128 protein-coding genes, 1 other RNA gene and 2 pseudogenes (2 of these 131 running past the window's edge) are annotated in these 111,766 nt (G+C 45.7%); 41 read left to right on the forward strand and 90 right to left on the reverse strand.

Annotated features, from left to right (window positions below):
- On the forward strand, positions 1–312 hold the end of the coding sequence (locus ICV36_RS07055; RefSeq protein WP_215400013.1) for a sodium-dependent bicarbonate transport family permease. It extends 657 nt beyond the left edge of the window; the window shows 312 of its 969 coding nt (coding positions 658–969); its start codon lies beyond the left edge, outside the window; the stop codon is at positions 310–312.
- Positions 313–316: 4 nt separating this feature from the next.
- On the opposite strand, the gene ICV36_RS07060 is transcribed toward ICV36_RS07055, so the two are convergent.
- Entirely contained in the window at positions 317–925 is a 609-nt protein-coding gene (locus tag ICV36_RS07060) for a glutathione S-transferase (protein WP_215400014.1), read from the reverse strand.
- A gap of 136 nt (positions 926–1,061) precedes the next feature.
- On the opposite strand from ICV36_RS07060, the gene ICV36_RS07065 reads away from it, so the two are divergent.
- From ICV36_RS07065 to ICV36_RS07075, 3 genes are all read left to right on the forward strand, one after another.
- Positions 1,062–1,769, forward strand: a complete 708-nt coding sequence (locus ICV36_RS07065; protein WP_215400015.1) for a hypothetical protein — start codon at positions 1,062–1,064, stop codon at positions 1,767–1,769.
- A gap of 101 nt (positions 1,770–1,870) precedes the next feature.
- Entirely contained in the window at positions 1,871–3,103 is a 1,233-nt protein-coding gene (locus tag ICV36_RS07070; RefSeq protein WP_215400016.1) for a DUF3300 domain-containing protein, read from the forward strand.
- 48 nt (positions 3,104–3,151) lie between these two features.
- Entirely contained in the window at positions 3,152–3,505 is a 354-nt protein-coding gene (locus tag ICV36_RS07075; protein ID WP_215400017.1) for a Rap1a/Tai family immunity protein, read from the forward strand.
- A 92-nt stretch (positions 3,506–3,597) separates the two neighbouring features.
- On the opposite strand, the gene ICV36_RS07080 is transcribed toward ICV36_RS07075, so the two are convergent.
- From ICV36_RS07080 to ICV36_RS07095, 4 genes are all read right to left on the reverse strand, one after another.
- Entirely contained in the window at positions 3,598–3,918 is a 321-nt protein-coding gene (locus tag ICV36_RS07080) for a hypothetical protein (RefSeq protein ID WP_215400018.1), read from the reverse strand.
- A gap of 100 nt (positions 3,919–4,018) precedes the next feature.
- Positions 4,019–4,174 (reverse strand): DUF2256 domain-containing protein, encoded by a 156-nt coding sequence (locus tag ICV36_RS07085; protein ID WP_215400019.1) that lies wholly within the window; start codon positions 4,172–4,174, stop codon positions 4,019–4,021.
- A 6-nt stretch (positions 4,175–4,180) separates the two neighbouring features.
- Positions 4,181–5,728 (reverse strand): cryptochrome/photolyase family protein, encoded by a 1,548-nt coding sequence (locus ICV36_RS07090; RefSeq protein ID WP_215400020.1) that lies wholly within the window; start codon positions 5,726–5,728, stop codon positions 4,181–4,183.
- Positions 5,725–5,994 (reverse strand): TIGR03643 family protein, encoded by a 270-nt coding sequence (locus tag ICV36_RS07095; RefSeq protein WP_215400021.1) that lies wholly within the window; start codon positions 5,992–5,994, stop codon positions 5,725–5,727. The genes ICV36_RS07090 and ICV36_RS07095 overlap by 4 nt, the downstream gene beginning before the upstream one ends.
- Positions 5,995–6,035: 41 nt before the next feature.
- Here ICV36_RS07095 and ICV36_RS07100 point away from each other — a divergent pair, with 41 nt between their 5' ends.
- Both ICV36_RS07100 and ICV36_RS07105 read left to right on the forward strand, forming a co-directional pair.
- The gene (locus ICV36_RS07100) at positions 6,036–6,386 is read left to right on the forward strand and encodes an HNH endonuclease (RefSeq protein WP_215400022.1); all 351 of its coding nucleotides are present in this window, start codon (positions 6,036–6,038) and stop codon (positions 6,384–6,386) included.
- 171 nt (positions 6,387–6,557) lie between these two features.
- The gene (locus ICV36_RS07105; RefSeq protein ID WP_215400023.1) at positions 6,558–6,776 is read left to right on the forward strand and encodes a hypothetical protein; all 219 of its coding nucleotides are present in this window, start codon (positions 6,558–6,560) and stop codon (positions 6,774–6,776) included.
- A gap of 17 nt (positions 6,777–6,793) precedes the next feature.
- Here ICV36_RS07105 and ICV36_RS07110 read toward each other — a convergent pair whose 3' ends face one another.
- The 3 genes from ICV36_RS07110 to ICV36_RS07120 form a co-directional block, all read right to left on the reverse strand.
- On the reverse strand, positions 6,794–7,171 hold the full coding sequence (locus ICV36_RS07110; protein ID WP_215400024.1) for a hypothetical protein: 378 nt from the start codon (positions 7,169–7,171) through the stop codon (positions 6,794–6,796).
- Positions 7,171–7,398: a hypothetical protein gene (locus ICV36_RS07115; RefSeq protein WP_215400025.1), complete on the reverse strand. Its 228-nt coding sequence runs from the start codon at positions 7,396–7,398 to the stop codon at positions 7,171–7,173. The genes ICV36_RS07110 and ICV36_RS07115 overlap by 1 nt, the downstream gene beginning before the upstream one ends.
- A 91-nt stretch (positions 7,399–7,489) precedes the next feature.
- Positions 7,490–8,719 carry a dicarboxylate/amino acid:cation symporter gene (locus tag ICV36_RS07120; RefSeq protein ID WP_215400026.1) on the reverse strand — a complete coding sequence of 410 codons (1,230 nt, stop codon included), beginning with the start codon at positions 8,717–8,719 and terminating at the stop codon, positions 7,490–7,492.
- Between the two features lie 137 nt (positions 8,720–8,856).
- On the opposite strand from ICV36_RS07120, the gene ICV36_RS07125 reads away from it, so the two are divergent.
- Both ICV36_RS07125 and ICV36_RS07130 read left to right on the forward strand, forming a co-directional pair.
- On the forward strand, positions 8,857–9,498 hold the full coding sequence (locus tag ICV36_RS07125) for an energy-coupling factor ABC transporter permease (protein ID WP_215400027.1): 642 nt from the start codon (positions 8,857–8,859) through the stop codon (positions 9,496–9,498).
- A gap of 33 nt (positions 9,499–9,531) precedes the next feature.
- Positions 9,532–10,093: pseudogene (locus tag ICV36_RS07130) on the forward strand (alpha/beta hydrolase).
- A 51-nt stretch (positions 10,094–10,144) separates the two neighbouring features.
- Here ICV36_RS07130 and ICV36_RS07135 read toward each other — a convergent pair.
- Positions 10,145–11,227 carry a TRAP transporter substrate-binding protein gene (locus ICV36_RS07135; protein WP_215400028.1) on the reverse strand — a complete coding sequence of 361 codons (1,083 nt, stop codon included), beginning with the start codon at positions 11,225–11,227 and terminating at the stop codon, positions 10,145–10,147.
- Between the two features lie 89 nt (positions 11,228–11,316).
- Entirely contained in the window at positions 11,317–12,663 is a 1,347-nt protein-coding gene (gene pmbA / locus ICV36_RS07140; RefSeq protein ID WP_215400029.1) for a metalloprotease PmbA, read from the reverse strand.
- A gap of 26 nt (positions 12,664–12,689) precedes the next feature.
- On the opposite strand from pmbA, the gene mog reads away from it, so the two are divergent.
- Positions 12,690–13,313 carry a molybdopterin adenylyltransferase gene (gene mog / locus ICV36_RS07145; protein WP_215400030.1) on the forward strand — a complete coding sequence of 208 codons (624 nt, stop codon included), beginning with the start codon at positions 12,690–12,692 and terminating at the stop codon, positions 13,311–13,313.
- A gap of 80 nt (positions 13,314–13,393) precedes the next feature.
- Here mog and orn read toward each other — a convergent pair whose 3' ends face one another.
- Positions 13,394–13,990: an oligoribonuclease gene (gene orn, locus ICV36_RS07150; protein ID WP_215400031.1), complete on the reverse strand. Its 597-nt coding sequence runs from the start codon at positions 13,988–13,990 to the stop codon at positions 13,394–13,396.
- Positions 13,991–14,005: 15 nt separating this feature from the next.
- Here orn and ICV36_RS07155 point away from each other — a divergent pair, with 15 nt between their 5' ends.
- Both ICV36_RS07155 and rsgA read left to right on the forward strand, forming a co-directional pair.
- Positions 14,006–15,259, forward strand: coding sequence for a M48 family metallopeptidase (locus tag ICV36_RS07155; protein ID WP_215400032.1), 1,254 nt, complete (start codon positions 14,006–14,008; stop codon positions 15,257–15,259).
- A 2-nt stretch (positions 15,260–15,261) separates the two neighbouring features.
- Positions 15,262–16,275, forward strand: a complete 1,014-nt coding sequence (gene rsgA / locus ICV36_RS07160; protein WP_215400033.1) for a ribosome small subunit-dependent GTPase A — start codon at positions 15,262–15,264, stop codon at positions 16,273–16,275.
- Here rsgA and ICV36_RS07165 read toward each other — a convergent pair.
- The 6 genes from ICV36_RS07165 to rpsP all read right to left on the reverse strand — a co-directional run bounded on the left by ICV36_RS07165 (position 16,220) and on the right by rpsP (position 20,181).
- Positions 16,220–17,179, reverse strand: a complete 960-nt coding sequence (locus ICV36_RS07165) for a CobD/CbiB family protein (RefSeq protein WP_215400034.1) — start codon at positions 17,177–17,179, stop codon at positions 16,220–16,222. The two genes, rsgA and ICV36_RS07165, sit on opposite strands and share 56 nt — an antisense overlap.
- Positions 17,176–17,913 (reverse strand): CoA pyrophosphatase, encoded by a 738-nt coding sequence (locus ICV36_RS07170; protein WP_215400035.1) that lies wholly within the window; start codon positions 17,911–17,913, stop codon positions 17,176–17,178. Before ICV36_RS07170 ends, ICV36_RS07165 begins: the two co-directional genes overlap by 4 nt.
- 65 nt (positions 17,914–17,978) lie before the next feature.
- Positions 17,979–18,374: a 50S ribosomal protein L19 gene (gene rplS, locus ICV36_RS07175; RefSeq protein WP_215400036.1), complete on the reverse strand. Its 396-nt coding sequence runs from the start codon at positions 18,372–18,374 to the stop codon at positions 17,979–17,981.
- Between the two features lie 133 nt (positions 18,375–18,507).
- Entirely contained in the window at positions 18,508–19,254 is a 747-nt protein-coding gene (gene trmD / locus ICV36_RS07180) for a tRNA (guanosine(37)-N1)-methyltransferase TrmD (RefSeq protein ID WP_215400037.1), read from the reverse strand.
- 22 nt (positions 19,255–19,276) lie between these two features.
- Complete coding sequence (rimM, locus tag ICV36_RS07185) at positions 19,277–19,843, reverse strand: ribosome maturation factor RimM (protein WP_215400038.1); 567 nt, start codon at positions 19,841–19,843, stop codon at positions 19,277–19,279.
- A gap of 92 nt (positions 19,844–19,935) precedes the next feature.
- The gene (gene rpsP / locus ICV36_RS07190; protein ID WP_011902362.1) at positions 19,936–20,181 is read right to left on the reverse strand and encodes a 30S ribosomal protein S16; all 246 of its coding nucleotides are present in this window, start codon (positions 20,179–20,181) and stop codon (positions 19,936–19,938) included.
- Between the two features lie 224 nt (positions 20,182–20,405).
- On the opposite strand from rpsP, the gene ICV36_RS07195 reads away from it, so the two are divergent.
- Both ICV36_RS07195 and ICV36_RS07200 read left to right on the forward strand, forming a co-directional pair.
- The gene (locus tag ICV36_RS07195) at positions 20,406–20,930 is read left to right on the forward strand and encodes an META domain-containing protein (RefSeq protein ID WP_251374943.1); all 525 of its coding nucleotides are present in this window, start codon (positions 20,406–20,408) and stop codon (positions 20,928–20,930) included.
- 15 nt (positions 20,931–20,945) lie between these two features.
- The gene (locus ICV36_RS07200; protein ID WP_215400039.1) at positions 20,946–21,392 is read left to right on the forward strand and encodes a hypothetical protein; all 447 of its coding nucleotides are present in this window, start codon (positions 20,946–20,948) and stop codon (positions 21,390–21,392) included.
- A 76-nt stretch (positions 21,393–21,468) separates the two neighbouring features.
- On the opposite strand, the gene ICV36_RS07205 is transcribed toward ICV36_RS07200, so the two are convergent.
- The 5 genes from ICV36_RS07205 to ICV36_RS07225 are packed head-to-tail and all read right to left on the reverse strand — an operon-like array spanning position 21,469 to position 27,670.
- Entirely contained in the window at positions 21,469–23,256 is a 1,788-nt protein-coding gene (locus ICV36_RS07205) for an acyl-CoA dehydrogenase (RefSeq protein WP_215400040.1), read from the reverse strand.
- A 56-nt stretch (positions 23,257–23,312) separates the two neighbouring features.
- Positions 23,313–24,248 carry an electron transfer flavoprotein subunit alpha/FixB family protein gene (locus ICV36_RS07210; RefSeq protein WP_215400041.1) on the reverse strand — a complete coding sequence of 312 codons (936 nt, stop codon included), beginning with the start codon at positions 24,246–24,248 and terminating at the stop codon, positions 23,313–23,315.
- Positions 24,249–24,998: an electron transfer flavoprotein subunit beta/FixA family protein gene (locus ICV36_RS07215; RefSeq protein ID WP_215400042.1), complete on the reverse strand. Its 750-nt coding sequence runs from the start codon at positions 24,996–24,998 to the stop codon at positions 24,249–24,251.
- Between the two features lie 55 nt (positions 24,999–25,053).
- On the reverse strand, positions 25,054–26,706 hold the full coding sequence (locus tag ICV36_RS07220) for an acyl-CoA synthetase (protein WP_215400043.1): 1,653 nt from the start codon (positions 26,704–26,706) through the stop codon (positions 25,054–25,056).
- Between the two features lie 43 nt (positions 26,707–26,749).
- Positions 26,750–27,670 (reverse strand): histone deacetylase family protein, encoded by a 921-nt coding sequence (locus ICV36_RS07225; protein ID WP_215400044.1) that lies wholly within the window; start codon positions 27,668–27,670, stop codon positions 26,750–26,752.
- Positions 27,671–27,753: 83 nt separating this feature from the next.
- Between ICV36_RS07225 and ICV36_RS07230 the strand changes: the two genes are divergently transcribed.
- Positions 27,754–29,007: a lytic transglycosylase domain-containing protein gene (locus tag ICV36_RS07230; protein ID WP_215400045.1), complete on the forward strand. Its 1,254-nt coding sequence runs from the start codon at positions 27,754–27,756 to the stop codon at positions 29,005–29,007.
- On the opposite strand, the gene cysM is transcribed toward ICV36_RS07230, so the two are convergent.
- From cysM to gyrA, 16 genes and pseudogenes are all read right to left on the reverse strand, one after another.
- The gene (gene cysM / locus ICV36_RS07235; protein WP_215400046.1) at positions 29,004–29,915 is read right to left on the reverse strand and encodes a cysteine synthase CysM; all 912 of its coding nucleotides are present in this window, start codon (positions 29,913–29,915) and stop codon (positions 29,004–29,006) included. The genes ICV36_RS07230 and cysM overlap by 4 nt on opposite strands.
- 41 nt (positions 29,916–29,956) lie before the next feature.
- A complete protein-coding gene (locus ICV36_RS07240; RefSeq protein WP_251374945.1) occupies positions 29,957–30,385 on the reverse strand; it encodes a helix-hairpin-helix domain-containing protein in 429 nt (142 codons plus the stop codon).
- A gap of 134 nt (positions 30,386–30,519) precedes the next feature.
- The gene (locus ICV36_RS07245) at positions 30,520–31,257 is read right to left on the reverse strand and encodes an alpha/beta hydrolase (RefSeq protein WP_215400047.1); all 738 of its coding nucleotides are present in this window, start codon (positions 31,255–31,257) and stop codon (positions 30,520–30,522) included.
- 10 nt (positions 31,258–31,267) lie between these two features.
- Positions 31,268–32,296 carry an ADP-glyceromanno-heptose 6-epimerase gene (gene rfaD / locus ICV36_RS07250; protein ID WP_215400048.1) on the reverse strand — a complete coding sequence of 343 codons (1,029 nt, stop codon included), beginning with the start codon at positions 32,294–32,296 and terminating at the stop codon, positions 31,268–31,270.
- Complete coding sequence (gene rfaE1 / locus ICV36_RS07255) at positions 32,293–33,222, reverse strand: D-glycero-beta-D-manno-heptose-7-phosphate kinase (protein WP_215400049.1); 930 nt, start codon at positions 33,220–33,222, stop codon at positions 32,293–32,295. The genes rfaD and rfaE1 overlap by 4 nt, the downstream gene beginning before the upstream one ends.
- Positions 33,223–33,233: 11 nt before the next feature.
- Positions 33,234–34,598 (reverse strand): UDP-glucose/GDP-mannose dehydrogenase family protein, encoded by a 1,365-nt coding sequence (locus ICV36_RS07260; RefSeq protein ID WP_215400050.1) that lies wholly within the window; start codon positions 34,596–34,598, stop codon positions 33,234–33,236.
- Between the two features lie 15 nt (positions 34,599–34,613).
- Positions 34,614–35,825 (reverse strand): lipopolysaccharide assembly protein LapB, encoded by a 1,212-nt coding sequence (gene lapB / locus ICV36_RS07265; RefSeq protein ID WP_215400051.1) that lies wholly within the window; start codon positions 35,823–35,825, stop codon positions 34,614–34,616.
- A gap of 66 nt (positions 35,826–35,891) precedes the next feature.
- Positions 35,892–36,230, reverse strand: a pseudogene (locus tag ICV36_RS07270) (integration host factor subunit beta); the annotation flags it as partial.
- Between the two features lie 52 nt (positions 36,231–36,282).
- A complete protein-coding gene (rpsA, locus tag ICV36_RS07275; RefSeq protein ID WP_215400052.1) occupies positions 36,283–37,956 on the reverse strand; it encodes a 30S ribosomal protein S1 in 1,674 nt (557 codons plus the stop codon).
- Positions 37,957–38,111: 155 nt separating this feature from the next.
- Positions 38,112–38,774 (reverse strand): (d)CMP kinase, encoded by a 663-nt coding sequence (gene cmk / locus ICV36_RS07280; RefSeq protein ID WP_215400053.1) that lies wholly within the window; start codon positions 38,772–38,774, stop codon positions 38,112–38,114.
- Between the two features lie 14 nt (positions 38,775–38,788).
- Positions 38,789–40,108, reverse strand: a complete 1,320-nt coding sequence (gene aroA, locus ICV36_RS07285) for a 3-phosphoshikimate 1-carboxyvinyltransferase (RefSeq protein WP_215401597.1) — start codon at positions 40,106–40,108, stop codon at positions 38,789–38,791.
- An 8-nt stretch (positions 40,109–40,116) separates the two neighbouring features.
- Positions 40,117–40,998 carry a prephenate dehydrogenase/arogenate dehydrogenase family protein gene (locus tag ICV36_RS07290; RefSeq protein ID WP_215400054.1) on the reverse strand — a complete coding sequence of 294 codons (882 nt, stop codon included), beginning with the start codon at positions 40,996–40,998 and terminating at the stop codon, positions 40,117–40,119.
- A complete protein-coding gene (gene hisC, locus ICV36_RS07295) occupies positions 40,995–42,113 on the reverse strand; it encodes a histidinol-phosphate transaminase (RefSeq protein ID WP_215400055.1) in 1,119 nt (372 codons plus the stop codon). The genes ICV36_RS07290 and hisC overlap by 4 nt, the downstream gene beginning before the upstream one ends.
- A gap of 42 nt (positions 42,114–42,155) precedes the next feature.
- Positions 42,156–43,235, reverse strand: coding sequence for a prephenate dehydratase (gene pheA, locus ICV36_RS07300; protein WP_215400056.1), 1,080 nt, complete (start codon positions 43,233–43,235; stop codon positions 42,156–42,158).
- Positions 43,235–44,332 (reverse strand): 3-phosphoserine/phosphohydroxythreonine transaminase, encoded by a 1,098-nt coding sequence (gene serC / locus ICV36_RS07305; RefSeq protein ID WP_215400057.1) that lies wholly within the window; start codon positions 44,330–44,332, stop codon positions 43,235–43,237. The genes pheA and serC overlap by 1 nt, the downstream gene beginning before the upstream one ends.
- 25 nt (positions 44,333–44,357) lie before the next feature.
- On the reverse strand, positions 44,358–47,066 hold the full coding sequence (gyrA, locus tag ICV36_RS07310; protein WP_215400058.1) for a DNA gyrase subunit A: 2,709 nt from the start codon (positions 47,064–47,066) through the stop codon (positions 44,358–44,360).
- A 159-nt stretch (positions 47,067–47,225) separates the two neighbouring features.
- Here gyrA and ompA point away from each other — a divergent pair, with 159 nt between their 5' ends.
- The 4 genes from ompA (at position 47,226) to ssrA (ending at position 49,692) form a co-directional block, all read left to right on the forward strand.
- Positions 47,226–47,795: an outer membrane protein OmpA gene (gene ompA, locus ICV36_RS07315; protein WP_215400059.1), complete on the forward strand. Its 570-nt coding sequence runs from the start codon at positions 47,226–47,228 to the stop codon at positions 47,793–47,795.
- A 96-nt stretch (positions 47,796–47,891) separates the two neighbouring features.
- Positions 47,892–48,581 (forward strand): bifunctional 2-polyprenyl-6-hydroxyphenol methylase/3-demethylubiquinol 3-O-methyltransferase UbiG, encoded by a 690-nt coding sequence (gene ubiG / locus ICV36_RS07320; protein ID WP_215400060.1) that lies wholly within the window; start codon positions 47,892–47,894, stop codon positions 48,579–48,581.
- A 7-nt stretch (positions 48,582–48,588) separates the two neighbouring features.
- On the forward strand, positions 48,589–49,269 hold the full coding sequence (locus tag ICV36_RS07325; protein ID WP_215400061.1) for an HAD family hydrolase: 681 nt from the start codon (positions 48,589–48,591) through the stop codon (positions 49,267–49,269).
- A gap of 64 nt (positions 49,270–49,333) precedes the next feature.
- Positions 49,334–49,692: a transfer-messenger RNA gene (gene ssrA / locus ICV36_RS07330) on the forward strand.
- A 79-nt stretch (positions 49,693–49,771) separates the two neighbouring features.
- Here ssrA and ICV36_RS07335 read toward each other — a convergent pair.
- The 7 genes from ICV36_RS07335 to ICV36_RS07365 all read right to left on the reverse strand — a co-directional run bounded on the left by ICV36_RS07335 (position 49,772) and on the right by ICV36_RS07365 (position 56,478).
- A complete protein-coding gene (locus tag ICV36_RS07335; protein ID WP_215400062.1) occupies positions 49,772–51,850 on the reverse strand; it encodes a TonB-dependent receptor domain-containing protein in 2,079 nt (692 codons plus the stop codon).
- An 84-nt stretch (positions 51,851–51,934) separates the two neighbouring features.
- Positions 51,935–52,114, reverse strand: a complete 180-nt coding sequence (gene hemP / locus ICV36_RS10255) for a hemin uptake protein HemP (RefSeq protein ID WP_251374947.1) — start codon at positions 52,112–52,114, stop codon at positions 51,935–51,937.
- Positions 52,115–52,117: 3 nt separating this feature from the next.
- Complete coding sequence (locus tag ICV36_RS07345) at positions 52,118–52,630, reverse strand: energy transducer TonB (protein WP_215400063.1); 513 nt, start codon at positions 52,628–52,630, stop codon at positions 52,118–52,120.
- Between the two features lie 211 nt (positions 52,631–52,841).
- Positions 52,842–54,014 (reverse strand): class I SAM-dependent methyltransferase, encoded by a 1,173-nt coding sequence (locus tag ICV36_RS07350; RefSeq protein ID WP_215400064.1) that lies wholly within the window; start codon positions 54,012–54,014, stop codon positions 52,842–52,844.
- Positions 54,015–54,869: a pirin family protein gene (locus tag ICV36_RS07355; RefSeq protein ID WP_215400065.1), complete on the reverse strand. Its 855-nt coding sequence runs from the start codon at positions 54,867–54,869 to the stop codon at positions 54,015–54,017. It lies immediately after the preceding gene.
- Positions 54,870–54,890: 21 nt separating this feature from the next.
- Positions 54,891–55,442 (reverse strand): carboxymuconolactone decarboxylase family protein, encoded by a 552-nt coding sequence (locus tag ICV36_RS07360; protein WP_215400066.1) that lies wholly within the window; start codon positions 55,440–55,442, stop codon positions 54,891–54,893.
- Positions 55,443–55,464: 22 nt separating this feature from the next.
- Positions 55,465–56,478, reverse strand: coding sequence for a tripartite tricarboxylate transporter substrate binding protein (locus ICV36_RS07365; RefSeq protein WP_215400067.1), 1,014 nt, complete (start codon positions 56,476–56,478; stop codon positions 55,465–55,467).
- Positions 56,479–56,566: 88 nt separating this feature from the next.
- Here ICV36_RS07365 and ICV36_RS07370 point away from each other — a divergent pair, with 88 nt between their 5' ends.
- From ICV36_RS07370 to ICV36_RS07400, 7 genes are all read left to right on the forward strand, one after another.
- Positions 56,567–57,343 carry a sulfurtransferase gene (locus ICV36_RS07370; protein WP_215400068.1) on the forward strand — a complete coding sequence of 259 codons (777 nt, stop codon included), beginning with the start codon at positions 56,567–56,569 and terminating at the stop codon, positions 57,341–57,343.
- Positions 57,344–57,494: 151 nt separating this feature from the next.
- A complete protein-coding gene (locus ICV36_RS07375; RefSeq protein ID WP_251374949.1) occupies positions 57,495–58,433 on the forward strand; it encodes a tripartite tricarboxylate transporter substrate binding protein in 939 nt (312 codons plus the stop codon).
- Between the two features lie 55 nt (positions 58,434–58,488).
- Positions 58,489–59,862 (forward strand): MmgE/PrpD family protein, encoded by a 1,374-nt coding sequence (locus ICV36_RS07380; RefSeq protein WP_215400070.1) that lies wholly within the window; start codon positions 58,489–58,491, stop codon positions 59,860–59,862.
- Between the two features lie 19 nt (positions 59,863–59,881).
- Positions 59,882–60,859, forward strand: a complete 978-nt coding sequence (locus ICV36_RS07385) for a D-2-hydroxyacid dehydrogenase family protein (RefSeq protein ID WP_215400071.1) — start codon at positions 59,882–59,884, stop codon at positions 60,857–60,859.
- Positions 60,860–60,887: 28 nt separating this feature from the next.
- Positions 60,888–61,436, forward strand: a complete 549-nt coding sequence (locus ICV36_RS07390) for a chromate transporter (RefSeq protein WP_215400072.1) — start codon at positions 60,888–60,890, stop codon at positions 61,434–61,436.
- On the forward strand, positions 61,433–61,957 hold the full coding sequence (locus ICV36_RS07395; protein WP_251374951.1) for a chromate transporter: 525 nt from the start codon (positions 61,433–61,435) through the stop codon (positions 61,955–61,957). The genes ICV36_RS07390 and ICV36_RS07395 overlap by 4 nt, the downstream gene beginning before the upstream one ends.
- A gap of 18 nt (positions 61,958–61,975) precedes the next feature.
- Positions 61,976–62,953 (forward strand): tripartite tricarboxylate transporter substrate binding protein, encoded by a 978-nt coding sequence (locus tag ICV36_RS07400; protein WP_215400074.1) that lies wholly within the window; start codon positions 61,976–61,978, stop codon positions 62,951–62,953.
- A 60-nt stretch (positions 62,954–63,013) separates the two neighbouring features.
- On the opposite strand, the gene crcB is transcribed toward ICV36_RS07400, so the two are convergent.
- The 4 genes from crcB to ICV36_RS07420 are packed head-to-tail and all read right to left on the reverse strand — an operon-like array spanning position 63,014 to position 64,540.
- The gene (gene crcB / locus ICV36_RS07405) at positions 63,014–63,391 is read right to left on the reverse strand and encodes a fluoride efflux transporter CrcB (protein WP_215400075.1); all 378 of its coding nucleotides are present in this window, start codon (positions 63,389–63,391) and stop codon (positions 63,014–63,016) included.
- 10 nt (positions 63,392–63,401) lie between these two features.
- Complete coding sequence (gene ygiD, locus ICV36_RS07410; protein WP_215400076.1) at positions 63,402–64,181, reverse strand: 4,5-DOPA dioxygenase extradiol; 780 nt, start codon at positions 64,179–64,181, stop codon at positions 63,402–63,404.
- 9 nt (positions 64,182–64,190) lie between these two features.
- A complete protein-coding gene (locus ICV36_RS07415; protein ID WP_012358215.1) occupies positions 64,191–64,328 on the reverse strand; it encodes a hypothetical protein in 138 nt (45 codons plus the stop codon).
- Between the two features lie 44 nt (positions 64,329–64,372).
- Positions 64,373–64,540 (reverse strand): hypothetical protein, encoded by a 168-nt coding sequence (locus tag ICV36_RS07420; protein WP_215400077.1) that lies wholly within the window; start codon positions 64,538–64,540, stop codon positions 64,373–64,375.
- Positions 64,541–64,568: 28 nt separating this feature from the next.
- Between ICV36_RS07420 and ICV36_RS07425 the strand changes: the two genes are divergently transcribed.
- Positions 64,569–65,231, forward strand: a complete 663-nt coding sequence (locus ICV36_RS07425) for a site-2 protease family protein (RefSeq protein ID WP_215400078.1) — start codon at positions 64,569–64,571, stop codon at positions 65,229–65,231.
- Positions 65,232–65,297: 66 nt separating this feature from the next.
- Positions 65,298–65,753, forward strand: coding sequence for a cytochrome c (locus tag ICV36_RS07430; RefSeq protein ID WP_251374952.1), 456 nt, complete (start codon positions 65,298–65,300; stop codon positions 65,751–65,753).
- Between the two features lie 25 nt (positions 65,754–65,778).
- On the opposite strand, the gene ICV36_RS07435 is transcribed toward ICV36_RS07430, so the two are convergent.
- Together ICV36_RS07435 and ICV36_RS07440 are read right to left on the reverse strand one after the other, a co-directional pair.
- Positions 65,779–66,459, reverse strand: a complete 681-nt coding sequence (locus ICV36_RS07435) for a cytochrome b/b6 domain-containing protein (RefSeq protein WP_215400079.1) — start codon at positions 66,457–66,459, stop codon at positions 65,779–65,781.
- A gap of 115 nt (positions 66,460–66,574) precedes the next feature.
- Positions 66,575–67,516, reverse strand: a complete 942-nt coding sequence (locus tag ICV36_RS07440; RefSeq protein WP_215400080.1) for a 3-hydroxyacyl-CoA dehydrogenase family protein — start codon at positions 67,514–67,516, stop codon at positions 66,575–66,577.
- Positions 67,517–67,601: 85 nt separating this feature from the next.
- Here ICV36_RS07440 and ICV36_RS07445 point away from each other — a divergent pair, with 85 nt between their 5' ends.
- The 4 genes from ICV36_RS07445 (at position 67,602) to ICV36_RS07460 (ending at position 72,566) form a co-directional block, all read left to right on the forward strand.
- Positions 67,602–68,531 (forward strand): 2-hydroxyacid dehydrogenase, encoded by a 930-nt coding sequence (locus ICV36_RS07445; protein ID WP_215400081.1) that lies wholly within the window; start codon positions 67,602–67,604, stop codon positions 68,529–68,531.
- Positions 68,532–68,546: 15 nt separating this feature from the next.
- The gene (locus ICV36_RS07450; RefSeq protein WP_215400082.1) at positions 68,547–69,473 is read left to right on the forward strand and encodes a dihydrodipicolinate synthase family protein; all 927 of its coding nucleotides are present in this window, start codon (positions 68,547–68,549) and stop codon (positions 69,471–69,473) included.
- A 33-nt stretch (positions 69,474–69,506) separates the two neighbouring features.
- A complete protein-coding gene (locus ICV36_RS07455; RefSeq protein ID WP_215400083.1) occupies positions 69,507–70,457 on the forward strand; it encodes a TAXI family TRAP transporter solute-binding subunit in 951 nt (316 codons plus the stop codon).
- 96 nt (positions 70,458–70,553) lie between these two features.
- Positions 70,554–72,566 carry a TRAP transporter fused permease subunit gene (locus ICV36_RS07460; RefSeq protein ID WP_215400084.1) on the forward strand — a complete coding sequence of 671 codons (2,013 nt, stop codon included), beginning with the start codon at positions 70,554–70,556 and terminating at the stop codon, positions 72,564–72,566.
- 77 nt (positions 72,567–72,643) lie between these two features.
- On the opposite strand, the gene ICV36_RS07465 is transcribed toward ICV36_RS07460, so the two are convergent.
- Complete coding sequence (locus ICV36_RS07465; RefSeq protein WP_215400085.1) at positions 72,644–73,777, reverse strand: mandelate racemase/muconate lactonizing enzyme family protein; 1,134 nt, start codon at positions 73,775–73,777, stop codon at positions 72,644–72,646.
- Between the two features lie 203 nt (positions 73,778–73,980).
- Between ICV36_RS07465 and ICV36_RS07470 the strand changes: the two genes are divergently transcribed.
- A complete protein-coding gene (locus ICV36_RS07470) occupies positions 73,981–75,435 on the forward strand; it encodes a M23 family metallopeptidase (protein WP_251374954.1) in 1,455 nt (484 codons plus the stop codon).
- Positions 75,436–75,483: 48 nt separating this feature from the next.
- On the opposite strand, the gene ICV36_RS07475 is transcribed toward ICV36_RS07470, so the two are convergent.
- Positions 75,484–75,924: a universal stress protein gene (locus ICV36_RS07475; protein WP_215400086.1), complete on the reverse strand. Its 441-nt coding sequence runs from the start codon at positions 75,922–75,924 to the stop codon at positions 75,484–75,486.
- A gap of 86 nt (positions 75,925–76,010) precedes the next feature.
- On the opposite strand from ICV36_RS07475, the gene ICV36_RS07480 reads away from it, so the two are divergent.
- Positions 76,011–76,412, forward strand: coding sequence for a DUF2177 family protein (locus ICV36_RS07480; protein WP_215400087.1), 402 nt, complete (start codon positions 76,011–76,013; stop codon positions 76,410–76,412).
- Positions 76,413–76,447: 35 nt separating this feature from the next.
- Positions 76,448–78,073 carry a SulP family inorganic anion transporter gene (locus tag ICV36_RS07485; RefSeq protein WP_215400088.1) on the forward strand — a complete coding sequence of 542 codons (1,626 nt, stop codon included), beginning with the start codon at positions 76,448–76,450 and terminating at the stop codon, positions 78,071–78,073.
- Between the two features lie 8 nt (positions 78,074–78,081).
- On the opposite strand, the gene ICV36_RS07490 is transcribed toward ICV36_RS07485, so the two are convergent.
- Positions 78,082–78,801 (reverse strand): sulfite exporter TauE/SafE family protein, encoded by a 720-nt coding sequence (locus ICV36_RS07490; protein ID WP_215400089.1) that lies wholly within the window; start codon positions 78,799–78,801, stop codon positions 78,082–78,084.
- A gap of 76 nt (positions 78,802–78,877) precedes the next feature.
- Between ICV36_RS07490 and fnr the strand changes: the two genes are divergently transcribed.
- Positions 78,878–79,648, forward strand: coding sequence for a fumarate/nitrate reduction transcriptional regulator Fnr (gene fnr, locus ICV36_RS07495; RefSeq protein ID WP_215400090.1), 771 nt, complete (start codon positions 78,878–78,880; stop codon positions 79,646–79,648).
- On the opposite strand, the gene ICV36_RS07500 is transcribed toward fnr, so the two are convergent.
- The 10 genes from ICV36_RS07500 to ICV36_RS07545 all read right to left on the reverse strand — a co-directional run bounded on the left by ICV36_RS07500 (position 79,645) and on the right by ICV36_RS07545 (position 88,883).
- A complete protein-coding gene (locus ICV36_RS07500) occupies positions 79,645–79,905 on the reverse strand; it encodes a hypothetical protein (protein WP_215400091.1) in 261 nt (86 codons plus the stop codon). The two genes, fnr and ICV36_RS07500, sit on opposite strands and share 4 nt — an antisense overlap.
- On the reverse strand, positions 79,902–80,105 hold the full coding sequence (locus tag ICV36_RS07505) for a FixH family protein (RefSeq protein ID WP_215400092.1): 204 nt from the start codon (positions 80,103–80,105) through the stop codon (positions 79,902–79,904). The genes ICV36_RS07500 and ICV36_RS07505 overlap by 4 nt, the downstream gene beginning before the upstream one ends.
- A 25-nt stretch (positions 80,106–80,130) precedes the next feature.
- Positions 80,131–81,588, reverse strand: a complete 1,458-nt coding sequence (ccoG, locus tag ICV36_RS07510) for a cytochrome c oxidase accessory protein CcoG (RefSeq protein ID WP_215400093.1) — start codon at positions 81,586–81,588, stop codon at positions 80,131–80,133.
- Positions 81,589–81,600: 12 nt separating this feature from the next.
- Positions 81,601–82,527 carry a cytochrome-c oxidase, cbb3-type subunit III gene (ccoP, locus tag ICV36_RS07515; protein ID WP_215400094.1) on the reverse strand — a complete coding sequence of 309 codons (927 nt, stop codon included), beginning with the start codon at positions 82,525–82,527 and terminating at the stop codon, positions 81,601–81,603.
- The gene (locus ICV36_RS07520; RefSeq protein ID WP_215400095.1) at positions 82,524–82,691 is read right to left on the reverse strand and encodes a cbb3-type cytochrome c oxidase subunit 3; all 168 of its coding nucleotides are present in this window, start codon (positions 82,689–82,691) and stop codon (positions 82,524–82,526) included. The genes ccoP and ICV36_RS07520 overlap by 4 nt, the downstream gene beginning before the upstream one ends.
- Positions 82,692–82,725: 34 nt before the next feature.
- A complete protein-coding gene (ccoO, locus tag ICV36_RS07525; protein ID WP_215400096.1) occupies positions 82,726–83,376 on the reverse strand; it encodes a cytochrome-c oxidase, cbb3-type subunit II in 651 nt (216 codons plus the stop codon).
- Positions 83,377–83,388: 12 nt separating this feature from the next.
- Positions 83,389–84,828 (reverse strand): cytochrome-c oxidase, cbb3-type subunit I, encoded by a 1,440-nt coding sequence (gene ccoN, locus ICV36_RS07530; RefSeq protein ID WP_215400097.1) that lies wholly within the window; start codon positions 84,826–84,828, stop codon positions 83,389–83,391.
- A gap of 189 nt (positions 84,829–85,017) precedes the next feature.
- Positions 85,018–85,173, reverse strand: coding sequence for a cbb3-type cytochrome oxidase assembly protein CcoS (gene ccoS / locus ICV36_RS07535; protein WP_215400098.1), 156 nt, complete (start codon positions 85,171–85,173; stop codon positions 85,018–85,020).
- Positions 85,174–85,182: 9 nt separating this feature from the next.
- On the reverse strand, positions 85,183–87,651 hold the full coding sequence (locus ICV36_RS07540) for a heavy metal translocating P-type ATPase (protein ID WP_371743197.1): 2,469 nt from the start codon (positions 87,649–87,651) through the stop codon (positions 85,183–85,185).
- Complete coding sequence (locus ICV36_RS07545) at positions 87,648–88,883, reverse strand: MFS transporter (RefSeq protein ID WP_215400099.1); 1,236 nt, start codon at positions 88,881–88,883, stop codon at positions 87,648–87,650. Before ICV36_RS07545 ends, ICV36_RS07540 begins: the two co-directional genes overlap by 4 nt.
- An 85-nt stretch (positions 88,884–88,968) precedes the next feature.
- On the opposite strand from ICV36_RS07545, the gene ICV36_RS07550 reads away from it, so the two are divergent.
- Positions 88,969–89,952, forward strand: coding sequence for a tripartite tricarboxylate transporter substrate binding protein (locus ICV36_RS07550; RefSeq protein ID WP_215400100.1), 984 nt, complete (start codon positions 88,969–88,971; stop codon positions 89,950–89,952).
- A gap of 11 nt (positions 89,953–89,963) precedes the next feature.
- Here ICV36_RS07550 and ICV36_RS07555 read toward each other — a convergent pair whose 3' ends face one another.
- Positions 89,964–90,719 (reverse strand): 2OG-Fe dioxygenase family protein, encoded by a 756-nt coding sequence (locus ICV36_RS07555; RefSeq protein WP_215400101.1) that lies wholly within the window; start codon positions 90,717–90,719, stop codon positions 89,964–89,966.
- A gap of 42 nt (positions 90,720–90,761) precedes the next feature.
- Positions 90,762–92,063 (reverse strand): TAXI family TRAP transporter solute-binding subunit, encoded by a 1,302-nt coding sequence (locus ICV36_RS07560; protein ID WP_215400102.1) that lies wholly within the window; start codon positions 92,061–92,063, stop codon positions 90,762–90,764.
- Between the two features lie 114 nt (positions 92,064–92,177).
- Between ICV36_RS07560 and ICV36_RS07565 the strand changes: the two genes are divergently transcribed.
- Complete coding sequence (locus ICV36_RS07565) at positions 92,178–92,939, forward strand: SDR family oxidoreductase (RefSeq protein WP_215400103.1); 762 nt, start codon at positions 92,178–92,180, stop codon at positions 92,937–92,939.
- 2 nt (positions 92,940–92,941) lie between these two features.
- Here ICV36_RS07565 and ccmI read toward each other — a convergent pair whose 3' ends face one another.
- The 18 genes from ccmI to ICV36_RS07655 all read right to left on the reverse strand — a co-directional run bounded on the left by ccmI (position 92,942) and on the right by ICV36_RS07655 (position 105,157).
- Entirely contained in the window at positions 92,942–94,156 is a 1,215-nt protein-coding gene (gene ccmI, locus ICV36_RS07570; RefSeq protein WP_215400104.1) for a c-type cytochrome biogenesis protein CcmI, read from the reverse strand.
- Positions 94,153–94,623, reverse strand: a complete 471-nt coding sequence (locus ICV36_RS07575) for a cytochrome c-type biogenesis protein (RefSeq protein ID WP_215400105.1) — start codon at positions 94,621–94,623, stop codon at positions 94,153–94,155. Before ICV36_RS07575 ends, ccmI begins: the two co-directional genes overlap by 4 nt.
- Positions 94,620–95,150, reverse strand: a complete 531-nt coding sequence (locus tag ICV36_RS07580) for a DsbE family thiol:disulfide interchange protein (RefSeq protein ID WP_215400106.1) — start codon at positions 95,148–95,150, stop codon at positions 94,620–94,622. The genes ICV36_RS07575 and ICV36_RS07580 overlap by 4 nt, the downstream gene beginning before the upstream one ends.
- Positions 95,147–97,066: a heme lyase CcmF/NrfE family subunit gene (locus tag ICV36_RS07585; RefSeq protein ID WP_215400107.1), complete on the reverse strand. Its 1,920-nt coding sequence runs from the start codon at positions 97,064–97,066 to the stop codon at positions 95,147–95,149. The genes ICV36_RS07580 and ICV36_RS07585 overlap by 4 nt, the downstream gene beginning before the upstream one ends.
- Entirely contained in the window at positions 97,063–97,509 is a 447-nt protein-coding gene (gene ccmE / locus ICV36_RS07590; protein ID WP_215400108.1) for a cytochrome c maturation protein CcmE, read from the reverse strand. Before ccmE ends, ICV36_RS07585 begins: the two co-directional genes overlap by 4 nt.
- The gene (gene ccmD / locus ICV36_RS07595) at positions 97,506–97,694 is read right to left on the reverse strand and encodes a heme exporter protein CcmD (protein ID WP_215400109.1); all 189 of its coding nucleotides are present in this window, start codon (positions 97,692–97,694) and stop codon (positions 97,506–97,508) included. Before ccmD ends, ccmE begins: the two co-directional genes overlap by 4 nt.
- Positions 97,694–98,464 (reverse strand): heme ABC transporter permease CcmC, encoded by a 771-nt coding sequence (ccmC, locus tag ICV36_RS07600; protein WP_215400110.1) that lies wholly within the window; start codon positions 98,462–98,464, stop codon positions 97,694–97,696. Before ccmC ends, ccmD begins: the two co-directional genes overlap by 1 nt.
- Positions 98,461–99,126 carry a heme exporter protein CcmB gene (ccmB, locus tag ICV36_RS07605; protein ID WP_215400111.1) on the reverse strand — a complete coding sequence of 222 codons (666 nt, stop codon included), beginning with the start codon at positions 99,124–99,126 and terminating at the stop codon, positions 98,461–98,463. The genes ccmC and ccmB overlap by 4 nt, the downstream gene beginning before the upstream one ends.
- Complete coding sequence (gene ccmA / locus ICV36_RS07610) at positions 99,123–99,770, reverse strand: cytochrome c biogenesis heme-transporting ATPase CcmA (protein ID WP_215400112.1); 648 nt, start codon at positions 99,768–99,770, stop codon at positions 99,123–99,125. The genes ccmB and ccmA overlap by 4 nt, the downstream gene beginning before the upstream one ends.
- Before the next feature lie 201 nt (positions 99,771–99,971).
- The gene (locus ICV36_RS07615; RefSeq protein WP_215400113.1) at positions 99,972–100,523 is read right to left on the reverse strand and encodes a flavodoxin family protein; all 552 of its coding nucleotides are present in this window, start codon (positions 100,521–100,523) and stop codon (positions 99,972–99,974) included.
- Positions 100,524–100,565: 42 nt separating this feature from the next.
- Positions 100,566–100,979 (reverse strand): DoxX family protein, encoded by a 414-nt coding sequence (locus ICV36_RS07620; RefSeq protein ID WP_215400114.1) that lies wholly within the window; start codon positions 100,977–100,979, stop codon positions 100,566–100,568.
- Positions 100,980–100,998: 19 nt separating this feature from the next.
- Positions 100,999–101,418, reverse strand: coding sequence for a MarR family winged helix-turn-helix transcriptional regulator (locus tag ICV36_RS07625; RefSeq protein WP_215400115.1), 420 nt, complete (start codon positions 101,416–101,418; stop codon positions 100,999–101,001).
- 117 nt (positions 101,419–101,535) lie between these two features.
- A complete protein-coding gene (locus ICV36_RS07630; RefSeq protein WP_215400116.1) occupies positions 101,536–101,946 on the reverse strand; it encodes a carboxypeptidase regulatory-like domain-containing protein in 411 nt (136 codons plus the stop codon).
- 82 nt (positions 101,947–102,028) lie between these two features.
- Complete coding sequence (locus ICV36_RS07635; RefSeq protein ID WP_215400117.1) at positions 102,029–103,009, reverse strand: quinone oxidoreductase; 981 nt, start codon at positions 103,007–103,009, stop codon at positions 102,029–102,031.
- 34 nt (positions 103,010–103,043) lie between these two features.
- Positions 103,044–103,487 (reverse strand): DUF2452 domain-containing protein, encoded by a 444-nt coding sequence (locus tag ICV36_RS07640; protein WP_215400118.1) that lies wholly within the window; start codon positions 103,485–103,487, stop codon positions 103,044–103,046.
- Positions 103,488–103,655: 168 nt separating this feature from the next.
- On the reverse strand, positions 103,656–104,204 hold the full coding sequence (locus ICV36_RS07645) for a DUF3833 domain-containing protein (protein ID WP_215400119.1): 549 nt from the start codon (positions 104,202–104,204) through the stop codon (positions 103,656–103,658).
- A gap of 3 nt (positions 104,205–104,207) precedes the next feature.
- Positions 104,208–104,756: a chalcone isomerase family protein gene (locus tag ICV36_RS07650; RefSeq protein ID WP_215400120.1), complete on the reverse strand. Its 549-nt coding sequence runs from the start codon at positions 104,754–104,756 to the stop codon at positions 104,208–104,210.
- Positions 104,753–105,157, reverse strand: coding sequence for a thiol-disulfide oxidoreductase DCC family protein (locus ICV36_RS07655; protein WP_215400121.1), 405 nt, complete (start codon positions 105,155–105,157; stop codon positions 104,753–104,755). Before ICV36_RS07655 ends, ICV36_RS07650 begins: the two co-directional genes overlap by 4 nt.
- Before the next feature lie 60 nt (positions 105,158–105,217).
- On the opposite strand from ICV36_RS07655, the gene ICV36_RS07660 reads away from it, so the two are divergent.
- Both ICV36_RS07660 and ICV36_RS07665 read left to right on the forward strand, forming a co-directional pair.
- Positions 105,218–105,592, forward strand: coding sequence for a DUF2237 family protein (locus tag ICV36_RS07660; protein WP_215400122.1), 375 nt, complete (start codon positions 105,218–105,220; stop codon positions 105,590–105,592).
- Positions 105,593–105,599: 7 nt separating this feature from the next.
- Positions 105,600–106,499, forward strand: a complete 900-nt coding sequence (locus ICV36_RS07665; protein WP_215401602.1) for a histone deacetylase — start codon at positions 105,600–105,602, stop codon at positions 106,497–106,499.
- A 13-nt stretch (positions 106,500–106,512) separates the two neighbouring features.
- Here the strand turns inward: ICV36_RS07665 and ICV36_RS07670 are convergent, their stop codons facing one another.
- From ICV36_RS07670 to ICV36_RS07680, 3 genes are all read right to left on the reverse strand, one after another.
- The gene (locus ICV36_RS07670; RefSeq protein ID WP_215400123.1) at positions 106,513–107,064 is read right to left on the reverse strand and encodes a phasin family protein; all 552 of its coding nucleotides are present in this window, start codon (positions 107,062–107,064) and stop codon (positions 106,513–106,515) included.
- Positions 107,065–107,207: 143 nt separating this feature from the next.
- Positions 107,208–107,861, reverse strand: a complete 654-nt coding sequence (locus tag ICV36_RS07675; RefSeq protein WP_251374958.1) for a hypothetical protein — start codon at positions 107,859–107,861, stop codon at positions 107,208–107,210.
- A 20-nt stretch (positions 107,862–107,881) separates the two neighbouring features.
- Entirely contained in the window at positions 107,882–108,034 is a 153-nt protein-coding gene (locus ICV36_RS07680; protein WP_215400124.1) for a hypothetical protein, read from the reverse strand.
- Positions 108,035–108,091: 57 nt separating this feature from the next.
- Here ICV36_RS07680 and ICV36_RS07685 point away from each other — a divergent pair, with 57 nt between their 5' ends.
- Positions 108,092–108,769: a DUF1345 domain-containing protein gene (locus ICV36_RS07685; protein ID WP_215400125.1), complete on the forward strand. Its 678-nt coding sequence runs from the start codon at positions 108,092–108,094 to the stop codon at positions 108,767–108,769.
- An 81-nt stretch (positions 108,770–108,850) separates the two neighbouring features.
- Here the strand turns inward: ICV36_RS07685 and ICV36_RS07690 are convergent, their stop codons facing one another.
- From ICV36_RS07690 to ICV36_RS07700, 3 genes are all read right to left on the reverse strand, one after another.
- Positions 108,851–109,723: a transporter gene (locus tag ICV36_RS07690; RefSeq protein ID WP_215400126.1), complete on the reverse strand. Its 873-nt coding sequence runs from the start codon at positions 109,721–109,723 to the stop codon at positions 108,851–108,853.
- A gap of 24 nt (positions 109,724–109,747) precedes the next feature.
- On the reverse strand, positions 109,748–110,542 hold the full coding sequence (locus ICV36_RS07695) for a hypothetical protein (RefSeq protein WP_251374960.1): 795 nt from the start codon (positions 110,540–110,542) through the stop codon (positions 109,748–109,750).
- Between the two features lie 94 nt (positions 110,543–110,636).
- Positions 110,637–111,440, reverse strand: coding sequence for a hypothetical protein (locus tag ICV36_RS07700; protein ID WP_251374967.1), 804 nt, complete (start codon positions 111,438–111,440; stop codon positions 110,637–110,639).
- A gap of 271 nt (positions 111,441–111,711) precedes the next feature.
- On the opposite strand from ICV36_RS07700, the gene ahpC reads away from it, so the two are divergent.
- Positions 111,712–111,766, forward strand: partial view of an alkyl hydroperoxide reductase subunit C gene (gene ahpC / locus ICV36_RS07705; protein ID WP_215379060.1) — the 5' portion only. It continues 509 nt past the right edge of the window; 55 of the gene's 564 nt are visible here — the first part of the coding sequence; it begins with the start codon at positions 111,712–111,714; the stop codon falls past the right edge of the window.

Genomic DNA, 111,766 nt, shown 5'->3' on the forward strand with positions numbered 1-111,766 from the left:
GCTGCCAGAAACTTTAAGGGCTTAAGAGGCAAACCCCCTATCACTTTGCTTTATGCAATTGGCTCACCGCTATCACATGCGCTTTTAGCTCTAGCGTTATGCAAGCTCATTGGACTCCCCCTAGGAAATACTATTTTGCTAATGGTGCTTGCTTCTAGCGCATCCTATATTGCGGTACCAGCAGTACTGCGTCACGCCCTGCCAGAAGTAAATCCTGCTTTATATATGGGCATGTCGTTGGGTATCACCTTTCCATTCAACATCATTTTAGGTATTCCGCTCTACACCGTAATTGCCACACAATTTCTGTAGAGTGTTAATCCAGCCACACTGGATGTTTCTGCATGACCGAGTTGAATAAATCAGAATCGAGATGTTGAGTCAGCCAAGCTTTAACTGCGGGTATTGGGAGTTCCTCAAACGTTTTTGCATCAACCATCGAAAACTGCCTGATGAACGGAAAGATGGCCACATCGACCCACGTCATTTTGTCGCCCGATAAGTATTTGGAATTTTGCAAAGCTTGTTCCATGGGAATTAGCATGATTTGCAATGCCTCATTGAGAACAGTTTCTGGATTCAGCATTGGGAATCGATTTGGGTATTTATATTGATCCAACAAAAGCTTAAACGGCCCATCATTTTTCTCAATCCAATATTGAGCAACTGCATCGTCAACATTTCCCCAGCCAGCAGGATCAGATTGCTTTATTGCCCAACTCATAATATCGACACTTTGATCTAAAACTTGCTCCCCCATACAGAGAACTGGAACCGTTCCTTTTGGAGAAGCCATTAGCATGGAGCGAGGCTTATTGCGCAAATCAATCTCGCGATGCTCAACATCGATACCAGCATATATCAGGGCCATACGCGCCCGCATCGCATAAGGGCAGCGGCGATAAGAGTACAAAATAGGCGCCATAGGTTTATCACTTAGACTACTGCATAATGAGCTTAGTGAGTTTACCCAATGATAAAAATGGGAAATTAGATAGCATATGAAGATTTATATACTCACCCTACTTAGCGCCCTCTTTTTTCAATACACGCAAGCTACTATGAGCCAAGAACCCCGGGTTATCCAGGTGGATGGGGTTATTACAAACAACACTCTTCATCAAATACGGCAAGACTTAGCGGGATGGAAAAACCAAGATCCCATACCTGGCGGGCTGATTGTGCTTTTAAATAGTCCAGGCGGTAATGGCGAAGTGGCAATGCAAATTGGACGAATACTGCGCCGTGAAAATGCACAGGCATTTGTCGTTAGTCAATGCGAAAGTGCTTGTGTTTTTATTCTGGCGGGAGCAGTTGTTAGAGCGGCAGATACTGCATCAATTGGAGTCCATGCTGGACGCTTAACCTTAACTAATCGTAGTGGCGTAATCATAAAAGAAATAGATTCTTCCCAAAGTCTTGAGAACTCTTTCAAACTCACTAGCTTTAATAGTCAAGCCAATCAATACCTTTCTGAAATGGGAATCAGAAATGGTTTGATCGATGCGATGCTAGCTCATCAAACAAAGCAAACCTATAAATTGACTGAGCTAGAGATGCAGCAATTTGGCATTGTTGGCTTTGATAATCAATATCTGCGCAAGCGGGGAGATTTATTCTCAACCCTTCCCCAAGCCGATCGCGTCAATAGAATAGAACTATATAACCGTACCCTCTCTGTACCCAGGCTCTGCAAGGGTCAAAACGGCAATAGCAATACCTTTCTTGAGTGCTACAAAGCAGTCTTATTTGGAAAAATCCCCCTATAAAGCCTTGCCATTCAGCCCCCAAAGGTTCAGAGGTCGAATTCTCGATAAACCCCTAAAGATTGAGTAGAATATTTTCTCTATTCACACAGAAGGATGCGCTAATGTTGGCAACAAAAAAGCGGGGGATTCCCTCTCAATTACTAGCGGGATTATTGGTTACCGCACTCAGCCTGCCTGCGGTAGTTCCAGTAAGTTACGCTCAAAGCAGTGGTCAAGCTCAAGCAAGTAAAGAATCTCAAGCACAGCTAGAAGCGCTTGTTGCTCCGATTGCTTTGTACCCAGACCCTTTGGTCTCACAAATCTTAATGGCTTCGACCTACCCATTGGAAGTTTCTGAAGCAACTAATTGGTTACGCAACAATGGCAATCTCAAAGGCGACGCATTGAATAACGCCTTACAACAACAAAACTGGGATCCCAGCGTCAAATCTCTAGTGTCATTCCCACCCGTTTTAGAAATGATGGGCTCGCAATTAAGCTGGACTCAAAATTTAGGTAATGCTGTATTAGCCCAACAATCCGATACGATGACAGCGATACAAGCATTGCGCGCCAAAGCAAAAGCTTCTGGCGCCTTGCAGTCAAACGCCCAGCAAACTGTGACAACCCAAGGAAGCGGCTCTTCTCAGGCTATTGTGATTCAACCAACAAACCCACAGGTAGTCTACGTTCCGTCTTACAACCCATCTGTGGTTTATGGGCCTTGGCCTTACCCAACATACCCACCAGCTGCTTACTACCCTCCTGGTTATGTAGCTGGAACAGCCCTACTCTCTTTTGGTATTGGTATGGCAGTAGGTGCAGCTCTTTGGGGTGGATGTCATTGGGGTGGCGGTGGCTGGGGTGGTGGCTGGGGCGGCGGAAACTCGCTCACCATCAACAACAATAACTTCAACAACTTTAATCGCAACACCAACAACAATTGGTCTGGCAATAGAACCGGTTCCAACGAATGGAAACCAGATGCGCAACGTCGTAATGCCAATCTTAGTGGTGGTGGCAATTTAAGCCGTGATGCTGAACGCGATCAACTTCGTCAGAATCTACAGCGCAACGGGATTAGCGGCGATGACCGCGGCAATTTTGGCAGTCGCGATAGTAGCCGCAGTAGTGGCGGTGGCGATCGTAATTTTGGAAAAAATGATCGTACTGGTGACCGTAATGTAGGCAGTCGCGATAGCAGACAAGGCAATTTTAGAAATGACTCCAGCGGTTTTGGTGACGCACGTGGCGCCAAATTCAATGGCGGTGGCGATCGCTTTGGTGGCGGCGGCGCTCGCTCTGGTGGCGATCACTTTGGCGGTGGCGGTGGTGGCTTTAGAGGCAGACGCTAAGCAGGCAAAATTTCAAATTCAAATTCAGACTAATACGAAAGAACAAACATGAAAAAGCAGATTTTATTAATGGCATTCACAAGTGCAATTTTAGGTTTCTCAACTGGATCACAAGCAGCAAACATGATCAGCACACAAGAGTTATTGCAAGACTGCAAAGGTACTAACGGAACATTTATTACCTGTGAAATTTATGGCCAAGCCGTCTATGACACTTACTTAGTCACTCGCAACCCTAAATCAGCACCTGATTTTATTTGTGTCAAACAACCAGCCCCTGCCCGTAAAGAAGTGATTCAAGAATTTGTTAAATGGGCGGAGGCAAACTCTAAGTACGCAACAGAACCTGCCGCAGATACTATTTTGCGCTTCTTAGCAGGTAAATTTCCCTGCGGAAAATAAGCCCCATACTGCAAAAGCAGTAATGTAGTTATAAAGGTCACTTACGAGTGGCCTTTATTTTTAACAGCGCAATTTTGCGTTTGAGTTGGAGTTTAAAAACGCACTCTTTGCCAGCCACTTGGGCAGGCTTGCGTTTGTGGATAGTAAAGCCCATTTTCAGGACAAAACGCTGCTGCGTGAGGTCTTGGTTGAAAACCATATTGGGGAACATAATAAACAGGCGCAGGCCTGTAGTACGCATTAGCCACCGCCACCCCTGCAACGGCACCAACCGCAAAAGGAACCCAGCCGTTATGCCATCCTCCGCCATGACCGCCGTAATAGTACCCGCCCCTACCTCCATGCGCACTGGCTGAAGTTGCTAAACCAGCGAACATGATCCCCGCTAGCAAGCAAACCAGAATCTTCTTCATATAGACCTCCCCGTTGTTAAGGAATGGTGTCCTTGCTTACACAACGGATCGGCTTTACGGCAGGTTGACACTTTCAATAACAAATACTTTTTTAATCCCTCTAAGGCATCTTTTTAGCTCTACAGGCATCTGAACAGCACTTAATCGACTCCCAGTTTTTTGCCCAGGACTTTCTCCATGTCATTTCTTTTTTACAGACAACACAAATCTTGCTTGGGAGATAACTTTTGTTACCCTTGAAAGATGTCTTCGTCATGATTATTTAGAGCGCATCAAGGTTGCTCAAAATATGCTGAGCATGTAGCGTGATTTTCACTTGATCTTCATCGCTGATTCTTTTGAGGTTGGCGGTCATCAAGCGTGTTCTAGGGCTTGCCTCAAATTGCTCTCGGTGCTTGATTAAGAAATTCCAATACAAAGTAGTAACTGGACAAGCCTCATCACCATAACGAACGTCAGGCTTGTATTTGCAAGCACTGCAATAGTTACTCATACGCTTAATATAGGCGCCACTGGCAATGTAGGGCTTGCTGGTGAATCTGCCACCATTGGCAAATAAGGCCATGCCAGCAGTATTCGGCAACTCAACCCACTCAATAGCATCCACGTAGATCGCCAAATACCACTCACACACTTCCTGCGGCAGAATTTCAGCCAAGAGCGCAAAGTTTCCTGTCACCATCAAACGCTGAATATGATGTGCATAGCCATATTGCAGGGTTTGTCCGATGGCATCTTTCATGCAGGCCATCTGAGTCTTGCCAGTCCAATACCATTTTGGCAATGAGCGCTGATGTTGATAGAAGTTATCTTGCGCCATCTGCGGCATATCGAGGTAGTACATGCCGCGTACGAACTCACGCCACCCCAATATCTGCCGAATGAAACCTTCAATTGCGGAAAGATCTAAAGAATACTTTTTCCAAGCAACGATGACCGCATCAATCACCTCGCGAGGATTCAGTAGTTTCAGGTTCAGCGCGCTCGACAAAATAGAGTGCCATCCAAATGGGGTATCAGTCCACATTGCATCTTGATAAACGCCAAAGTTTCTGAGACGATATTCAACAAAATACTGAAGCGCTTGGGTTGCCTGATCTCTAGTAACCGGCCAATTAAATGACTCAAGTGATCCAGGGTGACTTGAATAGGTCTGCTGGACATAGTCCACTACATCTTGGGTGATGGCATCTATTTCAAATGCAGCAGGCGCATCGATCAATCCAGGCCCCCTCTTTGGATAGGGCTTGCGATTATCTTGATCAAAGTTCCACTGGCCAGCCTCGGGATTACCTTCACGGTCTACTAAGATATTGTGCCGCTTACGCATTAAGCGATAGAAATACTCCAGTCGAAGCTCTTTCTTATTGGCGGCCCACTCCACAAATTCTTGGCGAGTGCAATAGAAATGACTGTCCTCGCGCATGTCTAGCTCAATATTGAGCTCATTTACTAAAGCCTCAATTGCCTGCTTAAGACGCCACTCCCCTGGCTCAATACAAACCAAGTGGGTCACTTTCATTTGCAGAATTTGCGCTTTAAGAGATTCAAGAAGCGGCAGTGGAGAATTTTTGATGTACGTTAGAGAGTAGCCGCGCTTTTCAAGTTCGACAGCAAAATGGCGCATCGCCGAAAGAAATAAAGCAATCTTGGCTTTATGAGACCAAACGTATTGCGCCTCATTGGCCGACTCAATCATGATGATTTCATCTGACTGGGGATTGATGTCACGCAATGCAGAACTCTGCAAATCTAACTGATCACCCAATATCAGAATGAGACGCTTGGGAGAGTCCTTTTGGTTCTTCATTTACTCTTGTACTGTGTTGGGCAATAAGCCCGCTTTACTTCATTGCTGCGCAAGGCGCTATGTTTGGTTGCTCGCCCAGTAACCCTCTGTCGCCAAAGCTCAAAAGAACGACGTTTAAGCTCTCTACGCATGATGGCAATGACTTGCGGCTCTCCTAAGCCAAAGGCTTTCTCAATCGCATCAAATGGTGTGCGATCTTCCCAAGCCATTTCAATGAGGCGAGACAGGTCTGGTTCTGCGAGGTTTTTAAGAGCATGTTTTAGCACCCTGCAAGTTTAAGACTTATTCAATAAACTAGCTCGAGACCATGATTGGAAAAATTCGTCAAAAACTAATTGCTTTGGATAAGCCAGTTGCAAAGCCGGCTGAGGCAATTATTTGCCCTATCTGCGAACGATTTATCCCAGATTCACAGAAAGACGCCCACCACCTTATCCCCAAATCTAAGGGTGGAAAAACCACCGAATATCTCCACCGCATTTGCCACAAACAAATTCATGCCCTTTTTAGCGAAGCAGAGTTGGCACAACATTTTCATCACGCCCAAGCATTGAGAGAACATCCTGAAATGAAGCGCTTTATTGCATGGGTCTCCTCAAAACCCGATGCGTTTTATGAAAAGACCCGTAAAAGCGCTCGACTTAAGTCCGGAAAATAGCCTAGCACCGCTTCAGTGCAAGAAGTAATCCGAAAATCCAAAAGTTGGCCTTAAAAGCCTTTCCCTGATTACTAATTTGGGATTGGGTAAATAAACCCCTCTTTGGTGCATTCGATTTTGAAATTGTGCAAATCAAAATACCTCCCCCAATATTAAAACCTAAGATAGGTCATGCGGATCAAAATTACAAAGAGCCTGGTATTACCAGCTCAAATTCTCGAGACTGAAAGTATTCCTGAGGCCCTTTTCCCAGAAGGAGACTATCTTGCCAATCTCACGCCCGACGGCAAGATTGAAGTCAATAACACCCGAAGAATAAAGGCGCAATTTTCCTTCTCGCAATTTAGAGAAAGAATATCGCTCGGGGAATTTATTGTGATGGAGACTTAGCTCAGTTAATTCAATAATTAGTGAGCTAAATCCAAACTCACCACTACAGCAGCCAGTGCTGAAACGGAATCAAAAGCGTTTGCATTGACGCCATTGACATCAACATCCTCCCAATTGAACTCTAGCGAGAAATGGGCAGACTCTACAATCAACTCATAACTCGTTGAGGATTTGCTTGCCTCGCCCCCCTTAGCTTCTTCGCTAACAGGCACCTTTAATGACTCAATAGCAGCAATTAAAGTACTGACCTCATTGCCAGTTAACTCGCGCGTACGCAATACATCATCGGTTCGCTTGATGGAAACTTTAGAAACCTCATCGATGGTGAGCTCATATTGATTGAGTCCCAAGTCTTCCCAAACCGTTAACTCTAGAGCAATTGGATAGGTCTTCATTAATCCACCTCGTCAACATGGGGTTCATCAAAATGTTCTTTATGAGGTCTGCGCTTAGCCTCTAATTGGACCCACTTACTTTGATTCATTCTATAGCTGCAATTTTCAGCGTGATTTTCCAATAAGCCAAAAATAATAGTCGTTGGAATTTTGCAATGCAGGCATCGATATGCATGCTGATGCTCTTCAATTTTCTCTTGAGGATAGTCGATATAGAATCGCTTCATTCCAACTCCTTCTAGACTAATCTAGTAGATTGATCTTACACCCCAGACCAGTAAACGTGGTGATTATTTAGGGTAGTTACCAAGACCCTGGCTAACTCTCTAGTTCACCTTCCCATTTAGAGATAACCGCTGTGGCCAAACCATTACCCAATACATTAGTGGCGGAACGCGCCATATCTAAGAAGTGGTCCACCCCAAGAATCAACAGGACGCCTGCCTCTGGCAGATTAAATTGCGATAGGGTTGCGGCGATGACTACCAATGAAGCACGTGGCACCCCCGCAATTCCTTTGGAAGTGATCATGAGGACTAGCAACATCAGAAGCTGCTGACTAAGTTCCATCTCAATTCCATATACCTGGGCAATAAAGATGGCGGCAAAAGTGCAATACATCATTGAACCGTCTAAGTTAAACGAATATCCCACAGGCAAAACAAATGAGGCAATTTTGTTTTTGCAACCAAAGCGCTCTACTCTTTCCAAGGTCATTGGATAAGCCGCCTCAGAACTGGCAGTAGTAAATGCAAGCAAGGCTGGCTCACGAAGCATTTTGACCAAAGTCAAAGTACGATTTTTCAGAACTAAGGAGCTTATAAGAATAATGACGACCCATAACGCAAAAATTGAAACATAAAAGCTAAGCATAAATTTGCCATAGGTCATTAATATGCCAACGCCATTTTCTGCAATCACAGAGGAAACTGCTGAGAAGACTGCAACAGGGGCTAACTTCATCACCGCTGTCGTAATTTTGAGCATGATGTGAGAGAGCATGTCCAAGTTACGAATGAACTCATCGGCTCGCGCACCCATGCCTGCTGCACCAACACCAAAGAAAACAGCAAACACTACGATTTGCAAGATCTCATTTTTGGCCATTGCATCAAAGATACTGACAGGGAAAATGTGTCTTATAAACTCTGGCAGATTTAAGCTGGATTTATTTAAACCGGTACTTGCTGCAATTTCTGGCAGCGTTAATTCAACACCAATGCCTGGTTGCAGAATATTCACCATCACCAAGCCAAGCAACAAAGACACTAGTGACATGGAGATAAACCAAGCAAAGGTCTTTAAACCAACTCTGCCAATCGTTGAAGCATCCCCCATTTTTGCGATACCCACCACTAATGTAGAAAACACCAATGGTGCGATGATCATCTTAATTAGACGCAAAAATACATCGGTCAAGATCGAAACATATCGGACATACTGATCGGGCAAGACAGAACCTGCGCCATAGAAGTTCACCAGATAACCAGCCAACACACCCAAGACCATTGCACCCAGAATGAAGTTAGTTAGTTTTTTAGAATTCATGGATAGTCCGTATAAATGAGAAAGATATAAGGAAGATTCTACCCAGTTATCATCTTCTCCTAGAGAAAGTACGGATAGGTTTTATCCCCACTTTGGTTAGAGTAAGTGATTCATTCACCAAGGAAGTTAGAGGCAATATGATTTGGCTAGGACTGGCAGTAGCAATTTTTCTTGGGGCTCTCTTTTTAAGCCCTCCGCGCGCCTTTCTAAAGCCGCCCTTAACCTGGCTGGCGCCTGCCGCCATCTTCTTACTGGTCATTGCTTGGAATATCTCACCAAGTCTTCCCGGTCAGCCAGCAGGAAAGTTTTATGGCCTGATTTTCCATTTTTATGGCGCATCCTTGCTAACCGCCATGTTTGGTCCAGCGATTGCTCTATCTGTGTTGTTTCCCGTAGCGTTTCTGGGGATCTTTGCGATTCAAGGTGACTATGAAGCAGCTTCGCAACACTATTTGATGGTCTGCGTACTCCCCACAATATTTGCGTATTTATCAATCCAAATGATTCAACGCTTTATCCCAAAACACTTATTTGTTCTCATCCTGGGGAATGGCTACGTAGCTGCATTTATGAGTGTAATTTTGTCGGGTACCTTCTTGCTGGTTATCAGGTTGATAGCTGGCGAAGCCAACCAACTTGATCTAGAGGGATGGCTTTTAGGCCTGATTATTATTGCATTCATGGAGGGCTCTTTGTCTGGAATGCTTTTAGCAATCCTACTCATCTTTAGACCGCAATGGGTGTCAACCTATAACGAAGAAGCGTATATGGGTCGATAGTCGTTAACTCCAATTAGCAAATAGAAGAACAACATGCTGCCATGCATTGAACTCGAAACTAGCCCAAACCCCACTGCAGCAGTTATTTGGTTGCACGGTCTGGGCGCTGATGGCAATGATTTTGTGCCTATAGTTCCGGAATTAAAGCTTAGCGGATGTCCAGGCATACGCTTTATATTTCCGAGTGCTCCAAGCATGCCTGTAACGGTTAATGGTGGCTATGTCATGCCTGCGTGGTATGACATCATCGGCAGAAACCCCATGGACCCAGAAGATGCGGCCGGTATTCAGAAATCCGCAGCATCGATTGTTAACTTAATAGAAAAGGAAGCTCGTCGAGGTATTGCTTACGACAAGATTGTCTTGGCTGGGTTTTCTCAAGGCTGCGCAATGGCTTTGCAGCACACCAATCTTTATGGCTCATGGCACTTATGATTCGGTGGTAACTCTTGATCGCGCCCAAGCGTCATACGCTTTCTTAGAAAAAATGGGCTATCAAGTAGATTGGAATGAGTATCCCATGGAGCACTCCGTCAACTATGAAGAGCTTGTAGATATATCCCACTTCTTACAAGCGGTGCTGTTTGCTAAATAATCCAAAAAGAAATAGGGCTCACGTGAGCCCTATTGCAAACATATTTCGACCTTACAGTTTTTTATTAAAACTGTATTGTGAAAATGCCTGCTCTGCCACATTAAACCACTGCGCTTCCATATTTCTAAAGGCGCGGTAGTCGTCAAAAATCTTCTTGAATTGCGGATTCTTGGCAGACTCTTCTGCGTAAGTTTCTTGACTAGCTTTAAAGCATGCATCTAGGACTGAAGTGTTGAACTTGCGCAAAACCGCACCATTTTGGAGGAGGCGCTGCAGTGCAGGCGGATTAAGTGCATCGTACTTTGCGCACATATCGGTATGAGCTTCGAAACAAGCAGCTTCCCATGCTGCTTGGTAGGAGGGTGGCAAAGCATCCCACTGCTTTTTGTTCACCAAGAAAGAAAGGCCGGCAGCACCCTCCCAGAATGCAGGGTAGTAGTAATTCTTAGCTACCTTTGCCAAGCCCAATTTCTCATCATCATAGGGCCCAACAAACTCAGCAGCATCAATCGTGCCTTTTTCCAAGGCTGAATAAATTTCGCCAGCAGGAAGTTGTTGTGGCACCACGCCTAGTTTTGCAAGCACCTGCCCAGCAAATCCAGCGATACGAAATTTCAGGCCCTTGAGGTCCTCCGGCGATTTAATTTCTTTGCGAAACCAGCCACCCATTTGCGTGCCGGTTTGACCGCCTAAGAAATTCACAATGTTGTAGCTGGCGTAAAGTTCGCGCATTAACTTCATGCCGTTGCCATGCAGCATCCATGCAGATTGCTGGCGAGCAGTCATACCAAATGGTGCGGCAGTATCGAAAATGAAAGCACTATTTTTACCCAAGTAGTAATAACTAGCAGTATGTCCACACTCTACTGTGCCATTTTGGACCGCATCCAAAACTTGCAGTGGCGGGACCACCTCTCCCGCAGCAAATACTTTGACATTAAATTTGCCATCCGTTGCTTTACGCAATGCATTAGCAAATACTTCGGGAGTGCCGAATAATGTATCCAATGATTTTGGAAAGCTAGATACCAAACGCCAATTGAGGGTTGGTAAACCTTGAGCAATCGATGGGGTAGCCAAGGCTGCAGCGCCTGCACCAATGGTAGCTTTCTTTAAAAATGATCGTCTTTGCATTGCCGTCACTCCTTTAAAAATAAGTCTGTTGTTTGCCGCTTTTTTTGTTTCTTTTTTTGCTTCTCTTTTGCTTCTTTTTATTTATGCGTTTATTTTCCGCCAACTGTCATTGAGCCTAACAGGATCGAGCCAGTTTCTTTGGTGCCTCGGATTAAGGTATCACTACCAATGAGTTGGATGTCCATTAACATATCGCGCAAATTACCAGCTATGGTGACCTCTTCAACAGGGTATTGGATCTCGCCATTCTCAACCCAGTAACCAAATGCACCGCGTGAATAATCACCCGTCACATAGTTAACACCTTGCCCCATTAACTCAGTTACCAATAGGCCAGTACCCATTTCTTTTAGTAGGGCAGGTAAACCACCTTTCGGGGTTTTCTTGCTCTTGAGTGTAAGGTGGTGTGAGCCGCCTGCATTGCCAGTAGTTTTCATACCTAGCTTACGGGCTGAGTAGGTGGATAAAAAATAGCCCTCCAGAATCCCTCTATCTACCACTGTGCGTGCAGATGTTTTGACACCTTCTTCGTCAAATGGTGCGCTACCAGTCATAGACTTGAGATGCGGATCTTCAAATACGCTGATGTGTTTAGGAAGAACTTGCTTACCTAGGCTATCAAGCAGAAAGCTGGAGCGGCGATATAAAGCACCGCCGGAAACTGCTTGCACAAGACCACCCAATAAACCCGCAGCCAAGGGGGCCTCAAAGATCACTGGGCAACGACGAGTCGTTAAGGATCTTGCCTTCAGTCGTGACAAAGCTCTTTGCGCCGCATAGGCTCCAATTGCTGCCGGGTCTGCGAGCTCTTCAGGAATACGAGAACTGGAGTACCAGTCATCACGCTGCATATGTGTCTTCTTGCCACCCTCACTTGCAATTGGTGCACAAGAAATATAGTGCCGAGAAAATGGGTATCCGCCCATAAATCCCTGAGACGTACCCATCATGAAATGCGCGTGATGCGCTGAAACTGATGCGCCATCGTTATTCTGAATTTGCTTACTCACAGAAAATGCAGCGCTTTCGGCAGTACGCGCAATCTCGACAGCACGAGTTGCATCCAAATTCCAAGGATGAAACAAATCAAGATCTAAAGGATTTTTTTCTAAGAGCTCAGCTTCAGCGGGGCCTGCACACAAATCTTCTGCCGTGTGTTGTGCGATGTGATAAGCAGCATCTACCGTGGCCTTCAAGGACTCTTTAGAAAAGTCACTTGTACTAGCGTTACCACGACGGTGACCTAAAAACACCGTAACCCCAACCTGCTTATCCAAGCTTTGCTCAATGGTCTCTACCTCGCCTTTGCGTACGGTCACCGAGAGGCCCTGCCCTTCCGAAACCTCAGCAACGGCATCCGAGGCGCCCCTTCTTTTGGCCTCTTTGAGCATGAAATCGATGATTTCTTGAAACTGATTGGATGTGTATGTAAACATGCCCTAATAATAGCTAGAATAGAAACATGAAGCATACAGAAGCCCTAAAACGAAATAGCCCAAATGAGGTCAAAATCGGCCTCATTTCCATCTCAGATCGCGCCAGCAAAGGCGTTTACCAGGACGAAGGCATCCCAGCCCTGCAAACTTGGCTAATGAAGGCCATCAGCAATCCTTGTGTTTTTCATGAGCGCCTGATTGCCGATGAGCTTGAAATCATTACCGAGTCGATTGTCGAGCTTGTAGACGAGCTGGGTTGCGATTTGGTTCTGACCACAGGTGGAACAGGCCCCTCCAGAAGGGATGTCACGCCTGAGGCTACTCTAGATGCTGGAACCCGTGAGATGCCTGGCTTTGGCGAACAAATGCGTCAAATCAGCTTGAACTTTGTACCTACCGCCATTTTGTCCAGACAAACTGCTGTCCTTAGAGAGATCGAAGATCATGCCGCCCTAGTAATTAACCTACCAGGACAACCTAAAGCAATTGCAGAAACGTTGGAAGGCCTTAAAGATGAAAACGGCAAATCGATCGTTCCCGGCATCTTTGCTGCCGTGCCGTACTGCATTGATTTGATCGGCGGCCCTTATATTGAAACCGATGAAACCATCATTAAGGTCTTTAGGCCGAAGAGCGCCCTCAAAAAATGATTAGGCGTTTGAGCAGATAAACAAAAAGTCCGCACTGCGGACCTTTTTACTATTATTGCCACTTTACGATGTTGATCCACTCATGACGGCAACGGTACGATAAATTTCTCGCGGTAGTATTTGAGCTCTTCAATTGACTCTTCAATATCAGCAAGGGCCGTATGGGCCTGCTTCTTGGTAAAACCTTTTACCAACTCAGGGTGCCAACGCTTGCATAACTCTTTTAATGTAGACACATCTATGTTTCGATAATGAAAATATGCCTCTAACTTCGGCATGTACTTCGCCATAAAGCGTCTGTCTTGTCCAATCGTATTGCCACACATTGGCGCAATACCCGCTTTAATGTATTTCTTTAAAAAGGCAATGCACTCCGCCTCAACAGTTGCCTCATCCAAGGTAGATTCTTTCACCTTATCAATTAAGCCAGAGCGACCATGCGTTCCCTTATTCCAAGCATCCATCGCATCCAATACAGCATCCTCTTGATGCACTACCCAGACAGGCGCTGTGGCAATGGTATTGAGGTGGGCATCTGTAACGATGATGGCGATCTCTAAAATTCGCTCGGTTTCTGGGTTCAAGCCTGACATTTCCATATCGACCCAAATCAGGTGTTCGCTGGCTGGTGCCGTCTTATTTGCCGCCGTGGCTGTGGTGTTGATTTGCTCGCTCATATCTATAATGATCTCATGACATTCACAATTGTTTTTCTAATCGCCTTTATTGCTAGTTTTGGCTTGCGCCACTGGCTGTCCCAACGTCAAATTCGCTACGTTGCGCAGCATCGTAATGCTGTACCCGCTGAATTCTCTGAAAAAGTGACTTTAGCCGAACATCAAAAAGCGGCCGACTACACCATCTCTAAATTACGTCTTGGCATCCTCGAAAATGGAGTCAGTGCCATCATTTTAATTGGCTTCACCTTAGTGGGCGGTTTACAGATTTTAAATATGGCGTTACTGCAATTATTCGGCGAAGGTATTGCCCAGCAAATTGCCTTGCTCGTGTCTATTGTGCTTATTTCCGGAATACTCGACATCCCTTTTTCTTGGTATAAGCAGTTTCACCTGGAAGAGCGCTTTGGCTTTAATCGCATGACTAAAAAATTATTCTTCTCGGATATGTTTAAAGGTATGTCGGTTGGCGGGGCTATTGGCATTCCACTTCTCTGGGTCATCTTGACTTTGATGGCTAAGGCTGGAGACTTTTGGTGGCTGTGGGCGTGGATTGTGTTGACTGTGTTTAGCTTACTGATGCAATGGATTTTTCCAACTTTTATTGCGCCACTCTTTAATAAGTTTCAAACTTTGGAAGATGGTCCACTGAAGACACAAATTGAAGCGCTACTCCAGCGTTGTGACTTTGCGAGCCAAGGGCTATTTGTGATGGATGGCAGTAAGCGTAGCGCTCATGGCAATGCATTCTTTGCCGGCATGGGCAAAGCTAAGCGTATTGTATTTTTTGATACCTTAATTGAGAAGCTTAATCCCGGTGAAGTAGAGGCCGTATTGGCGCATGAGCTTGGCCACTACAAACGTAACCATATCCGCAAACGCCTCTTAGTCTCATTTGCCTTGAGCTTTGGAATGTTTGCACTCTTAGGCTGGATTAGTACAAAGGCTTGGTTCTATACCGAATTAGGTGTAATGCCCAATCTGAATGGCTATAACGGCGGCCTCGCTTTAGCACTCTTTATGTTGATCTCGCCTGTATTTAGCTTTTTCTTTACACCGCTATCGAGCCTAGCATCACGCAAGCATGAATACGAAGCCGATGGCTTTGCTGCTGAGAAATCTTCTGCAAAAGATTTAATCACCGCGCTAGTGAAGCTATATCAAGATAACGCTTCAACACTAACGCCAGATCCAATCTATACCGCGTTCTACAGCTCGCATCCACCCGCTCCATTGCGTATTGCCAACTTACAACGGTTTAGCTCATAACAATGGAACAGTTTCATGCGCTACTCATTGCCTCCTACGGAAGGCATTATTTAGCGCAGCGTTTAACCACAGACGCCGATGGCTATGAATCCCCTGATGGCCCACTGATTCAAGTGAGCACACCTGCCAAGCAGCATATCGGCGCAGTAGGTGATCGCTTATTACTTGAAATGACTTCGGCCGATCAAGCGCGCATTATTCAAATCGAGCCTCGAGAAAATCTTCTCTATCGCTCAGATGCATTTAAGAGCAAGCTCATTGCCTCTAACGTTGATCAAATCTTAGTGGTGCTCGCAACACAGCCCGCCTTCTCCCCAGACCTTTTGGGAAGAGCAGTAGTAGCAGCAGAAGCCAATCAAATTGGGCTACATATCCTACTCAATAAATGTGACCTTAAAGACAATCTAGAGCATGCTCGCAAAATCATCGCGCCCTATGCGCACATGGGCTATCAGGTCAGCGAAGTCTCCGCTAAATTTGACCCCGCTTCTATTGATGCATTGCGCGCTGCACTCCAAGGCAAGGTTTCCGTCTTTGTTGGTCAATCTGGTATGGGCAAATCGAGCCTACTCAATGCCTGGATTCCGAATGCTGCCGCTCTCACACAAGAGTATTCAGTTCGCCTAGATACCGGCAAACACACAACGACTGCCTGTCGTTACTTTGAATTGCCTGAGGCATGGGGTAGAGATGAAACCGGCAAGCTGGGTGCACTAATAGATTCCCCGGGCTTCCAGGAATTTGGCTTAGCGCATATGTCCGTGAGCGAGCTGCAACATGCCTTTAGAGAATTTAAAGGCCTGCTTGGTAAGTGTCGCTTTCATAATTGCGCGCATTTATCTGAACCTGATTGCGCGGTGCAAGAAGCAGTAGAGAGAAATGAAATAGCGCCAGAGAGACTGGCGCTATTTAGACAGCTGCATTCAGATTCGAAAACAGCAGATATACAAATTCAGGGTATTAGCCAAGCCAAAGAGCGATGGTCAGCATTAGCAACAAAGCCATCCAAGCGATAACTAAGCGCCACACCAAACCTACCGCAGAGCGCATGGTTCGCTCAGTTGGCTCAAGACCTACCTCATAAATTACTGGCTCACCCGCTTCGGCCATACGCAAGGCTTCATCACTATCAGGCTCGCTCATCGGCTCACCCAAGCGAACACCAAGCGCACCACTGCCGGCGGCCAAAATCACCGCAGATAAAGAGTCAGACCATTTTTGCGTTAGGTAACGCCAACCATAGACCGCACCCTCAAAGTTACCAACGATTGCAAAGCCCATCGCTGTAATACGTGCAGGAACCCAATCCAAGACGTAGAAGAAATGACGCGAAGATTCGCTCAAGTTATAGTCACCACGCTCAGACCAGCGCTTAGCTGCAATGTCAGCGAGACGATACAAGACCACGCCTGCAGGGCCCATTGGCATCATGAACCAGAACAACACTCCAAAGACATGATGATGTGAGCCAATGATGGCTCGCTCTAATGCCAAGGAAATCACTTCTGTCTCGGTGAGATTCGAAGCATCTAATTCTGGGCCGTACCACTCACCCAAGGCAGCTCGCGCTGCCGGCAAATCATGCGCTTCAATGGCTTCATGTACTGCGGTAAAAGAATGGCTAAATTGACGGAAGCCAAAAAACAGATACGCTATAACGATGTTCCATAGAAAACCGAGGATTGGGTAAGTCACCATACATGTGACGTACACAATGAAGACTAAAAAAGTAGGTAATACGAAAGCTACCAAGCAGGCCATACGTGCACCCACTGGGCTTGCGCCTTCTTCGGATTTGCCGCCGAACTCATTAGCAACCCAATCTAACCAGCGAGCGCATACACGCGCGATCCAGTGGCTTGATGTTACTGGGCGATATTGCTCAACAATGAGGGCGAAGAGAATAGAAAAGAAAGTCATACTTTTAATAAATGATAAAGGTTACGCAACATTCCCGCAGTAGCACCCCAAATAAAGCGGTTCTCATATGGCATTGAATAAAAGCGACGTCCGCCCTGCTCACTTTGCCACAGTCTAACCTGATGATTGGCAGGATCGAGTAAAAAACTAAGGGGCACCTCAAATACATCCGCCACCTCAAATGCATCCAAGACGTATTCTGCCTGAGCTTGGACCAACCCCACTACTGGAGTGACGCTATAGCCAGAAACCGTTAAATACTGCGGTAAGTGCCCAATAATCTCGACTCGCTTAGGATCAAGCCCAATTTCTTCCTTGCTCTCACGTAAGGCGGTGTCATTGGGGCTTTGGTCTTCGGGGTCCATGCGCCCACCTGGAAAGCTAATTTGCCCAGCATGATCACGCAAATGATTGGTTCTTTGCGTCAACAATACAGATAAGCCATCCACCTTTAACACCAAAGGAATTAGTACAGCTGCCTCAGTAACTTTTCCGGCGGCTTGACGTTTGGCAATAATATCCGCCGCAATCACGTGGCGATTCTCATCGGTAATCTCAGGTTGCCAATCTGGCGGGTTTTGCAAACGGGCTCTTAATCCGGCCGGCTCTAGATACTCTTTAGATACCTTCTTTTCATGAGTACATACCTGATGAATCGGAACCGCTTGCGCATCAAACCCCGGAGGAGCGGCAACATTAATTGCGTAGTCTTCGGGGCTGGAGGTCTTGGGCATATTGATATTCTAAGGCAACAAAAAAGGCGACCTAGGCCGCCTTTCTGATTGCATCAAGGCAGCAATTATTCAGCGGCTACTGCAGCTGTTGGTTTTACACGCGCTTGAAGCTTTTCTTTAATACGTGCTGACTTACCTGAACGATCGCGCAAGTAGTACAACTTCGCACGACGTACATCACCGCGACGCTTCACTTCAACGCTAGCAATCAATGGTGAGTATGTTTGGAAAGTACGCTCAACACCTTCGCCAGAAGAAATCTTACGCACGATAAAGCTGGAATTAAGTCCGCGATTACGTTTAGCAATCACAACGCCTTCAAAGGCCTGGGCACGCTTACGTGTACCCTCAACAACGTTAACGTTAACAACCACTGTGTCGCCAGGAGCGAAACTTGGTAGTACTTTGTTAGCGCTTAAGCGAGCAATTTCTTCTTGCTCAATTTTTTCAATTAAATTCATTTTTAATCCTTAAACATCATATTAGCGTTTAATCCCGAGATCTAAATCAACGGACCTAATAGAGGATGCAGTTAAAACAATTTCACTAAACCAAAAACTAAACCACCCATTCACTACTGCACACTAAAAGTATTTACAGAGAGCGAAGAAATTGTTCATCTTCTCGGGTTAGCAACCCTTTGGCTCTAGCCGACTCAATTAAGTCCGGCCTTAACCTGAACGTCAGCTCCAAAGACTTTTGCCGACGCCAATCCGCTATTTTAGCGTGATGTCCGCCTAAAAGCACGTCTGGAACAGATAAATTTTCATATATTTCAGGGCGGGTGTAGTGCGGATAGTCCAAAAGACCGTTCATAAAGCTGTCCTGAGTGGCTGATTCGCCGTCTCCAAGAGCCCCTGGAATCAGCCTAATCACTGCATCCATCATGGCCATAGCGGGGATTTCACCTCCAGAAAGCACAAAATCCCCAATAGAAAGCTGCAAATCGACATTTCGATCAACAAAACGCTGATCCACAGCCTCATATCGACCACAAATAAAGCTTAAATTACCGTAACTGAGGATATCTGTCGCTTTCTTCTGAGAAAAACGTTCACCTTGAGGGGCTAGAAGGCAAATTGGGCCCGATTTAATATTCGCTACCTGATGGGCTGCCTTAATTTGAGCAACGGTATCTTCAAGGGGTTTGGCCATCATAACCATCCCTGGGCCGCCACCATAAGCTCGATCATCGACCGTTTTACGAGGGTCCAAACAAAAATCACGGGGATTCCAAAGATGAACGCTAGCCAACGATTGTTCACATGCACGCCCAGTAATACCCCACTGCGTTAAGGCAGAGAACATTTCTGGAAATAAGGTCACAACATCAAAGCGCATATTCGTCAATATTATTGAATAATTATTGCCAGTCAGACTGCCAATCAAGCGTAATCGTTTTGTTTGGTAGGTCAACGTTTTGCACCACCTCTTTTACAAATGGCACCAAGTATTTAACTTCTTTGGTCTCTGGGTTGCCTATTGCAATCACACCATGAGCACCATTCTCAGTGACATCAATCACCTCACCAAGTGCTTCACTTTGTAAATTGATTGCATTGCATCCAATAAGGTCTACCCAGTAGTACGAATCACTTTCCGCTTTTGGAAATGCATCACGCGCCACCAAGACACGCGAACCCTTTAATGCAAGCGCTTGATCGCGATCATTCACGCCATCTAGTGACATCACCACATTACCGCTGTGCATCTTGGCACTCTTCACCTTGTATTGCGTTAATGATGCTTGCTCTGTAGATGCAGAAACGCCAGCATCCCTACGCGGGATCAAAGATAACCAAACAGACTTAGAGGAGAGTAGTGCTACAGGTTCTGAAGAGTGAGGCCTAACCTTCACTTGACCCCGCAAACCTTGCGCCTCAGAGATGGCGCCTAGTTCAATCAAATCATTTAGGGAAGGTGTACTCATTTGCAAGACACCTTATTTTCCCGAAATAGAACTACTAGCAATCCTGTCACTAAAAACTCCACCACATCGATGAAGTTTTTAGCAACGGAAAATTAAACAGCTGGATTGTTTTTGATCAAACGAACTACTGTTGGGGAAATTTGCGCACCAACACCAGTCCAGTAAGTCAAACGATCTTGAGCAATACGCATTGCTTGCTCAGTGGCCGCTGCTTGTGGGTTGAAATAACCAATACGCTCGATAAAGTTCGAGTCACGACGGTTGCGCTTATCAGTAGCAACAATGCTGTAAAAAGGGCGCTTCTTAGAACCGCCGCGTGCCAGTCGAATGACGACCATACTTATTCCTTAAAATCTAAAATGAAAACAGGTTGATTACAACCCAATGAAATTTCTACAAAAAACCTTGGGCTCCAGCTCACCAAATAAAGACACGGTAGAGCGGAAAACCTCATATTCTAGACGAAAACCCCTATTTCTTCCACCTATTTAAGCAGACAAAACAGTAGAATAGATGCCAGATCAAAGTAAAAAATACATTAAAAACAATAACTTAGACAAATATGACCATCAAATCCCGCTTTTCAGGACCCGCTAGAAGTAACTTAAATAAGCCTTTCCTGATGCTTTCTGGTCTTGGCCTAGGCCTTTTAGTCGGCTGCGCTAACGTGATTCCTCCTTGCGGAGCCAAGATCAGCCCACCAAGTAATGAGCTCAAAAATACCAAATGGGAACTCACTCGCTGGAATCTACCCCCCAATAGCAACGGTGAGGTGCGCACTCGGCAAATTCCTCAAGGAGATGCCAGCAACCCTATCCAAATTATTTTTGATGCCAATGGGCAACGCGTCAGCGGCTCAACAGGATGCAATCGTTTTACCGCAACACTGGATGAAGACACTCGCGGCTTTTCTCTCAAACAAATCGCTAGCACCAAGATGGCTTGCAGTCCACAGCGTATGGAACTAGAAAATGACTTTCTTTATGAGTTAAACGACTATCGCAGTATCGTGCATAACGGCGATCAATTACTCATGATCGGCACTGATCGCGAAGTGCTGAGCTTTACCCAAAAACCTAATAAATAGACTTCAAAAGCCCCTATGAAAAAATCGAAATTTCTTTTTTGCACACTTGGATTATTTTTTCCGGGTAGCGGACTTAATTGCTTTTACCTCCAAGGACTCAAATCCTTTTGGGCGTGGATTCAGCTGTTTGCACTCATTGGTGGCGCAGCAGGCTGGATCATTTTAAAAGATGCTCACTTTCACTCAGCGCCAGGCTGGGTACTTGTTACCTTTGGCTTTATTGCGATTGAGGCAAGTTGGTTGACCACAATTGCTTATGGACTACGCCTGGACGAAAAGTGGGATGCACAATTTAATCCCGGCATTGAAGAACACCGCCGCAGTCGCTCTGGCTGGTTAGTCATCTTGACAGTGATTTTCTCTTTAGTCTTTGGCGCTGGCGTCATGATGACTTTTTTAGCGATTTCATTTGAGCAATTCTTTATCTCTCAAATCCATGAAGCAAAAAAGCTATCTCAGTAATTGCAGATAGCTTTTCTTTTTCAAGAACCGCTCTTTGGAGCGGTTTTTTATTTTCCTCAATATTTCTTAATATTTTTTAGAACTGCTCTACCTCTAAGGCATTTGTAGAGTGACCACTTTCTACAATTGATGTAGCTAAAGCTTGGGCTTGAGGCATCAAATTCTCAGCAAAGAAGCGTGCTGTAGCAATCTTGGCATCATAAAACTTTGGATCGCCGTCACGTAAGCCTTCTGCCGCTAAAAGCGCCCTCGCCATTTGCCAACCACCTAATACCAATCCAGATAAACGGAGGTAAGCAAAGCTACCTGCATAAACTGCCTTGATATCAGTCTTTGCATTGGCAACGACATAGGCAACCGCTTGTTCAAATGCTGCACGCGCCAATGAGAGTTGCTTGAGCACCGCTTTAGCATTATCACTACCGCTTGCAGCCAACTCTTTTTCAGTGGCAGCAATTCTTTGAGAAAGTTCTTTGGCAATAGCGCCACCATCACGCACTGTTTTTCTGCCAACCAAGTCATTTGCCTGGATCGCAGTAGTGCCTTCATAAATCGTCAAAATTCGAGCATCACGATAATGTTGAGCGGCGCCAGTTTCTTCAATGAAGCCCATGCCACCATGAACCTGAACACCTAAGCTAGCCACTTCGATAGACATCTCTGTAGAGAAGCCCTTAACGATCGGCACTAAAAATTCATAAATAGCTTGATTGGATTTGCGGGCTGCTTCGTCTGGAGCAGCATGCTGTGCATCGTATGCAGAAGCAGCGTAGTAAGCCAATGCACGAGAAGCCTCTGTATAGGCACGCATCGTCATCAACATGCGCTTTACATCAGGCTGATGAATAATGGCAACTGGGCCAGGGGAACCAGCCAAGTCACGACTTTGTACGCGGTCTTTGGCATATTGAACCGCCTTTTGATAGGCGCGTTCTGCTACCGCTACTCCTTGCATGCCGACTGCGAAGCGAGCAGCATTCATCATTACAAACATGTATTCGAGGCCACGGTTTTCTTCGCCAACTAAATAGCCGATTGCGCCACCATGGTCACCAAATTGAAGTACTGCAGTTGGGCTCGCTTTAATACCCAACTTATGTTCAATCGAGACGCAGTGCACATCATTACGCTCACCCAATGAACCATCTGCATTCACTAAGAACTTTGGCACTACAAATAAAGAAATTCCTTTGACGCCTTCTGGCGCATCAGGCGTTCTAGCCAACACTAAATGAATAATGTTCTTGGCCATGTCATGCTCGCCATAAGTGATATAAATTTTGGTACCAAAAATCTTGTAAGTACCGTCACCTTCTGGCACCGCACGCGATCTGACCATGGATAAATCTGAGCCAGCTTGGGGCTCAGTCAAATTCATGGTACCCGTCCATTCACCCGAAATCATTTTTGGAACATATTGCTCTTGAAGTTCTGGGCTTGCTGCCGTTAACAAGGCTTCAATAGCCCCGTCAGTCAGCAATGGGCAGAGCGCAAAAGAGAGATTAGCTGAATTCACCATCTCTAGACAGGCAGTAGAAATGAGTTTTGGTAACCCTTGACCACCAAACTCTGCTGGATGAATAACACCTTGCCATCCTGCGGCAGCGTATTGCTCAAATGCATTCTTAAAACCAGGGGTAGTTGTGACAACGCCATCCTTTAAGGAACTCGGATTTTGATCGCCAGTCCAATTGAGGGGCGCAACAACGTCTTGGTTAAATTTTGCAGACTCTTCCAAAATTGCAGGCGCCAGATCCACATCTGCGCCTGCTTCTGCATAAGCGGGATAGGCAACAACATCCGATAGCCCAGCTAGTTCATTCATCACAAACAACATATCTTTCACTGGGGCTACGTATGGCATTACAACTCCTCTTTATTCGGTTTGATACTTATTAATCTCTAAAATCAATCTTCGACTCAACCAAGCGCCTTTGTTAACTCAGGAACAGCCGTATTTAAATCCGCCACTAGGCCATAGTCAGCAACGCCAAAGATAGGAGCTTCAGGATCTTTATTGATTGCCACGATGACTTTGGAATCTTTCATACCAGCCAAGTGCTGAATTGCGCCTGAGATTCCAACGGCAATATACAGCTGTGGAGCAACAATCTTGCCCGTCTGACCCACTTGGTAGTCATTTGGAACGTAACCCGCATCAACAGCAGCACGCGATGCACCCAAAGCAGCCCCAAGCTTGTCAGCCAATGGCGTAATGAGTTCTTGATATTTCTCACCAGAACCTAAGCCACGGCCACCAGACACGATGATCTTGGCAGCAGTGAGTTCAGGACGATCAGATTTTGTTAGTTCGCGACCCACAAAAGATGACTGCGCTTTGCTATCAGCAGCTGCAGCCTTTTCTACAGATGCTGAACCACCTGTTGCAGCCACAGGATCAAAACCAGTAGTGCGTACAGTGATGACTTTGATTGGGTCAGCACTATGCACCGTCGCAATTGCATTACCAGCATAAATTGGACGCTCGAAAGTATCTGCAGAGACAACTTTAGTAATGTCAGATAACTGAGCAACATCGAGCTTAGCAGCAACACGTGGCAACACATTCTTACCATTTGCTGTTGCTGGAGCCAGGATATGACTGTAGTTGCCTGCAATTGAGAGAATTTGCGCCGCTAATGGTTCTGCCAGTTGGTCAGCCAAATTGGTAGCATCCATTTGAATGACTTTGCGTACACCAGCAATTTGAGCTGCTGCAGTTGCGGCCGCATCTGCGCCACTACCCGCAACCAGCACATCCACCTCTGGAGAGCATTGCAAAGCAGCAGCCACTGCATTGAGCGTAGCTGCTTTTAAAGATTGATTGTCGTGTTCAGCAATAACAAGTGCGGCCATTTAAATCACCTTCGCTTCATTTTTGAGTTTTTCTACCAAGGCTGCCACATCAGCAACCATCACACCTGCGCTACGCTTAGGCGGCTCTTCTACTTTGATTGTTTTGAGACGTGGTGCAATATCGACACCCAAATCTTCAGGCTTCACGATATCAATCGCTTTTTTCTTAGCCTTCATGATGTTTGGCAAAGTCACGTAGCGTGGCTCGTTCAAACGCAAGTCAGTCGTAATAACTGCAGGCAAAGAAAGGGCAATCGTTTCTAAACCACCATCAACTTCACGAGTCACGGTAGCTTTGCCATCCGCAACCACTACTTTAGAGGCAAAGGTAGCTTGCGGGATATCCATGAGACTTGCCAACATCTGACCAGTTTGGTTGCTATCGTCATCAATTGCTTGCTTACCGAGAATAATGATTTGCGCTTGCTCTTTATCGGAGAGTGCTTTCAGAATCTTGGCTACCGCCAAAGGCTGCAGTTCAGCATCTGTCTCGACCAAGATAGCACGATCAGCACCAATGGCCAATGCAGTGCGCAAGGTTTCTTGGCATTGGGTAGCGCCGGCAGTTACCACGACTACTTCAGTTGCTACACCAGCCTCTTTTAAACGTACCGCTTCTTCAACAGCGATCTCGTCAAACGGATTCATACTCATTTTGACGTTGGCTAAATCTACTCCAGAATTATCTGACTTCACCCGAATTTTGACGTTGTAATCAACAACGCGTTTTACTGCCACTAAGATTTTCATTTGGAATTCTCAATAATGGTTAATGATCTATTTTATCCGTCCCGCAGGGGAATCTCTAGACATCAATAGCGGTAGCAGATCCAGCCTGTTTTCGGAGCTCAAATTTCTGAATCTTGCCAGTTGAAGTCTTTGGCAGCTCGCAAAATACTATCGCCCTGGGAACCTTAAAGCCAGCCAAATGCTGCTTGCAATGGGCGATGATTTCTTCTGGAGTTACCGTTGAACCAGACTTAATCTCCAGGAAAGCACAAGGGGTTTCACCCCACTTTGGATCTGGCTTGGCAACCACTGCGGCAGCGTTCACTGCTGGGTGACGATAAAGTACATCCTCCACCTCTACAGAAGAAATATTTTCCCCTCCAGAAATAATGATGTCTTTACTGCGGTCTTTCATCTTCACGTAACCATCGGGATTCATTACAGCCAAGTCACCTGAGTGAAACCAGCCACCCTCAAATGCTTCTTGGGTAGCCTTTGCATTCTTTAAGTAACCCTTCATGGCGATGTTGCCCTTGAACATAATTTCGCCCATGGTTTCACCATCAGCCGGAACTGGTTGCATGGTTTCAGGATCCAGAACTGCAATTGCTTGCTGCATGTGATAACGCACACCTTGGCGAGCATTCAAACGCGCACGTTCACCAATATCCAAATCATTCCACTCATCCTGCTTTACACATACAGAAGCCGGTCCATACACCTCAGTCAATCCATAAACGTGGGTTAAGTCAAAACCTAACTTTTCCATACCCTCAATAATGGATGCAGGGGGTGCAGCACCAGCAATCAAGCCTTTAACACCCGTTGGCACGCCGGCCTTCAACTCATCTGGCGCATTGACTAACAAGTTGTGCACGATAGGAGCAGCGCAATAATGAGTCACTCCATGCTCCTTGATTGCCGCAAAAATATGTTGCGCATCAACTCGACGCAAGCATACATTTACACCAGCACGAGCAGCAATCGTCCAAGGGAAGCACCAGCCATTGCAATGGAACATCGGTAATGTCCACAAGTACACGGGGTGCTTATTGATATCCCAGTCCAATACATTTGATACCGCGTTAATCGCAGCGCCGCGATGGTGATACACCACACCCTTGGGGTTGCCAGTAGTACCGGAGGTGTAGTTCAAGCAAATTGCCTGCCACTCATCAGCTGGGACTTGCCATGCAAATTGAGGATCACCTTCAGCAAGTAAATTTTCATAGGTCAGTTTTCCTAATTTCTCACCAGGAATATCAAACTCTTTTTCTTCAACATCCACCACCAAGAAATCACGACCAGATTCTTTTTTGGCAATCTCGAGGGCTTTTTTCATTACCGCCGAAAACTCTGGGTCGACGATAACTACCTTTGCCTCACCATGATTGAGCATAAAAGCGATTGACTCAGCATCCAAGCGGGTGTTAAGGGCATTTAATACCGCACCTGCCATCGGAATACCAAAGTGCGCCTCCACCATTGGGGGCGTGTTTGGCAACATCACCGCTACAGTGTCACCCAAACCAATGCCGTGCTTTTGCAAGGCGCTGGCTAAGCGACGACAACGCTCATACGTTTGCGCCCAAGTCTGACGCAACTTCCCATGAATGACGGCAGTCTTATTGGGATAAATTTGCGCTGAACGCTCTAAAAAGAGGAGCGGTGTAATCGGGGTGTAATTAGCTGGATTGCGATCCAATCCTTGTTCATAAATATTTGCCATCTTTAGCTTTCGATTTCAGTTTTACTCAAATTCACTTACAACATTAAATATCTGCCAATGCCTTTACATGGGCAACCACACTCCTACCTAAGGCTGAGAGGTTGTAACCCCCTTCGAGACAACTCACAATTCTTCCTTGTGCATACTCATTGGCAATTTCTTTTAAACGCATAGTAATCCATGCATAGTCAGCCTCAACCAAACCCATCTGACCCAAATCATCTTCGCGATGGGCATCAAAGCCCGCTGAAATGATGATGAGCTCAGGCTCAAAATTACGCAAGGCAGGCAACCACTTCTCTTCCACTATTGAACGCACTACATCACCTCTAGTAGCTGCAGGCAAAGGTACATTGACCATATTGCTAGCATGATCGAGGCCGCTATAGGGGTAGAAAGGATGCTGGAAGAAGCTACACATGAAAACATTCGGATCATTGAAAAAAGCAGCTTCAGTGCCGTTGCCATGATGAACATCAAAATCAATAATAGCAACACGCTCAATGCCATAAGTCTCAATGGCATAACGTGCTGCAATAGCTACATTATCAAATAAACAAAATCCCATGGAACGCGTGGGCTCTGCATGATGTCCTGGCGGTCTTACTGCGCAAAACACATTCTCAACTTCACCCTTCATCACAGCATCAACACCAGCGATGGCTGCACCAGCAGCTCTAAGGGCTACTCTATAGGTATGGGGATTCATGATGGTGTCACCATCCAACATGAAATACCCGCTCTCGGGAGCGCGATCGCGCACAAATGAAACATGATCTGGACTGTGCACTAACTCCAGCTGATCCTCAGTTGCTAATGGGGCATCCAAATGATGTACTAGGCGGTCAATTCCGCTACGAATCATTTGATCATTAATGGCCTGAATTCTTTCCGGGCACTCTGGGTGATGACTTCCCATCTCGTGTTTCAGAAAGTCTGGATGAGTTATGTATCCTGTTGTCATTACTCAAAATCCTCAATAGCAAATTTGTAATTTTTATAATCTAATTAAACGTGCTCAATATTCAAAAATCCAAGACGATCCGCATGAACTTTCGCGTCTCCTGCTTACTCTTTGCTCTTGCGCTAGCGGGATGCTCTAGCACCCCCACACAGCCAACCCAATCGCAACAGTCCATCGTAAACCAGACTGATGATGCGGTCACAGAGGCGCGTTTTAGCCAAAACCTCAATGAACTACTGGGGCAAGTCTCCCAAGCCCAAGAAATACCGCTCCCAGCCTTAGAAATGGGCTTTCTAGATGCTAAAACGATTCCCTCAATACGCAAATTGGTATTACCCCCATCGGGCACTTTTAAGAAAAATTGGCTGACTTACCGCAAACGCTTTATTGAACCCGTTCGCCTCAAGGCTGGGAGGGCCTTCTGGGACCAAAATCAGGCTTTTTTGAGTCAAGTGGAGCAAGATTCAGGGGTTCCGGCCGAAATCATTGTGGCGATTATTGGTATTGAAACCATTTATGGGCGCCAAACTGGCAATTTCAGGGTCAAAGACGTTCTTTCAACCCTGGCGTTTAGTTACCCAGATACCCCCAATAAGCCGGCGCGCGAACAACTCTTCAAAGATCAGCTCAAAGAATTGATTCTCATGTGCTGGACAGAGGCGGGTGGCAAGCTACCCTCTAAAAATAGCAGTCAAGGGGTCAACAATGCACGCTTTAGCACCTGCCTGAATCAAAACAGCTCGTATGCTGGCGCTATCGGTCTACCCCAGTTTATGCCGAGCAGCATTCGTAGTTTTGCAGTGGATGGCGATGGCGATGGTCAAATCGACCTCAAGCAAAGCCCTAAAGACGCGATTGCTAGCGTAGCCAACTTCATGAAGAAACATGGCTGGCAAACCGGCATGCCAATTTCATTCCCAATCCAAGCAAGTGGCATCACCGCTGCTAAAGAATTAGCCGATGGAGAACCGCAACTGAAATTTACTGTTCAAGAGCTGATTGATAAGGGCATCCTCGCCAAAAAACAAGGTGACTTACAAAGTGGTGGCGTGGAACCACAAAGCAAGGCTTTCATAGTGGATCTACCTTATCCCGATAAAGATGGTTCAGACCAAGTGCAATATTTCGTGGGATTAAATAACTTCCTGACGATTGTGCAGTACAACCGCAGCTATTTCTATGCGCAAAGTGTTGCCGAGTTTGCAGAAGCTTTGGGATATAAAAATCAGAGCGTGGTGCCTGTGGAGAGCATGACTAAAAGCAGTGGCGCCAAAGCATCTACGGAAAAATCAAAACCTAAGAAATCAAGCTCTAAGAAGAAAGTGAAATCAACTTAAGCGGGAAATACGCCTGTTGATAAGTAGCGATCACCACGGTCGCAAACAATAAAGACGATCGTGGCATTTTCAACTTGACGTGCAATCCGCAAAGCTACCACCAAAGCACCTCCAGCAGAAATACCGCAAAAGATACCCTCTTCCGCAGCGAGGCGTCGCGCCATCTCCTCAGCATCCGCTTGAGATACAAACTCAATCGCATCCACTCGATCGCCCTGATAAATCTTTGGCAAATACTCTGGAGCCCACTTTCGAATCCCCGGAATTTGAGAGCCTTCTTCAGGCTGCGCGCCAATAATCTGAATCGCAGGATTCATTGACTTGAGATAAGTTGATACCCCAGTAATCGTTCCTGTAGTGCCCATTGCAGAAACAAAATGCGTAATCTGCCCATCGGTGTCACGCCAAATTTCAGGGCCAGTTGTTTCGATATGCACTCTTGGATTGTCAGGATTAGCAAATTGATCCAGCAATCGACCGCGACCCTCTCGTTGCAATTGCAAAGCGTAATCTCTTGCAAACTCCATACCACCAGAGGCTGCAGTCAAAATGAGTTCTGCGCCATAAGCTGCCATACTTTGACGGCGTTCAATACTTTGATTTTCTGGCATGACAAGAATCATTTTGTAACCAAGCATGGCGGCAGTCATTGCCAAAGCAATACCCGTATTGCCACTAGTTGCCTCAATTAAAGTATCGCCAGGTTTAATTTCTCCGCGCTCTTGCGCACGCGAGATCATCGACAGCGCAGGTCGGTCCTTTACCGACCCGGCTGGATTATTTCCTTCCAATTTACCTAGAATCACATTATTGCGATTCTCGTTTTCCAAACCAGGAATACGCTGTAAGCGAACCAAAGGCGTATTGCCCACGGTCTGTGAAATAGTGAGGTAAGAAGGTTTGCTCATGAAGCCATTTTAGCCATAAGCAAGCCTACACACGCAAGGGTTTAATTTCGGCGACTTGCTCCCGAACGCTCCGGCTGATTGCGAGGATTAGCTTGATTACGAGAACTGCGTCGACCAGAAGCCCCGCCTTCTTTCTTGGTGCGGCCATTAGGCTCCCGAAAGGAGCTTGGGGCTTCGATTGTTAAACCGTTATCCACCATTTTTTCAACAGATTTCATGCCAATACCACGAACCCGCTTTTGCAAGTCATTGGCATCCTGAAAATGCCCACCATCTAGACGCTCGGCAATAATTGTTTTAGCTTTAGCCGGACCAATACCTTTAATGCTCTCCAATTCGGTTTGGGTGGCAGTATTCACATTAATAGGTGAGGCATATACCGCTCCAGAACCTGTCATCAAAACAGCCATAGTTACTGCAGCAGCCCTAATTAAGCCACGCACCTTTTCTACATTTAAATATTGAGTCATTTTTTCTCCCGTAATCAATAAAAAATCCACGGGCACAAAGTGCACGTGGATCGTATTAAACGAATACAGAAGCTAAGAGTTGACTAGTTTTTGAAGGAGGCAGACCAATCAGTAGTTACTGATACCCCAATAATCTAATGACTCAAAATGAATTGAGCGGCACGTTGAATAAATTCAGACTCTATCTGGTTAAAGCCATGATATGCAAAAGAGTCGCAAACATTGCCTTCACTGATACCGCCTTCAATAATTTCCAGCTTTGAAATATAGTTAGCTGGCCTACCCTCTATGATTCTTTTGGTAGCTGATACTGGAGTACCCGCACAAGCATCGTCAGCATGGTGAATACCCAATACTGGGAGAGCTACATCATCGTTGAGAGATGCTGTATGAATACTTCCGGCAATAATAATTCCGCTCAACTTCCCTTTTGATTTTGCCAGCTCGTTCGCATAGTAAGTAGCCGTTGAACTACCCATGCTATGGCCAAATATCCACACTGGTAAACCAAACTTGGCTTTATAGAAAGCAACAACCTCATCCACCCGTGCAAGGTGATCTTCGCGACCGCGCAAATTTCCCCTACGCAAATCGCCTAAATCATAGGGGCTGTCCACCAGCACCGCATCAATTCCATACTGACCCCACAGATCGATGGACCGCACAAAGGTATGCCTACTTTTAACAAATCCCACCTCGGAGATGCCAGCCTTACCTCCGCCGCCAGGAAAAAGCAAAACTAATGCCTTAGGCTTCTTAACTTCAATCAAAAGGGTTCGGGTTGGCTCCTCAGTGTTATGAGGAATATCAAAAACTTGAGCGCTTACACCGAAACTGAATACCCAACACAAACATGCTAGGACTAATTTCATCTTTATCGGTTTATTTGCTATCTAAGGGATTGGCTAAAAACCCTGCATTAGCTTCTAGCCACTCGATATATCTTCCTACACCCTGCTCTACATTCAGAAAAGGTTCTGTGTAGCCAGCAGCCCTAAGCTTAGTGAGGTCGGCCTGAGTAAAGCATTGATACTTTCCTCTCAGCGCATCTGGGAATGGGATGTACTCAATCGCTTTTTCCTTTACCAGCTCTTGGAGTGTTGCCGGAGATGCTTTATCCAGCTTGCGCATAGCATTAGCTACCGCATGCGCGACATCATTGAAAGGCTGAGCTCGACCGCTACCTAAATTAAAGATGCCGCTGATTTCAGGATGATCCAAAAAGAATAGATTTACTTTGACCACATCTTCGACCGACACAAAGTCACGACTTTGCTCTCCAGGGCCATATCCGCCGTACTCACCAAAAAGTTTTACATGGCCATTAGCCTTGTATTGATGGTATTGATGAAAGGCCACCGATGCCATACGGCCTTTATGGGACTCACGAGGGCCGTAGACATTGAAGTAACGAAATCCAACTACTTGCGCTGTATTCGCTTTTTCAGAAAAACGCTTACGCATTACTTGGTCAAATAGGAACTTAGAGTAGCCGTAGATATTTAGCGGCTTCTCATGCTCACGACTCTCTACAAAAACGTCGGAGCCGCCATAGGTAGCTGCTGAAGAGGCATAAAGTAATTGTACTTTTTGAGCAGTACAAATATCAAGCAAATCCATGGTGTAGCGATAGTTATTCGCCATCATGAAAATGCCGTCTGTTTCCATGGTGTCAGAGCAAGCTCCTTCGTGAAACACCGCTCTAACCTTTCCAAAGCGACCACTTCTAAAAGCTTCTAGAAACTCATCTTTATCGAGGTAATCAATGATGTCTAAGTCGGCAAGATTGCGATATTTATCTGCAGGGCGAAGATCATCAACCGCAATAATATTTTTCTCACCACGCGCATTGAGCGCTTGAACTATATTGGCACCAATAAATCCAGCTGCGCCGGTTACGATAATAGTCACTGTAATTCCTCTGAAGTAACGGTTGCAGTCCCCAGCTTACCAACCACAATGCCCCCTGCACGATTTGCTAAAGCCATCGCCTTCTCTAGGGGCCACTTTGCAGCCAAAGCAACGGCTAATGTTGCAATCACGGTATCGCCAGCACCTGATACATCGAACACTTCACGCGCTTGCGCTTTGACATGACTCACACCTGCATCGGTATATAGACTCATGCCCTCTTCGGAGCGGGTTAAGAGCAGCGCTTGCAAATCAAGAGATTTTCTCAATCCCTGCGCTTTATTTGTTAAATCCTCTTCACTGGTCCATTTGCCAACTACTTGGCGCAGTTCGCTACGATTCGGCGTTAAGACCGTGGCACCACGATACTTTTCATAATCTTCACCCTTAGGGTCAACTAAGATCATTTTATTTTGGCTTCTTGCTTGCTCAATCATATGAGCTACTTGACCTAATGCACCTTTACCGTAATCCGACAGAATCACAACATCCGCATTGCCAACCAACTTTTCAAAACGTTCTAATTTATGAGCCAAAGCTTTTGCGCTGGGAGTCTCTTCAAAATCGAGTCGTATTAATTGTTGTTGGCGAGCAATGACACGCAACTTCACAATGGTGGGTACATCAGCATCGATTTCTAATTGACTATCAACACCACCCGCTTTTAATAACTCCACCACACGCTTACCGGACTCGTCATTACCAACAATTCCAAGAATGGTTGCCTTAGCATCGAGCGCAGCTACGTTACGCGCCACATTAGCAGCACCCCCAAGTCGCTCATCAATCTTACCAACTTGCACAACAGGAACGGGCGCCTCTGGAGAAATACGATTAGTGTCTCCGAACCAATAACGATCCAGCATGACATCGCCCACCACTAGCAGGCGTGCTTTAGAGAACTGTTCTCGATTGGCTTTTTCCATTTGCGTCTACTTTAATTATGTCTACCAATGCCATGGTACTCAATGCCTAATTCTTGCATAGAAGCAGGCTCATAGAGGTTGCGACCATCAAAAATAATGGCGCGCTTGAGTTTTTGCATGACTTGCTCAAAGTCCGGACTTCTAAAAGCTTTCCATTCGGTCACGATAATGAGGGCATCAGCACCATCTAAAGCACTCATTGGATCATCTGTCATCGATACTTGCTTGAGACCTTCTGGGTTACCCTTAAAGTCAAGCTCTAAGCAATGTATGGCTTCTGGCATCGAGACTGGATCATGGGCCACGATGGTTGCCCCACGCTTAACGAGCTCGGCAATAATCACGCGGCTTGGTGCTTCACGCATATCGTCCGTATTGGGTTTAAAAGCTAAACCCCACAGTGCGAATTTCATACCCTTAAGGTCTTCGCCAAAGCGCTTTTCGATCTTTTCTACCAAGATGTACTTTTGCAATTCGTTCACCGCTTCTACAGCATCGAGAATCTTCAGATCTCTGCCATGCTCTTTAGCGGTCTTCGATAAGGCAGAAACATCCTTTGGAAAGCATGAACCACCATAACCGGTGCCAGAGTATAAAAAGCCATAGCCAATACGTGAGTCTGAACCAATGCCTTGACGCACTGCTTCAATATCGGCGCCCACTAAGTCTGCTAAGTTTGCCAACTCATTCATGAAAGAGATGCGGGTTGCCAGCATCGCATTAGCTGCGTATTTAGTAAGTTCTGCACTTTTGACGTCCATGTAGTAGGTACGTTCATGGTGGCGATTAAAAGGAGTGTAGAGCTTGCGCATTTGCTCTTTAGCGCGCAATCCTGCTGGGCTATTTTCCGTACCAATCACAATACGATCAGGACGCATGAAGTCTTCTACTGCAGCACCCTCTTTTAAGAACTCTGGGTTTGAGACAACCGAGCACAGCTCAGAAGACAAACCTCTTTTTTCTAGTTCTTCATTAATCGCAGCCTGCACTTTGTCAGCAGTACCTACTGGTACAGTCGATTTATCGACAATTACCTTGGGCGTAGTCATGTGACAACCAATATTACGTGCTGCCGCTACAACATATTGCAAATCGGCTGAGCCATCCTCATCGGGAGGTGTGCCTACGGCAATGAACTGAATGTCACCATGCGCCACTGAGGCAGCAATATCAGTAGAAAACTGCAAACGACCAGCAGCCCGATTGCGCTCAATCATCTCTTTTAAACCTGGCTCGTAAATCGGCACACCGCCAGAATTAAGAATGGCGATCTTTTTAGGATCTACGTCAACGCAAAAGACATTATTACCCTGCTCAGCAAGACATGCGCCTGTAACAAGACCTACGTAACCGCTACCGATGATGGTGACTTTCAATTTTTCTCCAAACTCTTACATCGAAGGGCCGCTAGGTGCAGCACCTTCACTTCGTCTTGGGGAGTATGCCTCCCAATGATTACAACCAGGGCATTGCCAATAAAATCTTCGCGCCCTGAAACCACAATTACCACATGTGTAGCGAGCAAGGCTTGTTGTCCGCTGGCGCAAGAGGTTCAAAATCGACTGCAGTTCCAACAATCTCTCGGGATTGGCACTGCCCTCTTCTAGCGCAAGACGCGTTTCAGCCAACTTGGATAATGCAATCAGGGTCGGTGAATGCTGCATAACATCAGATAGCATGACATTCGCAGCCTGTGGCCCTCGAATTTTCATTAGATGTTTATGAACAAAATCAAGTAATTCACCTGTCGCTTGCGTTTTCAGTAGCTCACAGAGACGATCTAACCCTTCAGGCTCTTTGCCAATGGCGGCATGCGCGAGCATCCAGCGATCTGCTAGTAAATGCATGTATGCAGGATGCGAATTAGCAATCACACTCCAGGCTTCAATTGCTTGAGTGGGCCGGTCCATCGCCATCAAATAGTCGCCTTGCAAGATTAAAGCGCGGGCATGGTTGGGTACAGCTTGCAGCGCACGTTGTATGGATTGCTCTGCCTCGACTAAGTCCTTGCGTCGCAAGGCCTCTTGAGCAAGTTCACAGTGAAATTGTGCGATCTCAGTATGGTGCGATTTTCCTTGCAAGCCTTCAAGCTCACTAGCAGCAATGATCGCTTTTTTCCAATCATGCTCAATTTGATACATCTCCAGCAAACTTTCTTTTGCAGGCTCGGCATACTTACCATCGCCCACGCGATTTAATGAGGCCTCTGCACGGTCGAGTAATCCTGCACGCAAAAAGTCGCGACCTAATTCATAGGCGGCATGGTCACGGTCACGCGGCTTTAAGTCATCGCGATTTGCTAAGTGCTGATGCACACGAATAGCGCGTTCAGTCTCGCCACGACGACGGAATAGGTTACCCAATGAAAAATGGAGTTCAATGGTTTCTGGATCTAGCTGTGCAATTTTGACTAAGGTTTCAATCGCTTGATCTGGCTGCTCATTGAGCAAGAGGCTTAAGCCTTTAAAAGTTGAGCGCTGCTGACGCATACGTTCGCGCTCATCCATGCGATTCTCAAGGCGCAAATCCCAGCGCGCCGCCAACCAACCAATGCCAAACATCACTGGAAGCAGTAATAGCCAGGCGGTAGCAATCTGAATCATGCCGTGCAGAAATTAAATAAAAAAATGGCCCGAATGGACCACTGAGGTTGAGCCTGAATCTTAGGCACCAGAACCCTCTTTGGGGCCCGCCTGCTTCAACGGCTTGTAATCTACTCGCTCACGCAACTCTTTGCCAGGCTTAAAGTGCGGAACACGTTTTTCTGGAATCAATACTTTCTCGCCAGACTTTGGATTGCGACCAGTGCGCGCAGGACGATGATGAAGTACAAAACTTCCCACGCCACGCAGCTCGATACGCTTGCCCTCAGCCAAAGCATGAGTCATTGTGTCCAGCAAAGTTTTTACCGCTAACTCCACGTCCCTAGGCAAAAGCTGCGGAAACTGTTCCGCAAGACTCTCTACTAGTTCGGAGCGGGTAATTGCTTGTTGCTCTTGATCTGTCATGATCTATCAATAAAAAATCGCCGCTATCCTAGTGGAAAGCGGCGATATTGATTTAGCCTTGATTGTCCAATTTTGCTTTTAACAAGGCGCCCAAATTGGTTGTGCCAGACTGCGCATCACCTTGGAGCTTGCTCATTGCATCTTGTTGATCAGAGCTGTCTTTTGCTTTGATTGAAAGATTGATAACGCGTGACTTGCGATCAATGTTAATGATCATTGCAGTTACGCTGTCGCCTTCTTTCAATACATTACGTGCATCTTCAACGCGATCTGTTGAGATCTCGGAAGCACGTAAGTAAGCTTCAACTTCATCAGCCAAGTGAATAGTTGCACCCTTAGCATCAACCGCCTTAACAGTACCGGTAACTAAAGCACCTTTGTCGTTAACGGATGTGTAGTTGTTGAATGGGTCACCAGACAATTGCTTGATACCGAGAGAGATACGCTCTTTCTCAACATCAATTGCCAATACGGTGGCTTCAACTTCATCACCTTTTTTGTATTTCTTAACAGCTTCTTCGCCTGGCTCATTCCATGAGAGGTCTGAGAGGTGAACTAAACCGTCGATACCGCCAGGCAAGCCAATGAACACACCAAAGTCAGTAATAGACTTGATTGCGCCAGAAAGCTTGTCGCCTTTTTGTTGTGAACGTGAGAACTCTTCCCATGGGTTCGCTTTGCACTGCTTGATGCCCAAGCTAATACGACGCTTGTCTTCATCAATATCCAGAACCATTACTTCAACTTCAGTTCCTAATGCAGTAGCTTTGCTTGGAGCAACGTTCTTGTTAGTCCAATCCATTTCAGAAACGTGTACCAAACCTTCAATACCAGATTCGATTTCAACGAATGCGCCGTAGTCAGTTAAGTTAGTTACTTTGCCGAATAAACGGGTGTTTGGTGGGTAACGACGAGCGATACCAACCCATGGATCATCACCAAGCTGTTTCACGCCAAGTGAAACACGGTTCTTCTCTTGATCGAACTTCAAAATCTTAGCGGTAACTTCTTGACCAACAGTCAACATCTCGCTTGGGTGACGCACACGACGCCATGCCAAGTCAGTAATGTGCAAGAGGCCATCGATACCACCGAGGTCAACGAATGCGCCGTAATCAGTGATGTTCTTAACGAGGCCAGTAACCACTGCGCCTTCTTTAAGGTTAGACATCAACTTAGCACGCTCTTCACCTTGGCTAGCTTCAACAACAGCACGACGTGACAACACTACGTTGTTACGCTTACGGTCGAGCTTGATAACCTTGAACTCCATCGTCTTACCTTCGTAAGGGCTGGTGTCTTTGATTGGACGTGTATCAACGAGTGATCCAGGCAAGAAAGCACGGATACCGTTAACCATCACAGTCAAGCCGCCTTTAACCTTACCAGTAACAGTACCGGTAACGATCTCAGCTTGCTCGAGTGCTTTTTCCAAGTTCATCCATGATGCCAAGCGTTTCGCTTTATCACGGGAAAGGATTGTGTCGCCATAGCCGTTCTCTAAAGCGTCAATAGCAACAGAAACGAAATCGCCGGGAGCTACTTCAATCTCGCCAGCGTCGTTATGGAATTCTTCAACAGGAATAAACGCTTCAGACTTTAAGCCAGCGTTAACAACGACGAAGTTATGGTCGATGCGAAGAACTTCAGCCGAAATAACTTGGCCGGTCTTCATATTCGATCGGGTTAATGATTCTTCAAATAGTTCTGCAAATGATTCAGACATGTGTGTTCACTTTGTGCCGCCAGAAGGCCTGACGGGTTAGGTTAAAAAAGTCTTCAAGAAACACGCTAATGAAAAGTCGCGTTGTGGAGTTTCTTAAGACGCCAAAAACTACTGCTTACAACCAACTACCAACTAACTACTTAAATAACTACAAACTAAGCAATTGCAGATTGATACCAATCCAAAACTGTCTTAACTGCTTGATCTATCGATAAATCTGATGTTTCGAGCACTTTTGCACCGTCTGCAACCAACAAGGGGGCGGCGCCTCGACTACTGTCTCTGGCATCGCGCTCCTGCAAATCCTGCAACAAGTCCTCAAGTTTAGCAGAAATTCCCTTAGCTATCAATTGCTTATAGCGACGCTCGGCTCTGGCAGCAGCCGTTGCGGTCAAGAAAACCTTCAAAACTGCATCTGGGAATATGACGCTGGCCATATCCCTGCCATCAGCCACCAAGCCTGGTAATTGCCTAAAACTGCGCTGCAGACCAACTAAAGCCGCTCTCACCTCTGGATGAACGGCCAAAGCAGAGGCCATTAAACCGATGCTTTCCGTACGGATAGCATCAGTCACATCCTCACCATTGAGGAAAATTTGACTATTTTTGAATGAAATCAATAACTTAGGAACCAACAGACCTAATTCTGGGCCATTTTGAACGTCAATTCCCTGTTTTTCGCGCGCAAGAGCAACCAAGCGGTAAAGGGCACCACTATCGAGATAATGAAATCCTAGTCTTTCAGCTACCAAGGAAGCAACGGTACCTTTTCCTGAGGCGGTAGGTCCGTCTATTGCAATGACTGGAGGGAGACTCATAAATCCGCTTTGGGCTAGCTCACTACTTTCGCAAATTCTGCGAAATAGGTCGGGAATGTTTTTGCTACGCAATTGGGATCATTGATCTTAAGCGCATTTGGACCAAATGCAACGAGTGAGAAACACATCGCCATGCGATGGTCGTCATAAGTATCAATACCCTCAGCCGGTGACTTCCAATCACTTTGCAAAGCTGGGGCTTGAACAACAATATAGTCAGCACCTTCTTCAACAATGGCACCAACTTTTTTTAACTCCTTTGCCATTGCCGCGATACGATCCGTTTCTTTCACGCGCCAGCTAGCAATATTATTTAAGCGCGTTGGACCTTCAGCAAACAACGCAGCTACCGCAAGTGTCATTGCCGCATCTGGAATCTCTGTGCAATCAATGGTGATGCCATTGAGTTTGCCATTAGCATTTTTCACACCAGCAACCTCAATCCAATCATCCCCAGCAGCAATATTCGCACCCATGAGCGCAAGTGCATCAGCAAATGCCACATCACCCTGAATGCTGTCTTTGCCAACACCTAGAACCCGCACAGGGCCACCACCAATGGCACCCAGGGCTAAAAAGTATGAAGCTGAAGAAGCATCGCCCTCTACTGATAGCCGGCCAGGACTTTGGTAAACAGCTTCAGATGTTTTTGCTGGAATGACGAACGATTGCATATCAGGGCTAGTAACTATGACTCCAAAACGAGCCATCAACTTCAAAGTGATATCAATATACGGGCGAGAGATGAGCTCACCAATCACCTCAATACGCACAGGCTCTTGAGCTACGAGAGGCAAAGCCATCAACAAGGCAGTTAAGAACTGGCTTGATACATCACCACGTACTTTAACCACCTCTTTAATCTGAATATCCGCTGCCAATATTTTGATTGGGGGGTAACCGTCTTGCAATTCGTATTCAATCTTTGCACCCACTTGACGCAAACCATCCACCAAATCACGAATAGGTCTTTCGTGCATACGAGCAACACCAGACAAACGGTAATTACCGCCTTGCATAGCTAAGGCTGCTGTGAGGGGACGAATCGCAGTGCCAGCATTACCCATAAAGAGGTCTGCGTCCTGCACTGGAAACTTGCCTCCACACCCCTCAACAACACATACCTTGTCCGCTTTATCCGTAACGGATAAGCCTAATTGACGTAAAGCGTTTCGCATTACCTGGGTATCGTCGGCATCCAATAAATTCGTGAGGGTAGTTGTGCCGGAAGAGAGGGCTGCAAGCAATAGAGCGCGATTAGAGATACTTTTGGAGCCCGGCAACACAATCGAGCCTTGCGCCTGCTTAAAAGGTCCAATAGTGATATCTGGCAAACCACTCATCAAAGTACGTCCAAATCTTGACGTGCTTTGCTCGCCTTATTAAATAATTTTTCTAAACCTGCGCCATCACTTTCTGCAATAAGCTTGCGCATATGGTTCACGATCAAAAGATATTGATCCAACTCTTTCAGAATAGCGGCGCGATTACCCAAACAAATATCTCGCCACATTTCTGGACTAGAAGCGGCAATGCGAGTGAAATCTTTAAAGCCAGCACCAACATGACTCAACTTTTGCTCAGCATCTTCCGAGTTCACCACGCTTGCCATCAAGGCATAGGACAGCAGATGCGGAAGATGAGAGACGGCAGCATAAATCGCATCGTGCTGAACAACGCCAATTTTCTTCACATGCGATCCAACAGACTCCCAAAAGCCAGTGATTAAGGCGGTATCTTCAGGAGAGTTTTCCTGTAATGGGCAAATAATCGTCTGCTTGCCTTCGAACAAATCAGCCTTAGCGGCGCTGGCGCCATGCTGTGCACCACCAGCAATTGGATGCGCTGGCACAAATTGACAAACCTTCTTACCCAATACTTCTTTAGCAGCCAGGATGACATCACCCTTAGTGCTACCCGCATCTGTAATCATGGTGCGGGGCTCAAGATGCGGCTCCATCACTTCAAAGGCAGCTCGCATTTGAGCAACTGGCACGCAAAGCACAATCACATCAGATTGTTTTGCTGCCTCAACCAAATCGACTACACCATCAATTGCGCCCATCTTTTGCGCTTGCTCTATATTTTCTTTGCTGCGGCCTACGCCTAATACTTTAGTTACCACGCCTGCTTTTTTTAGAGCCAGGCCAAGTGAGGCGCCAATCAAACCAACACCAACGATGGTGACAGTACCGTAATTGCTTGCTGGATTAATAATGGTCATTTAAGAATATCTTTTAAGGCATCAATGAAGGCGTCATTCTCTTCAGGCAAACCAATTGAAATACGCAACCACTGCGGCAAACCATAGTTACCAACTGGACGAACAATAATGCCGCGCTTGAGCAACGCTAAATTGATGCGTGCACCCGCCTGATCGTCATCACCCACTTTCACCAAAACAAAATTTCCAGCAGACGGTAAGTATTGCAAACCCAACTCATCAAACGCTTTAGTGAGCTGTGCATAGCCTGCGCGATTCAATTCAAATCCCTGCTGCAAGAATGCTTTGTCCTGAAAAGCAGCAACTGCCGCTGCCTGAGCAAGACTATTTACATTAAATGGTTGACGAATACGATTTAAAAGATCAGTTAAGTGCGGCTGAGCTACACCATAACCAATGCGCAAGCCAGCCAAACCGTAGGCTTTTGAGAAGCTACGCGACAAAATCATATTAGGAAAGCGCTTCACCCAAGCAATTGCGTCGTAGCGCTGCTCTGGAGTGAGGTATTCGTTATAAGCTTCATCAAGTACCACCACAACATGAGACGGAACTGCCACCAAGAAGTCTTCAATCTCTTTTGCTGTGAGATAGCTTCCTGTTGGATTATTTGGGTTCGCCACAAAGACCAACTTCGCTTTATCGCCAGATGCCTTTATGGCTGCCAACATCGCCGGTAAGTCATGCCCATAAATAGCAGTAGCTGCAACTTCAACAGCCTTTGCGCCAACAGCTTGAGTGGCGAGAGGATAAACAGCAAACGCATGTTTGGAGAAGATCACTTCGTCGCCAGCTTGCGCAACAGCGCGTGCCGCTAATTCCAAAATATCGTTACTGCCATTACCCAAGGTAATCCAGTCTGTTGGCACACCTAATTTTTCAGCTAAGACATTCTTCAGCTCAAACCCATTGGAATCTGGGTAACGACCCAAATCACTTGCAGCCTTGAGCATGGCATCTTGCGCAGACTTTGGCATACCCAATGGATTCTCATTGGAAGCAAGCTTCACAATCTTGTTTTCATCTAGGCCGTATTCGCGCGCAACTTCACTAATAGGACGCCCGCCAACATAAGGGGCAATCGCATGAATATGTTTTAGACCAATCTTGGAAGTCATTCTGGCTTTGCTAATGTTGTTGTTAACTGCGGATGTTCCTGATTAAGCTGAGTGCGGATAAGAGCCGAGGTTTTTGTAGAAAGCAGCAACGCCCTTCAACTCTTCAAGCGCCTTCAAAACTTTCTCGTCATCCGCATGGCCGGCAATATCGATATAGAAGTGATATTCCCAAGTACCTTTGCGCGCAGGACGAGATTCAAAGCGATTCATGGATACACCATGTTTTGCCAAGGGCGCCAATAAGCGATGAACAGCACCAGGCTGGTTATCTACCGAGAGAACTAGCGATGTTTGATCTTTGCCAGTGGGTTGGCATGCATAGTTACCAACCACGACAAAACGGGTGCGGTTATGAGGGTCATCCTGAATTTGTGCAGCTACAGCTTGCAGACCATAGGCTTCTTGCGCAGGATCACCAGCAATTGCAGCTAAAGTGGGATCGGCAGCAGCCAACCGCGCTGCCTCTGCATTACTACTGACTGCTTGACGCTTTAATTGTGGAGCGTGCACGCTTAACCATTGCTGACATTGCGCCAATGCTTGCGCATGAGCACAGACAGTTGTTACGCCATCCAGGTTACCGCTCTTAGTCAACAAGTGATGACGAATTGGTAGCACCACTTCACCGCTAATACGCATTGATGAATCGAGCAACAAATCTAATGTGCGCGAGATAGCGCCTTCACTAGAGTTTTCAACTGGAACAACCCCAAACTGGGCTGCACCCTTCTCCACTGACTTAAATACTTCATCTAGGCTTGCGCAAGGTAAGCCGGCAATAGAGTGGCCAAAATACGTTTGTGCAGCTTGTTCTGAAAAAGTGCCCACTGGCCCAAGGTAGGCAATAGTTTGGCGAGCTTCTAGAGCTCTGCATGCTGACATCACTTCACGCCAAATAGCAGCAATGCCATCTGGAAGCAAAGGTCCTTTGTTGATCTCTTGCAAACGAGCAACAACTTGGCGCTCACGCTCAGGACGGAACACAGGAGATGCAAAGCCCCCTTTAACATGCCCCACTTCTTGTGCTGCTTTTGCCCGTTGAGTCAGCAAATCTAAAATTTGCGCATCCAGTGCATCAATTTTTTCGCGCAGGGGAGCTAAGCGCTGTTCTTCAGTACTCATTAAGCCCGCCTTTCAAAATCACGCATAAATTCAACCAAGGCTTTTACGCCCTCAATAGGCATGGCGTTATAGATACTGGCGCGCATGCCGCCCGCAGCTTTATGACCCCGCAAGGCAACCAAACCAGCTGCATTTGATTGGGCCAAAAACTCTGCGTTTAGGTTCTCATCTTTTAAGAAGAAAGTCACGTTCATGCGTGAGCGATATTCTTTAGTGACGCGATTTTCATACAAACTGCTTTGATCCAAGAAGCTGTAGAGCAAATCCGCTTTTTCTTGATTACGCTTTTCGATGACCTTCACGCCACCCTGTTTGAGTAACCACTTAAATCCAAGGCCAGCCATATAGATCGAGAAAGTCGGGGGTGTATTAATCATGGATTGCGTATTTGCTTGTACTGACCAATCCCAAATCGTTGGGGTAATGGGCATGCTCTTACCCAGCAAATCCTTACGCACAATGACGATCGTCACACCAGATGGGCCAATATTCTTTTGCGCACCGCCAAACCAAACAGCACATTGATTCACATCCATCTCCTTAGAGAGAATGTTGCTAGAGATATCAGCTACCAGCGGAACATCGCCAACGTCTGGCACATCTGGAAACTCAACCCCACCAATGGTTTCATTGGCACAGTAATGTACATACGCAGCATCACTTGATAACTTCCAAGTTGATCTTGCGGGAATCGTATTAAATTTTTCTGTCGCGGAAGAAGCGGCTAAATTTGCTGTGCCGTATTTTTGCGCTTCTTTAAATGATTTTTCTGACCAAACACCCGTCACCAAGAAATCAGCCTGGGGTCCGTTCTTTGCCAAGGGCATGAGATTCATTGGGATGGCAGCATTCTGACCAAGACCGCCGCCCTGCAAAAGCAAAATCTCATAAGAATCAGGAATATTCATGAGTGTACGAAGATCTTGAATAACCTCCTCATACACTTCCATGAACTCTTTACTGCGATGGCTAATCTCCATCACGCTCGTACCGAGTCCACGCCAATTAAGCATTTCATCGGCAGCCTGCTTCAGCACCTCTTCAGGCAAAGTAGCAGGCCCCGCAGCGAAATTAAAAATGCGGCGGTCAAAAGTCATGATGTGTCTAGTCTAGAGATAACGCTTAAGCGTCACCAGCCGTATCGTCATTAGAATTGGTTGCTGGATCTGCAGATGGATCAACCTCTTCTGCGTCATCGGCATCGTCATCTGAATCACTCTCAGCAATACGTTGCAAACCAGATAAACGCGTACCCTCATCTACGTTAATCAAAGTAACACCTTGAGTAGCGCGACCCATTTCACGAATTTCAGAAACGCGTGTGCGAACCAATACACCGCCGGTAGTGATCAACATAATTTGATCCTCTGGCGACACCAAGGCAGCAGCAACCACTTTACCGTTACGCTCAGAAGTCTGAATCGCAATCATGCCTTTTGTGCCACGCCCATGACGGGTGTATTCAGCTATTGGCGTACGTTTGCCGTAACCATTTTCTGTTGCAGTTAATACGCTACTTGGAATCGCAATGCCATTTGCATCAACCACAGCGGCCTCAACACCTTCCGCAGCCTCTGCTGGAGCAACCAACATTGCAATGACTTGATGGCCATCACCCAAGTTCATGCCGCGCACACCGCGCGCAGTACGACCCATTGGACGAACATCATTCTCATCAAAGCGCACTGCTTTACCAGCATCTGAGAACAACATGACATCATGCTGGCCGTCTGTAATGGCCGCACCAACCAAGAAGTCATTTTCATTCAAGTCAACTGCAATAATGCCGGCCTTACGTGGGTTAGAGAAGTCAGACAAACGCGTCTTCTTCACAGTACCCAAGCTAGTAGCCATAAAGACGTACTGATCGTCTTGATAGCCCTTAATAGGCAGAATTACCGTAATCTTCTCACCCTCAATTAGCGGGAACATATTGATGATTGGTTTACCGCGAGACGTGCGGCTTCCCTGTGGAACTTCCCATACCTTCAGCCAATACATGCGGCCACGATCAGAGAAGCACAAAATGGTGTCATGGGTATTAGCTACGAATAAGGTATCAATCCAATCCTCATCTTTAGTAGCGGCCGCTTGCTTGCCACGACCACCGCGTTTTTGCGCGCGGTATTCACTTAGCGGTTGACTCTTCATATAACCAGTATTCGAAAGGGTCACCACCATATCTTGCGGCGTAATTAAATCTTCGGTGAAGAGTTCAGTTGCATTCATTTCAATAAATGAACGACGACCAGTATCGCCACCTGCAATACCAAATTCAGATTGCACTTCTTTTAACTCGGACTCAATCACTTGAGTGACACGCTCCGGCTTCGCTAACAAATCAAGCAAGTCAGAAATTTCTGCCATCACTTCTTTATATTCGTTAACGATCTTGTCTTGTTCGAGGCCAGTCAAGCGTTGTAAGCGCATCTGCAAAATTTCTTGCGCTTGACTATCAGATAGGCGATACAAGCCTGTCGTTTGCATGCCGTACTCGGGCAACAATCCTTCTGGGCGATAGGCATTGCGGCCGCCTGGCGTATCCGTCTCAGCGCGCGCCAACATCTCGCGCACCATCGATGAATCCCATGCTTTGCCCATCAACTCTTGCTTAGCAATTACAGGGTTCGCAGCAGCTTTAATAATCGCGATGAACTCATCAATATTTGCTAATGCAACAGCAAGTCCCTCTAAAACATGTCCGCGATCGCGTGCTTTACGTAATTCAAAAATCGTGCGACGTGTCACCACTTCTCGACGATGCTGCAAGAAGTACTCAAGCATTTGCTTCAAGTTCAACAAGCGTGGTTGGTTATCTACCAACGCCACCATGTTCATACCGAAGTTATCTTGTAACTGTGTACTCTTATACAAATTATTGAGAACGACTTCAGGCACTTCACCGCGCTTCAATTCAATCACAACGCGCATACCGGATTTATCTGATTCATCACGTAAATCGGAAATGCCTTCTACTTTTTTCTCATTCACCAACTCAGCGATACGCTCGAGCAAGTTCTTTTTATTAACTTGGTATGGCAATTCATCAACGATGATCGCTTGTCGCGCACCCTTGTCTAAATCCTCAAAGTGAGTCTTCGCTCGCATAACAACACGGCCACGACCAGTACGGTAGCCCTCACGAACCCCTTGAAGGCCGTAAATGATGCCCGCAGTCGGGAAATCGGGGGCTGGAATGATCTCAATGAGCTCATCAATCGTGCATTCTGGGTTGTGAAGCACGTGCAGACAGGCTGTAACCACCTCATCCAAGTTATGGGGCGGGATATTGGTTGCCATACCTACAGCAATGCCAGAACTGCCATTTATCAGCAAATTAGGCACTTTGGCAGGCAGAATCAGGGGTTCTTTCTCACTACCGTCGTAATTTGGCCCAAAATCGACCGTTTCCTTGTCTAAATCGGCCAAAAGCTCATGGGCTATCTTGCGGAGGCGGATCTCGGTATACCGCATTGCAGCAGCGTTATCGCCGTCTACGGAGCCAAAGTTACCCTGCCCGTCAACCAGCATATAGCGCAGGGAGAAGTCCTGGGCCATCCGAACGATCGTGTCATACACCGCAGAATCGCCATGCGGATGGTATTTACCGATTACATCGCCAACTATACGGGCAGATTTTTTGTAAGCTCGGTTCCAATCGTTGTTTAATTCATACATCGCGAATAAGACCCGGCGATGAACCGGTTTGAGGCCGTCACGCACGTCTGGCAGGGCTCTGCCGACGATGACGCTCATTGCGTAGTCCAAATAGGACCGCCGCATTTCGTCTTCGAGGGATATTGGTAGTGTTTCTTTAGCGGCTTGTTCCATCTAGAAATAATATCATTTTGATGACAGGTAGGCCCTATGCTAAGATTCTGTCAGTTTGTACGAAATTGAGATGTGTCGCTTTGCAGTTTTTGCATCAAGGTAGGGCGAATTACATTTAAGTTTGACTTTAATTAAAAAAGAGATTTTTGAGGACTAAAAATGAACAAAACCCTAAGAGTGTTGCTGGCTTCTGTTATCACTGTTTCTGCTACTGCAGCAATTGCATCTGATAACTGGGAAAACAGCTCTGGCTTGAACTGGAAAAACGGCGATGGCACATTGTGCTGGCGCGACAACAACTGGACACCTGCAACTGCAGCTAAAGGTTGTGATGGTGCATTGACTGCTGCTCCTGCTGCTTCTGGCGTTAGCCAAAGCAAAATCACTTTGCAAGCTGACACACTTTATGACTTCAACAAGTCTGACTTGAAACCAGAAGGCAAAGCAACTTTGGACAAAATCGCTGCTGACTTGAAGAAAATCAAGTTAGAAGTAATCATTGCTGTTGGTAACACTGACAGCGTTGGTACAGATGCATACAACATGGCCCTCGGTCAGCGTCGTGCTCAGTCAGTTAAGACTTACCTGACAAGCAAAGGTGTTGACGGTAGCCGTATCTACACAGAATCTAAAGGCAAGAGCAATCCAGTTGCATCTAACGCAACTGCTGAAGGCCGCGCTAAGAACCGCCGTACTGACATCGAAGTTGTTGGTACAGCAGCTAAGTAATTCTTTTTACTTGTAAAAAAGCCCGCTTCTAGCGGGCTTTTTTATTTCCGCTATATTCATAAACTTCTCCTACAGCCTTACAACTAAGCAATCCATATGAACGTTGACCAATCAGAAATCGCCAAATTTAGCGCCCTAGCCCATCGCTGGTGGGATCCAAATAGCGAATTCAAACCGCTTCACGCTATCAATCCTTTGCGATTGGGATGGATTAAATCCTTTGTGACACTAGAAGGCAAAAAGGTAGTGGATATCGGTTGCGGTGGTGGCATCTTGGCAGAATCCATCTCACAATCAGGCGCAGATACCACTGGCATCGATTTATCTGAGAAAGCTCTTAAGGTTGCTGAATTGCACGCATTAGAAGTAGGTGCAAACCTCACTTATCGCTCAATCTCAGCAGAAGCATTGGCTGAAGAACAGCCAGAGCAATATGACGTTGTGACTTGCATGGAAATGCTTGAGCATGTTCCAGACCCAGCATCTGTTGTACGCGCCTGCGCAAAACTCTGCAAACCTGGTGGCACACTATTTTTTAGCACCCTCAATCGCAGCCCCAAGTCCTACTTATTCGCCATTATTGGCGCTGAATATATTCTGAAATTACTACCCAAAGGAACTCACGAATACGCCAAATTCATCAAACCTTCTGAGTTAGTAGCGTTTACCCGTCATGCAGGCCTAGAGATGCTTGGCATGAAAGGATTAAGTTACAACCCACTTACTCAGGTTTACAGCTTAAGTGACGATGTGGATGTCAATTACATGATTGCAGTTCGAAAGTAATTTAACCGTGAGCAACCTTTCCAGTCCTTATGCCGGAATCTTTTTTGATTTAGATGGCACCCTAGCGGATACGGCACCCGATTTAGTTGCTGCGACCAATAAATTACTCATTGCTCGCAATCTTGAGCCTAAGCCTTATGAGTTTCTGCGTCCTTACGCATCGGCTGGTGCCCGCGGATTGCTCGAAGGCGCCTTTGGCATTGCCCCTGATCATGCGGATTTCATTGCATTACGTGATGAGTTTTTTAGTAACTATGAAAATGCACTGCTGGTGGACAGTAAATTGTTTGCTGGAATTGATCGCTTACTCGATCAAATGGATCAAGCCAAACTCCCCTGGGGAATTATTACCAACAAAAGTGAGCGTTTTACCAACCCCTTAACTGATCTTATGGGACTACGCCAGAGGGCTGTTTCCACTGTATCTGGTGACACCACGCCTTATTCAAAGCCGCACCCTGAACCCATTCTGCATGCAGCCAGATCAACCAATATTGATCCCACAAAATCAATCTATGTTGGAGATGACATTAGAGACGTTGTAGCAGGCAAAGCAGCCGGCATGAAGACGGTTGCAGCCGCCTATGGTTACTGTGGCTGCAAAGAGCCTCCAGAGGCCTGGGGAGCAGATTACATCATCAATACCCCGCTCGATTTACTGCAAATCATCTTTCCCAATAGGGAATAGCCAAAAGATATTGAGCAATTTCAGGGCAGCGGCCTTAAAATAGGAACTCTTATGCATGAACTCCGGGGTCGACATGGTTTCGACGTGGATTACAAAGCATCAAGGGCATACCGAGGACCCGTTATCTCGTAAATCAATGGGAATGTTTTAACTGCAAACGACGAACGTTTCGCACTAGCCGCTTAATTGCGGTTGCCCCTGAACTGATTCTCTCTTGGGTCAGCTAGCGCAAGCTAGATCAGGGTCATTTACAAGAGATAAGATCATTTCATGTCACGGGGAATGATTCGAAAACTAAGTGAATCGTCAGCAAAGAACGTGTCAGTCCGTGCTTAACTGATTAAATCAAATGATATGACTAAGTATGTAGAACTTGTTGTGGAGGATTTGCGGACGCGGGTTCGATTCCCGCCGACTCCACCAATTTGAAGTCTCTAACAGTCAAACGCCACCTTCTTTGGTGGCGTTTTTCTTTTCTTAAAACATGGTTATGCACTCAATCTTAATTAAATTGATAACTCATGCCAGCCTGAAAATTCAGGGGTGCGCCAGCAAATATGCCATCTGGGCTGCGACTAGAGATATATCGCTTATCAAAAAGATTGTTAATTACTCCAAATACTTTCCAATCTTTATTGATCGCATAGTTAGCACTCCAATTCACTGTTGTAAATGCAGGGATCTCACCCAAAGTACCGATGGCATTTTCTACAACCGTATTTGCTGAATCAGCATATTGTGCTGAAACATAATTGAGGCTGACTAAAGTATTGAAACTATTCTTTTCGTAACTAAGTCCCAAGTTCGAGGTCAGCTTCGGAGTGTAGGGAATGCGATTACCATCCCTGCCTAATGAGTTCGTGCCTACAAACCTTGCGACTGGAATGTAGGTGGCGTTACCGCTAACTCCCCAACCACGCCCTAATAGATAGGCTAAAGATGTCTCGGCGCCCTGATGCAAACTTTGCCCACCATTCGCTTTAGAAATTCCCGCAGCCAAACTTTGATTCACAATTTGGTTGCTAAAGTTCATGCTAAAAATCGCTGAATCATAAGAAAATCCACCCGATCGACCGCGTAAGCCGAGCTCCATATTGGTTGACCGTTCTGGCGCTAACTGCTGATCAACCCCCTTGTCATCAATCGCACTCGCTAATTGTGCTGGTGCGAACCCTTTGTAAATGCTGCCATATACTTGCACTTGAGGAATGACCTGCCAAGTCGCACCAATCTGTGGAATAGTTTCCACATTCTTAGCGCTACCACTCTTGTTGGTAATGACATTCGAACGCGTTTGGTTGTAACTCTCCACGCGCACTCCGGGTATTACAGCAAAATCTTTCGTTAATAAGAAACGATTTTTGGCATACATTGCAAGCGAATTAGCTTTATTGTCTTCATTGAATGAAACTCGACCAGAGTAAGCGGTTGTTTTAGAGCTCACTAGTTGATTGATTTGAGATTCAGTATGCAAGCGAATACCAAACTCTGCTTCATTTGAAATTCCTAAGGCCTTATAGGCATGACTGATTCGAGAATCTAAACCTAACATCTGAAACTCTCGATTTCGACCTACTAGACAGTCTGCACCAATATTGCAAGGTTTAAAGATGGTGGCATCTTGGGTTCGATTCACAATACTTTGTCGCCAATAGTCTCGCGATAACTTACTCCAATACATCAAGGTATTAATCTTGGTATCTGGGCTAATTTCCAGCGAGTGATTGATATCTACCGCATTTCTTTGGGTTATGAAGCGATCATTGGGTGCTGGATTATCTTTACTGCGATTAATGTATTGATTGGGACGAAAACCCACATAGGATGTATTGATGTTGTTATCGTAATGGGTGTATTTCAAGCTGAGCCACTGATTTTGTGCAATCTCAATGCCACCCTTCATCAAGATGTCATACATCTTAAAACCGTTACCCTGGTATCCATTCGACTCAGATTGAATCAGATTGATGCCCCCGATTGCACCATTTGATGATGACTTACCTCCCGCCTCAATCTCCGCCAGACGATACCCATAATTTCCTACCTTGCCAGTTAACTTAAATCCCTGAGAGGGCGTTTTACTGAGGTAATTAACAACGCCGCCAATATTCGATGGCCCATATTGCAGACCTGAGGCACCTTTCAAAACTTCAATGCCACCAATTCGCTCTACTGGTGGGCTGTAGTACGAAGCATTTGAAATAAATAAGCTTGGCTGAATTGGAGCCCCATCCTCGAGGAGCAATACTTTTGTGCTCCGACCTGGACCTAAGCCACGAATGCCAATATTCGGAATAGCCCCCAAGCCACCTTCATCACCGCGAATATTGACCCCAGGAATCGTCTTTAAGACGTCCTGCAGCGATTGAGGCTGCAACTCCTCCATCTTCTTTTGATTAATAACATCAACCGTTCCTGGAATTTTGCTCAAGGCATTTTCCTCGCGGCCAACAATATCAATCCTAGGTAACTCAATATCCTCAGCACACACCCAGTTTGAAAATGAGCTGCCATACAACAACGCAACCGATGAGAACCAGGCCAGCCTGTTTCGAGAACGAAAAACTACTTGATGCTTCATATACCATCTCCAGTGATAAAAATAAAAAATCGCTGGCTATATGCATATGAAAATGCTCTTGCTGGCTAGAAACTGATTCGATTGCTACTTAGTCAATATGAGTTTTCCCAGTTTGGTAATGCGCAATTGATATACCTGTCCATCATGCAGAATGCAGATCTGCTTCATGTGGCCCAATAGCGCTTCACTAGAGATTGTTTTTGACAAAAAATAAGAGCGGCATTCATCTTGTGGGTTGGTGGTTGACGCAATCTTCTTGATCAAGAACTACCCCTCCAATATGAATTGCACAGGAGTCTGAAAGCACTGCAAGGAAAGACTGACAGAATTGGCTGCAACTGGAGCAAATCTCCACTGCGCTAGGGTTGTTAAGGCTGATTGATCCAAACTATGAAAGCCTGAGCTCTTTGAGATGCCAGCCTCCCCCACAATACCTTGCTCATCTACGCAGAGCTTTACCATCACCAAGCCCTGCTCCCCCAGTCTTTTACTGCCCAAAGGGTAATGGGGTTTGGGGTTATGTAAAGTTCTCCTAGGTTCACCACTCGCCAAATGACCAACGCCATCAGCACCGTTAACCGATGAAGCCTCGTTCATATGCGTTAAACCGAGATTTTTCTTGCTTGCAAATGCATTGGACTCGGACATGGTTGAGGATTTTTTTAGCAAAGAAGGTTTTGAGTTCTCGCCTACTAGATTGATCGCCAGCACCCCTGGCAAGGATGATTGCTCACCACTAAAAGACCCAGATAGAAGACATAGCAAAACTAATAGATGCATTGCTACTACGCCTGAAATCAGAAAAATATTTTAGATAGCAAACTACAGTGCAAATCACTTCCTTAAAAGATGGATGAGAAATCTCAAGCTAACTTAACGATAAAAATTGTAGTAAGTTAAGTATTGCGCCCGATGATTTTAAGGACGCTACTGTAGATAAACAACCATGATCCCAATGGGGACGGGACTTGTAGGGATATTAAATGTGTTACTACTTTATGGTCAGACGCCAGAGAGACGTGACTTCTTTAGATCTCGCTAAATGCAATGCATCCGTTTTATCAAATACTTTTTGATGGGTAGGTTTAGTATCTAAACGTGTAATCACCTTCAAACCAGCATGCTCAATCCAATCCAAAAGCTGCTGTCTAGATCGCAATCCTAGATGTTCCGCTAAGTCAGAGAGAATTAACCAGCCCTCACCACTTGGAAGTAGATGATCTTTCAGGCTTCCCAAAAAACCCTTCAGCATCTGACTCTCAGGGTCATATACCGCATGCTCTAGAGTGGAGCTAGGTCTTGCTGGTAGCCATGGTGGATTACAAACAATAAGCGCAGCCTTATCTTCTGGGAAAAGATTAGCCTTACGAATTTCAATCTGCGCATTGAGGCCCAGTTGATTGATGTTGTCTTCGGCACAGGCAATGGCTCGATCATTTAAATCAGTCGCAACAATCTTCTGAATATCCCGCAAAGCCAAAACAACCGCCAACACTCCAGTCCCCGTTCCAATATCAAAAGCTACAGAACTTTGTTTTGTAGCCGCTGGTAGCGGGGCTTTCAGTACTATATCAATGTACTCACTTCGCACTGGAGAGAAAACACCATAGTGCGGATGAATGCGAATCTCTTCATCACCTCTAGTAAGAACTTGCACGCCTGTCTTGCGCCACTCATGGGCACTTATGACGCCGAGGAGTTCACGCAGAGAGATAACATAAGGCGCAGTCTGCTCACCATAAGCCTCTAGGCAAGCCTGAGCAACATTTGGGGCGCGCCTCAATGAGATGCTGTGGTCAGCATTTACCTCTATCAAAATCATTCCCAATATACGGGCACGCTGTGATTGAGCAAGGCGATGTAGATTGAATGTATCTAGAGGACTTTTGACTTTATCTTTAGCAAGTCTATCGACTCTAGTGGACTTCTTAGAGGGTTTATCCACTCTACGTACCAAAGCCTGCATAAGTTGCCGAGCATTCTGGAAGTCGCCCCTATAGAGCAATGCGGTACCTTCACAAGCGAGTCGATACGCAATATCAGCAGTCAGAGTGTCATCAGCGATCTGAATCTTTTTGTGAGGCGCTATGCCATTTTCAGAATGCCACTGAGCAGAACGGACTTGTTCACCCTCTTCCCACTGAAGGGTTGCTAATTGAGTCACCTAGGAAACCACAAAGCGATTGTTTTGATAATCATCAATGGCCTGTTCAATTTCTGCACGGGTATTCATTACAAAGGGGCCGTATTGAACAATTGGCTCATGAAGTGGCAAAGCAGCTAGAACAATAAATTGCGCGCCAGCTGAACCTGCTTTGGCTTTTAAACGATCGCCATCCCCAAGCACAATGGCGGCTTGCTTTGGCGCCGGCATCATTGGTCCACCTATTTCTAGCTCACCTTCATATACATAAACGAAAGCATTGAGCTCTTTAGGAATGCGATGTTCAAATTCCGCATTAGAGGGCAAGTGCACATCCAAAAATAAAGGTGAAGTGGTAATGCCTTGAATGGGGCCCCGCACTTCTTTGTCATCCTGCTTATAGGTGCCAGCAATCACCTTTACTGAGCCGCCATTGCTTAATTCAATCTGCGGAATGTCTTCAACCTGAATATCTTTATATCCAGCAGGCTTCATCTTTTCTTTTGCCGGCAAGTTAATCCACAGCTGAAAACCGCGCATAGCGCCGCTTACCTGCTGTGGCATCTCTGAGTGAATAATGCCGCGCCCTGCAGTCATCCACTGCACGCCACCCGTCTTCAAATGCCCTTGATTACCCAAATGATCTTCATGCAGCATGTGACCTTCAAGCATATAAGTCACTGTCTCAAATCCCCGATGGGGATGGGCCGGAAAACCTGCTACATAGTCATTCGGATCATTCGAAGAAAACTCATCGAGCATCAAAAAAGGATCTAACCTGACTTGATTCTGACCACCAAGGCTACGGCGTAACTTCACACCCGCACCATCAGAGGTGGCAATTCCAGGAATGATGGTTTGAATATTGCGGATCATCTTCTTTGAATTATTCTTCCGTCAAGCAGGAGGATGATCTTCCGGGTTCACGTCTAGCGCGATCAGGAAGCGCGACACCATGTTGTATGCAGCAATCACTGTGACTAACTCAACTGTATCGGTATTACCTAACGCCTTTTGCAAACGCTTCATCAATTCAGGGTCCACTTTGATGTTGCGCGTCATCTGAAAAGTTAATTCGGCTGCATCATTTTCAACTGGAGAGTACAAATTCTTTGGAAAATTTGGTTGGCCAATTAGTCGCAAGCCCTGAACCTGTTCCTCAGTGCCGCCTGCCTTTTTGAACGGCGGCGCATGATGAAAGAACTCATACTCAGCACCATTGAGAACGGCCACCCCACACATTGCCAATTCACGTAGTTTTGGATCTAAGGAGAGATTATTGCGAATCTCGCCAATAAAATGATTCCAACCCTCGGCGATGGGAATGCTATGTAAGAGCATGCGGTCTAAATTAATAAACTGACCGCCACGTCTTTTACGAATGGCGGCCACTAACTCAGCTGGCTCAGCCAAATCCATTGGCTGATATGGGATTAAACGTTCTGTCATAAATCTCTCTGATGAATGTTTCCTACTGAGCAGTTTCTTTAATGTTGTTTTCAATAACAAACTTACCCCAGATACCAATCTGTTTGCCAATGAAATCTTGAGCAGCTGCAGGAGTTCCACCAACAATTTGAATTCCTTGAGCCTTAAACTTTTCAGCTACCGCTGGTGTTTTCAATGCTTTATTTAAAGCTTTATTCATGGCATCTACAACTGCGGTTGGTGTTTTACCTGGCGCCAGTACTGCCCACCAAGCTGGAGCACTAAAACCTGGGAAGCCACTTTCAGAAATCGTTGGCACATTTGGTAGGGATGGCGATCTTTTAGCAGTAGTAATCACCAATGGAATCACGCCACCGCTATCAATATGAGGCTTTACTAAAAATTCTGAGCCGACCGCCAATTCAACTTGGCCGCCCAAAGCGTCTTGCATCAAAGGGCCGCCGCCACGATACGGTATGTGATTCCAATCAAAACCCGCCTGCTTAGCAAGGCGAGCCATCGCTAAATGCCCGAGGCTGCCAATACCAATTGATCCGTAACTAAATTGCTTTCCCGTTTTAGAAAGATCGACCAATTGCTTAAAACTAGTAATGCCCGATTTTTTGCTAGCAACCAAAACCATGGGGGACGTGCCAACCAAAATTACAGGGGCAATGTCCTTAATGGAGTCATACGGAAGTTTGTCTTTGAGGCTAGGATTAACGCCATGGGTATCAAACACCACCGCGAAGGTATATCCATCAGGATCTGAGCGCGTCATCGCTGAAGTACCAATCACGCCTGATGCTCCACCAACGTTCTCCACAATCACGTTCTGCTTTAACTCTGACTGCAAGGCTGGTGCCAATACGCGGGCAACTTGATCAACTGAGCCACCTGGCGGAAATACCGCAATCAAACGAATTGGCTTTTGGGTAGGCCAGGTACCAACACCTGCGCCTTGACCCAAGGCATACGTACTTAGCCCCAAAGCCATCAAAGCCACTAAGACGCTGTTTTTAAAGGTTCTTTTGATTATTTTTGTTAAATCCTGCATGGATTTGTCTCCTATTGGTAAGAACTGAAGATTAACACCCCCTTAGCCTATTTGCTCGATAATGCTGATGTAGCCCAGTGAGAGAAAGATGAAGTCGATTCTAAATATCGCCGCCTATTTATTTGTCAGCCTAGATGGCCTGCCAGAGCTGCGCGCCAGAATGCTGGATGAATGCAATGCACGCCAACTCAAGGGCACTATCTTGTTGACGGGCGAAGGCATCAATATGTTCCTTGCTGGTAAGCCAGGTGAGCTGCGCGGATTTCTAGACTGGCTCAGGACAGACCCCCGATTTGCACCACTACAAGCCAAAGAAAGTTGGTCTGAAGAGCAGCCATTTAAAAAGATGCTGATTAAGCTCAAAAATGAAATTATCCGCATGAACCACCCAACGATTCGCCCGGAGGAAGGTCGTGCCAATTTCATCACTCCACAAAAACTGCAGGAGTGGTTAGATCGCGGCACCGATGATTTAGGTCGCCCTGTTGTCATGATAGATACACGAAATGCCTTTGAAGTCGATTACGGCACTTTTGAAAACGCTTTGCATTTCAATATCGAAAAGTTCACCGAATTCCCAGCTGCCATATCCGCGCATAAAGAAGAGCTTGCAGATAAAACCTTGGTCAGTTTTTGTACTGGCGGCATTCGCTGCGAAAAATCAGGGTTGTATATGCGGGAGATTGGCATGCAGCACAGTTACCAATTAGAGGGTGGGATTTTGAAGTACTTTGAAGAGGTTGGCTCCGCACACTATCAAGGTAGCTGCTTTGTCTTTGATGAGCGCGAGGCCTTGGAACCAAACCTCGATTCCATACCCCTAGAGCGCTCTATACGGAAAAAACTTAAAGCGAGTTCTGCCTAAAGGGTAGTAAGCTCAGAAATAGTAGAATTACCAAGTAGTAACAAAGCTGTACAAAACTAATAAAACAATAATTCGGACTCGAGACATGTCTAAAACGATTAATCGGCAAAAGCCGATTTTTTTATCATCCCTTATCTGCGCATTTCTAGGGATGGCAATCCATTGCACTGTACAAGCGCAAAGTGCAGTGCCAGCATATCCAATGAAACCTATCAAACTCATTGCACCTGTAGCTGCTGGCGGTGGTTTAGATAATATTGCGCGCGCTGTTGCGGAAAAGCTCTCACGCTCCATCGGCCAAACTGTCGTTGTAGAAAATATGGGCGGTGGCGGTGGCTCAATCGCCTCCCAAGCAACTGCTAAAGCACCGGCTGATGGCTACACCCTCATGATTGCTTATGTTGGGACGCACGGCACCAATCCAGCCGTTCGAAAATTACCTTACGATGCCCTCAAAGATTTCACCCCGATTGGCATGATTGGCGCTACGCCTAATGTGCTCATCATCAATCCCGAGCTACCCATCAAAAACTTAAAAGAGTTTGTCGATTACGCCAAAAAGAATCCTGCAAAATTAAGTTACGGCTCAGCAGGGCCTGGAACACTTACTCATCTGGGCATGGAGCAATTCAAATTAGCCGCGGGAATATTCATGGTGCATGTACCGTATCGCGGTGTTGGTCCTGCTTATACGGACTTATTGGCCGGCCAAACCCAAGCAATGTTTCCAACCCTGTTTGCAGGGCTTCCTTATATCAATACCAATCGCGTGCGCGGTTTAGCCATTACTGGATCTAAGCGTAGTTCAGCCGCCCCTAATATTCCGACCTTCAAGGAGTTGGGTTACAGCGGTTTTGATGGTCAGCAATGGTACGGTTTAGTGGGTCCAGCTAATTTACCGCCAGCTATTGTTACAAAGCTAAATACTGAGCTCAACAAAGTCTTGGTGTTGCCAGAATTTTCCGAAAAGATGACTAGTGAAGCAATGACGCTGATGCCAATGACCCCATCTCAATTTGCGAACTACATCAAAGAAGACATTGCACGCTGGGCAAAAGTAGCCAAGGATCGCAATATTGAAATTGAATAATCCATTTACAAAAAAATAATTCATTTAAATTTACTAAATCAATAGGGACTTTTATATGTCACACGCAATTGCAGCGGCGGCCGATCTCAATGCACCACCTGTTACTAAAATATTGGCTGAATTTGTTAATGCCCATCCAGGCCAAGGATGGACTCCTGAGGTTGAACACGAGGCGCATCGCACATTCTTAAACTGGCTCGGTTGTGCTATTGGTGCTGCCAATCATGAGAGCGTTGAATCTTCATTGGCTGCTATTCGTGAATTTCAACCGGCGCCACAAGCCAGCATTCTCGGACGTAAAGACAAAGTGGATATGGGCGGTGCAGCACTCATCAATGGCATCAGTTCACACACTTTTGACTTTGATGACACACACCTTAAAACCGTTATTCATCCAGCTGGTCCAGTAGCATCTGCAATCCTAGCCTTGGGTGAACATATTGGCGCTAACGGTCGCCAAATGATCGACTCTCTTGTTTTGGGAATCGATGTTGCCTGTCGCGTTGGCAATGCCATGTATCCAGACCACTACCATCGCGGTTGGCATATTACCGGCTCTACTGGCATGCTAGGATCTGCTGCTGCCTGTTCACGTCTAATGGGTCTCGATTTACAAAAAACAACGATGGCTCTTGGCATTGCCGCCTCACAACCAGTTGGTATGCGTGAGCAATTTGGCACGATGACAAAACCATTTCATCCAGGCGGTGCTGCTCGTGCAGGCCAACTTTCTGCATTACTAGCAAAGCATGGCTTTACTGCAAGCCCCAAAGCACTGGAGGCGGGTCGTGGATATATGCAGACTGTTTCTACAAAATGTGACTGGTCAGAAATTGATCGCGCCCTAGGAAAATCTTTTGAAATCTCCTTAAACACCTATAAGCCATTCGCTTGCGGTATCGTAATTCACCCAGCCATTGATGCCTGTGCACAATTACGGGCTCAAGGCGTTAACGCAGAAGATGTAGAACGCATTGAACTGCGTGTTCACCCATTAGTGCTTGAGCTCACTGGCAAAAAAACACCGAAAGATGGTTTAGAGGGCAAGTTCAGCGTTTACCACGGCTGCGCAGTAGGTTTGATTTTTGGTCAAGCTGGTGAAGGTGAATATGCCGATGACATCGTAAACCGTCCTGACGTTATCGCTTTACGTGCTAAAGTAAATGCCACTACTGATACCTCTATTAGCGAAGCGTCAGTTGACGTAAAAGCCTTCCTGAAGAATGGCAAAGAAGTGCACATCTTCGTGAAGAATGCGATTGGCTCTGTAGAGAACCCAATGAGTGACGCAAACTTGGAACAAAAGTTCACCAGCTTAGCGGAACCCATCATTGGTAAAGAAAAAACCCGCCAGCTGATTTCCGCTCTCTGGAAGCTCGGACAAGCGCCTGATCTCAAACACATTCTAAATCTTTGTACTCCAGACTAATCTCAACTGAAAGTTTTTTATGGCTTCACTACCTAATATTGTTGTACTTGGAGACTATGAACGTGCGCTTCGTCGGTTCTCTAACTGGGATAAGTTAGATCAACAGACGAATCTCACTATTCATCATGAGCCTTTACGAGATGAAGCGCTATATGAAGCCGTTAAAGATGCAGATGCCATTGCCATCGTAAGAGATCGCTCTCCATTTAACGAGGCAATGATTGCGCGCTTACCAAAGCTGAAGTTTTTAATGTTTACAGGTGAACGTAATGGCACTCTTGAGGCATCAGCCTTGGTTTCCAGAAACATTCCCATGGCCTGCACACCCGGTGGTCCATCTAAAGAAACTACCGCAGAGCTAACCTGGGCTCTCATTTTGGGGGCCTCTAAGCGCCTCATTGAAGAAAACAAGCTGATTGCCTCAGGCGGTTGGCGTGATGCCATGTCGCTTTTGCCAATGCTCTCTGGTGAACGTTTGGGGATTATGGGTTTGGGTGCTATTGGTAGTCGTGTAGCCCGCGTTGGTGCTGCATTTGGTATGGAGGTAGTTGCATGGAGCCCTCGCATGACGCCTGAACGTGCCGCTGCTGAAAATGCAAAAGCAGTCAGCCTAGATGAACTCCTTAAAACCTCTAAAGTAGTGTCTATGCACTTGGTGGCGGGACCTGGAACAAAGGGTCTTATTAGCGCAGATCAATTAGCACTCATGCGTCCAGACTCGATTCTGATAAACACCTCCCGTGCTGCACTGATCAATATGCCTGACCTCCAGAAAGCATTGGCTGCAGGCAGACCAGGTCAAGCGGCGGTGGATGTTTTTGATGTGGAGCCTCTCCCAGAAAAAGATAGCTTACGCAACACACCAAATCTCTTAGTAACCCCACATCTTGGATTTATTGCCGAACCTATTTTTGCAACCTTCTCCAAAGGCATTACCGAAACATTGGAAACTTGGTTAGAAAATAAACCGGTGCCACATCCATTTAAGCCCCAATAGAGTCGCAGTAAAACTGCCAAAAATTCACATGCCTACTCAACCGAAGACCCTAACCCCCAAGCAGCTCTTTCTTGGCTTTAGCAAAATTGGGATGTCTGGGTTTGGTGGCGTACTACCTTGGGCACGGCGCACGATTGTTGAGCAAGAGAAATGGCTCACTTCCGAAGAATTTAGCGCCATGCTCGGCATCTGCCAAATTGTTCCAGGCCCAAATATTGTGAACCTCGGAGTATGTGTAGGCAGTCGCTTTGCTGGTGTGCCTGGAGCCTTTGCAGCAGTCATGGGCTTAATGCTGGGACCCGTAGCCATCGTCATTTTGCTTGGAATTCTGTATGAACATTACAGCTATATGCCCGTGGTTCAGGGCTTACTCAGAGGCATCTCTGCAGTAGGAGTGGGCCTTATAGCCAGCACAGGTTTCAAAATGATGCGTACCGAACTGAAATACCCGCCGATGCTCTCTGTTATTTTCTTAACCATTTTAGCGGCGACGTATTTTCATTTGGGTCTAGGCTGGGTAGTATTGCTTGCATCTCCACTGGCATTTTTTTTGGCATGGAAGAAGGTAAAGAAATGATTGGAACTCTCGTCAGCCTCTTTCTCAAACTTTCAGCCTTCTCCTTAGTTGCGTTCGGAGGAATCAACGCTCTCCTGCCAACACTCTATGATTTATCAGTAAACCAAGAGCACTGGATTAATAGTCAAACCTTTGCTGATTACTTTGCTATTGCGCAAGCTGCACCTGGTCCAAACTTAATGACCGTCACACTCATTGGCTGGAAAGTAGGTGGCGTCATCGGCGCAGCTATTGCAACACTGGCGATTGCCTGGCCATCCTCAATCATGATCTATTTCTTGCAGCGCTCTATTTTGGGCATGCGGGATATTCAAAAGCAAAAAATGATTCAAGCAGCTGCTGGCGCTCTAGCGGTAGGTCTAGTGTTATCAGCCGCTTGGGGTATTGCGCTCCAAATCAACACTGGCACGGCCGCCTACTTATTGACCTTTGGCACGATTGCAATTACCTTACTTACACGCTGGCATCCGCTCTACCTCATTGCAATTGGCGGCGCATTGGGTGTCTTGGGATTTATTTAAACGTCTTATGGAAAACATATGAGACTGATTCAACACTTCACCATTTTTCTAGTGAGCTTGCTCTCTGTTTTCGGCAATGCTTCTTTTGCACAAAACAATTACCCTAATAAACCCATCAACTTCATCGTGCCTTATGGCGCTGGCGGAAGTGCTGACTCTCGAAGCCGACAACTCGCACAAAAGATGAGTGTTTTACTCAAGCAACCAATTGTGGTTGATAACAAACCTGGTGCTGGCGGCAATATTGGTACAGAAGCGATTGTTCGATCTGCGCCCGATGGCTACACCATTGGCATGGGAAACTTTGCGCCAATGGCAGTGAATAAAACACTTTTTGGCAATTTACGGTATGACCCAGAAACGGATTTAACACCTATCATCTTGATTGAAAAAGGTCCCTTGGTCTTAGTAGTGAATCCCAACTCTCCTTACAAAACTGTGCAAGATATTGTTGCAGCGGCCAAGGCAAAATCCGGTGTTTTGACATTCTCTTCTGGCGGCATTGGTGGCAGCCATCAGCTCTCTGCGGAATTGTTTGAACTCAATGCTGGCATTCAGATGATTCATGTACCTTATAAAAGCGGATCAGCTGCTTTAACGGATCTTATGGGTGGTAATGTGGATCTCATGTTTGATCAAATGTATTCCGCTGTACCAAGCATTCAAGCAGGCAAGATTCGCCCACTTGCTATTACCAGCAAAAAGCGCTCGCCTCTTTTGCCAAATGTTCCAAGCTTTGCAGAATTGGGTTACCCAAAGGTTGAAGTACTCAATTGGCAGGGATTAATTGCACCAAAGGGCACGCCAAAAGCCATTATTGATAAATTAAATGCTGCTGCAAATGAGGCGCTCAAGGATCCGCAATTACGTGAGCTCATGCTTTCTCAGGGAAATGAGATTGGTGGTGGAAGCCCTGCTGAATTTGCCACTCTGATCAAGTCAGAGGCAGCTAAGTGGAGTACAGTAGTCAAGAGTGCCAATATCAAGCCGGAGTAATCACTGGCACTCAATACTGAATCACTGCAGAATAAAAAAAAGGGGGGCTTGCCCTCTTTTTTATTTAAGCGCTTGGTAAGTCAAGATGCCCAGGAAGGTCAATGCCAGTGAACCCACTAGGTTCATAAGTGCTGTACCCAAAGCCCAGGTAAATTCTCCGCGCTGCATAAAGCCAACAACCTCAGCTGAAAAACTAGAGAAGGTAGTGAGGCCTCCCAAAAAGCCAGTTACAACTAAAAGCTTCCACTCAGCAGAAAGATCAGGGTTGTTGCCAAAGAATGCAACTGCGATACCGATCAAATATCCACCAACCATATTGGATATGAATGTTCCCAAAGGCAAGGATGATGCAACGCCTGCAGTGAGCAAATTAAAGGCTGCCCTTAATAAAGCGCCAAAACCCGCCCCAAAGAAGATTGCAAAAATCGATAGCCACATAATCCGCTCTTTATTGAATTGAAAAACCCAGCATGCTAATAGAACTCATCTCAATTCCATCTGTAAACACTTTCGCTTGCTCACCCTCTTGCTGCAAAGCCAGTGTATATAAAGCTGGCCAATAGTGTTCAGGAGTCGGAATGGAAAGGTGTGCCGCATCACCATAACTCTCCCAATCGATCAAGGCATCATGATGATTGGCACGAATTTCTGAAGCAAAAAATTCATTGAATTTTGTTGCCCAAGGATAGGGCTCTGCCCCTGCTTGCCAATGGATCGTTCGCAAGTTATGCACTATATTGCCACTGGACAGAATCAAGATATTTTCATCACGTAGAGGACGCAACTGCTTTGCTAGCTCGTAGTGCTGACGCGCCGACATAGAGCCATCCAAACTTAACTGCACCACCGGCACGCTGGCATCTGGGTACATGTATTTGAGAATAGACCACGCGCCGTGGTCAACACCCCACTCATTTTCTTCGAGCACTACAGGGACATTTAATAAGGCCTGAACACGATCCGCCAAAGCTGGACTTCCTGGCGCTGGGTATTGAATATCAAAGAGTGCTTGCGGAAATCCGCCAAAGTCGTGAATCGTTTTTGGTTTTGGCATTGCAGTAACCCAAGTACCTCGAGTTACCCAATGCGCTGAAATTACCAATATAGCGTCAGGGCGCTTTAACGATTTTCCAAGAGCCGACCACGCCGCTGTGTAGCGGTTGGGCTCTATGGCATACATTGGACTGCCATGGCCAGCAAATACTGCAGGTTGGCGATGGCTAGTCATTAATGCCGATTAACCGAATACGTAACCTGTGTGAGCTGCAACCAATGCAAACAAAATCGCCAAGCTAGTAGCGGCTCCCAACATCACGATCAATGTAATGATCTTTTTGTTGATTTCTTCTTTTGATTCGTTATGCCATTCGTTCATGCTAAATCCTCTGTAAACACATTAATGAATATGGTAATTATCCACTATCGACCGCGTCCAGCCTTGCGCATCATGCCTTTTCCACCACCAAAACCTGCCTGAGGCCTTCCAGCAGGTCCTGAGGGGCCTTTTGGGGCGGGCGGACGTACCGGTGGCTTAGCTACAGCCGCTTTTACTGGGGTTTTTGATTCAGGCTTCTTTTCGTCAGTCACTTTGAGCTCCTATGGATATCATATTGCCATGATTACCGACTATTCTATCCAAGCCGTCGCCATTAATGCGATTCCTTTGATTTTTGCCATCACCATCCACGAGGCGGCCCATGGCTATGCGGCCCGCAAATTTGGGGACAACACCGCTTATATGCTCGGTCGGGTCAGCCTGAATCCAGCCAAACATATAGATCCTGTTGGCACGATCCTGATTCCACTGGTCTTAATTCTCACGGGGTCCCCCTTTTTAGTGGGTTATGCAAAGCCAGTTCCAGTTAATTTTGGCCGCCTCAGAAATCCCAGAATTGACTCCATTTGGGTTGCTCTAGCAGGCCCGGGATCTAACTTTATTCAGGCACTGATCTGGCTCGTACTTCTAATAGCACTGGTTGGGTTCGGGATTGATGAGAAGTTTCTGATCTCCATGTCTCAAGCGGGCATCACTTGGAATTTGGGCTTACTGGTATTTAACCTCTTTCCTCTGCCACCGCTCGATGGCGGCCGAATTCTTTCAAGCCTATTACCAGCTCGTCAATCGATAGCACTTGGACGACTTGAGCCATGGGGTTTCTTTATCGTTCTGGGGTTAGTATTTACAGGAATCATTGGCGCCCTTTGGATAACCCCCTTGATGCACTTCTTTGAATGGCTCATCCTTTTGCTGACCAGCCCACTTAGAATGCTGTTTTAAGTCGAGCAAAAAGTACTTTTCTGGGATATGCTCAGGCAACGCAACTCACTTGATTAACGGAGAACCATGATGAAATTACAGAAATTTGTTCTAGCAAGTATCACAACTGTTTTGACGATTGGCACAGGTCTCGCATTTGCTCAATTCCAAAAACCAGAAGACGCAATTAAATATCGTCAAAGTGCATTTACGGTCATGGCAAATTCATTTGGGAAAATTGGTGCTGCTGTGAAGGGTGAAGCTCCTTATAACAAGGATGAAGTTGCAAAAAATGCAGCCATTGTTGCCACTCTCTCCTCATTGCCTTGGCAAGCTTTTGGTCCAGGCACCGAAGGTGGTAAAGCACAAGCAGATGTTTGGTCAGATAACGCTAAATTCAAAGCCGCTGCCGACAAGATGCAATTAGCTGTTGCGGATTTAAATAAGGCTGCCCAGTCTGGCGACTTAGATAGCATTAAGAAAACATTTGGCGCAGCAGGAGCAACCTGCAAAGGCTGCCATGATGATTTCAAAAAGAAATAAAAGGAAGTGCTGCCTTGGTTGGTATTTACTTTGTAACTAAGTAGCCCACCGCCACCGCGATCACGCTTAAAAGCACCAAGGCAAAACCGCGCTGCAGAACTCCATCCTTGGATGCGCGACCCAAGTCAGCTGGCAAATATTTTGCCTCCTCACTTGGGTCAATTTCTTTATCGCCACTAATCATTGGCTTAATCAGATTCTCACCTTTAAACTTTTTGTAAGCCCAAATGGCTGCAATATGAATAGTGATGAGGGTATAAATCACCACCTGGTTACCCTCGTGAATCTCCGACAGAAATGAGACAACCCAGCCTGGCACGTATTTTGCTAAAGGCCCTTGGAAAGCGATCTCGTCGTCTACAAATAAACCAGTGAATACTTGAACGCTTAGTACAAATAACAAAGCAAAAACTGATATTGCACCAATAGGGTTGTGACCAAGAACTTTTGGTGAACTTCCACTTAAGTAGTCCAAGATCGCTTTTTTAGTCGGGAAGAATGATGCAAAACGTGCATGGGTTGAGCCAACAAAACCCCAAACAATTCTGAAGATCAATAAAGTTAAAACACTGTAGCCAAAATAAGCATGCCATTGAATTGCATTACCGCCGAGATTGACGCTTATCAAACTTCCGACAATGCAAAGCACTAATAGCCAATGAAATAAACGGATTGGCAAATCCCATATGCGAATGATTTTCTTCATCCCTAAAGGATAACTCGCTTCTCCACTAAAATGGAGGGAATTCATGAATCCTTGGCAAAGCGTTTAACGCCCTGCTGCTGTACCGCATTGTTGCACCCGAAAGATATACCGCTTGCTATTTGATTTCGGGCAGATCTTTTTGAATAATCTTTAAGCCAGCACGCAAAGCCTTTTGATAGCGCTCACGCTCCGCTTTAATAGTCTCAGCGGTCCACTTAAAAAAACCTTCGCCGGTTTTCATACCAAACTTGCCGCTAGCGATGCGATCACTCAAGCACTTTGCTATCGTTGGGGAGTTATTCAGTGTGGGATAAATCGTTGCACCCCCAGCACCATGCACCTCTAAGCCCGCATGATCTCTTTGCATTGCTGGACCTGCGGCGATGTAACGAAAGCCAAAGCCGAAACGGACGGCCTTATCAATATCTTCTGGCGTACAGATGCCTTCATCAACCATGGAGAAGGCCTCGCGTGACAAAGCATGCTGAAGTCGATTGGCTAAAAATCCAGGAAGATCTTTTTTAACAGTAACCGGCACCATTCCGCACGCAGTCATCAAACGTGAAAGGCTGTCGCCAACCATAGCGGAAGTCTTTGCACCATAAACCACCTCGACGCAAGGAACCAAATGTGCAGGCATAAAGAAATGCAGGCCAATCATGCGGGCAGCTGTTTTGAGGCCATTAGCAATCTCACTAATCGGAAAACTCGTGCTATTACTTGCTAAGACCGCCTCCGGTTTTGCATATTTCTCCAGCTTAGCAAACAGCTCACGCTTAATATCCAAACGCTCCGGCACGCACTCAATCACCAAATCGATATCAGACCAATCCACTTCCTCAAGCGTACCCGCAACCGATAGCAAATGAATGCGATGCTCATAGCCAAGTTCGGTCATGGTATTGGCAAAATAATCAGGCAAGAGGGCTCGGCGCTCGGTAGTAGGCTCAACGACTTGAACGGCGCAGCCGCCACGCGCACAAACCGCTGCAACATCTGCACCCATCGTGCCGCCACCCACAATGACCACCTTAGTTTCGGCTGGGGTAAATAACATGAATTCTCTCCTAAATAGGGGCGGACTTTTTCCAAAAAATCCTCTTACAATGAGATCATTATTTCAATAAAAAAGTTAGTGAGACATGATCCCCGTCAATTCGGTGCTGCAGGTCGGCCATTTCCCTGAAATTATGCAAGCAGAGATAGATAGGCGCTTTACCCCTGTTCATCACCTCGATCCAAAAGCGCCCACCCCGGCCGGCGATTTTCAGGCCATATTAATTCGCTCCAACACCCAGCTGCCGCAGATCCTAGTGGAGCAAATCCCCAGCATTCGTATGGTGGCAACTTGTGGAGTTGGCTATGACAACCTCCCTTTAGCCTTTCTAAGGGAAAAAAATATCAAAGTAAGCAATACACCTGGCGTGTTAAACGATGCCGTATGCGAGCTTGCTATTGGCATGATGCTGGCCTTACTCCGCCAATTACCCGCAGCCCAGGAATACGTTAAGAGTACTGCTTGGTCAAAAGCGCCATTTAGATTAACCACCACTTTGGCCGGTAAGTGCGTGGGCATTGCTGGGATGGGTCGCATTGGGCAAGATCTTGCCAAGCGGCTAGAGCCTTTTCAGGTAAGGATTGCCTATTCAGGCCCTAATCAAAAGTCATTACCGTACGACTACCATCCAGATCTCCAAGAATTGGCCAAGGTTTGCGACCTCTTATTCCTAGCCTGCCCCGCAACGCCTGATACTAACAAAATGATTAACGCCAAGGTTTTGGAGGCTTTGGGTCCCTCAGGATATTTAATTAATATTGCCCGTGGAAGCGTGGTGGACGAGAGTGCACTTTTATATGCGCTGCAACATAAAAAGATTGCTGGCGCCGCTCTCGATGTTTTTGAAAACGAACCCAACCCTAATGCCGCCTTTCTATCTCTTGATAATGTATTGTTAACACCACATATCGGGAGCGCTACCTCGGAAACACGGATAGCCATGACTAACTTAGCTATAGATAATTTAGAAGCCTTCTTTAAAAACCAAACACTTCCATCGGAAGTAAATAACTAAAACAACGGAGCCAGTATGACGATTTCCCTGCACCCTTCAACCTTACCCGCAGTGTTGTCCCCAGTAATCACACCATTTAAGGCAGACGGTAACCCAGATGCTGCGAAACTATTGAAGCAATGCAAATGGCTTGAAGCCAATGGTGTTGGTCAAGCTATATTTGGCACCAACTCTGAAGCAAATTCAATGTCTGCCCCACAAAAGATGGGCACATTAACGGCATTGATTGAAGGCGGCCTAAATCCAGATCATTTAATGCCTGGTACTGGCGCAACATCGATTGATGCAACGGTCAACATGACTCGTCACGCCGTGAATCATCAGTGCGCAGGGGTATTAATGCTGCCACCCTTCTATTACAAAGACGTTTCTGATGATGGATTGTTTGCCTATTTTTCTGAAGTCATTCAAAAGGTGGGTAGCACTGCACTTCAGATTTATATCTACAACATTCCGCCAGTAACTAAAATAAATTTGAGCTTATCTTTACTGGAGCGTTTAGCCAAAGAATACCCAAAGACTGTTGTCGGCATGAAGGATAGTTCTGGCGACTGGTCTTACACAGAATCTGTTATCAAATTATTAGCGCCGCACGGCTTCCGCGTATATGCTGGCAGCGAAGTATTTCTGATGCGCGCTCTGCGTGCTGGCGGCGTTGGCTGCATCTCCGCCACCGCTAATGTGAATCCAAAGGCTATTGCAGATTTGGCAGCGCACTGGAGAGAATCGAATGCAGATGATCGCCAAGCAGGCTTAGATCAAGTACGCGGAATTTTTGCCAAGTACCAAATGATTGCTGGCATGAAAACTGCTGTTGCGCATTACACCAATGATCCTGAGTGGCTCAGAGTACGTCCACCACTCATGCAGTTAAGTGCTGATCAACAAGCTCAACTGCTTAGCGAGCTGAAGGCAATCAACTTCGCTATGCCGGGTCTGTAATTTAAAAAACTAAAAAATAATTAGGAGACAACCATGAAACTATTAAAGGCCATTGCTTTATCGCTAAGCTTACTTTGCGCAAGCGTGAGCGCTCAAAATATTTCTATCGCAACTGGCGGAACAGGTGGTGTTTACTACCCGATGGGCGGTGGCTTAGCCTCCGTCCTATCCAGCAAAGTTCCTGGGATGTCCGCTACTGCAGAAGTCACTGGGGGCTCGGTAGACAACTTAAACCTCATTGGTACAGGCAAGCCATACGTTGGCTTCTCCATGGCTGATGCCGCTAAGGACGCTCAGATTGGCGAAGGTAAGTTTGCTGGTAAAAAAGTAGATCTACGCACACTTGTGGTTCTTTATCCAAATCTAATGCACGTGGTAACAGTAGATTCCACTGGCATCAAATCTATGAAGGATTTAAAAGGTAAACGCATTAGTACTGGTGCTCCTGGTAGCGCTACAGAAGTGATGGCCTTTCGCCTGCTAGACGCAGCAGGCATAGATAAAGATAAAGATGTCAAACGTGAGCGCTTAAGCGTTGCTGAATCTGTTAACGCCGTTAAAGACCGTAAGATTGACGCCTTCTTCTGGGTTGGTGGCTTACCTACTGCCGCAGTAACTGATCTTGCCAATAGCCCAGGTATGAAAATTGTCATGGTAGACACCTCGGATGAAGTGCCCCTCATGAATAAGAAATATGGCAATTTATATTTCTCTACAATCATTCCAAAGGCTATGTATAGCGGCATGTCTAAAGACAATAAAGTGGCAGCCGTAGCCAATATCTTGGTTGTAAATGCCAATATGCCAGATGATCAAGCCTATAAGATTGTCAAAACGATGTTTGATAACAAGATTGATCTCGTGCGCACCCATCAGGAATACATGAATGTCAGCCTGGAAAATCAGAAGGCGAAATCCACTCCTGTTGACTTCCATCCAGGCGCTTTAAAGTACTTCAAAGAAAAGAACGTCAAAGTTAATTAAGCATGCAATTGCAATAAGGGGTGAGTGAATCTCACCCCTTTCGTTTTACAGCGGACTCAAATACAGCACCGCATAAATATAAAAATAGGTTGAGACATGAATCAAAACGTTATCGATAATGAAACCCAAGAAAAATTAGATGCCTTTATCAAACAAGAAGAGGGTGACTCTAATGACTACAAGGGCCTTCTAGCAAAATTCATTACCCTGGTAGCGGTTGGCATGTCTTTGTTTCATCTTTATGCCGCTTATTCAATTGTTCCAACCCAGCAATTACGCGTAATTCACGTAGCTTTGGTTTTGTTCCTAGTTTTCTTAAGCTTCCCTATTGCGGCTCGCTTTAAAAATCGCCTCATGATCTGGGATGTGCTATTTGCGCTTGGATCAGTAGCAATCGCTTATTACATTTTGAGCGGTGGTGATGACTTCATGGACAGAAATACCGCACCCAACTCGACGGATGTCATGATTGGCATCGGTTTAATTCTCCTGATTCTTGAAAGCGTCCGAAGAACCAACGGCATGGTGTTGGTAACAGTCACAGTCTTGTTTTTGCTCTACGCTTTATTTGGCAATTACCTACCGGCGCCCTGGACACATAAAGGTTATGGCCTTGATCGTTTAGTAGGTTATATGTATATGACCCTCGAGGGCATTTACGGCACCGCCGTAGACGTGTCTGCAACCCTCATCATTCTCTTCACCATTTTTGGCGCTTTCTTGCAGTTCACAGGCGCAGGTAAATTCTTTATCGACTTCTCCTTTGCGGCCATGGGCGGAAAATCCTCTGGCGTTGGCAGAACTATTGTGATGTCTTCATTCTTACTTGGTGGGCCATCAGGCTCAGGTGTTGCCACTACGGTTACCGTTGGCTCTGTTGCAGCCCCCATGCTAGATAAAGTGGGTTACGAAAAAAATGCGGCTGGTGGACTTTTAGCAGCTGGCGGCCTAGGGGCTATCATCTCCCCGCCTGTGCTAGGTGCAGCTGCATTCTTGATTGCCGACTTCCTCAAGATTTCCTATTTGGATGTATTGCTCATGGCAACCATTCCAACCATTCTTTTCTATCTTGGCTTATTTGTCATGGTAGAAATTGATGTACGCAAATACGGTATGAAGAACATTCAATTTCAGTCTACTGAGACTGCATGGCAACTGACCAAAAAATATTGGTTCCATTTCTTCTCACTCATCTCTATTGTGGCATTCATGCTGATGGGCTTCTCGCCTGTGATGTCGGTATTTTGGGCGACAGTGGTTTCAGCTCTATCGAGCATGTTGCGTGAAGATACCGCCATCATTCCATGGGCATGGTTTAAAGGAAAGGAACCCATTCTTTCCGGGATATACAACTCCAACCTGACTAAAGCGCTTGCCTCTGGCTCAACAGGGGTCTTGGCGATTGCCGCTACGTGTGCTGGTGCCGGTCTGATTGTAGGTACTGTTACCTTGACTGGTCTTGGCCTGAAATTCAGCTCCATCGTGATTCAGTATGCAGGCGGCTCACTCTTGCTCACGACTATTTTCACCGCCTTGGTTGTTTGGGTGGTTGGCCTTGCTGTTCCAGTTACCGCCTCCTACATTATTTGTGCAGTAATCGCAGCACCAGCTTTGATCAACTTAGGTGTACCTGCATTTGCTGCGCATATGTTCATCTTCTATTACGCAGTTCTTTCAGAAGTCTCCCCTCCAACTGCACTTTCGCCATTCGCTGCAGCAGCGATTTGTAAAGGCAACCCCTATAAGACCACCTTACAAACTTGGAAATATGTTGCTCCAGCCATTCTGGTTCCATTTATGTTTGTATTGGATAAGTCTGGTGTGAGCTTGTTATTAATGGGATCAACTAATGCGTTGGAGCAAGCTGACTGGATGCAAATTGCTTGGGTTTCCTTTACGGCAGTGGTTGGCATCATCTGCTTAGCAGGGGGACTGCAAGGTTGGTTTATTGAGAAGACCAAGATTTTTGAACGCATCATCATGGTGATCTCTGGTGTCGCCCTAGCCTATCCCTCTACTGAAGCAGATCTCATTGGCTTTATTGGCTTTGGTCTTGTCCTGGTGACACAAACTATTACGCATTTTAAGTTTAACCCCAGATCTTCTTAAGAAGAAGCATTTCTGAAAAGCAATAAAGCCCGCAATTGCGGGCTTTATCTTTATCTAGGAAAGTAGGCTAGTCTAGATCAGGCAATTTTGGTCCAGGCAGCCTTGCCTGCATACTTATTCACAGCAGCTTCATCAAACTCAAATCCCAGCCCAAGGGACTTATGCAGGATCAAGTCCCCATTTTTGAAGGCGAGCTGCTTGTTAATTAATCTACGGAAGTTCAGGACTTGATCATCTAAGAAAAATTCAACGAAGCGGGCATTGGGTGTAGCAGCCACTAATGGCGCATGTAGGTCGTGCATCCAATGAGGGCAGACAATCACCCCCTTCAAATCCGCATATGCAGAAATTCTGCGCCATTCGGTAATGCCCCCACAAACTGCCGCATCAGATTGCAAGATAGCGGCACCACCAGCATCTATTAATTCTCTGAAGCGCCAGCGTCCCGCCTCCATCTCACCAGTAGCTACGTTAATTTTTGTTTGCTGTGCCAATGCAGCATGCAAATCAATTGCGTCTGGCGAGAATGGCTCTTCAATCCAATAGGGGTTGTAAGCTTCAAAGCGACGCACATACTCAAGCGCAGTTGGCAAATCACGCCAGGCATTGTTAGCATCCAGGGTAAGCAATACATCATCGCCTACCGCTTTGCGAGCAGCTTTAACACGCGCCTCTTCTTCAGAGGGGGATAAACGCCCCACCTTCATCTTCACCGCCTTAAAGCCCTGCTTTACGTAAGACTCCATTTCTTTGCCTAGCTTGGCTGGGGTTTTGCCTTCCAAATAGTAGCCGCCACTAGCGTACGCAGGTACGCGATCATCCACAACTGAGCCCAAATATTGATGCAATGGCAATCCGACTGAACGTGCATTTAAATCCCATAGGGCTGTGTCCAAAATGGAAATGCCCCGCATCACCGCACCAGCACGACCTTGAAGAATGGATTCGTTATACATCTCCATCCAAAGACCTTCACTGCGGTGACTATTTTGACCAAGCAGTTTTGGAGCCAGTAATTGTTCTACAGCAATCTTGGCGATATCGCCACCAGCACTGCCGACGTAACAAAAGCCGATGCCTTCATTACCATCCTTGCTGCGAACTTTTACAAGACAGTAGTGACGCTCAGAAACAGTGCGGGTAGAAAATGAGGTTACCTTATCCAAAGGTACCGCCACTGAGGCAACTTGAATGGATTCGATAATCGGCATCTAAACTCCTTAATCAAAAAATGATTGTATCGTCACAGATTTAGTGAAAAGTGGCAAAAGTGGTATCGCCATAGGTGCCGGTCTGCCGATAAGCCAGCCATTGGGGCAGCTTTTAAATTAATCTCAAATCAAGACTGCATTCATTTTGCTGCAGCACAACATATTTATTCAGCTTCGCCCCCACATTATTAGATAATTGAGGGGTGAATAAAAAAGTATCTATTCGCTCCCTAATTACCAAGGGAGTAACTATTTTGTCTGGCTGTGCCTTGCTTTGCTCGACCCCGGGCTTAGCTTATGCAGCTCAAACTCAAAATACAAATCAAACCCGCCAGAAGGTTGTTGTTCAACCTTCCAAGCAGGTTGGCTTCAAGGATAAATCGGCAGGTGCGGGCTTAAAGACCAGCAGCATGAGTCTCAATCCATCCCTCTTCCAGCGCAAAGCTCCAGATGAGCTCATGCTCGATAGCGATGCCAACTTAGACTACCGCGTAAGCCAAGGTTGCCTACGACGCAATTTTAATGAGGACAATCTTCCCGCAAGCGTGGGCATCAATAACCGTCAGTTCAGCGAATTTTTTAAGAACCAGACAAAAACATTTTTTGATCATATGCGCGGCGAATGCATTCCCTACGCTGTTGCTTTTGGCAGTCGAAATCGCTTTGATTCTTTAAGCATTATGAATGGCCCCATTCAAGATAGTAAAACCGAAGTGTGGACTTTCACACCATCAGCGGTTGGTGGATTTCTAATACAGCAGGATTACCTTAAAAATGAATCGAAGCGCCTCACTGAAATACGCATCCCCTTAAGAGATGTTTTATATGATCCACGCAAAGTGAGCGATCAGTTACCAGTCGAACTCGTTTGGGAATTAAATTCCCTGATCAAACAAATTTATCCAGAAGAAAATAATTCACTCGAAAATACAAACAGTGTTGTACGTTTGATTGTGGATTTCGGTGATCGAGAAAAATGGGCCCAAATTTGGGCTGCAGAGATTATTGATCCGACCACTAAAGAGGTTTATGCGAACGCTTTTTGGATGGAGCGTGGCGATATTCCCGGAGGATTCTTTACGGGATCCGGGGAATCCCTTGAGCGCTCCTTCTGGACTAACCCATTAAGCTATCGACGTATTTCGAGAGGCGTCGGCATGGTAAGGGCCTCCCCTGGGAAGCGCAGCAAGACTGTGGCGCCAGCAGTTAAGGGCACAACTCCAACGACTGCACCAGCAGCAGCAAGCAAGCAACGTTATCGCGCTCATATGGGCATCGATTACTCCGCACCTATAGGCACTCCAGTATTTAGTGTTGCTAATGGCAGAGTGGCGCATATTGGATACAGTGGCGCATTTGGCAACTTAATAATTTTGGAGCATCCTGGCAACTACCATACCTACTACGCTCACTTAAGTAATTACAACGTTGAACTCGAATTGGGTAATGAGGTAAGGCGCGGTTTGGAGATTGGCTATGTAGGATCAACCGGAAGATCAACCGGACCACACCTTCATTTTGAATTAAGGAAAAATGGAGTTTATGTTGACCCGTATGGCTCCAAGACACAACTAGATTTATGGTCTATGCGCGACAACGAAAGTGGACAACTCACTAGAGAAATTCTCTTGCTCGGCAGCCCCATAAAGCATAACTAAGCAATAAAAAAGGGTCCGCTTGGACCCTTTTGTGCACTTGTGGGTAATCTAGCCCAGAACCAATACCGGCAAAGTGGAATGGATGATCACTTCATGCGTTTCGCTGCCCAACAAAATGCCTTTAAGGCCTGTGCGCTTATGCGACGCCATGACGATAACGTCGGCTTTGGCCTTTTTCGCACCATCCAAGATACCCTCGGAAAGATTGCTATTAGAAATATGCAAGCTTTTTGCTTTTACGGCAGCACCAAGTGCAGTCGCAGCTTTCTTAAAGACATCCTTAGCATAAGCCTCACATACCTTGGCATGCTCTTTTTGAGAGATCCCATAGCCCATTGTGCTATCTGAATAGACCATTGGTGGCAATGGATCAGAAACATAGACCAGCGTCACTGCAGCGCCATCCGCCTTGGCTAATGCAGCCACTTTTTTCAAGGATTTTTTGCTGATATCTGAGCCGTCTACCGGCACCAATAAATGCTTAAACATATTGACTCCTCTTAAATTGAACTTCTAATCTTCTCTTTCCATCATAATACTTATTATTAGTCTATAAAAGAATAAAGGTAACTTAATTGCTAAAGAATTTGGCTATCTACCTCTCATTTTTAGTCGCCCTCATTGCAATCGATTTGGCATGGCTCTTAGGTCTTGCAAAAAACCTCTACCGTAACGAAATGGGCGACCTCATGGCAACTGAACCCAAGCTACTTGCTGGGCTCGCCTTCTACCTCTTATATTCGCTGGGCGTCTGCATTTTTGTTATTGGCCCAGCGCTATCAAAACAGTCCTGGATATATGCACTGCAATATGGAGCACTGTTTGGTCTATTTTGCTATATGACTTATGACCTAACCAATCTTGCCGTGGTCAGAAACTTTCCAGCGCAATTGGCTTTCATTGATATTGCATGGGGTAGCTTTGTGACAGCTTTATGTGCAGGATTTGCCTATTGGGTTGGCAACCACATCTCATAATTACGCACGACTTAAATGACGAAGAAATCACAACCATGTTTTTTCACCCTCGGCTACTAGAATCATTTTCTGGATATAACCGCATCCTTTTTACAAAGGATGTTCTCGCTGGAATAACAGTTGGGGTTGTTGCACTCCCTCTAGCCATGGCTTTTGCAATTGCCAGCGGATTAAAACCAGAGGCAGGTATCTTCACCGCCATTATTGCTGGCGGGCTTATTTCCTTGCTTGGCGGCAGTCGCGTTCAAATTGGAGGGCCAGCTGGCGCCTTTATTGTGATTGTTTACGGCATTGTAGAGCGCTATGGCATTCCGAATTTATTGCTAGCAACTGCCATGTCGGGAGTATTTTTATTTTTGATGGGCGTATTTCGACTTGGAACACTCGTCCGCTTCATTCCAATCGCCGTCATTATTGGTTTTACCAACGGCATTGCTTTTCTGATTGGCTTATCCCAAATTAAAGACTTTTTTGGTTTGCAGATAGAAAAAATGCCTGCTCAATTTTTTCAGCAAATTTACACACTCTACATGGCTGCAGATACTTTTAATCCCGTAGCCATTGGCATTGCCTGCGGTAGCCTTGCATTATTAATTTTTTGGAAAATATTTCAGAATCGCTTAGGTTGGTTATCACACTTACCCGGCACTGTAGTGGCAATGGTAGTGGCAACGATAATTACCAGCCTTCTTAACTTGCCCGTAGACACTATTGGCAGTCGATTTGGCGGCATCCCATCGGGGCTTCCCGCTTTTGAATGGCTACCGATCAGCTGGGGCAATGCGCAATTTATGGTGGCGCCAGCTTTAACGCTTGCCTTGTTAGGGGCAATTGAATCCTTACTCTGCGCCCGCATTGCTGATGGTCTCAACCATGATCGCCATGAATCCAATCAAGAACTCATGGCTCAAGGCATTGCCAATTTCACCATTCCATTTTTTGGCGGGATGCCAGCAACCGGCACGATTGCTCGCACAGTTACCAATGTTGAAAGTGGTGCTTCCACCCCCATCTCTGGCATTGTGCACGCCGCAACTTTACTAATCATTGTGTTGTTTGCAGCACCTCTTGCGAAAAATATTCCTTTAGCAAGTCTGGCGGCGATCTTGATGTATGTCGCCTGGAATATGGGGGAGTGGCAGAAATTTATTGATCTCAAGCAGTTCCGTTTGCCTTACCGCATCACCATTCTGAGCGTCTTTATTCTGACGGTTGTCTTGGATCTCACCATCGCAGTTCAGGTGGGTTTGTTGTTAGCTTTTATAACCTTCATCTACCGGATCTCTAGCCTCTCGCGCTGTGAGACTGCTCTAGCCAGCGACTTTCCAGGACTGAGTAATCAGCAAGGAAGAATAGATGCTTATCGCATTCATGGCGCTATCTTTTTTGGAGCAGTAAAGCTCTTAGAAAAGATTGAAACGAATCTACCTTCACAAACACTCTTGCTGGATTTAAAAAATGTAATCTACATCGATACGTCAGGCATGGATACGATCATGGAACTCGCGCACTTATGCAAAATTAGAAATATTCGCCTGATCATTTGCGGTTTAGCTCATCAACCACTGGAGATGGCAGAGCGCAGCGACTTTATTACTTCGCTACCACCAGACTCTTTCTATCCCGATCTGAATTCTGGAATTGAAGCAGCCGCAACCTAGAGATAGCATTAAGAAATGCAGAAGCCACCTTTTAATAAGGCTTCTGGCAAAACCCAGGCTCGATATAAACCAAAGCCACCTGCAATCAACAGAAGCGATGCGGCAAAATAACGTACCCAACGATATTGGCCAAATTGAGTGAGTGCCGCAGAAAACTTAGAGATTAACAATAGATTAGGCAAAGTGCCTAAACCAAATGCCAACATCAATGCTGCCCCAGTAACTACGTCACCCGATAAAAATGCGAGCGGCAGTACGCTATAAACCAATCCACAGGGAACCAAGCCCCAGAGCATGCCGCTAAACCAACGCGAAGGGCCGCTGGCCATACGCCCCAAGTATTTTGCCCAGTAAGCAGCAATTTTGGAGCTAATCCACCTTCCTCCAAGCAAGCCCTCGGATGAGCCTACCCTCAAAAGACGAATTCCCATCCATATCAAAATCATAGAGGTCAGCGCAAAGAGTGGGCGCTGGATCGGAATCAGATTTTGCTGCCAGACAACCACGCCAATAGCGGCAGCCAAGGTGCCCAATAAGACATAGGTCGTTATACGCCCCAAATGCATAATCGACTGGAGGTAAAAAAGCTCGGATTTAGACCTTAAAGGGGCCTCCAAAGCAATGGGGCGCTCGATAGCTGCAGCAATACCGCCACACATAAGGGCACAGTGCCAGCCACTCACAAGGGCGCCCAAGAATACAGCGATAAGAAGGCTGCTTGTTAGCATGAAATAGGCAAAAAATAGGTGAAATCGATAATTTCCATATTAATAGAATAAACTCCTCATATAGATACATCCAAATATGAATTACAAGCCCACCGATACCCCAACTAGCAAATGCTCAGTATGCGTGCTGGGTCAGTTTTGCCTTCCCGTTGGATTAAGTAGTAGCGAAGTTACAAAAATTGATACCCTAGTTAAAGAACGCGTTCACCTACAAAAGGGTGAAAGCCTCTATCGCCACGGTGACCCTCTCAGCTCCGTCTATAGCGTCCGCTTTGGCACTCTCAAAACTGAATTCTGCCTGCAAGATGGTCGGCAACAAGTCATTGGCTTTCATCTACCAGGGGAAATCTTAGGCCTTGATGGCATTGGTGAAGGTCAATACCAATCAGATGCGATTGCATTAGAAGAGAGTGAAGTTTGCATTATTCGCTACGAAGCTTTTGAAGATTTAGCCCGCCAAATTCCCGTTCTACAAAATCAGTTCCACAAAATCATGAGTCGCGAACTGACTCAAGATCAACGTCACCTGCTTTCTCTTGGCACAATGCGTGCGGAAGAAAGATTGGCTGCATTTTTATTAAGCCTGTCTCAACGCTTGGCAGCACGAGGCTATCTGAATCATGAATTTGATTTGCGCATGAGCCGCAATGATATCGGCAGTTACCTCGGCATTCAGATTGAGACTGTTAGTCGCATGCTTTCACGCTTTGCAGAATCCGGCCTCATTCAGATTAAACAACGTCATATCAAACTCATTGATATGAATGGCCTATACGAACTTGCCGGCATCCCAAACCCAGATCGTCACGACTGTATCAGTCCAGAGATTCCCATCAAACCGGTTTAAATTAAGCCGCGATCTATTTCTTTGTTATCTGGGGATTCAATACCCGGAAGAATGTAGGCAGTCAGAGCACTGGATACTGCACAGAAAGTCCAAATCACAAAGAATCCAATGGTGTAGATACCCTCATCAGAAATTTCAGGGTGGTAGCCAAAAAATAAAAGGTCTTGCGGATGAATCACCGTAAACAACAAGCCTTCAGCCATGCCAGCCACCAAAAAAGAAGGCCATAAAATCCAGATCAGCAAGCGGTACTTCATTTTTGAACCTGCGTATCTTTAATCTGCTCAACTTTTAAACCCTGCTTCACCACGCCATCACGCAACGGCTTATCAGCATGCATATTGATTGCTAAATAAATAGTGATGATGCAACCAATCATCGCAACCGCAGGACCGCTGATCAATAACCATGGCCAAAGTTGCTTAAACCAAGGCTTAGTAATTTGCTGTTCTGTCATATACATCCTCTCCATTGCTCTAGGCTTAACGGGGAATAATAAAAGTCGATTTCTCATCACGCGTTCTGGTAATCATCTCATTTCCAGACATTTCGTGAGCGACAACATCAAAACGAATCGGGTAATTACCAGGATCATTTACGCCAATATCGGTACTTACTTTAATTGGCATCAATAAATTGCTGGCTGGCCCCACCTCAATCTCAGTCACAACCTGACCCTGCGAATTCAGCACTTTAAGCCCATCTAAACCAAGAGCTTTTACTTGTACGTTCATATTATTTTCAGAGGCATTCATGATCTGAATGCGGTAAATATTTTCAATGCGCACGCCATCAACCTCACGTGCTAGGGCACCACGATCACGCATCACGTCCACCCTTAATGGGTTGCGGGTGGCCAACGATACCAAGAAGGCGCCAGTAAGCACAGTAATAAAAGCTGTGTAGATTAATACGCGTGGCCGTAAGATGTGACGAATGGCGCTTTGATTGGATTCCCGATCCTCGATTGCTCTCTCGGTTGTATAGCGAATCAATCCTTTAGGGTAATTCACTTTTTCCATCACCTGATCGCAGGCGTCAATACAGGCGCCACAACCAATACACATATATTGCAAGCCATCACGAATATCAATTCCGGTTGGGCAAACCTGCACGCAAATACTGCAGTCAACACAATCGCCCAACCCCAAAGAATTATGATCAGCAGATTTACTACGGCTACCCCTAGGCTCACCACGCACTTTGTCATAAGTAACTAAGAAGGTATCTTTATCTACCATCACGCTTTGGAAGCGTGCGTATGGGCACATATATTTACAAACTTGCTCACGCATAAAGCCTGCGTTACCCCAAGTTGCAAAGGCATAAAAACACAACCAGAAAGTCTGCCAAGGGCCTAAAGATAAATGAATTAATGCAGAACCCAGAGTGGTGATTGGGGTGAAGTAGCCAATGAAGGTAAAGCCCGTCCAAAATGCGACTAGCAACCAGAGGAAATGCTTAGTAATCTTGAGGCGCCATTTTCTAAAGCCCCAGGGCCACTCCTCGCCATCTAAACGAATACGCGCAAAACGGTCACCCTCAACCTTGCGCTCGATCCACATAAAGATTTCGGTATAAACCGTTTGAGGGCAGGCATATCCGCAGAAAAGTCGCCCAGCAATCGCAGTAAATAGAAAGAGTGCTAAAGCAGAAAGAATTAAGAGGAGCGTGAGATAAATCACGTCCTGCGGCCACAAAACAATGCCGAAGATGTAAAACTTACGCTGAATTAAATCAAAGAGAACAGCCTGACGACCATTCCAGCTAACCCATGGCAAACCATAAAATAGAAGCTGGGTTGCAAAAACAAGAATAAAGCGCCAACGAGCAAATAATCCCGTTACTGAGCGCGGATAAATCTTACGCCGGACTTCGTAAAGAGATTCTTCAATTATCTCTATCGGAACAGGTTTGCCACCCGGCGGAAGATCTGCCACTGAATACCCTACTTACTTAGCTGCTGCTGGTTGCTTATTGTTAGATAAACCCCACACATAGGCTGTTAGCAATTGAATTTTCTCAGGGCTCAATACTTTGTCCTGAGCAGGCATCATTGCCATACGGCCTTTAGTTACAGTCTCAACAATGGTCGCTTCTGAGCCACCATATAACCAGGTCTTATCAGTAAGATTAGGTGCGCCTAATGCAATGTTGCCCTTACCATCAGCACCGTGACAGGCTGCGCAATTTGCTTTGAATACTTCAGCACCACGCGCCACTTTAATATCATCTGCTGGCAATCCAGAAAGGCTACGAACATAGTTCGCCACATCCACAATTTGTTTGCTATCGAGCTGTGGGAATGGAGGCATTACACCGCCACGACCGTTGGTAATTGTAGTTTTGATGTTTTCTGGTGAACCACCGTAGAGCCAATCACCATCAGTTAAGTTTGGAAAGCCTTTTGCACCACCAGCATCAGAGCCATGACATTGAGCGCAAGAGTTCAAGAACAAACGCTGGCCCATCTCACGCGCTTTCGGATCTGCAGCAACCTGCTGAATGTCCATGCTGACATATTTTGCATAAACTGGCTTTAATTCATCATTAGCAGTCGTCATCGACTTCATGAGGGATCCATCAGTGCTGTAACCCAATACACCAGGGAAAGAACCAAGACCTGGGAACAGGACCAAATAAACCAATCCAAATACACATGAAAGCAAGAACATCCACATCCACCAGCGTGGCAATGGATTATTCAGTTCGCGCAAATCACCGTCCCAGACGTGGCCAGTGTCAGCAACTGCGCCATCGGCAGTATGAACAACCTTAGCTTTTCTTTGTGAAAACAAAAGCCAGATACACCAAAAAATTCCGACTAATGCCACTAAAGCGATATATACACTCCAACCGCCACTAAAAAAGTCACTCATGATTTGTCCTTACTAAATTCATCTGGAAGATCAAATGGAAGTTCTGCTGATTCCTGATTTGCTTGCTTTCTACCAGGAGACCATGCCCACCAAACAATTCCTACAAAAAAGATAAGGCCAATTACTGTAGAAAAAGCTGAGAGGTAAGGCGTGATCTGTTCCATTTGATTTATATCGTTTTAATTAAAATCCCAGCCTTTACTTGGCCACCACTTCATCAACAACGATGTATCTACGATTTACACCAAGACCCTGAAGATAGGCAATTAATGCATCCTCTTCAGTCTTGCCTTCTAACTCTTTAGGTGCATTTGCAATCATTTCCTCGGTATAAGGTACACCCAAACGAGTCATCGCAATCATATGAGACTGTATTGAAGAAGCGTCAGCAGCATTCTTCTGCAACCAAGGGTATCCAGGCATATTGGACTCAGGAACCACATCGCGTGGATTGCGCAAGTGGATACGATGCCAATCATCAGAGTAACGAGCGCCTACACGAGCCAAGTCTGGACCAGTACGCTTACTGCCCCATAAGAACGGATGATCAAATACAGACTCACCAGCCAATGAATAAGGGCCGTAACGCTCTACTTCTGAACGCAAAGTACGAATCTGCTGCGAATGACAGCCAACACATCCTTCGCGCTGATAAATATCACGACCAGCTAGTCTCAAAGCGGTATATGGAGCAACTCCTGGACTGGGCTCAGTAGTAGTGTGCTGAAAGAAGAGTGGCACGATTTGCACCAAACCCGCTATCGACACAACAATGATTGTGGCAATAATTAACCAACCAACGTTTTTCTCAAGCGTTCCGTGGGAAAAGAATTTATTTTCGCTAGACATTTTCTTCTCCTTTTAGTGTTCAGCAACGGCCATAGGAATAGGCGCGTTTACAAAAGTTTTGCCTTGCACGGTTTTGAAGACGTTGAACGCCATCAAGAACATGCCGCTTAGGTAGCACAAGCCACCCATCAAACGAATGACGTAGAAAGGATAGGTAGCTTTTACAGACTCAACAAAGCTATATGTCAAAGTACCATCTGGCTCGAATGCTCTCCACATCAGACCCTGCATAACCCCAGCGATCCACATAGCGGCAATGTATAAAACCACGCCGATAGTAGCAATCCAGAAATGCAACTCAATCCACTTGGTGCTATACATTTCTTTTTGACCAACCAAACGTGGGATCAAATAGTAGAGGGAACCAATCGTAATCATGGCAACCCAACCCAAAGCACCGGAGTGAACGTGACCAATAGTCCAGTCTGTGTAATGAGACAAGCTGTTCACTGTCTTAATAGACATCATGGAGCCTTCGAAGGTAGACATACCGTAGAAGGACAACGCCACCACCAAGAACTTCAAGATTGGATCACGACGGAGTTTGTACCAAGCACCAGACAATGTCATGATGCCGTTAATCATGCCACCCCAAGATGGCGCTAGCAAGATCAAAGAGAATACTGTGCCAAGAGACTGAGTCCAGTCAGGCAAAGAAGTATGTTGCAAATGATGAGGACCTGCCCACATGTACGTAAAGTTCAAAGCCCAGAAGTGAACGATGGACAAACGATATGAGTAAATTGGGCGCTCAGCTTGCTTTGGAATGAAGTAGTACATCATGCCCAAGAAGCTAGTGGTCAAGAAGAAGCCGACTGCGTTATGGCCATACCACCACTGAACCATCGCATCTTGTACGCCAGCATAAGCAGAATATGACTTCCACAATGTTGCAGGCATTTCTAAGTTGTTAAAAATGTGCAGAATAGCAATAGTCAAAATGTAAGCACCGAAGAACCAATTAGAAACATAAATATGCTTCGTTTTGCGTTTCATGATGGTGCCGAAGAACACTACTGCATAGGCCACCCAAACTAAGGTGATCAAAATATCAATAGGCCACTCAAGTTCTGCGTACTCTTTTGATGTTGAGATGCCCAATGGCAATGTCACGGCAGCTAAAACAATAACCGCCTGCCAACCCCAAAAGGTAAAAGCCGCTAATTTGTCACAAAACAAACGCGCCTGACTTGTGCGCTGCACGATGTAATAAGACGTTGCAAACAACGCCGATCCACCGAAGGCAAAAATCACTGCATTGGTGTGCAGTGGGCGTAAACGACCATAGCTCAACCAAGGAATGTTAAAAGTGATTTCAGGCCAGATAAGCTGGGCTGCGAGGATAACCCCCACGAGCATGCCAACAATTCCCCAGAGCACAGTAACAATGGCAAATTGGCTGACAACCTTGTAATTGAAGGTATCTTGATTACTCCCCACGGTAAGTCCCATGGTTTCTCCTTTTTTGTGACCAAACAGCGACATAATCCAAATAGACTGCTCTGATTATCAAAGTAAGGCTATAGAGAGGGTTTGATCTATATCAAAAAGGATGGGGCAAATTCAGGCCAAGCAAAAATAGAATTCGGATAAATCTTAAACTATTGATTTATATGAATATTTTAGATAGCAGTTACTAACTTATTTCGCTTCTGGAGTATCGTCATCCATCAGAATAGCCTCGCCAGGGCCGTCCAAATCATCAAATTGGCCGCTTTTAATAGACCAATTCAAGATCCAGACCAAAAGACCAATTAAAAGCAAAGAAATGGGAATAAGAAGAAAGAGGCTTTCCATCCCTATAGTCTAAGCTTTTCGCAGGCGCCAGGCATTCAAAGTGACTGCAAGCGAAGAAAGTGACATCCCAATTCCAGCAATCCAAGGATTCACCAAGCCCATCATTGCAGCAGGAATGGCTATGACGTTGTAGGCCAGAGCCCACCATAAATTTTCTTTAATAATAATTTGAGTCTTATCTGCCAAACGTAAAGTTTTAGCCAGAGGCTCCAGTGAAACGGACGTCAAAATGGCATCAGCCCCTGCAGCTGCTAACGGTGCGCCCGCACCAACTGCAATAGAAACATCAGCACGCGCAAGTAATGGGGCATCGTTCACACCATCACCAATAGCCCATAAAAAACGGCCATCATTTTGCAAACGCTCAATGTAGTTATATTTATCTTCAGGTGTGCACCCGCCTTGATGGTAATCAATGCCAACATGATTGGCCCACCAAGAAACCGTCACAGGATCATCACCTGAAACCAAATGCACAGCAATATTTCGAGACTTCACTACTTTTAAAAATTGCTCAAGCCCTGGTCTCGGAGTATCCAAGAAAACAAAGCTAGCAATCAATCCTTCCGCATCCATTAAATGCACTTGGCCATATTGCCCTATATGGGCACCCTGCTCTATACCCAACCATGACGCACTTCCTAAGCGATACGGGCCTGACATTAAACCTTTACCCAGCTGATTTATTACCGGTTCAGGCAATTTAGGCAGTAATAAGTTTTCCACCTCTGCAGCGCGCATTAAAGAAAGTGCCAAAGGGTGTCTCTGACCTTGCTCCAAAGATGTCGCTAAAGCCAATGCGTCTTCACGGCGATAGCCTACGCGTAAATTAATAATTTCTTGCAACTCAGGTTGACCCATCGTTAATGTACCCGTCTTATCAAGCACCAGATCCGTCGCCTTCACCAAACCCTCCATGACATGACCACGTACGATCAGTAAACCCAACTTAGTGACAGCACCTTGTGCTGCTGCCATCGCCGTAGGTACGGCAAGAGATAAAGCACAAGGACAACTAGCGACCAAAACTGAAACCAAAACAGTCCAAGCACGACTTGGATCAAAGACCATCCAAATTGCCGATGAAACAAATGCACTAAATAATAAAAAAGCAACAAAATAAGCAGTCCACTTTTCCGCCAAACTCACCATTACTGGCTTAGCAAGCAAGGCTTGATCCAATAATGAAGCAATGCCTGCAATGCGAGTGGATTGCCCAACGGCTTCAATTCTCATGAATAATGGATTCAGAATGTTATGCGTTCCTGCGTATACACGGTCCCCAATTTTTTTCTCAACGGGCTTAGACTCCCCAGTTAGTAAAGACTCGTCTAAAGCGCTTGCGTTATCAATTAAGACGCCATCTGCAGGAACCACTTCGCCAGGGGATACTCGCAATACTTCACCAGGATTGCAATTAACAACTGGAACAATTTCTATCTCTTGTGATGCTGGGTAATTCAATGCACGCTCACAAGTTGCAGGCAATTGTTTTGCTAAGGCTTCGGCTCCCCCTTGTGCATCTTGTCTTGCTAACAACTCTACATATCTTGCCGCCAAAATAAATGCGACAAACATGGTGATGGAATCAAAATAGCTCTGCCCGGAACCCCTGATTAAATTGATGGTTCCAGCAGTAAAAGCCAAAGCGAGTGCTAAAGCAATTGGCACATCCATACCCAACATGTGCGTTTGCTTAAATGATTGAATACTCCGCCATGCAGCCTGAAATATTGGCCCAGCTGAATACACCATAACCGGCACAGTCAAGATCCAACTCGTCCATCCAAGAAGAATTTCGAATTCAGGGGTGATATCAGCGCCCACATAAGTAGGCCATGCATACATCATGACCTGCATCATCCCCAGCATCGCTACGCCAAGTCGTAGAAGTAAGCTACGTCTTTCCTTTTTTGCCCTATCTAAGGATTGGGAAGGCTCAAATGGCCAAGCTTCGTAACCAATACGCTCAACCTCAAACAGCAATCTTGCTAGACTCGTTTTGACTGGCGAAAAACGCACCATGACTTTTTGAGTAACGTAGTTGATTTGTACATCTTGAACGCCCGCGTTACGGCGTAAATGTTGCTCACATAACCAAACGCAAGCAGCACAACGAATTTTTTCCAAACGAAGAGTGGTCTCTAAACTATCTGCGTCTCCAGATGGTCGAGTAAAGCGACCACGTAATGACGGATCATCATAAGGCTTGAGTTTTTCTGGAATTTCATTGCTTGCAAGATAAGCTGCCGGCTTCTCACCAGATTGTGATCTTCTAGCATAAAACACCTCTAAGCCTTCGCCATGAATCGTTTGTGCAATTGCCATACAACCTGGACAACAAAATGATCTGCGCTCCCCTCCTAATTCCGCCTCGATTAATTCGCCCCGAAGAATTTGGCTTGCGCAGTGATAACAAACTAATAAATTCTTTTCGTTTGTCGAAGGACTTATTTGCTGACTCATCTGATTACTCATACTCGCACCGCACTACCCCAACCTCTGCGACGCTCATACAACACAAACAGCACACCCCACATGACGACAGCGACATAAGCCCATACCCAAGCTGCTTGGGAAGAACGGGAACCAGAAATATCCAGCACAAAACCAAATATCGCAGGACCTAATAAGCCGCCACCAAATCCCATTAAAGAGTGCAAACCCATCGCCGCACCCTTGATATTCTCTTGCGCACTAATTACCAAGCCAGCAGTGAGCGTTGAAGAATCCGCCATAATGAAAATGGCATGTCCAATAGCCAATGCAACAATCAACCACCAAGATTGACCTGTTGAACAAGCAAATGCAACACCCAAGACAGCGCTAGTCAGCATCACAATGCACACCCACTTTTGACGCCCAACCTTTAAGGCAATTTCATTTCCCAATATGGATGCAGGCACACCAAAGAAATTAATCACTCCAGCCAAAGTCGTCGCTGTTAAAAAAAAGTTTTCACCAGAAGCAATAGCACAAAAAGCAAAGAAGGCCACAATCCAGCTTCTAGAAGCAAAAAGCTCAAGGGTATGCGCAGTGTACCCAAAGATAAATCCTGAAGCGTTTTTGTCCTGTAAAACTAGTTTCCACTTATCCACTGGAAAAATGTCGTGGAGACGAATATGCACTGGCCCCCGCCATTTCTCATGTTGCAATGCTGGAATCAATAACAGAACAATGAGGAATGCGCTGAATGGGCCAAGGGCAATCAAACCAAATACATACCGCCAGCCGAATGCACTCAAAATCCATCCTGAGCATAGATACGAAAATCCGGTACCGATACCGAAGAAGGCAGTATAGAAGGCGATATGCCTAGTTAACTCACCAGACTGAATACGATCGGACAAAATTTTGAGGCCAGGCATATAAGTACCAGCGAGGCCAGCACCATTGAGCGCCATAAATATGAGTGCCGTCCAAAAGTTATGGGCCAATAAACCCATACCCAAAAGACCACAAGAAGCGGTGAGGCCACCTACCAAATAAACTTTACGGGCATCTACCCGATCGGTTAATGCTGTAGCCAGGGGAACGGCAAGCATGTAGCCAAAGAAGAATGCGCTGGCAATCAAACCCGACTGCAAATTACTGAGATGCCAATCATCCTGCAAGGCAGTCAATACTACTGCGTAGCAGGCAAAGCCCAATAAGGCACAGGTTTGTGCCATGAGCATGAGAGGGGTGTAACCTGCCGAACGAAAGCGCATAAATAGTTAGTAGAAACGTGAACTCATTCTACTCGCCCAGAAAGAAATAGACCCGCTACACTACAGAAAAGATGATGGAGACAGCATGAAAAACAAATCTTTGGCAGTTCATTTATTACGGATTGGGGTCGGCCTACTGATTGGCTTTCTGAGCTCCATAGCCTATGCAGATAATTACCCATCTAAACCCATTAAAGCCATCGTTCCGTTCGCTCCTGGAAGCACAACCGACCAAATTGGCCGTGCTTTTGCAGCCAAAATGTCCGAGTCTTTGGGTCAACCGGTAGTGATTGAAAATCGCCCAGGAGCAAATGGCCTGATTGGCGCTGATTTTGTGGCCAAGGCCCCTGCAGATGGATACACGATCCTGATAGGCACCAACAGCACGAATGCCGCACTGAAAAGTCTTGTGAAGAATTTACCTTATAACCAAGATACTGCTTTTACACCGATTGGATACTTTGGGTCAGCTCCACTCATTGTTGCTGTTAATAATGATATGCCTGTAAAGTCGCTCAACGGTTTTGTATCTCTTGCAAAAGCGAATCCAGGAAAAATCACTTTTGCTTATGCAAGTACGTCCCAGCGTGTTTCTTCAGAAATGTTAGCGAGCTTTGCGGACATCAAAATGACTGGGGTATCTTACAAGAGCGGTCCCAATGCAATGACTGATTTAATTGGTGGCCAAGTCAATATGTTTACATCGGACTTTGGAGTGTCTTTACCGCAAGTACAAGCAGGAAAAATCCGCGGCCTAGCAGTAACTTCTTTGAAGCGCTCCCCTGTAATACCGGAATTACCCACTGTGAATGAAGCGCTAGGCACTAAAGGCTACGAACTGATTGCTTTCTTTGCGGCCTTTGGCCCTGCAGGCATGCCTAAGGACGCCATTCTCAAGCTCAATCAAGCCATTAACAATGCCGCTAAATCAAAAGATCTTGTAGAAAGACTTTCTGCGAACGGTTTTGAAACTCAACCTGGCACACCTGAGGCACTTGGGCAAAAAATTAAACTAGAAACTGCGAAGTGGGCGAAGGCTATTAAAGAAGCTGGCATGGAGCCCGAGTAAATTTAATACTCTTATTGCTGACTACGATTAGGTGATTCTTGAAAGCCGTTAGAGCGATAAGTAAGAACCAAGGTATCCCGATAGCCATAATTTTCGAGAGGTTGAATCGGTGTTGACTCATGAATCATGCGCTGATCATTCATTAATAATAGCGACCAGGGTTGAGTCAGAGTAAAACGCAAGCCTGCAGAACCTGTCGCATCAAATATTCTGGTCTCACCACCTTTAATGCCAGATCGACCCAATAGAAAGACGGCCACAAAATCAACCCCATCGCGATGAGCGCCTTCAGGTGTTGGCCTCCCAATACCATCGGTGGTATCAATCCGAAATTGATGCGCCTCTACAAACCAAGTTTTTACCGGCTTTAGACCATTCAGAATATGAGCCAGTCCGAGCAAGACTGATTGCCAAGCAGAATTGCCGACTAGCTCCGCCTGAATTGGCTCAAACCACCGCTCAATCCCCCCATGCAATGCGTTGTAATCAAGTGATTGCCAATGTGCGCGATGCGGAACAATGGCGAGTTTATCGCCTTCAATCTGATAGCTGGCATGACGACGAAATCGATAGCGACCGCCATCCTTTAAATAGGGATCCCGCGGCAGTTTTTCCCAAAACTGAGTAAGGTCCTGAAGCGCAGATAAGGCAACATGACTAAACTCAGCTACAGTCTCAGCAGAAACGACGGCAAAACCGTCATCTCGCAAAGATTGATCAATCTGCTTCAGAGGGGTTAATGGAGGCTCAAGACCAGCGATCGTCATCACTCTATTTTAGGCTTATGCACAACAGATTCCTTCATTATCTTAATGAACCAAGTTCAAGCGCCCGCGGACCTCGCCCACGTGCCCCTTGAGGTCATATAACTCTTTAGCATCCAACATCGATACCTTAATGTTGCCAACTCGCCTCTCAATATCAGCAAGATCTTTAAAGTTTTTTTCTTTCAAGGCTGGATTTTGGGCATTTCTTTCAATCACTTTGAGCTCCTCATACACCTGAGCCAACTTCAAGCGTAATAAGAAATTCTTGGTTGATGGAATATAAGTAAATAGAGGAATCAAAATGACCAATAACGGAATCACAATCTTCACAAAGCGACCCGCCCATACTGCAGTCCAAAATGGTAAATGACGATGTAAGAAAGAAGGACCATCTTTTAAATAGATTTCTGCATCAACATGCAGAGGGAAATCCAATCCAGAGCTAGATGGAAACTCACCCACTTTTTGTAAGCGTGAATAGGATTTCAAGATATCGTATGAGGCTCCTAGCAAAAGAGAGACTAGCGCTGGACTGACATTTTCATGGGCAACCAATGTTGCTGTCGCAGCCATTACCTGAATATCTTGACGTGGCTGATCATGTGCAATACTCAATAAGCCCCGAGGAACAGTAACCTTAGATAGATAGGTGAGGCTCCTGGTGTAAGCGTCAGCCTGGTCAAAGTTCATCAAACGTATACCGGGGATAGAATAAAACTTTCTCAAAATGGGTGCTTCAGCTGCTGCCACAATGAACACTGCATCTAGCTCGCCATTGCTAAGCTTCATCATTGCATCATCAGGCTTGAGTCTTTCTGCCCCAATCTCTTTATCAGTGATCCCACTTGTTTGTAGCAAATCTTTAACAAGTGCTAAAGTCCCGCTTCCCTCATTCCCGATTGAAACGTGTTTACCCTTGAGTTGACTCAATATCTTGAGTTGACCGCCCTCACTTTTAAAAGCACCTTCGCGATACCAAACCCAAATAGGTTCATAAAACATTCCCGCAACTGAGACCAACTTTGGATACTCAGCTAAATTAGCAACGCCGCCCTGCACCATCGCAAAATCAACCCCAGATTTAGGATCATTTAAAAGCGCTAAGTTATCCAAGGTTCCACCAGTAGAGCGCACCTTGAGATCTACACCTTCTTTAACTAACTCTGCTTTAAGACGCTCGCCAAACTGATAGTAAAGCCCCGTAGGGAAACCAGTGGCCATTTCAATTGACTTCGGTGGCGGAGGAACCAAGATCCACAGTACGCCAAAAATCAGGATAAGAAGCCCAAAAAAGGCTGCTGCTAGAGCCAAGGGGTTATAAATTTGTCTTTTGATGAAGTTCATTAAAGTCTCTTTAGTTTTTGGCATTATGCCCCGAGCATCGCAATCCGAAAAGGTTTCAAAACAGATCAAATAATTCACGATAATATGGGGCTTTTAGAAGCCTTTAAGACCCTCATGAACTCAGCAAAAACCAAAGTTGCCCTAGTCACTGGCGCAGGAACCGGCATTGGAAAAGCCGCAGCAAAAGCCCTTCTTAAAGGAGGCTATCAAGTTGTCCTTGCAGGGCGTAATTTGGATAAGCTAGAAAAAGCAATTGCGGACATCGGCGGTACTCAAAGCAACTGCCTTGCGGTTTCCTGCGATGTTGGTAAACCAGATGAGGTCAAAAAATTATTTGCAGCACTTCATAAGCAGTTCGGCCGTATTGACGTACTTTTCAACAATGCTGGTATGGGTGCGCCCGCTATACCCATGGAAGATCTGACGTATGAGCAGTGGATGAATGTGGTCAATGCCAATCTCTGCGGCGCTTTTCTATGCTCACAAGAGGCAATCCGCATGATGAAAGCGCAATCTCCACAAGGTGGCAGAATCATTAATAACGGCTCAATCTCAGCACATGCTCCACGACCAATGTCAGCGCCTTATACCGCCACAAAACATGCCATCATGGGTTTAACCAAAACAATCGCTTTAGACGGGCGACCATTCAATATTGCTTGCGGTCAAATCGATATCGGCAATGCCGCCACAGAGATGACCGAAAGAATGGCCGCCGGAATTATGCAAGCTGATCAATCCATCAAAGTAGAGCCACGCATGGATGTTGATCATGTGGGAGAGGCTGTACTACATATGGCTCAGCTCCCACTCGAGAGCAATATCCTATCTATGACCATTATGGCTACCAACATGCCATTTGTTGGCAGAGGTTAAGCTTACTGGCGCACTTGATTTACCAGTAAGCGAGCGTTATTTACGCCAACCTGAATGGTTTGTGCTGTCGAGATTAAATCTCCCGATTCTGGTTTCGCCATCCCGGTTTTAGAGATGCGCACCTCGATACTTGCCTCAGATAATTGAGAGAGTGGTGCACTAGGATTTATCGCCAAAGAATCATTCAAAGTAAAGTTCATCGGAAAATCGTTAGCAGGTATTTTTAAAACAGCTACCGGCATACGCTCTCCAGGCTTGCGTGCAATCACCATCACAACATCGCCAGGCTTAACCTTAGATTTGAGCTCAGGGGATAATTCAATCTTGCCACTAATCGATTTACTTGAAGAAACGGCGGGTGCTTGAGCTTTGGGAGTAGAAGAAGCTAAGCCGCCTTTAGTACGCGCCTCAGCAATCGAGCCCTGAATAGCGCGCGCCTCTTCAGTTTCTGGCGGCACTTGCTGCGCCAACTTCTCCCAGGCCTGCACTGCAGATTTGTAATTACCAGCCTCGTAAGCTGCTGTTCCTGAAAGCCACAATGCCATTAAGTTATTAGGATCCAACTTAAGAGCCTGATTAATCAATTGCAATGGCTTGCCAGCAAAGTTACCGTTTGCATTAGTCGCCAAGACATCCGCATAGTCAGCCAATAACTGCGGGTCAGAATCAATAAAGCTGCCTGCGCGCGCATATGCTTTAGCAGCATCTTCGTTGCGGCCCAAGATACGATAGGATCGCGCCAGCATTGCCCAACCTTTTAAGTTGCCTGGATCTTTTTCCATCTTGGTGGCAAATTCAGCCACCATTTTTTCAACACCCTCTTGAGTAACTGGTTTCTCAGAGTTTCTTTGAGCTACACGAACAACATCGCCTAAAGAGAAATACAGCACGGAAGATAGCAAAACAATAAAGATGCACAGACCGATGACTGTTTTCTTTGAGGACCCTTCAATCTCTCGATCATCCTCTTCAATCGTGTCCTGAAAAAGGCGTTGACGCATTTCTGCATGAGCAATTTCATAATCAGCAGAGCTAACCATGCCAGCGGCGTGCTCTGCTTCCAATTTATCTAACTCTTCCCTATAAATGACAGCGTTCATCTGGCGACGAGATGTTGCTTTACTCTTCGACGGAAAAATAAAGGGACGCAACAGCAATACCAAGACCAAAATCAGGAGCAGTAAAGCTGGAATAAAGAAGCTGGTCACTGAATTCATCCTTCTTTCTTGTCGGCCGCATTGAGCATGGCATCAATCTTTTGGTTGTCTGCATCAGTCAGAGTGACATTGGGAACGCTATTATTTCTGCGTCGCAAATAGGTCAATAAACCCGCAATACCAATCAACAAAATAACAAAAGGACCAATCCATAGCAGCCAGGTCAGCGGCTTGACTGGTGGACGGTACAAAACAAAATCGCCATAACGCTCGACCATAAAGCTACGAATTTGATCGTCACTCTTACCCTCTTTAATCAGAGTACGAATTTCTCGACGCAAATCATTCGCCAAATCAGAGCGTGAACCAGCCAAAGATTCGTTTTGACAGACTAAGCAACGCATTTCTTCTGAAATACTGATCAATCGCTGCTCTGTAACAGGATCATCCGCCAGTGGCGCAGCTTCATTAGCCATAGCAGCGCCCAAGCTAAAGATGCAAATAGCCACTAACAATAATTTCTTCATGATTTCTGAAGCTCACTAATCATGGGATAAATTTTTTGCTTTAATAAATCCATGGTGAGTGGGCCGATATGTTTAAAGCGAATGATGCCGGCTTTATCGATAATGTAGGTCTCAGGGACACCATAAACTCCATAGTCAATACCAACCCGGCCATTGCCATCAAAAGCGGATAGCGTGTATGGGTTGCCTTGTTTGGCCAGCATTGCTAACGCATCTTCACGCTTATCTTTATAGTCCAAGCCAATGACTGGAGCTATTTGAGATTTGGCAAGCTCCACCAAAACGGGATGCTCTTCACGACAGGCAACACACCATGATGCCCAAACATTCAGAATCCACACTTGACCCTTCATGCTTGCAGGTGAAAAGGTTTTACTTCCTTCAGCCAACTGCGGGATTTCAAATGCTGGCGCGGCTTTATTAATTAATGGTGAGGGCACTTCATGCGGATCGCGATTCAAGCCAATAGCTAGAAAGACAACTAAGCCCAGGAATAAAAAGAGGGGGATTAAAAATTTTGCTTTCATAAAAACTTATTCTTTAACTTCAAGCGATAACGCTTATCTGACATAGCCAATACCCCGCCCAAGGCCATTAATAGACAACCGCCCCAAATCCAATCTACAAATGGCTTGTAGTAAACGCGTACAGCCCAAGACTTATCACCCAACTCTTCACCAAGGGACACATAAATATCACGAGTCAGGCCAGCGTCAATCGCTGCCTCCGTCATTGGCATGGTGGATGAAAAATAACTTCTCTTCTCGGGATAAAGACTGATTTGGCTACTGCCATTCTTTGTCAGCAAAAATGTGCCACGCATTGCCTGGTAATTTGGTCCGCGAGCGGCATTGACGCTTTGTAGCTGAATTTGATAGCCCCCAACAGTAACCGTATCGCCAGCCGACATACGCACATCTTTTTCTTCTTGATAAGCACCGACCATCGTGATGCCAATCACAAACACTGCAATACCGAGATGCGCAACTTGCATACCAATAAAAGAGCGTGTGGGCTTACCTGCTTTAGCTTGGCGCATGATTTGCATGCAGCCTGAAGCAATCACCCAAAATGCCAACATGAAGCCCATGCCCGCAAGCCAAGTAAATTGACCCATGATCAATGGAATCGTTACACCAGCAATGAGAGCAATCAATCCAGCAAGCCATAGGCGCTTGATGATCGTTAGCAAGTTACTTTGCTTCCAGCTAGCCCAAGGACCAATACCCATTAATACCAACAAGGGAACCATGATAGGAACAAATACGCTGTTGAAATAAGGCGGCCCTACAGAAATCTTGCCTAAATGCAAAGCATCAATCAGTAATGGATATAGGGTACCGAGCAAAACTGATCCTGCCGAGACCACCAAGAAGACATTGCCAAGCAAAATAAATGTTTCTCTAGAGCTCAAGCTAAATTTACCGCCCATAGAGCTCTTCGGTGCACGCCATGCATACAACATTAGAGATGATCCAACCACTAGTGACAAAAAGATGAGGATAAAAATGCCGCGACGCGGATCAGTCGCAAATGCATGCACTGAAGTCAGCACACCAGAGCGAACTAGGAAGGTGCCTAGTAGCGACAAAGAGAATGCCGTAATTGCCAAGAGCACAGTCCAACTCTTGAAGCCACCGCGCTTTTCAGTAACCGCCAAAGAATGCAATAAGGCGGTACCAACGAGCCATGGAATAAATGAAGCGTTCTCAACGGGATCCCAGAACCACCAGCCACCCCAACCCAATTCGTAATACGCCCACCAGGAGCCAAGGGCAATACCCAGGGTTAAGAAAACCCACGCTGCAGTAGTCCAAGGACGCGACCAACGCGCCCATGCGGCGTCTAATCTTCCTGATAACAATGAAGCGATTGCAAAGGCAAATGCTACTGAGAAGCCAACATAACCCATGTAGAGCATCGGTGGATGAAAGACCAAACCAGGATCTTGCAGAAGTGGATTTAAAGAGCGGCCATCTTGCGCTGCTGGCAATAAACGCTCAAAGGGATTTGAAGTAGTTAGAACAAACAACAGTAGGCCACTGGTAACCAAGCCCAATACACCGATGACACGCGCCACCATAAAGTCATCCAGCGCCTTAGATAGCTGCGCAACCAAAATAGTCCATGTAGCAAGCAAAAAGATCCACAACAGTAGCGAACCTTCGTGACCACCCCAGACTGCACCCAATCGATAGATAACCGGCAACTGTGAGTTCGAGTGCTCGGCAACATAGAGCACAGAAAAATCATTGACGTAAAAACTCCAAGCCAGTATTCCGAAGGCAATGGCAAGCAATAAGAAAACGGTTTGCGCAGCAGGACGCGCCAGAACCAGCCAGTCGCGGCGACCGAAGTGCGCACCCAACAGGGGCAATACCCCTTGAATTAAAGCAATACAAAGCCCTAGAACTAATGCGTAATGCCCAAACTCAGGAATCATTTAGCGCTTCCATTGTTGCTGCCATTTTTTTGAGCCTGATCCAAGGCATGCTTAGCTTCTGGAGGCATGTAGTTCTCATCATGCTTAGCTAATACTTCGCTAGCAATAAATTCACCATTTGCATTCATACGACCTTGAATCACTGCGCCCTTACCTTCTTTAAATAAATCTGGAAGGATGCCGGTATAAGCTACAGGGATATCTTTTACGAGATCGGTGATCACAAAATGCACTGTTAAACCATCGCGCTTTAATGAACCGTCCTTAACCATGCCGCCAATTCGAAATGCCTGCCCTTGAGGTGCTTTGCCAGCAACCACCTCACTCGGGGTTACATACAAGGCAATATTGCTATTAAGTGCATTCAGAATTAATAGTGCGGCTACGCCGATAGCGACCAGCGCTGCAACAATAATCACTGCACGTTTATGTCTAGGCTTCACTGACTAATCTCTTTATCAAACTGCTCCGCAAATTGCTCTTGCTTTAATCTGCGAACAATCGCTTTAAATCGAGCACGCACCAATAGGGGTTCCAATACCAACACAAGTGCGCAAATACCAAAACTGCTCCACACATACAGTGCGTAACCACCCATGGCAAAAAACTCAGAAGGGCTATTCCACATCAGCTTTTCACCTCATTTAATTGTCTCACCCAATCGGCATGGGACTCGCGTTCCAGAATGATTGCCCTTACCCGCATTAAGGCAACTGCAATGGAGTATGCCCAAAAACACAGAGCCATCAAAAGCATCCCCCACAGCATGGTTTGAGCCATGGCAGGCGCCTTAGTTAATGAAACAGAGGCTCCCTGATGCAAGGTATTCCACCACTTCACCGAGAAATAAATAATCGGCACGTTCACTACCCCCACCAATGCCAAAATGGCACTCGCCTTATCAGCTCGACGAGGGTCATCAATAGATGCCCGTAAAGCAATAAAGCCGAGATACAGAAATAAGAGAATGAGCTCTGAAGTCAGGCGTGCATCCCAGACCCACCAAGCACCCCACATAGGTTTACCCCAGAATGCTCCAGTCCACAAAGATAGGAATGCCATCCATGCGCCTATTGGAGCAAGGGCTTGCGCCATCATGGCAGATAAGCGCGTATTGAACACAAGCCCTAGCCCTGCCCATGCGGCCATCACTAAATAGATGAACATAGACATCCATGATGCGGGCACATGAATAAAAATGATCCGATAGCCCTGCCCCTGAACAGCATCAACCGGCGCAACAAAAAAACTGATCCACAAACCGGCAGCGCCAAAGAGAAAAGTGAGCGCCCAAAAGAATGGAATGAGCTTACCCGCCACCGGATAAAAGGTACTCGGGCTAGATAACTTAAACCAGTTAACTAAACGGTGATTAGAAAAATTATTTACCTGACTCATTCAATCGCAATCTTTACAGCGGCACTAGTAACCCAAGGAACAAATGCTAAAGCCAAAATCAATAATGCGCCTAGCAATGAAAAATGGCCTGATGCATCCAAACCAACACTATTGGCATAAACAGCGCCTGCGCCAAAAATCAGCACGGGTATGTATAAAGGCAGAATCAATAAACTCAGCAAAACACTGCTTCCTCTGACCCCCAAGGTCAATGCTGCACCGATAGAGCCTATCAAGGATAGCACTGGTGTACCCAACAAGAGAGTGCCCATCAGCACATATAAAGAGCTAGCATCCAGATCAAACTGAATACCAATAATTGGAGCCAAAATGACGAGTGGTAAGCCGCACACCACCCAATGGGCAATCATTTTTCCACTCACCAGAAGCATCATAGACTGGGGCGATAAAGCAAGCTGCTCTAATGAGCCGTCTTGATAGTCTGCTGCGAACATACGGTGCAACCCCAACAAGGTTGATAGCAATGCTGCAACCCAAAGAACACCTGGTGCAATTTTTCGCAGCAAGGCCGCATCTGCACCAATACCCAGCGGAAACAGGCTAGTCACAACGACAAAAAAGAAGAGAGCTGTGAGCACTTCGCTCTTGCGACGCATCACCAAGAGCAAGTCACGGCGGATGATAGCGAACAAGGCTTTCATAGATCCAATACCCTCACATGAGGTAGATCCACTTCTTGATGGCTGGTTAAAACTACCAACCCACCTTGCTCTACATGCTCAGTAATAAGCCCTTGTAAAGCTTTGATCGCATGAATATCCAGCGCATTAAATGGCTCATCCAAAATCCACAACTTCGCTTGACGAGTCAGCATACGAGCCATCAAAACACGGCGCTTTTGTCCAGCCGATAAACAATTAACTGGCAAGTGCTCGCGCCCTCGTAAGCCAAAACGCCAGAGTGCAGCTAAAGCTTTGTCGCCTGGTAGGTGAATATCATCAAGGGCAGCATAGAGCTCTAGATTTTCAAATGCGGTGAGATCCTCTTTTAGGGCATCGCGATGCCCTAAAAACAATAGCTCGCGATGATAGGAAGAAACGTCCCGAGTAATAGATTGACCACCCCACAAAATCTCCCCAGACTCTGGCGCAGCTAAACCCGTCAGCAGTCTCAGTAAGCTCGTTTTACCAACACCATTCTCACCTCGCACGTGCAGGCATTCCCCGCTGGAGACTGTTAAGTTGAGATTCTGAAATAAACGTCTTTCACCACGCACGCAGCAAAGCGCTTGCGCTTCAAGCGCAAAGGCCAGATTACTAGAGGGGGAAGAAATATCGACTGTCATGTAGGGCAATGGCTTGATTCAAACCACCCCAGGCATTGTCCAAGAGCCCCTAGGGACTGTCAAACCAGCAAAAGTGGAATTAAGGAAATAATCCCTTTCAATTCAATTACTTATGAAATTATAAACCGAGTCGAGCAACAAAGAAAAAACCACCCGAAGGTGGTTTTTTCCATCAAATCAAGTACTTAGCTCATACGCAGATCACTTAAGACGCTTAGTAATTTCTGCAATACGCTGTCCGTAGAGTCTGGCAGTCTCTAAGTCGCCAGCATTGACCTCATCAGCACTCGCATCTGAAGGGGTTTGCATCATCGCACCAGCGGACGAACCAACATAGTTAATGTCATCACGCTTAGCGGCTTTGGAGTTGGAAGGCATTAGTCCAGTGCCCACCCACAAACCAGAATGTTGCATTGCCAAAGTAAAGAAATAATGCAATGTGGAATGCTTATCACCATTCATGGTGGCTGAGTTCGTAAAGCCACCGAAGACTTTATCTTTCCATTGTTGAGAGAACCATTGCTTAGAGCTTGCATCAGCAAACTTTTTAAATTGCCAGCTCACCGTTCCCATATAGGTTGGAGAACCGAAAACAATTGCGTCTGCTGCATTGATTGTTTCCCACTGTGCGTCGGTCAAATTACCTTCGGCATCAATGGCCACCAATGTAGCGTTAGCGCCTTTTGCAACTGCCTCTGCTTGTTTTACTGTATGTCCGTAACCACTATGAAATACCACGGCGATTTTTGTCATTTCTAATTTCCTTTAAAAATAGCTTACAAATTTTTGCTTTATTTACTTCTTTGCTTCACATCTTGCGTCAATGGAGTATCCACCTGCGCCAAATACAGTTAATAAAAACAGTCCGCCAGCCATACTGAGATTTTTCATAAACATGATATTTTGGATATAAGCCTGCTCCGGAGGAAAAGCCCAGAAGTTATGAAATATAAAGGCCGCGAGAATCGAAAATAAACCCAATAGCAGGCCGGCAACACGGACTTTATAACCAAGAACAATGGCGAGCCCACCAAGGATTTCTAAGGTAATTGTGAAGCCCGCAATTACCATCGGCATTGGAAGACCTTGAGATGCAATATAGGCCGTTATTCCGTCAAATCCCATGATCTTTGAAAAGCCTGCCGAAATAAATATAGCCGATATCAAGATTCTGGCGAATAACACTAATGGTTTTGATGCTGCATTCATGTTTACTCCTGTTAATAAATTAGTTTGTAAAAATTTTATTGATAGTCACTAAAGACTTAGTAACCTCTTCTAATTCGCTTTTGCTTAATTTTGAAAATGCCTTTTCTAAATGCCGAAGGTGCGCTGGAAATACTTTTTCAAATAACTTCTGACCTTCTTTTGTTAAACCAATCATCTGACTACGCGCATCTTCTGGATTGAGTTTCCGCTCCAAAATTCCTTTTGCCTCAAGACGCTCAAGCACGCCCGTAAGTGTTCCCTTAGTAACCAGAGTTTTTTCGCCCAACTCCTTACATGTCATAGGCGGCTGATTGCCCAATGTTGCAATTACATCGAATTGAGTCGTAGTCATTCCCATCGCCTTTAGATCGGGCGCTGAATACCGCTCAAATGATTGATACGCAGAAACAAGGTTTCTAAGGGTGGGTAAAAAATGCATTTTTATCCTAAAAAGTACTAATTAGGACTAGTTTAGTACTAATGCAAACTAATTGCAAGCGCAGACAATAAAAACCCCACCATTCAGGCGGGGATGCAATGCGATGTTTCTAAATATTTATTTCCAGAATAGCGAAATCTTTTGTGGGGAGTCCGGTTTTATAGAGATCGCCCTCTTTTGCATCACGCCCTGATATGTTGCCTCAATCACATAATCACCAGACTCAAGATTAATCAACATAAAGGGACCATCTGCTTGGGCAGTAAAAATAATCTGATTCTTGGAGTTGATGATTTTGATACCAGCTCCAAATATCCAAACCCCTCTACCATTTTCAATTTGCGACATCTCTAATAGTAGGGGCCACTGCTTTGACTCGGAAAGAATAGCGGTTGTCTCACCTTCGCCTACGCCACCAGTGATGTAAGAAATTCCCCCTGAATATTGTGTATCTGGAATTTGTGCCAAAGACCAAGAACTCAGAAAAATTAACTGGGCTAAAAGAATGATTTTCAGTAGTGTTTTCATACTTACATATTACGACTGATTGAGCGATAAAAAAAGCCCCGCAATGTTGCTACGGGGCTCATCTACACTAGACCGCTTAAGCTTAGGGCGTCATCACAATTGCACCGGAAACTTTTCGCCCTTCAGCAGCACGATGAGCATCGGCCGCTTGCTCTAGAGAAAACTTGGCACCAATTTGCACCTTAACTTGCCCTTTGGCTATTGCATCAAATACTGCTTTAGCATTTTCTTTCAATAAAGCAGAAGTTGCATTGTGTGGAAACACAGAAGGTCTCGTCAAAAATAGGCAACCTTTTTTATTTAAGATTTCAGGCTGAATCTCTGGGGCAGGTCCAGATGCCGCACCAAACAAAGCAACCGTACCAAAAGGAGCTGCACATTCTAAAGAACCTAAGAAAGTCGTTTTCGCAACAGAGTCATAAACTACATTAGCCTTTTTGCCGCCAGTAGCTTTAATAACTTCCTCAATCCAATTGGCTTGTGAATAGTCAACCACCGCATCGCAGCCCGCTTCTTTAGCTGCTGCAAACTTCGCTGGTGACCCAACGGTACCAACTACAAAGGCACCCAAAGCTTTTGCCCAACCAGCCAAGATTTGACCAACACCACCAGCAGCAGCATGAACAAGCACTACATCACCAGCTTTTACTTTATAAGTTTTTTGCACAAGATATTGAGCCGTCATTGCTTTAAAGAAAACAGCGGCAGCCACTTCGTCTGATATGCCGTTAGGAATCAAAACCAATTTATCGGCCGCCACATTACGCGCACTTGCATAGGCGCCAATACCAGCGTTCATATATACAACATGATCGCCAACCTTGAAGTCTGTAACGCCCTCACTAACAATCTCGACCACACCAGCAGCCTCATGACCTAAGCCAGTAGGCAACTCTAGCGGGTAGATACCAGAGCGTTGGTATACGTCAATAAAATTGAATCCAATTGCAGTTTGACGAATCTGCACCTCACCCTTAGCAGGTGCCGGCAATTCTTTATCGATTACCTGGATTACGTCAGCGCCACCCAATTGATTAAGACTAACAACTCGAGCTTTTGTCACATGTCACCTAATTATTTTTTTATTGAAAAAAACATCATACTGTAAGGGCATCAAGAGAGTCCTCTTCGATCACCGCCCAAGTACTGTCACCCAACTTCTTAACAGCCATTGAGTATGTCCAGCCGTCTGGAATACCGCAACTCCACTCTTTTGGCCCATTCTGAATTAATACATTGGTGCTATTTCTAGCATCGTAGTAGAGATGATAAATTTTGCCGTGGATGGGGTTAAAACTAAATTTGGCGCTATGTACCATCTCAGTTGTATCAAGCCTGGCTTGCAAAGCATTAGCTTGCTTCATTAGCACTTCAGCCTGCTCCATAATGCGGTCGTATTCCAATTTGGCATTCTGCCGCGCTACGTTCACTGCCTTATCTTTTTCTTCGGTAACCTTGATAGGTGCAAATACAGGGGCACCTACTTCCATAGGATATTCAATCCCTGCGTGCCGTGCTGGATCGGTATCTTCGATTCTCATGCAATGCCCTGTATGTAATGATTTATTGAAGGGATGTGATTACTTAATCAAACTGGGATTTCCAGCGTAATTGAAACTTGCTTGAATTTCTGATTCATTTGGATCTCCTTAGATTAGGCGCTCAACGGCGACTTTTAGGAAAGTGTGACACAAATCGTGCGCTTTTGCTTAGCGCTTATAGAAACTCAAAGTGACCTCACCTAATTCAATCCCAAACTTGCTCATCTTGGCCTTATTGAGCATTACATTAGGGGTGACGAGGTACATCCAATCATTAAATTGAACGTTATATATAGTGCCATCAACTGGTAAGGCAAGGGTATAGGTCCAGTTCAGTGCATTTCCAGCTAGTTGACCCTGAGCATCCCCCACCACGTCATCGGCTCTGCCCAGATATTGCCCTGGGGCTTGCTCAGTTAATGTCCAGATACGTTTTTGTTTGGTGCCGTCAGAGTATTCAAAACTCTCATCTAAGATACCGACTTTTTTTCCATCAACCATTGTCCAATTTGCTTTGATTAAAACGGTAAAGCGTTTTTTCACTTCACCACTGCGATCGGTAAAGATGCCATAGGCATTGATTGTTCCGGAAAAATATTCACTTAAATCTAGGGCCGGTTTCTCAGAAGCATATTGAGAAACTTGTGAGGAAGAACATGAAACCAAAAGCAGCGCACACAAGACGGGCAATATAAAGCGATTGAAAATAGGTTTCATTGATTAGCAAGCCTCATTAAAAATTGGTGGCGGGCAAGATTGTCCAAGCAATTCCGTCCTAAGCTTTGGGGCACTCGTTTTAGGATCCAACCAAATGCCGAAAAATGCTTTCGGAAATTCAGGGCCAGGGATTTGTGCAATTTGCTTTCCATCGTGATAGAAAGTCGTCCCCTGCTTGGGCGAATAGATAGCAGTCAATGTATGTCCAGATTCCACATTTGGCAAAAAGGCAGTTAACTCCCTTCCCCAAAGTGCTGCCTGAGCATCCGGCACGCCAATGCGCTTCATTTCTTCAACGCTCCGATTGGCAATAGAAACTCCAGAAAAGGATTTTTCATAACGCATCTCTAACGCAAACTCAGGAGAGGATAGTGATCCGAGTCGATAAAAGGAGGCGTCATAAATATGCAGGCCCCACCAAGTTAATCGCCCACTGCCTTGAAGTTTTGCAGCACTTAAGTGCGCAGGCAAATCCAAAGGCTCACGAGCAAAGCTGGCGGGGACTAGAAAACTCAGAAACACTGCAAATAGAATAAGGCGTGCGGTTTTCATGATGGGCTTGATTTGGATCTCACTAAACGCAAAGCTGCCGGCCCCAAAAGACTAGAAATAGCATGCCGATTCTTGGCAAAAAATAGATAACCAAGCTTAAAAAATGGTTGTAGCGGTTTGCTTGAAAAGAACCTAGCCATACGAGGCAAATTCGCACGACGATAGGCTTCAGGAAAAACAGAAACACCTTGAATCAATTTGCCACTTGCAAACTGACCATACATCGCAGCCAAAGCAGCTTCGCAAGAGACGCCCACTTTTTGCGGATCAAACTGATCTGAGTTAATGTCAACAAAATCCAATAGATTGTCTTGATTGCGGCCGGACAGAAACAGAATCTCAGCCTGGCACAAAGGACAAGCACCATCGTAAAACAAGGTGAGTTTCTCTAATTGAGTCATGATTGAGCAAGTTTACGGCTTATTTAATAAACTGGCTGACACAAACATTTTCAGGTTGATATGCAAAAAGATATTGCGCTAAATGTATTTGGCGAACCCCTCATTCCCTGCTCCTTTGATCCATTAACGGGATTTTTTAGGGATGGCTGCTGCAAAACCAATGAAGAAGATGTTGGTAGCCACTTAGTTTGCGCAATCGTGACCGAAGCGTTTTTGCAATTTAGCCTGCGCAAAGGGAATGATCTCATTACGCCAAGGCCAGAATATCAATTTCCTGGTTTGGTTGCAGGGGATCAATGGTGCTTGTGCATCAATCGCTGGGTTGAAGCTCTCCATGCAAATTGCGCCCCACTTATCAAATTAGAAAGCACTCACATCAAAGCATTGCAAACGGTGCCATTAGATGTCCTGAAGGAATATGCGAGAGAGGTATGAAGCAAGTGTGAAGGCCTTTTATACCGACCATTTTGTCTTACCTCTGCCAGCAGGTCATCGCTTTCCCATGGAAAAGTATTCTCGCTTGCGGGATTTGGTGGCTACCTTAGAAAAGGTTGGGCTTGTAGAAGCACCAGCAGCAACTGATACGCAAATTCTGTATGCCCATGACCCAAGTTACCTTATTAGAGTAATTGAAGGAAAACTATCCCCACAAGAACAGAGGGAGATTGGCTTTCCATGGAGTGAGCAAATGGTGGAGCGCTCACGTCGCTCTGCAGGCGCCACAGTAGCCGCTGCTAAAACTGCCTTACAAGAAGGAATTTCTGCTAACTTAGCTGGCGGCACCCATCATGCCTATCGAGATGCTGGAAGTGGATTTTGCGTATTTAATGATTCGGCGATAGCGGCACGAACACTGCAAAAAGAAGTTAATCCATCTCTCAAAATTGCCATTATTGATCTGGATGTACATCAAGGTAATGGCACTGCATCAATATTGCAAAACGATGATTCCATTTTTACCCTCTCTATTCATGGAGAAAATAATTTTCCATTTAAAAAAGAAGAGAGTGATCTTGATTTGGGTTTGGCGGATGGCTGCAATGATGAAACCTATTTGCACTCCCTAGAGAAATGCCTTGATCAACTTGATGCGAGGTTTAAGCCAGACTGCCTCATCTTTCTAGCTGGTGCTGATCCCCATGAAGGCGATCGACTGGGGAGATTAAAAATCAGCCAAGAGGGAATGCGCCTGCGTGATGAAATGGTGTTTCAGTATGCTCTAGACCGACAGTTGCCTGTCGCCCTTTCAATGGCGGGCGGCTATGGCAAAGAAATTGGATCTACTGTAGAGATTCATTTTCAGACCATCAAAACCGCCCTGCAATTTCAGCAGCAGTATTAATCTTCTTAAAGCCTTACCCCTTCTTTTTAGGTGCATTTTTAGGTGTTGCGAGATTGCTCACATTCTCGACACTCTTCTCAAAATTTGTAAAAGAGTCGGCCATTGCGGCACGAATCAATTCAAAATTTTGTAGTGCGCTATTGAAGGATGTCTTAAATACCGATACATAAGCCTCGCTACCCAGCGGTGCATTATCAGTTGCATCATTCACAAAGTGAATGAGATCAGCCTTGGATTCCTGAATCATGGTCTCTGCAATTTCGGCTAACTCTTTATTACCACTTTTGAGTACTTGCAATAATTGATTGTGATAATGAGATATTTCTTTGGCAGCATCTTGCAAGACTTCTGCATGAACATACTCAAAGGCAGCTTTTGGGTCTTGAGTTTTCATCAGCTCCGATACCCGCTTCTGTATCATTTCGGCCAATTCTTGCGTAGCTTGTTGATTAATCTGCGCAATCGCCTGGGCACTTTCGATTGCTACTCGCCCAGCAGCTTTGGTGGCATCCACAGCTCTTTGTTGCCCCGCCATCGCATTCATATTAAATGGTTTTTTGCTCATATCGACCTTTCAGATGGGTAAAGTCATACACCAATCTACTCCGGTTCAGGCGAGTTTCTATAGAGGAATACCAGTAGATCAATCCCGTCAAATGAAAAGCCCTGACTGTTTCCACCCAGGACTTAGAAGAAATGAGTTACGAACTACTTCTTTTTAGGCAGGCTATTTAAAGTCGCCGCATCATTGAGTTGCTGATCTACTAAATAGAGGGTTCCACCGTAATTAGCTTGAAGATCATATCCGGAGAGGCCTACTGTGTAAAAAGTGATTTCAGGATTGAAAGATCGAATTGTGCCGCCCGAGCCAGCGGAGAAATTCGCATCTACGTCAATCCCCCCTTGATTACCATCAATCGAAGTCAATAAAAATTGATCAATAGCGCCAGGCGTCTTAAAGATTACCACTTGATATTGATTTTGGTAGCCCGCCCCTAGACCTTCACCCGTCTTAAGCGCCTGCATAAAAATTGGATCTTTGCGTCGCTTATCAAACAAGACACCTTCGCCACGGGCAACCACTATCAAAACAATATTCACGTTAGTGGTAGTAAAAACCGCATAGCCAGCAGCCTGATTAATCTCTTTTTGAACTTCTGGCTTTTGTTTAATCAAGGCATCCAGGCCAGTCTTAGACATCTTCAATGTGGCATCACGCTTTTGCATGATTTCTGCGGGAGTGAGCGGCTTGCCGTCTTGACCAGTAGACTGGCATCCCGCCAAAAATGCTGAGGCAAGTATGGAAACTAATATGCACTTAGAAAGCGTATTGAATGGGTTGGTCATTGTAAAAATACTCAAAGAAATTATTGAAAAAGAACTTATGCAACCTGAATAGTCATCGGCATCAAAAACTGGTTTAGGAACGATACATCGGCCTCAGCAGGCTTAGTCAATATATAAGACAAAATACAAGCAGCCAAAATAACAAGCGCGCCCGCTACCAGCGTCCAACTTTTGATATTTGACTTCAATCTAAATCCTCGTATTTATTTTTGCTCTTTCTATTTTAAAGGCATACTAGACCCACTATGAAAGCATCCTTCTGGACTCAATACTGGCACCAAATTGGCGCAACTCAAAGAATGTGCATTGTTGCGTTTGCTGGATTGGGATCTTATTTCTTGCTTCCAGCCAGCCAGAGTGAAGTTGTTCGCTTAGCTCTCTCATGGGTGCTTGCTGGGAGCCTCTACCTCATACTGACATACATCATGATGTACTTCTCCACTGAGGAGAATATTCTTGATCTCTCAAAAAAAGAAGATGATGGCGCACCCATGATCCTGCTCATTATCGTGCTGGCTTCAGTAGCGAGCTTGGTGACCATTGTGATTATTTTTTCAAATATCAGAACACTTCCAGGCAATATAGCAATGCGCCATATTGGGCTGGTGTTAGCGACCTATGTAATTTCTTGGTTGTATGTACACACTGCATTTGCCCTGCACTATGCACATGTCTACTACCAAGAGCTTGAAAAATCGCAAGTTGCACCACTGCAGTTTGCATCTACACCAAGACCAACTTATGTAGACTTTCTGTACTTTTCTATTGTGGTCGGCATGACCTGCCAAACAGCGGACGTCAATATTGCGAGTTCTAGAATTCGGTTTTTGGTCATGATTCAAGGAATGACTGCTTTTGCATTTAACGCATCTTTACTTGCATTAGCCATCAATCTTATTTCAGACATAGTGGCTATGAATTAACCCAGTCACAAAGCAAAAGCCAACCCAAGGGTTGGCTTCGCTACCTAGAAACTAATGCGAGGTGTTTTGTTTAGGTATTGGTTACTTCAAAATAACCAAGGTTGCTGTAGCACGAGCACCCCAGCCTGATGGACCACCCGGTGTGTTACTGACGTAATAAATTGGGCCTGCACCGATAGACAGTGGCACGCCATCAATTACCATCAACTTGGAAACACCCGCATACAGAGGATTTGAAGTGCGACGCGTATCGTAGTTATAAGTCGCCTCCATATTGGCTGAATAAGTCCAAGCATCATGTGTTGTATATGCCAAAAATGGCTCTCCGAACAGATTATTTTGGGTGCCAAATGCTGGATTACCACCCACATTCCAAGATTGGTAGCCTAAAAGACCATAAGTCCAGGGACCATGGCGATTGAGGACCACTGCAGTTACACCTGCGCCAGTTTGCTGGGAACCAAACTTGCCGCTATTGCCCGATGGAGACTGAGCATAGGGGCCAATACCCCAAATCCATGAAGAATTCGTATTGGGAGCATAGAAAGATTCGAGCGTGACACTAGCAATCCCATAACCCGAGTAGGAACGACCTGGAGCATATTCAATACTGGTCTCTCTTACCCCTGCAACAATCGGACGCACAATAAAAGTATCGCCGCCGCCTAAATTAAATGGCATCACCGGCTGAAATAACAGTGTTTGCTCTGAGCCACCTTGATTAAGCCCCACACCACGACTAAATTCGTACTGCAGTGGCACGGAAATCATATTCGCAATTGGATTTGCTAACTTCTTGGCAATGTCTTCTTTATCAACTTCTTTTTTAACTGGGGTTAAAGCACCTGATTGCTCAGCAGCAACAGTCCCAGCCCGTGCCGGAATATCTTGAGCGTATGCAACACCAGATATTGCAGTTACCGACAAAGCGGTGATTAAAAGTCTTGTAAACATGTGGGTATCTTTAATAAGTAAAAATTAGAATTTAAATGTCACTGAGAGCTGTGGGCCCTGCATAGTAGTTTTTTGCAGAACGGCGCCAGACTTCATATCGTAGTAGAGCGCACGATAGGTCAATGAAGCATCAATCAAGCTATTAAAGGTTTTGCCAACACCAGCCGCTACCTGCCATGTCAGATTTGTAGTGCCCCCACCGCTGCCAATATCAGCGTAGGCAGGAATATACCAACTAGAGTCAGCAATACGATAGCGCCCTTTGGCACCAATGATCGGATCGACTGTAGAAGTTTTACTGGAAATCGTTTTTGAGATGTTCGTACCATCTAAGTTGCCATTTAATGTGGCAGTAATATCAATTGCTCGAACACCCAACAATCCATCAACATAAGCATCCTTGCTGTTTACAAAAGTATATGTTGCGGCACCAGTGAGCACGGTTTGTTGCAAAGTAACTTTATCGGCAATATGAGCAGCGCCACCATAAACAGGAACTGATCCAGAGTTTTGCAAGGTTGCCGAAACTAGGTCGCCCATAATGCCCCAGCTTCCATAGTGCGCTTCAGCAGCAATCATGCCGCCAGACTTTAAATCGCTCAGCACGTTACTGGAATTCATGTCCGCAGACTTTGCGAGACTATTGTTAAAGTTTAATGTGCCTTTAATGCCTGGAGCCCACACATAAGGAGTCACTTCAAAGCGCCACCCATCAGAAACTTTTGGGAGCGGCGAGAGACTCTCATCAGCATGAGCCAAACTCATATTTATTAAAGCTGTCGATGCCGTGAAAATTGCTGCCAAAATTTTCTTATTCATAATGATTTTATAAGCTAGGGTTAAGAGGTAAATAATTGATGCTAATTTTGAGTGCCATTATAGACTGCAAGGTCAATTGGGCTGGGCTTAAACGCTAAAAGTTATATGAGATTTTTGCGTAAGTAGACCATTCGTATTGGGGATAGGTTTGGATGACCTGTTTGCTGGCGCCCACAGCAAAAACCCACTGTTTTGCAAAGCGATGGGTCACCATGGCATCAATTGGCACAAACCAGCCCCCTCCGGCTGAGTTATAGACTGCCCCGTTTTCATCCCAAAAACGCAACATCGTGTTTGGAGATAGCTGAAAGCCAATAGTAGGAAAAAGCTGCAACGTACGCATTAATGGAGGCTGATTTGGGTTGGCTGTAAAACTATTGTTTTTTCCATCGAAACCATACATATAACGCACCAGCGGAGAAAAATCCGTTACATGAAGCAAGCTAGTTACCTCTGGAACAAAAGACCACCCTAGTTGAGGGCCCACTGCCCACTGCCCATTATTGCCAAATGGGAATATCACACGACCACCAACCAATGCTCCTAGGGGTTTTAGGAAAGTACGGTCCTGCCCCCAGATAGTGATCAAGGTATTGCCTGCACTGTACTGCCCAGCATTATTGGCAGATGAAATCGAGTTGTAGTTTGATGCGTAAGCAGTATCAAATCGAATACGCCCACGCCAATCACCCGCTTCTAAAGGGTTGTAAAACCGCATCCTAAGAATATTTTGATAGTTATCGCTGCCATCGTAGTTGTGATAACCCCAAAATTCCAGAACCCTACTATCAGTCAGCTGCTGTGAATCATTGTCGAATTTTGAAATCGGAACCAATAAGTCTTCAGCCCAGCTTACTGAAACAAAAAGACTTAAGAGGAGCGATAAAAGTATTTTCATGAAAGGCAATGCCACCCGAAAGTTGCATTTATGACGTTATTTTCTAAATAGAAGCACTATAGCTGAAGGACGCCCTAAGCCATTCATGCGCGCCCAGAAGCCTATTAATGGCTCAACAACCCCAAGAGGTAAGGCGCAAAAGAATGTTTATCTATAAAATCGATCATAAATATCAAATTTATTCATTAGACAAATAAATAAGTGAGGTTCAAAATTCGTACAGTTGCAAAAGTTACTAACGCAATTCATTAACCAACACTAGGAGCACAGTATGTCCATTATCAATACCGCAGTACAACCATTCAAAACTGAAGCATTCCATAACG

Origin of the sequence: Polynucleobacter sp. MWH-UH35A (genome assembly GCF_018687075.1) — a bacterium.
Lineage (GTDB): Bacteria > Pseudomonadota > Gammaproteobacteria > Burkholderiales > Burkholderiaceae > Polynucleobacter.

Excerpts from the sequence above, each read along its gene's own strand:
- ICV36_RS07060 (WP_215400014.1), bottom strand. The coding sequence starts at position 925 with ATGGCGCCTATTTTGTACTCTTATCGCCGCTGCCCTTATGCGATGCGG.
- ICV36_RS07065 (WP_215400015.1), top strand. The coding sequence starts at position 1,062 with ATGAGCCAAGAACCCCGGGTTATCCAGGTGGATGGGGTTATTACAAAC.
- ICV36_RS07070 (WP_215400016.1), top strand. The coding sequence starts at position 1,871 with ATGTTGGCAACAAAAAAGCGGGGGATTCCCTCTCAATTACTAGCGGGA.
- ICV36_RS07075 (WP_215400017.1), top strand. The coding sequence starts at position 3,152 with ATGAAAAAGCAGATTTTATTAATGGCATTCACAAGTGCAATTTTAGGT.
- ICV36_RS07080 (WP_215400018.1), bottom strand. The coding sequence starts at position 3,918 with ATGAAGAAGATTCTGGTTTGCTTGCTAGCGGGGATCATGTTCGCTGGT.
- ICV36_RS07085 (WP_215400019.1), bottom strand. The coding sequence starts at position 4,174 with ATGACGAAGACATCTTTCAAGGGTAACAAAAGTTATCTCCCAAGCAAG.
- ICV36_RS07090 (WP_215400020.1), bottom strand. The coding sequence starts at position 5,728 with ATGAAGAACCAAAAGGACTCTCCCAAGCGTCTCATTCTGATATTGGGT.
- ICV36_RS07100 (WP_215400022.1), top strand. The coding sequence starts at position 6,036 with ATGATTGGAAAAATTCGTCAAAAACTAATTGCTTTGGATAAGCCAGTT.
- ICV36_RS07105 (WP_215400023.1), top strand. The coding sequence starts at position 6,558 with ATGCGGATCAAAATTACAAAGAGCCTGGTATTACCAGCTCAAATTCTC.
- ICV36_RS07110 (WP_215400024.1), bottom strand. The coding sequence starts at position 7,171 with ATGAAGACCTATCCAATTGCTCTAGAGTTAACGGTTTGGGAAGACTTG.
- ICV36_RS07115 (WP_215400025.1), bottom strand. The coding sequence starts at position 7,398 with ATGAAGCGATTCTATATCGACTATCCTCAAGAGAAAATTGAAGAGCAT.
- ICV36_RS07120 (WP_215400026.1), bottom strand. The coding sequence starts at position 8,719 with ATGAATTCTAAAAAACTAACTAACTTCATTCTGGGTGCAATGGTCTTG.
- ICV36_RS07125 (WP_215400027.1), top strand. The coding sequence starts at position 8,857 with ATGATTTGGCTAGGACTGGCAGTAGCAATTTTTCTTGGGGCTCTCTTT.
- ICV36_RS07135 (WP_215400028.1), bottom strand. The coding sequence starts at position 11,227 with ATGCAAAGACGATCATTTTTAAAGAAAGCTACCATTGGTGCAGGCGCT.
- pmbA (WP_215400029.1), bottom strand. The coding sequence starts at position 12,663 with ATGTTTACATACACATCCAATCAGTTTCAAGAAATCATCGATTTCATG.
- mog (WP_215400030.1), top strand. The coding sequence starts at position 12,690 with ATGAAGCATACAGAAGCCCTAAAACGAAATAGCCCAAATGAGGTCAAA.
- orn (WP_215400031.1), bottom strand. The coding sequence starts at position 13,990 with ATGAGCGAGCAAATCAACACCACAGCCACGGCGGCAAATAAGACGGCA.
- ICV36_RS07155 (WP_215400032.1), top strand. The coding sequence starts at position 14,006 with ATGACATTCACAATTGTTTTTCTAATCGCCTTTATTGCTAGTTTTGGC.
- rsgA (WP_215400033.1), top strand. The coding sequence starts at position 15,262 with ATGGAACAGTTTCATGCGCTACTCATTGCCTCCTACGGAAGGCATTAT.
- ICV36_RS07165 (WP_215400034.1), bottom strand. The coding sequence starts at position 17,179 with ATGACTTTCTTTTCTATTCTCTTCGCCCTCATTGTTGAGCAATATCGC.
- ICV36_RS07170 (WP_215400035.1), bottom strand. The coding sequence starts at position 17,913 with ATGCCCAAGACCTCCAGCCCCGAAGACTACGCAATTAATGTTGCCGCT.
- rplS (WP_215400036.1), bottom strand. The coding sequence starts at position 18,374 with ATGAATTTAATTGAAAAAATTGAGCAAGAAGAAATTGCTCGCTTAAGC.
- trmD (WP_215400037.1), bottom strand. The coding sequence starts at position 19,254 with ATGCGCTTTGATGTTGTGACCTTATTTCCAGAAATGTTCTCTGCCTTA.
- rimM (WP_215400038.1), bottom strand. The coding sequence starts at position 19,843 with ATGAGTACACCTTCCCTAAATGATTTGATTGAACTAGGCGCCATCTCT.
- rpsP (WP_011902362.1), bottom strand. The coding sequence starts at position 20,181 with ATGGTCGTCATTCGACTGGCACGCGGCGGTTCTAAGAAGCGCCCTTTT.
- ICV36_RS07195 (WP_251374943.1), top strand. The coding sequence starts at position 20,406 with ATGACCATCAAATCCCGCTTTTCAGGACCCGCTAGAAGTAACTTAAAT.
- ICV36_RS07200 (WP_215400039.1), top strand. The coding sequence starts at position 20,946 with ATGAAAAAATCGAAATTTCTTTTTTGCACACTTGGATTATTTTTTCCG.
- ICV36_RS07205 (WP_215400040.1), bottom strand. The coding sequence starts at position 23,256 with ATGCCATACGTAGCCCCAGTGAAAGATATGTTGTTTGTGATGAATGAA.
- ICV36_RS07210 (WP_215400041.1), bottom strand. The coding sequence starts at position 24,248 with ATGGCCGCACTTGTTATTGCTGAACACGACAATCAATCTTTAAAAGCA.
- ICV36_RS07215 (WP_215400042.1), bottom strand. The coding sequence starts at position 24,998 with ATGAAAATCTTAGTGGCAGTAAAACGCGTTGTTGATTACAACGTCAAA.
- ICV36_RS07220 (WP_215400043.1), bottom strand. The coding sequence starts at position 26,706 with ATGGCAAATATTTATGAACAAGGATTGGATCGCAATCCAGCTAATTAC.
- ICV36_RS07225 (WP_215400044.1), bottom strand. The coding sequence starts at position 27,670 with ATGACAACAGGATACATAACTCATCCAGACTTTCTGAAACACGAGATG.
- ICV36_RS07230 (WP_215400045.1), top strand. The coding sequence starts at position 27,754 with ATGAACTTTCGCGTCTCCTGCTTACTCTTTGCTCTTGCGCTAGCGGGA.
- cysM (WP_215400046.1), bottom strand. The coding sequence starts at position 29,915 with ATGAGCAAACCTTCTTACCTCACTATTTCACAGACCGTGGGCAATACG.
- ICV36_RS07240 (WP_251374945.1), bottom strand. The coding sequence starts at position 30,385 with ATGACTCAATATTTAAATGTAGAAAAGGTGCGTGGCTTAATTAGGGCT.
- ICV36_RS07245 (WP_215400047.1), bottom strand. The coding sequence starts at position 31,257 with ATGAAATTAGTCCTAGCATGTTTGTGTTGGGTATTCAGTTTCGGTGTA.
- rfaE1 (WP_215400049.1), bottom strand. The coding sequence starts at position 33,222 with ATGGAAAAAGCCAATCGAGAACAGTTCTCTAAAGCACGCCTGCTAGTG.
- lapB (WP_215400051.1), bottom strand. The coding sequence starts at position 35,825 with ATGATTCAGATTGCTACCGCCTGGCTATTACTGCTTCCAGTGATGTTT.
- rpsA (WP_215400052.1), bottom strand. The coding sequence starts at position 37,956 with ATGTCTGAATCATTTGCAGAACTATTTGAAGAATCATTAACCCGATCG.
- cmk (WP_215400053.1), bottom strand. The coding sequence starts at position 38,774 with ATGAGTCTCCCTCCAGTCATTGCAATAGACGGACCTACCGCCTCAGGA.
- ICV36_RS07290 (WP_215400054.1), bottom strand. The coding sequence starts at position 40,998 with ATGACCATTATTAATCCAGCAAGCAATTACGGTACTGTCACCATCGTT.
- hisC (WP_215400055.1), bottom strand. The coding sequence starts at position 42,113 with ATGACTTCCAAGATTGGTCTAAAACATATTCATGCGATTGCCCCTTAT.
- pheA (WP_215400056.1), bottom strand. The coding sequence starts at position 43,235 with ATGAGTACTGAAGAACAGCGCTTAGCTCCCCTGCGCGAAAAAATTGAT.
- serC (WP_215400057.1), bottom strand. The coding sequence starts at position 44,332 with ATGACTTTTGACCGCCGCATTTTTAATTTCGCTGCGGGGCCTGCTACT.
- gyrA (WP_215400058.1), bottom strand. The coding sequence starts at position 47,066 with ATGGAACAAGCCGCTAAAGAAACACTACCAATATCCCTCGAAGACGAA.
- ompA (WP_215400059.1), top strand. The coding sequence starts at position 47,226 with ATGAACAAAACCCTAAGAGTGTTGCTGGCTTCTGTTATCACTGTTTCT.
- ubiG (WP_215400060.1), top strand. The coding sequence starts at position 47,892 with ATGAACGTTGACCAATCAGAAATCGCCAAATTTAGCGCCCTAGCCCAT.
- ICV36_RS07335 (WP_215400062.1), bottom strand. The coding sequence starts at position 51,850 with ATGAAGCATCAAGTAGTTTTTCGTTCTCGAAACAGGCTGGCCTGGTTC.
- ICV36_RS07345 (WP_215400063.1), bottom strand. The coding sequence starts at position 52,630 with ATGCATCTATTAGTTTTGCTATGTCTTCTATCTGGGTCTTTTAGTGGT.
- ICV36_RS07355 (WP_215400065.1), bottom strand. The coding sequence starts at position 54,869 with ATGATCCGCAATATTCAAACCATCATTCCTGGAATTGCCACCTCTGAT.
- ICV36_RS07360 (WP_215400066.1), bottom strand. The coding sequence starts at position 55,442 with ATGACAGAACGTTTAATCCCATATCAGCCAATGGATTTGGCTGAGCCA.
- ICV36_RS07365 (WP_215400067.1), bottom strand. The coding sequence starts at position 56,478 with ATGCAGGATTTAACAAAAATAATCAAAAGAACCTTTAAAAACAGCGTC.
- ICV36_RS07370 (WP_215400068.1), top strand. The coding sequence starts at position 56,567 with ATGAAGTCGATTCTAAATATCGCCGCCTATTTATTTGTCAGCCTAGAT.
- ICV36_RS07375 (WP_251374949.1), top strand. The coding sequence starts at position 57,495 with ATGGCAATCCATTGCACTGTACAAGCGCAAAGTGCAGTGCCAGCATAT.
- ICV36_RS07380 (WP_215400070.1), top strand. The coding sequence starts at position 58,489 with ATGTCACACGCAATTGCAGCGGCGGCCGATCTCAATGCACCACCTGTT.
- ICV36_RS07385 (WP_215400071.1), top strand. The coding sequence starts at position 59,882 with ATGGCTTCACTACCTAATATTGTTGTACTTGGAGACTATGAACGTGCG.
- ICV36_RS07390 (WP_215400072.1), top strand. The coding sequence starts at position 60,888 with ATGCCTACTCAACCGAAGACCCTAACCCCCAAGCAGCTCTTTCTTGGC.
- ICV36_RS07395 (WP_251374951.1), top strand. The coding sequence starts at position 61,433 with ATGATTGGAACTCTCGTCAGCCTCTTTCTCAAACTTTCAGCCTTCTCC.
- ICV36_RS07400 (WP_215400074.1), top strand. The coding sequence starts at position 61,976 with ATGAGACTGATTCAACACTTCACCATTTTTCTAGTGAGCTTGCTCTCT.
- crcB (WP_215400075.1), bottom strand. The coding sequence starts at position 63,391 with ATGTGGCTATCGATTTTTGCAATCTTCTTTGGGGCGGGTTTTGGCGCT.
- ygiD (WP_215400076.1), bottom strand. The coding sequence starts at position 64,181 with ATGACTAGCCATCGCCAACCTGCAGTATTTGCTGGCCATGGCAGTCCA.
- ICV36_RS07415 (WP_012358215.1), bottom strand. The coding sequence starts at position 64,328 with ATGAACGAATGGCATAACGAATCAAAAGAAGAAATCAACAAAAAGATC.
- ICV36_RS07425 (WP_215400078.1), top strand. The coding sequence starts at position 64,569 with ATGATTACCGACTATTCTATCCAAGCCGTCGCCATTAATGCGATTCCT.
- ICV36_RS07430 (WP_251374952.1), top strand. The coding sequence starts at position 65,298 with ATGATGAAATTACAGAAATTTGTTCTAGCAAGTATCACAACTGTTTTG.
- ICV36_RS07435 (WP_215400079.1), bottom strand. The coding sequence starts at position 66,459 with ATGAAGAAAATCATTCGCATATGGGATTTGCCAATCCGTTTATTTCAT.
- ICV36_RS07440 (WP_215400080.1), bottom strand. The coding sequence starts at position 67,516 with ATGTTATTTACCCCAGCCGAAACTAAGGTGGTCATTGTGGGTGGCGGC.
- ICV36_RS07445 (WP_215400081.1), top strand. The coding sequence starts at position 67,602 with ATGATCCCCGTCAATTCGGTGCTGCAGGTCGGCCATTTCCCTGAAATT.
- ICV36_RS07450 (WP_215400082.1), top strand. The coding sequence starts at position 68,547 with ATGACGATTTCCCTGCACCCTTCAACCTTACCCGCAGTGTTGTCCCCA.
- ICV36_RS07455 (WP_215400083.1), top strand. The coding sequence starts at position 69,507 with ATGAAACTATTAAAGGCCATTGCTTTATCGCTAAGCTTACTTTGCGCA.
- ICV36_RS07460 (WP_215400084.1), top strand. The coding sequence starts at position 70,554 with ATGAATCAAAACGTTATCGATAATGAAACCCAAGAAAAATTAGATGCC.
- ICV36_RS07465 (WP_215400085.1), bottom strand. The coding sequence starts at position 73,777 with ATGCCGATTATCGAATCCATTCAAGTTGCCTCAGTGGCGGTACCTTTG.
- ICV36_RS07475 (WP_215400086.1), bottom strand. The coding sequence starts at position 75,924 with ATGTTTAAGCATTTATTGGTGCCGGTAGACGGCTCAGATATCAGCAAA.
- ICV36_RS07485 (WP_215400088.1), top strand. The coding sequence starts at position 76,448 with ATGTTTTTTCACCCTCGGCTACTAGAATCATTTTCTGGATATAACCGC.
- ICV36_RS07490 (WP_215400089.1), bottom strand. The coding sequence starts at position 78,801 with ATGCTAACAAGCAGCCTTCTTATCGCTGTATTCTTGGGCGCCCTTGTG.
- fnr (WP_215400090.1), top strand. The coding sequence starts at position 78,878 with ATGAATTACAAGCCCACCGATACCCCAACTAGCAAATGCTCAGTATGC.
- ICV36_RS07500 (WP_215400091.1), bottom strand. The coding sequence starts at position 79,905 with ATGAAGTACCGCTTGCTGATCTGGATTTTATGGCCTTCTTTTTTGGTG.
- ICV36_RS07505 (WP_215400092.1), bottom strand. The coding sequence starts at position 80,105 with ATGACAGAACAGCAAATTACTAAGCCTTGGTTTAAGCAACTTTGGCCA.
- ccoP (WP_215400094.1), bottom strand. The coding sequence starts at position 82,527 with ATGAGTGACTTTTTTAGTGGCGGTTGGAGTGTATATATCGCTTTAGTG.
- ICV36_RS07520 (WP_215400095.1), bottom strand. The coding sequence starts at position 82,691 with ATGGAACAGATCACGCCTTACCTCTCAGCTTTTTCTACAGTAATTGGC.
- ccoO (WP_215400096.1), bottom strand. The coding sequence starts at position 83,376 with ATGTCTAGCGAAAATAAATTCTTTTCCCACGGAACGCTTGAGAAAAAC.
- ccoN (WP_215400097.1), bottom strand. The coding sequence starts at position 84,828 with ATGGGACTTACCGTGGGGAGTAATCAAGATACCTTCAATTACAAGGTT.
- ccoS (WP_215400098.1), bottom strand. The coding sequence starts at position 85,173 with ATGGAAAGCCTCTTTCTTCTTATTCCCATTTCTTTGCTTTTAATTGGT.
- ICV36_RS07540 (WP_371743197.1), bottom strand. The coding sequence starts at position 87,651 with ATGAGTAATCAGATGAGTCAGCAAATAAGTCCTTCGACAAACGAAAAG.
- ICV36_RS07545 (WP_215400099.1), bottom strand. The coding sequence starts at position 88,883 with ATGCGCTTTCGTTCGGCAGGTTACACCCCTCTCATGCTCATGGCACAA.
- ICV36_RS07550 (WP_215400100.1), top strand. The coding sequence starts at position 88,969 with ATGAAAAACAAATCTTTGGCAGTTCATTTATTACGGATTGGGGTCGGC.
- ICV36_RS07555 (WP_215400101.1), bottom strand. The coding sequence starts at position 90,719 with ATGACGATCGCTGGTCTTGAGCCTCCATTAACCCCTCTGAAGCAGATT.
- ICV36_RS07560 (WP_215400102.1), bottom strand. The coding sequence starts at position 92,063 with ATGAACTTCATCAAAAGACAAATTTATAACCCCTTGGCTCTAGCAGCA.
- ICV36_RS07565 (WP_215400103.1), top strand. The coding sequence starts at position 92,178 with ATGAACTCAGCAAAAACCAAAGTTGCCCTAGTCACTGGCGCAGGAACC.
- ccmI (WP_215400104.1), bottom strand. The coding sequence starts at position 94,156 with ATGAATTCAGTGACCAGCTTCTTTATTCCAGCTTTACTGCTCCTGATT.
- ICV36_RS07575 (WP_215400105.1), bottom strand. The coding sequence starts at position 94,623 with ATGAAGAAATTATTGTTAGTGGCTATTTGCATCTTTAGCTTGGGCGCT.
- ICV36_RS07580 (WP_215400106.1), bottom strand. The coding sequence starts at position 95,150 with ATGAAAGCAAAATTTTTAATCCCCCTCTTTTTATTCCTGGGCTTAGTT.
- ICV36_RS07585 (WP_215400107.1), bottom strand. The coding sequence starts at position 97,066 with ATGATTCCTGAGTTTGGGCATTACGCATTAGTTCTAGGGCTTTGTATT.
- ccmD (WP_215400109.1), bottom strand. The coding sequence starts at position 97,694 with ATGTGGAATAGCCCTTCTGAGTTTTTTGCCATGGGTGGTTACGCACTG.
- ccmC (WP_215400110.1), bottom strand. The coding sequence starts at position 98,464 with ATGAGTCAGGTAAATAATTTTTCTAATCACCGTTTAGTTAACTGGTTT.
- ccmB (WP_215400111.1), bottom strand. The coding sequence starts at position 99,126 with ATGAAAGCCTTGTTCGCTATCATCCGCCGTGACTTGCTCTTGGTGATG.
- ccmA (WP_215400112.1), bottom strand. The coding sequence starts at position 99,770 with ATGACAGTCGATATTTCTTCCCCCTCTAGTAATCTGGCCTTTGCGCTT.
- ICV36_RS07615 (WP_215400113.1), bottom strand. The coding sequence starts at position 100,523 with ATGACAAAAATCGCCGTGGTATTTCATAGTGGTTACGGACATACAGTA.
- ICV36_RS07620 (WP_215400114.1), bottom strand. The coding sequence starts at position 100,979 with ATGAATGCAGCATCAAAACCATTAGTGTTATTCGCCAGAATCTTGATA.
- ICV36_RS07625 (WP_215400115.1), bottom strand. The coding sequence starts at position 101,418 with ATGCATTTTTTACCCACCCTTAGAAACCTTGTTTCTGCGTATCAATCA.
- ICV36_RS07630 (WP_215400116.1), bottom strand. The coding sequence starts at position 101,946 with ATGAAAACACTACTGAAAATCATTCTTTTAGCCCAGTTAATTTTTCTG.
- ICV36_RS07640 (WP_215400118.1), bottom strand. The coding sequence starts at position 103,487 with ATGAGAATCGAAGATACCGATCCAGCACGGCACGCAGGGATTGAATAT.
- ICV36_RS07645 (WP_215400119.1), bottom strand. The coding sequence starts at position 104,204 with ATGAAACCTATTTTCAATCGCTTTATATTGCCCGTCTTGTGTGCGCTG.
- ICV36_RS07650 (WP_215400120.1), bottom strand. The coding sequence starts at position 104,756 with ATGAAAACCGCACGCCTTATTCTATTTGCAGTGTTTCTGAGTTTTCTA.
- ICV36_RS07655 (WP_215400121.1), bottom strand. The coding sequence starts at position 105,157 with ATGACTCAATTAGAGAAACTCACCTTGTTTTACGATGGTGCTTGTCCT.
- ICV36_RS07660 (WP_215400122.1), top strand. The coding sequence starts at position 105,218 with ATGCAAAAAGATATTGCGCTAAATGTATTTGGCGAACCCCTCATTCCC.
- ICV36_RS07670 (WP_215400123.1), bottom strand. The coding sequence starts at position 107,064 with ATGAGCAAAAAACCATTTAATATGAATGCGATGGCGGGGCAACAAAGA.
- ICV36_RS07685 (WP_215400125.1), top strand. The coding sequence starts at position 108,092 with ATGAAAGCATCCTTCTGGACTCAATACTGGCACCAAATTGGCGCAACT.
- ICV36_RS07690 (WP_215400126.1), bottom strand. The coding sequence starts at position 109,723 with ATGTTTACAAGACTTTTAATCACCGCTTTGTCGGTAACTGCAATATCT.
- ICV36_RS07695 (WP_251374960.1), bottom strand. The coding sequence starts at position 110,542 with ATGAATAAGAAAATTTTGGCAGCAATTTTCACGGCATCGACAGCTTTA.
- ICV36_RS07700 (WP_251374967.1), bottom strand. The coding sequence starts at position 111,440 with ATGAAAATACTTTTATCGCTCCTCTTAAGTCTTTTTGTTTCAGTAAGC.